The organism is Parafrigoribacterium soli (assembly GCF_040227235.1).
GTDB lineage: Bacteria > Actinomycetota > Actinomycetes > Actinomycetales > Microbacteriaceae > Parafrigoribacterium_A > Parafrigoribacterium_A soli.
The window spans coordinates 561901-647947 of record NZ_JBELNZ010000003.1 but is presented as its reverse complement, the minus strand read 5'-3'; the positions used below and the strand labels follow the sequence as shown (position 1 = coordinate 647947).

At 66.2% G+C, this 86047-nt stretch carries 72 protein-coding genes (1 of these 72 cut by a window edge); 30 read left to right on the top strand and 42 right to left on the bottom strand.

Annotation, left to right across the window (positions count from 1 at the left end):
* Positions 1-100: 100 nt before the first annotated feature.
* Positions 101-1627: a DHA2 family efflux MFS transporter permease subunit gene (locus ABUA37_RS11370; RefSeq protein ID WP_349899308.1), complete on the bottom strand. Its 1527-nt coding sequence runs from the start codon at positions 1625-1627 to the stop codon at positions 101-103.
* Positions 1614-2228: a PadR family transcriptional regulator gene (locus ABUA37_RS11365; protein WP_349899307.1), complete on the bottom strand. Its 615-nt coding sequence runs from the start codon at positions 2226-2228 to the stop codon at positions 1614-1616. Before ABUA37_RS11365 ends, ABUA37_RS11370 begins: the two co-directional genes overlap by 14 nt.
* A gap of 143 nt (positions 2229-2371) precedes the next feature.
* On the opposite strand from ABUA37_RS11365, the gene purS reads away from it, so the two are divergent.
* The 3 genes from purS (at position 2372) to ABUA37_RS11350 (ending at position 3912) form a co-directional block, all read left to right on the top strand.
* On the top strand, positions 2372-2647 hold the full coding sequence (gene purS / locus ABUA37_RS11360; RefSeq protein ID WP_349899306.1) for a phosphoribosylformylglycinamidine synthase subunit PurS: 276 nt from the start codon (positions 2372-2374) through the stop codon (positions 2645-2647).
* Positions 2647-3342 carry a phosphoribosylformylglycinamidine synthase subunit PurQ gene (gene purQ, locus ABUA37_RS11355; protein ID WP_349899305.1) on the top strand — a complete coding sequence of 232 codons (696 nt, stop codon included), beginning with the start codon at positions 2647-2649 and terminating at the stop codon, positions 3340-3342. Before purS ends, purQ begins: the two co-directional genes overlap by 1 nt.
* Before the next feature lie 75 nt (positions 3343-3417).
* On the top strand, positions 3418-3912 hold the full coding sequence (locus ABUA37_RS11350) for a DUF3817 domain-containing protein (protein WP_349899304.1): 495 nt from the start codon (positions 3418-3420) through the stop codon (positions 3910-3912).
* Here the strand turns inward: ABUA37_RS11350 and ABUA37_RS11345 are convergent.
* Positions 3893-4972 (bottom strand): mechanosensitive ion channel family protein, encoded by a 1080-nt coding sequence (locus ABUA37_RS11345; RefSeq protein WP_349899303.1) that lies wholly within the window; start codon positions 4970-4972, stop codon positions 3893-3895. The genes ABUA37_RS11350 and ABUA37_RS11345 overlap by 20 nt on opposite strands.
* 162 nt (positions 4973-5134) lie before the next feature.
* Between ABUA37_RS11345 and purL the strand changes: the two genes are divergently transcribed.
* Positions 5135-7486, top strand: a complete 2352-nt coding sequence (purL, locus tag ABUA37_RS11340; RefSeq protein ID WP_349899302.1) for a phosphoribosylformylglycinamidine synthase subunit PurL — start codon at positions 5135-5137, stop codon at positions 7484-7486.
* Positions 7487-7585: 99 nt separating this feature from the next.
* Here purL and ABUA37_RS11335 read toward each other — a convergent pair whose 3' ends face one another.
* Together ABUA37_RS11335 and ABUA37_RS11330 are read right to left on the bottom strand one after the other, a co-directional pair.
* Complete coding sequence (locus tag ABUA37_RS11335) at positions 7586-8251, bottom strand: hypothetical protein (protein ID WP_349899301.1); 666 nt, start codon at positions 8249-8251, stop codon at positions 7586-7588.
* Between the two features lie 133 nt (positions 8252-8384).
* Positions 8385-9143, bottom strand: coding sequence for a LysR substrate-binding domain-containing protein (locus tag ABUA37_RS11330; protein ID WP_349899300.1), 759 nt, complete (start codon positions 9141-9143; stop codon positions 8385-8387).
* Between the two features lie 82 nt (positions 9144-9225).
* Here ABUA37_RS11330 and ABUA37_RS11325 point away from each other — a divergent pair, with 82 nt between their 5' ends.
* Positions 9226-9627, top strand: a complete 402-nt coding sequence (locus tag ABUA37_RS11325; protein ID WP_349899299.1) for a DUF5997 family protein — start codon at positions 9226-9228, stop codon at positions 9625-9627.
* 81 nt (positions 9628-9708) lie between these two features.
* Here ABUA37_RS11325 and ABUA37_RS11320 read toward each other — a convergent pair whose 3' ends face one another.
* Positions 9709-10623 carry an SDR family NAD(P)-dependent oxidoreductase gene (locus ABUA37_RS11320; RefSeq protein ID WP_349899298.1) on the bottom strand — a complete coding sequence of 305 codons (915 nt, stop codon included), beginning with the start codon at positions 10621-10623 and terminating at the stop codon, positions 9709-9711.
* Positions 10620-10952 carry a chorismate mutase gene (locus ABUA37_RS11315; RefSeq protein ID WP_349899297.1) on the bottom strand — a complete coding sequence of 111 codons (333 nt, stop codon included), beginning with the start codon at positions 10950-10952 and terminating at the stop codon, positions 10620-10622. Before ABUA37_RS11315 ends, ABUA37_RS11320 begins: the two co-directional genes overlap by 4 nt.
* Positions 10953-11122: 170 nt before the next feature.
* On the opposite strand from ABUA37_RS11315, the gene ABUA37_RS11310 reads away from it, so the two are divergent.
* Entirely contained in the window at positions 11123-14404 is a 3282-nt protein-coding gene (locus tag ABUA37_RS11310; protein ID WP_349899296.1) for an ATP-binding protein, read from the top strand.
* Between the two features lie 158 nt (positions 14405-14562).
* Here ABUA37_RS11310 and ABUA37_RS11305 read toward each other — a convergent pair whose 3' ends face one another.
* Both ABUA37_RS11305 and ABUA37_RS11300 read right to left on the bottom strand, forming a co-directional pair.
* Complete coding sequence (locus tag ABUA37_RS11305) at positions 14563-15393, bottom strand: ABC transporter permease (protein ID WP_349899295.1); 831 nt, start codon at positions 15391-15393, stop codon at positions 14563-14565.
* Positions 15390-16388, bottom strand: coding sequence for an ATP-binding cassette domain-containing protein (locus tag ABUA37_RS11300; RefSeq protein WP_349899294.1), 999 nt, complete (start codon positions 16386-16388; stop codon positions 15390-15392). Before ABUA37_RS11300 ends, ABUA37_RS11305 begins: the two co-directional genes overlap by 4 nt.
* Before the next feature lie 142 nt (positions 16389-16530).
* Here ABUA37_RS11300 and ABUA37_RS11295 point away from each other — a divergent pair, with 142 nt between their 5' ends.
* The 7 genes from ABUA37_RS11295 to ABUA37_RS11265 all read left to right on the top strand — a co-directional run bounded on the left by ABUA37_RS11295 (position 16531) and on the right by ABUA37_RS11265 (position 23233).
* Complete coding sequence (locus ABUA37_RS11295; RefSeq protein ID WP_349899293.1) at positions 16531-17481, top strand: ABC transporter substrate-binding protein; 951 nt, start codon at positions 16531-16533, stop codon at positions 17479-17481.
* Between the two features lie 110 nt (positions 17482-17591).
* Positions 17592-18497, top strand: coding sequence for a LysR family transcriptional regulator (locus ABUA37_RS11290; protein ID WP_349899292.1), 906 nt, complete (start codon positions 17592-17594; stop codon positions 18495-18497).
* A gap of 7 nt (positions 18498-18504) precedes the next feature.
* Positions 18505-20544 (top strand): thioredoxin domain-containing protein, encoded by a 2040-nt coding sequence (locus ABUA37_RS11285; RefSeq protein ID WP_349899291.1) that lies wholly within the window; start codon positions 18505-18507, stop codon positions 20542-20544.
* Between the two features lie 155 nt (positions 20545-20699).
* The gene (locus ABUA37_RS11280; RefSeq protein WP_349899290.1) at positions 20700-21167 is read left to right on the top strand and encodes a VOC family protein; all 468 of its coding nucleotides are present in this window, start codon (positions 20700-20702) and stop codon (positions 21165-21167) included.
* A gap of 22 nt (positions 21168-21189) precedes the next feature.
* The gene (locus ABUA37_RS11275; protein WP_349899289.1) at positions 21190-22059 is read left to right on the top strand and encodes an alpha/beta fold hydrolase; all 870 of its coding nucleotides are present in this window, start codon (positions 21190-21192) and stop codon (positions 22057-22059) included.
* Between the two features lie 68 nt (positions 22060-22127).
* Positions 22128-22748 (top strand): sugar O-acetyltransferase, encoded by a 621-nt coding sequence (locus ABUA37_RS11270; RefSeq protein WP_349899288.1) that lies wholly within the window; start codon positions 22128-22130, stop codon positions 22746-22748.
* 59 nt (positions 22749-22807) lie between these two features.
* A complete protein-coding gene (locus tag ABUA37_RS11265) occupies positions 22808-23233 on the top strand; it encodes a BLUF domain-containing protein (RefSeq protein WP_349899287.1) in 426 nt (141 codons plus the stop codon).
* A 21-nt stretch (positions 23234-23254) separates the two neighbouring features.
* Here the strand turns inward: ABUA37_RS11265 and ABUA37_RS11260 are convergent, their stop codons facing one another.
* From ABUA37_RS11260 to ABUA37_RS11210, 11 genes are all read right to left on the bottom strand, one after another.
* The gene (locus ABUA37_RS11260) at positions 23255-24280 is read right to left on the bottom strand and encodes an SIS domain-containing protein (RefSeq protein ID WP_349899286.1); all 1026 of its coding nucleotides are present in this window, start codon (positions 24278-24280) and stop codon (positions 23255-23257) included.
* 3 nt (positions 24281-24283) lie between these two features.
* Positions 24284-25132 carry a carbohydrate ABC transporter permease gene (locus tag ABUA37_RS11255; RefSeq protein ID WP_349899285.1) on the bottom strand — a complete coding sequence of 283 codons (849 nt, stop codon included), beginning with the start codon at positions 25130-25132 and terminating at the stop codon, positions 24284-24286.
* Positions 25129-26025, bottom strand: coding sequence for a carbohydrate ABC transporter permease (locus ABUA37_RS11250; RefSeq protein WP_349899284.1), 897 nt, complete (start codon positions 26023-26025; stop codon positions 25129-25131). Before ABUA37_RS11250 ends, ABUA37_RS11255 begins: the two co-directional genes overlap by 4 nt.
* 58 nt (positions 26026-26083) lie before the next feature.
* Complete coding sequence (locus tag ABUA37_RS11245; protein WP_349899283.1) at positions 26084-27385, bottom strand: extracellular solute-binding protein; 1302 nt, start codon at positions 27383-27385, stop codon at positions 26084-26086.
* A gap of 15 nt (positions 27386-27400) precedes the next feature.
* Complete coding sequence (locus ABUA37_RS11240; RefSeq protein WP_349899282.1) at positions 27401-28300, bottom strand: BadF/BadG/BcrA/BcrD ATPase family protein; 900 nt, start codon at positions 28298-28300, stop codon at positions 27401-27403.
* 135 nt (positions 28301-28435) lie between these two features.
* Positions 28436-29662, bottom strand: a complete 1227-nt coding sequence (locus tag ABUA37_RS11235) for an ROK family transcriptional regulator (protein WP_349899281.1) — start codon at positions 29660-29662, stop codon at positions 28436-28438.
* A gap of 251 nt (positions 29663-29913) precedes the next feature.
* Entirely contained in the window at positions 29914-31236 is a 1323-nt protein-coding gene (locus ABUA37_RS11230; RefSeq protein WP_349899280.1) for an FtsX-like permease family protein, read from the bottom strand.
* Positions 31233-31922: an ABC transporter ATP-binding protein gene (locus ABUA37_RS11225; RefSeq protein ID WP_349899279.1), complete on the bottom strand. Its 690-nt coding sequence runs from the start codon at positions 31920-31922 to the stop codon at positions 31233-31235. Before ABUA37_RS11225 ends, ABUA37_RS11230 begins: the two co-directional genes overlap by 4 nt.
* Positions 31923-32039: 117 nt before the next feature.
* Positions 32040-33326: an adenylosuccinate synthase gene (locus tag ABUA37_RS11220; RefSeq protein WP_349899278.1), complete on the bottom strand. Its 1287-nt coding sequence runs from the start codon at positions 33324-33326 to the stop codon at positions 32040-32042.
* Positions 33327-33396: 70 nt separating this feature from the next.
* Complete coding sequence (locus ABUA37_RS11215; protein ID WP_349899277.1) at positions 33397-40563, bottom strand: DUF5979 domain-containing protein; 7167 nt, start codon at positions 40561-40563, stop codon at positions 33397-33399.
* Between the two features lie 241 nt (positions 40564-40804).
* A complete protein-coding gene (locus ABUA37_RS11210) occupies positions 40805-41785 on the bottom strand; it encodes a helix-turn-helix transcriptional regulator (RefSeq protein WP_349899276.1) in 981 nt (326 codons plus the stop codon).
* Positions 41786-42110: 325 nt separating this feature from the next.
* Here ABUA37_RS11210 and ABUA37_RS11205 point away from each other — a divergent pair, with 325 nt between their 5' ends.
* The gene (locus tag ABUA37_RS11205; protein WP_349899275.1) at positions 42111-42596 is read left to right on the top strand and encodes a MarR family winged helix-turn-helix transcriptional regulator; all 486 of its coding nucleotides are present in this window, start codon (positions 42111-42113) and stop codon (positions 42594-42596) included.
* A 1-nt stretch (position 42597) separates the two neighbouring features.
* Here the strand turns inward: ABUA37_RS11205 and ABUA37_RS11200 are convergent, their stop codons facing one another.
* The 11 genes from ABUA37_RS11200 to ABUA37_RS11150 all read right to left on the bottom strand — a co-directional run bounded on the left by ABUA37_RS11200 (position 42598) and on the right by ABUA37_RS11150 (position 58094).
* Entirely contained in the window at positions 42598-44700 is a 2103-nt protein-coding gene (locus ABUA37_RS11200; protein ID WP_349899274.1) for an alpha-galactosidase, read from the bottom strand.
* Complete coding sequence (locus ABUA37_RS11195; RefSeq protein WP_349899273.1) at positions 44697-45500, bottom strand: DeoR/GlpR family DNA-binding transcription regulator; 804 nt, start codon at positions 45498-45500, stop codon at positions 44697-44699. The genes ABUA37_RS11200 and ABUA37_RS11195 overlap by 4 nt, the downstream gene beginning before the upstream one ends.
* Positions 45501-45530: 30 nt before the next feature.
* Positions 45531-47555, bottom strand: a complete 2025-nt coding sequence (locus tag ABUA37_RS11190) for a beta-galactosidase (protein WP_349899272.1) — start codon at positions 47553-47555, stop codon at positions 45531-45533.
* 3 nt (positions 47556-47558) lie between these two features.
* Complete coding sequence (locus tag ABUA37_RS11185; protein WP_349899271.1) at positions 47559-48488, bottom strand: carbohydrate ABC transporter permease; 930 nt, start codon at positions 48486-48488, stop codon at positions 47559-47561.
* Positions 48485-49453, bottom strand: coding sequence for a carbohydrate ABC transporter permease (locus ABUA37_RS11180; RefSeq protein WP_349899270.1), 969 nt, complete (start codon positions 49451-49453; stop codon positions 48485-48487). Before ABUA37_RS11180 ends, ABUA37_RS11185 begins: the two co-directional genes overlap by 4 nt.
* Positions 49454-49462: 9 nt before the next feature.
* Entirely contained in the window at positions 49463-50785 is a 1323-nt protein-coding gene (locus ABUA37_RS11175) for an ABC transporter substrate-binding protein (protein ID WP_349899269.1), read from the bottom strand.
* 303 nt (positions 50786-51088) lie between these two features.
* Entirely contained in the window at positions 51089-54220 is a 3132-nt protein-coding gene (locus ABUA37_RS11170; RefSeq protein ID WP_349899268.1) for an Ig-like domain-containing protein, read from the bottom strand.
* 154 nt (positions 54221-54374) lie between these two features.
* Positions 54375-56357 (bottom strand): acetate--CoA ligase, encoded by a 1983-nt coding sequence (gene acs, locus ABUA37_RS11165; protein ID WP_349899267.1) that lies wholly within the window; start codon positions 56355-56357, stop codon positions 54375-54377.
* A 6-nt stretch (positions 56358-56363) separates the two neighbouring features.
* A complete protein-coding gene (locus ABUA37_RS11160) occupies positions 56364-57035 on the bottom strand; it encodes an acetate uptake transporter (RefSeq protein ID WP_349899266.1) in 672 nt (223 codons plus the stop codon).
* 108 nt (positions 57036-57143) lie between these two features.
* On the bottom strand, positions 57144-57785 hold the full coding sequence (locus ABUA37_RS11155) for a TrmH family RNA methyltransferase (protein WP_349899265.1): 642 nt from the start codon (positions 57783-57785) through the stop codon (positions 57144-57146).
* Positions 57786-57809: 24 nt separating this feature from the next.
* The gene (locus ABUA37_RS11150) at positions 57810-58094 is read right to left on the bottom strand and encodes a hypothetical protein (RefSeq protein WP_349899264.1); all 285 of its coding nucleotides are present in this window, start codon (positions 58092-58094) and stop codon (positions 57810-57812) included.
* Between the two features lie 125 nt (positions 58095-58219).
* Between ABUA37_RS11150 and ABUA37_RS11145 the strand changes: the two genes are divergently transcribed.
* The 4 genes from ABUA37_RS11145 to ABUA37_RS11130 all read left to right on the top strand — a co-directional run bounded on the left by ABUA37_RS11145 (position 58220) and on the right by ABUA37_RS11130 (position 62097).
* Complete coding sequence (locus ABUA37_RS11145; protein ID WP_349899263.1) at positions 58220-58993, top strand: HAD-IIA family hydrolase; 774 nt, start codon at positions 58220-58222, stop codon at positions 58991-58993.
* Between the two features lie 130 nt (positions 58994-59123).
* A complete protein-coding gene (locus ABUA37_RS11140; RefSeq protein WP_349899262.1) occupies positions 59124-60011 on the top strand; it encodes an ABC transporter ATP-binding protein in 888 nt (295 codons plus the stop codon).
* A gap of 63 nt (positions 60012-60074) precedes the next feature.
* Complete coding sequence (locus ABUA37_RS11135; protein ID WP_349899261.1) at positions 60075-61136, top strand: aliphatic sulfonate ABC transporter substrate-binding protein; 1062 nt, start codon at positions 60075-60077, stop codon at positions 61134-61136.
* A gap of 88 nt (positions 61137-61224) precedes the next feature.
* Positions 61225-62097 (top strand): ABC transporter permease, encoded by an 873-nt coding sequence (locus ABUA37_RS11130; protein WP_349899260.1) that lies wholly within the window; start codon positions 61225-61227, stop codon positions 62095-62097.
* Between the two features lie 7 nt (positions 62098-62104).
* Here ABUA37_RS11130 and ABUA37_RS11125 read toward each other — a convergent pair whose 3' ends face one another.
* Complete coding sequence (locus tag ABUA37_RS11125; RefSeq protein ID WP_349899259.1) at positions 62105-63907, bottom strand: hypothetical protein; 1803 nt, start codon at positions 63905-63907, stop codon at positions 62105-62107.
* The gene (gene pyrE, locus ABUA37_RS11120; RefSeq protein WP_349899258.1) at positions 63907-64458 is read right to left on the bottom strand and encodes an orotate phosphoribosyltransferase; all 552 of its coding nucleotides are present in this window, start codon (positions 64456-64458) and stop codon (positions 63907-63909) included. Before pyrE ends, ABUA37_RS11125 begins: the two co-directional genes overlap by 1 nt.
* Before the next feature lie 64 nt (positions 64459-64522).
* Here pyrE and ABUA37_RS11115 point away from each other — a divergent pair, with 64 nt between their 5' ends.
* On the top strand, positions 64523-65362 hold the full coding sequence (locus ABUA37_RS11115; RefSeq protein WP_349899257.1) for an exodeoxyribonuclease III: 840 nt from the start codon (positions 64523-64525) through the stop codon (positions 65360-65362).
* A gap of 6 nt (positions 65363-65368) precedes the next feature.
* Here ABUA37_RS11115 and ABUA37_RS11110 read toward each other — a convergent pair whose 3' ends face one another.
* Positions 65369-65737 (bottom strand): VOC family protein, encoded by a 369-nt coding sequence (locus ABUA37_RS11110; protein WP_349899256.1) that lies wholly within the window; start codon positions 65735-65737, stop codon positions 65369-65371.
* Between the two features lie 55 nt (positions 65738-65792).
* Between ABUA37_RS11110 and ABUA37_RS11105 the strand changes: the two genes are divergently transcribed.
* Positions 65793-66236, top strand: a complete 444-nt coding sequence (locus ABUA37_RS11105; protein WP_349899255.1) for a MarR family winged helix-turn-helix transcriptional regulator — start codon at positions 65793-65795, stop codon at positions 66234-66236.
* 182 nt (positions 66237-66418) lie between these two features.
* Positions 66419-67840: a DUF6421 family protein gene (locus tag ABUA37_RS11100; RefSeq protein WP_349899254.1), complete on the top strand. Its 1422-nt coding sequence runs from the start codon at positions 66419-66421 to the stop codon at positions 67838-67840.
* A gap of 85 nt (positions 67841-67925) precedes the next feature.
* On the opposite strand, the gene ABUA37_RS11095 is transcribed toward ABUA37_RS11100, so the two are convergent.
* Together ABUA37_RS11095 and ABUA37_RS11090 are read right to left on the bottom strand one after the other, a co-directional pair.
* Positions 67926-68906, bottom strand: coding sequence for an MIP/aquaporin family protein (locus ABUA37_RS11095; protein ID WP_349899253.1), 981 nt, complete (start codon positions 68904-68906; stop codon positions 67926-67928).
* A 165-nt stretch (positions 68907-69071) separates the two neighbouring features.
* Complete coding sequence (locus ABUA37_RS11090; protein WP_349899326.1) at positions 69072-70043, bottom strand: sugar-binding transcriptional regulator; 972 nt, start codon at positions 70041-70043, stop codon at positions 69072-69074.
* A 117-nt stretch (positions 70044-70160) separates the two neighbouring features.
* On the opposite strand from ABUA37_RS11090, the gene ABUA37_RS11085 reads away from it, so the two are divergent.
* Positions 70161-71885: a glycerol-3-phosphate dehydrogenase/oxidase gene (locus tag ABUA37_RS11085; protein WP_407075372.1), complete on the top strand. Its 1725-nt coding sequence runs from the start codon at positions 70161-70163 to the stop codon at positions 71883-71885.
* A 52-nt stretch (positions 71886-71937) separates the two neighbouring features.
* Positions 71938-73452 (top strand): glycerol kinase GlpK, encoded by a 1515-nt coding sequence (gene glpK, locus ABUA37_RS11080; RefSeq protein ID WP_349899252.1) that lies wholly within the window; start codon positions 71938-71940, stop codon positions 73450-73452.
* Positions 73453-73654: 202 nt separating this feature from the next.
* Here the strand turns inward: glpK and ABUA37_RS11075 are convergent, their stop codons facing one another.
* Both ABUA37_RS11075 and ABUA37_RS11070 read right to left on the bottom strand, forming a co-directional pair.
* Entirely contained in the window at positions 73655-74296 is a 642-nt protein-coding gene (locus tag ABUA37_RS11075; protein WP_349899251.1) for a hypothetical protein, read from the bottom strand.
* A 15-nt stretch (positions 74297-74311) separates the two neighbouring features.
* Complete coding sequence (locus tag ABUA37_RS11070; protein ID WP_349899250.1) at positions 74312-75361, bottom strand: zinc-dependent alcohol dehydrogenase family protein; 1050 nt, start codon at positions 75359-75361, stop codon at positions 74312-74314.
* 107 nt (positions 75362-75468) lie between these two features.
* On the opposite strand from ABUA37_RS11070, the gene ABUA37_RS11065 reads away from it, so the two are divergent.
* The 3 genes from ABUA37_RS11065 to ABUA37_RS11055 all read left to right on the top strand — a co-directional run bounded on the left by ABUA37_RS11065 (position 75469) and on the right by ABUA37_RS11055 (position 78206).
* Positions 75469-75906 (top strand): hypothetical protein, encoded by a 438-nt coding sequence (locus ABUA37_RS11065; RefSeq protein ID WP_349899249.1) that lies wholly within the window; start codon positions 75469-75471, stop codon positions 75904-75906.
* A gap of 184 nt (positions 75907-76090) precedes the next feature.
* Complete coding sequence (locus ABUA37_RS11060) at positions 76091-77179, top strand: threonine aldolase family protein (protein ID WP_407075378.1); 1089 nt, start codon at positions 76091-76093, stop codon at positions 77177-77179.
* Positions 77180-77213: 34 nt separating this feature from the next.
* On the top strand, positions 77214-78206 hold the full coding sequence (locus ABUA37_RS11055) for an LLM class F420-dependent oxidoreductase (protein WP_349899247.1): 993 nt from the start codon (positions 77214-77216) through the stop codon (positions 78204-78206).
* 66 nt (positions 78207-78272) lie between these two features.
* On the opposite strand, the gene ctlX is transcribed toward ABUA37_RS11055, so the two are convergent.
* On the bottom strand, positions 78273-79205 hold the full coding sequence (gene ctlX, locus ABUA37_RS11050; RefSeq protein WP_349899246.1) for a citrulline utilization hydrolase CtlX: 933 nt from the start codon (positions 79203-79205) through the stop codon (positions 78273-78275).
* 14 nt (positions 79206-79219) lie between these two features.
* Complete coding sequence (locus tag ABUA37_RS11045) at positions 79220-80254, bottom strand: ornithine cyclodeaminase (protein WP_349899245.1); 1035 nt, start codon at positions 80252-80254, stop codon at positions 79220-79222.
* 126 nt (positions 80255-80380) lie between these two features.
* Here ABUA37_RS11045 and ABUA37_RS11040 point away from each other — a divergent pair, with 126 nt between their 5' ends.
* Positions 80381-80812, top strand: coding sequence for an Lrp/AsnC family transcriptional regulator (locus ABUA37_RS11040; RefSeq protein ID WP_349899244.1), 432 nt, complete (start codon positions 80381-80383; stop codon positions 80810-80812).
* A gap of 3 nt (positions 80813-80815) precedes the next feature.
* Here the strand turns inward: ABUA37_RS11040 and ABUA37_RS11035 are convergent, their stop codons facing one another.
* Positions 80816-82969: an ATP-dependent Clp protease ATP-binding subunit gene (locus ABUA37_RS11035; protein ID WP_349899243.1), complete on the bottom strand. Its 2154-nt coding sequence runs from the start codon at positions 82967-82969 to the stop codon at positions 80816-80818.
* Between the two features lie 124 nt (positions 82970-83093).
* Positions 83094-83501: a MarR family winged helix-turn-helix transcriptional regulator gene (locus ABUA37_RS11030; RefSeq protein WP_349899242.1), complete on the bottom strand. Its 408-nt coding sequence runs from the start codon at positions 83499-83501 to the stop codon at positions 83094-83096.
* 61 nt (positions 83502-83562) lie between these two features.
* On the opposite strand from ABUA37_RS11030, the gene ABUA37_RS11025 reads away from it, so the two are divergent.
* The 3 genes in view from ABUA37_RS11025 to ABUA37_RS11015 are tightly spaced (at most 37 nt apart) and all read left to right on the top strand, a layout consistent with a single transcriptional unit that may run on beyond the window.
* On the top strand, positions 83563-84987 hold the full coding sequence (locus ABUA37_RS11025; protein ID WP_349899241.1) for an MFS transporter: 1425 nt from the start codon (positions 83563-83565) through the stop codon (positions 84985-84987).
* A 37-nt stretch (positions 84988-85024) separates the two neighbouring features.
* Entirely contained in the window at positions 85025-85822 is a 798-nt protein-coding gene (locus ABUA37_RS11020) for an alpha/beta fold hydrolase (RefSeq protein WP_349899240.1), read from the top strand.
* A gap of 21 nt (positions 85823-85843) precedes the next feature.
* On the top strand, positions 85844-86047 hold the 5' end (the start) of the coding sequence (locus ABUA37_RS11015) for a hypothetical protein (RefSeq protein ID WP_349899239.1). It continues 312 nt past the right edge of the window; 204 of the gene's 516 nt are visible here — the first part of the coding sequence; the start codon lies at positions 85844-85846; its stop codon lies off the right edge, out of view.

Below are 86047 nucleotides of genomic sequence, written 5' to 3'. Positions count from 1 at the left end.
AGGAGACCTCCTAGAACGTGGTGTGTGATTACTCACAACCTAGGAGGTCTTCGCTATCTCACGACCCGAAAAGTGCCACCAACCTGCTGACCGAGTACAACTAGCCGATGTCCGCGGGCTCGACCGCTGGCACCGTGCCCGTCACGGGCCGGTTCCAGCCGGTGACCTTGCCGGGCTTCGCGAAGAAGAACACCAGGATGGCGCCGAGGATGGCGACGCTCGCGGGCAGCAGTAGCGACTCCTGCATGGCCTGAGTGAAGCCGGCGTGCAGGAACTCCGGCAGCGCACCGATCGCACCGAACTCGCTTCCACCTTTCGAGCCGCCCGGGGCCTTCGGCAGATCTGCCGTGAGGCGTGCCTGCATCAGCACCGCGATGGACGCACTGCCGAGCACGGCGCCGATCTGCCTGGTGGTGTTGTAGACCCCGGAGCCGGCCCCGGCATCCTTCGGTCTGAGGTTGCGGGTGGCTGTGGTGGAGATCGGCGCCCACATGCCCGCGTTGGCAAGGCCCATGACCGCACTCGGCAGCAGCAGCCAGCCGATCGCGATGTCGGGCGAGAGCAGGCTCGAATACCAGAACAGCGACGCCGCGAGCAGCAGCATGCCGACCACTGCGATGTTGCGCGGGTTGATGCGGTCGATGAGTCGACCGACGAACGGTGCGAGCGCGCCGGAGAGCAGAGCCATCGGCACGAGCATGAGCGCGGACTCCGTCGGCGTCAGGCCGCGCACCGTCTGGAAGAAGAACACGAGCGGCAGCGACATGCAGGTGATCGTGAAACCGACAGTGGTGATTGCCGCGTTGGCGAGCGAGAAGTTGCGGTCGCGGAACAGGCCGAGCGGCAGGAGCGGCTCGCCCCTGTTGAACGCCTGCCACACCACGAAGATCGCCAGCACGACGAGGCCGCCGATGATGAGACTCCACACGCTGATCGGGCCGACGATGGTTCCCCAGTTGTAGCTCTCGCCCTCCTGCAGGCCGAAGACGAGGAGGAACATCCCGATCGCACTGAGCACGACGCCGATGATGTCAAACCGGTGCTGGTGGGTGGTGAGCTTCGGCACGAGCCGCCAGGCCAGCACGAACGCGATGATGCCGACTGGAACGTTGATGAAGAAAATCCACTCCCATCCGAATCCATCGACGAGCACGCCGCCGAGGATCGGGCCGACGAGGGTGGCAACGCCTGCGGTTGCACCCCACAGACCCATGGCCGCGCCGCGACGCTCGGGCGGGAAGATGCGAGTGATCACCGCCATCGTCTGCGGGGTCATGAGCGCAGCACCGAAGCCCTGCACCACGCGCGCCGCGATGAGGATGGAGATGTCTCCCGAGAAGCCGCACCACGCGGAGGCGCCCGTGAACAGGACGAGGCCCAGCAGGTAGAGGTTCTTGGGGCCGAAGCGGTCACCGAGCCGCCCGGTGATGAGCAGCGGAACGGCGTAGGCGAGCAGGTAGGCGCTCGTCACCCAGATCACCGAGTTGATGTCGGTCTTGAGCCCGTCCATGATCGACGGGTTGGCGACCGACACGATGGTCGTGTCGATCAGGATCATGAAGAATCCGAGCACGAGTGCCCACAGAGCCGGCCACGGTTTGGCGACGGCCTCGCTATGCGTCTGCATTGTGTTCCTTAGCTTTAGTGTGCTTCGGCTGACCATTTTCCGGCCACGGGATGACATTGGTTCGAAGGTCTGCCAGGAGCTGTTCCAGCCAGCTCACTTCCGCAGCCTGAATGGCGCGCGTGTACGAGACGTCGAGCCAGTAGCGGCGGTCGAGTTCCCGCGTTTCGAGGTGACTCACGGCGTCTTCGGATTCGGCAAGCTGACCCTTCACCAGGCCGAGCCGAGTGTCGAGCAGCTCGATGACGATGTCGAGCGGGAGGTTGTGAGCCTCGCCGATGGCGAGCGGGAACGCCGGGTACTCGTTCACTGGCGTTGCCAGCATGCGCGCCACCTGCTGCGTCAGCTTCTCCCGGCCGCCCGCCGTGATCTCGTAGACGGTGCGCTCGGGTCTATTGCCCTCCCGCTCGGTCGCGCCCGACCGCACCATGCCGTGATCCTCAAGCCAATAGACGCAGTGATAGAGCGAGCCGCGACGCAGCTTGACCACCCGATCCTGACGGCGCTGCACGAAGGTCTGGTACATCTCATACGGATGCATCGGACGCTCGGCGAGCAGGGCGAGCGTGGCGATGCCGAGCGCTGTTGCTTCGCGACTGCCCACATCCGTTCCTCTCGCCCTCGGTTGGTTGGTCCGACCGAAATAGTCCAAGAGGACTATACGCGATTCCGACTGCGCGCCGCCGCAATATGTGCTCCGGTAGACTGGGCGGCATCCACCCCCTGACGAACTCTTTGGAGTTGTTGATGCCCACAATCGTCGTCGAGGTCATGCCCAAGGCCGAACTGCTCGACCCGCAGGGCAAGGCCGTGGCCGGCGCCCTCGCCCGGCTCGGCAAGACCGGTTTCACGGGCGTGCGCATCGGCAAGCGGTTCGAGGTGACGGTTGACGGGCCCGTGACGGATGCGGTGCTCGCCGAGGTGCGCACGCTCGCCGACGAGATGTTCTCCAACTCCGTGATCGAGGATGTCGTCGCCATCTCGGTCGACGGGTCCCCGGTCGACGCCGCGGTCGTCGCCTGATGCGCATCGGCGTCATCACCTTCCCCGGCTCGCTCGACGACCGCGACGCGCAACGCGCCGTGAGCCTCGCCGGCGCCGAGCCAGTCGCGCTCTGGCACGGCGATCACGACCTCGGCGGCGTCGACGCCATCGTGCTTCCCGGCGGCTTCAGCTACGGCGACTACCTCCGCTGTGGGGCGATCGCCGCGCACTCGCCGATCATGAGTGAGGTCATTGCCGCCGCAAACGCCGGTGTGCCCGTGCTCGGCATCTGCAACGGCTTCCAGATGCTCACCGAGGCGCACCTCCTGCCAGGCGGCCTCGTGCGCAACGACCACGGCACCTTCATCTGCCGCGACCAGGTGCTGCGCGTCGAGAACGCGTCAACCGCCTGGACGAACGAGTTCGAGACCGGCGCCGAGATCATCATCCCGCTCAAGAACGGCGAGGGCGGCTTCATCGCCTCGACCGAGGAGCTCGCACGCCTCGAGGGCGAGGGCCAGGTCGTCTTCCGCTACGTCGGCGTGAATCCGAACGGCTCGATGAACGACATCGCGGGAGTCTCGAATGCGCGAGGCAACGTCGTCGGCCTGATGCCGCATCCGGAGCACGCGACCGAGCCCGGCTTCGGCCCAGACACCGCGGATGCCATGCGCAGCGGCATAGACGGCCTCGCGTTCTTCACGAGCGCCGTTCGCGCACTCGCCGCCGTCTGATCGCTCGCTGACTGCCTCGCGGCGTTCAAACTTTTGACGGATGCCGGGTGTTCCACGCGCTGACAGGCTGGGATCGTGACCACAACTTTGAGCGCGCCCAGTCGCGTGACCCCACGCTCCTTCTACCGTGCTGTGTCCATTGCCGAGGCGGTGACCTGGACCCTTCTGATCGCCGGGATGCTGCTGAAGTACCTCACGCCCGTCGGCGGCCTTCCCCTGGTGATCGGCGGCTCCATCCACGGATTCGTCTTCCTCAGCTACGCCGTCACCGCGGCGCTCGTCGGCCTCAACCAGCGCTGGAGGGTCGGACAGATCGTGCTCGCGGTTGCGACCGCAATCGTGCCGTACGCCACCATCCCGTTCGACCGCTGGCTCGAGCGCACGGGCATGCTCGAGGGCGAGTGGCGCCTTGAGGCAACGGATGACCCGCGCGACAGGACTTGGATCGACCGACTCATGCGCTGGTTCCTGAACCACCCGCTCATCCTCGGCGTGATCCTCGTCGTTGCCATCGCCGTGGTGTTCACGGTGCTGGTCAGCCTCGGACCACCTACCGAGTGGGGTCGCTGACCCTTTCGCCGTCACGGTCCGCTGCGGCCTCGGGCAGCAGCACGCGCGTCACCGGCAACGCATCCGGATGCTCCTCCCGCAGCCAGGTGACCAACTGCTCACGCACCAGACAGCGCAGGTTCCACAGCGCGCCCGAGTCCTCGGCAGAGACGGTGCAGCGCACGCTGAGGTGCCCGCCGATCGCGTCGACGACGACCATGCTCGCCGAGCGGCCGTCCCACGAGTCTGAGCCCTGCAGGATCTCCATGAACTTCGTGCGCGCCTCCTCGATCGGGAAGCGCCAGTCGACGTCGAAGAAGACCGTGCCCATGATGAGCGCGCTGTTCCTCGTCCAGCTCTCGAACGGCTGCGTCGTGAAGTAGGTGCACGGCAGCACGAGCCTGCGCTCGTCCCAGACGTTCACCACGACATACGACAGCGTGATCTCGCCGATCTTGCCCCAGTTGCCCTCGATCACGACGACGTCGTCCACGCGGATGGCGTTGCTGAAGACGAGCTGGATCCCCGCGATCAGATTGCCGAGGGTCGACTGTGCGGCGAGACCGGCGATGATCGACACGATGCCGGCGGAGGCGAGCACGCTGGTGCCGACGGCGCGCACCTCGGGGAAGGAGAAGAGCACGACTCCCACGGCGACGATGCTGATGAGCACCGTGGTGAGGCGACGGAGAACGAGCAGTTGGGTGCGCATCCGTCGAATCTCGGGGAGCGTGGCGGTGACGACCGCCTCGCGGCCGAGCACCCGTCCGAAGCCGAACGAGGCGAGCCCCGCCACGAGCCATGCGCCCACGAGAATGATCGCGATGAAGAAGACACGAGACAGCGCCAGCCACCACGGGAATTCGGCCGGAGCGGTGAGGTTCGCCGCGATCCAGAGTGCGATGAGGAGCACGAGCACGAGGGTTCGGGGACGCAGCTTCAGGATGAGAGCGTGCACGGTCGGCGCGCGCTGCGCTGTGCTCGCGGCAAGCGCCCACAGCACCACCGCCACGAGCGCGACCACGACCGCCGCGATCGCCAGCGCGACCAGTGTGCCCAGCCAGTCGGTCCACTCGATCATGCGATTCTCCCCTCGAAGGCAATCAGACCAGCCTAGGGAGTTGACCCGGATGCGCCCAATGTCGCGAGACCGCTCGCGGTCGGCCCGCGACGAAGTCGACCCGTACCGCACCGGTAGAATCGGCATATCCCGGCACGCCCTCGAACCAGGAGCCATCGCCACGTGAGTCTGTCACCCTCTTCTTCGACCACCACTTCTGCTGCCGACACGTCTGTTGCCGACACTGTCGCGAACGCCACCGCCACCCCCGAGCGCGAGCAGCCCTACGCCGCACTCGGTCTCACCGAGAGCGAATACCTGAGCATCCGCGAGATCCTCGGCCGCCGCCCCACGAGCGGTGAACTCGCCATGTACTCGGTCATGTGGAGCGAGCACTGCTCCTACAAGAGCTCCAAGAAGTACCTGCGCCAGTTCGGCACGAAGACCACCGAGAAGATGCGCAAGAACCTCATGGTGGGCATGGGCGAGAACGCCGGTGTCGTGGATGTCGGCGAGGGTTGGGCGGTCACCTTCAAGGTCGAGTCGCACAACCACCCCTCCTTCATCGAGCCGTTCCAGGGGGCGGCGACCGGCGTCGGCGGCATCGTCCGCGACATCATCTCGATGGGCGCCCGCCCGGTCGCGGTGATGGACCAGCTGCGCTTCGGGGCGATCGACGACCCGGACACCGCCCGCGTGGTGCACGGCGTCGTCTCGGGAATCTCCTTCTACGGCAACTGCCTCGGCCTGCCGAACATCGGCGGCGAGACCTGGTTCGACCCGGTGTATCAGGGCAACCCGCTCGTCAACGCGCTCTCGGTCGGGGTGCTGCGCCACGAAGACCTGCACCTCGCGAACGCCCGGGGCGTGGGCAACAAGGTCGTGCTGTTCGGGGCTCGCACCGGTGGCGACGGCATCGGCGGAGCATCCATTCTGGCCTCGGATACCTTCAGCGAGGGTGGCCCGACCAAGCGCCCGGCCGTGCAGGTGGGCGACCCCTTCGCCGAGAAGGTGCTCATCGAGTGCTGCCTGGAGCTGTTCGCGGGCGAACTGGTGGAGGGCATCCAGGACCTGGGGGCCGCGGGCATCAGTTGCGCCACCTCGGAGCTCGCCTCGAACGGCGACGGCGGCATGTTCATCGAGCTCGACCGGGTGCTGCTGCGCGACCCGTCGCTCACCGCCGAGGAGATCCTCATGTCGGAGAGCCAGGAGCGCATGATGGCGGTCGTGACTCCCGAGAAGCTCGAGGGCTTCCTCGCGGTCACCGCCAAATGGGATGTCGAGACGAGCGTTTTGGGCGAGGTCACCGACACCGGTCGGCTGGTCATCAACTGGCACGGCGAGGAGATCGTCAACGTCGAGCCGCGCACGGTCGCGGTTGACGGGCCCGTGTACGACCGACCCGTTGCCTACCCGAGCTGGATCGACGCGCTGCAGGCGGATTCGGCGTCCAGGCTGCCGAGGGCGACCACGCCGGAGGAACTGCGCGAGCAGGCTCTCGCGCTGCTCGGCAGCGCCAACCTCGCCTCCAAGGACTGGGTGACCAACCAGTACGACCGCTACGTCGGCGGCAACACGGCGCTGAGTTTTCCGGATGACGGCGGCATGATCCGCGTCGACGAGGAGAGCGGACTCGGCTTCGCGATCGCGTCGGATGCCAACGGACGCTACTGCCAGCTCGACCCACGCCAGGGAGCGAAGCTCGCCCTCGCCGAGGCCTACCGAAACGTCGCCGTCACGGGCGCGACCCCGGTCGCCGTTTCGGACTGCCTCAACTTCGGCTCGCCCGAGAACCCCGAGGTGATGTGGCAGTTCAGCGAGGCCGTCGAGGGCATGTCAGACGGATGCCTCGAGCTCGAGATCCCCGTCACCGGCGGCAACGTCAGCTTCTACAACCAGACCGGTGACCAGCCGATTCACCCGACTCCGGTGGCCGCCGTGCTCGGCGTGATCCAGGATGTCGCGGCGCGCATCCCGAGCGGCTGGCAAGACGAGGGCAACAACATCTACCTGCTCGGCATCACTCGCGAGGAACTGGACGGCTCCGCGTGGGCCGGGGTGGTCCACGATCACCTGGGCGGACATCCGCCGCTCGTCGACTTCAAGGCCGAGGCCGCGCTCGCGGCACTCATCAGCGCGGGTGGCAGCCAGAGCATCCTCGCCTCCGCGCACGACCTCAGCGACGGCGGCCTCATTCAGGCCCTCGCCGAGGCGGTTCTGCGCTTCGGCGTCGGCGCTCGCGTGTGGATCACCGAGATCATGCAGCGCGACGGCGTGGACGCGACGACCGCACTGTTCAGCGAGTCCACCGGGCGGGTGATCGTGAGCGTGCCGCGTGAGGACGACGTGAAGTTCGTCGGCCTGTGCGAGGGCCGCGGCTACCCGGTGCTGCGCATCGGCGTGACGGATGCCTCGGCCGAAGCCGGCACGGGAGCCCTCGAGTTGCAGGACTACTTCACTATCCCCGTCGAGGAGCTGCGCCGCGCGCACCAGGGCACCCTGCCGCAGCACTTCGGTCCCGTCGTCGGCGCCTGATCCGCAGGTTGAGCCCGTCGAAACCCCCACGAGCAACAGCCTCACGTTCGTGACAGCTGCACGCCCCGGTCTCGACAAGCTCGACCAGCGAAGTGCGCGTTACTTGATCAGCGACCGCCGGTAGTCGAGAATCAGCACCGCCACGAGGATGCCGAAGGTCACGGCGACGTGCGGGATGAAGCCGGGCTGCATTACGGCGCCCACGAAGCACAGCGACAGCGCGAGATAGACGCAGGTCTGCAGCACCAGTCGCAGCGGAATGACCGCCGCGAAGAGAATCGCGAGCTCCGCTGTGCCGAACAACACCATCGGCAGGAGCAGGTTCTGGTTCCAGTCAGCGGAGTTCGGCTCCACATAGCCCACCGCGTAGACGAAGATCGCGTTCGGCAGCAGCGCGACGACCGCCAGAAGCTGAGCCCGGATGCGCCTCAGCCGCGAGCGGCGCACGGGCGGCGCGAGCAGCACTGAGCCGATGATCACGACGATGGCATACGCGACAAAGACCCACGCGCCGTAGGGATAGTACGCGAGCTGCTGCGGACACACATACCCGATCGCAACTCCGGGCGCGAGGCTGCACTGGTAGTGCAGCTGGTCGCGCACAAAACTCAGAAAGAGCGAACCGGATGCGGCTGCGCCGAACAGTCCCGCGAGCACATAGGCGAGCGCGAGTCCACGGCCACGGTCCTTCGGGGGAAGGGAACTCAGCGGCTTCGGCAGCGGGTCCATCGCGTAGTGGCGCGTGGTGGGGCGAGGGGTACTCATGCGCTGCCTTCGGGGTCGGGTGGCCGCGGCTGATCGGGTTGCGCCAACTGTACCGAGTTGCGCGCAACCAGTGTGCAACCACGAGGATGGGCTGCGCCACGCTGCCGCGATCACCGCGCGATGGGATACGGAGTCAGCGGCCGCGGTGCTTCTTGCGCGCTGCGGCGTTTTTGCGCTGCTGGGCGAACGCGGCGCCGGTGCCCGACCTGCCCGCCTTGGACTTCGCAGCCTGTTTCGCCGGCGACGTGGCCTGCTTCGACTTCGCGGCGGGCGCGTCACCCGATTCCGCGGGCGTGCGGGAACTGCGCGCGGTGCGACCGCGAACGATGCCGATGAACTCCTCGATGCGGGAGGCGAGCGGCTCGGACTGCGGGCCTGCGCGCCAGGCCACGGCGATCTGGGTCTCCGCGGCATCCGTCACCGGTCGTGCGACGAGATCCTTGCGACTCTGCAGCCGAGCGATCGAGTGCGGCACGATCAGGATGCCGACGCCAGCGGCAACCAGGTCGAAGTCCGCGCGTGAAAAGTTCGAGCCGGTCTTCACCTGCCCTGCCGCGAGGTCGGCGAGCACAAGGGAGTCGGCCGCCGCGATGGCGTGATCCTTCGCGGCGACGGCCACCGCGACCTCCCGGTAGAGGGGAATGACGTTGAGTCCGTGCGAGTCGATGGGCAGTCGCACGAAGCTGAGGTGGGCCCTGCCGTCGTGGAGCGCGACCACCTGCTCGCTCTCGGCGACCTCGGTGACCGCGAGTGGCGCATCCGGTCGCCTCTCGCGCCAGGCTCGCGTCCACTTGGTGAGGGTGACGCCGGGGACGAAGGCGATCGCGAGCTGGTCTGCCACCCCGTCGGCGGGCACCTCATCGACCGGATCGGTGGGGCCATCGCCGCGCATGCTCATCATTTCCCGCCGTCGATCGCGCGCTCGAGATGCGAACGCGTTTTCCACAGGCTAACGCAGCGGATACGCTGGCCGGATGAGCGAGCAGCGATCAGACCAGACGATGAAGCCCGAAACGGCGGCCAAGAAGCTGGCGATCTACCTGCCGGCCGCGCCCGCCGAGTTTCGAGAGTCACCGGTGAGTCGCGCGCAGTTGAACGCCCTCATCGCCGAGCCGCCGACCTGGCTGGTCGAGTTGCGGCGCACCGGGCCGCATCCACGCCCCGAGGTCGCCCGCAAGCTGGGCGTCTCCATCGCCGGGCTGGCGCGCGGGGGCGTCACCGAGCCCCTGACCACCGCGGAGATCTCCGAGTTGTTGAAGAGTCCGCCGCAGTGGCTCGTGACCGAGCGCTCGGTGCACGCCGCGGTGCAGGACGAGAACGCCCGGGTCAAGGCCGATCGCGCCGCGAAGGCGGAGCGGCGCGCGCGGGAGCAGTAGCGCGGCGGCGGGATTGCGGCACGTCCCGGTCACTTCGACAGGCTCAGTACGGCGCTCGACAAGCTCGACCAACGAAATGGGTCAGACCTCGAAGGTCTGGCCGATGTACTCCTCGGAGCGCGCCCACAGCGCGCGGCCGAGCACCTCTTCCTGGCTCACCCGGGCGGGCTTCACGAGCGAAGGCATCGGTGTGAACACGCGCGGTCCCCAGTATTGGCCGCCCTCGGCATCCGGATCTATCGCCGCTCGCACGATCGGCCACGCCGCCGTGTCCTTGCCGCGGGCGATGACGTAGAGGACGCCGAGTGCCCGTTGCAGCCCCGTCGGCTCGACGATTCCCGCGCGGAACGGGCTCTTCGCGTCCTGCGCGGCACCCGGATGCGCGACGAGCGCGGTCACCGGACTCTCGGATGCGCGCAGCCGACGATCCAGCTCGAAGCCGAAGGACTGCGTCGCGTGCTTGGACTGCCCGTAGGCGCGCCAGCTCGAGTAGTTCTTGGTGCTCTGCAGGTTGTCGAGGTCGATTCGGGTGAGGTGGGTCGAGCCGCTTCCCATCGTGACGACCCGGCTTCCGGGCGTCGCGCGCAGGGTGGGATAGAGGAGCGCCGTGAGCAGGAAGTGGCCGAGGTGGTTCGTGCCGAACATGAGCTCGTTGCCGTCGACGGTCTCCTGCCGCTCCTTGCTCGGCATGATCACGCCGGCGTTCTCGATAAGCGCGTCGATGCCTCCGAGTGCGGCGAGTTCCGCGGAGGCCGAGCGCACCGACGCGTAGGAGCCGAGGTCGAGGTGCACGAAGCCGACGTCTGCGCCGGGCGCGTGCCGTTCGATCGACGCGATGGCGACATCCGCCTTGGCCTTATTGCGGCCCGCGATGATCACCCGCGCGCCAGTGCCCGCCAGTTGCTCGCAGATGAAGTAGCCGATTCCGGATGCTCCACCGGTCACCACGAAGGTCTTGCCCGCCTGCGAGGGCAGGGCGATCGGGTCCCAGCTCACGCGTCTTCGGGCTCGTCGTCGACGACAGTCACGGCGCCGGTGCTCGCGATCTGCTCGTGCTGGTGAATCACCTCGGCCACGATGAAGTTGAGAAACTTCTCGCCGAAGGCCGGATCGAGGTGCGACTCGATGGCGAGGGCGCGCAACCGCCCGATCTGCTGGCGCTCGCGCTCGAGGTCTGCCGGGGGCATCCCGTTCGCCGCCTTGAGGTGGCCGACCTGCTGCGTGCACTTGAAGCGCTCGGCGAGCAGGTGGATGAGCGCGGCATCGATGTTGTCGATGCTGTTGCGCAGGCTGTGCAGCTGCGTTGCCGCGTCTGGCTCGCTCATGATGACCTCCCTCGTCGGCGGCACGTTCGTGCGCTACAAATCTAGGGCCTTTCGCGTGCACGCCGTTCCGCGGCGCCCGCGTGCCCGTCGACGGTGCCGGCGAAAGCAGAGTGAGGAATACGCCGAGGGGAGGATGAAGGCGGATGCCAGCGGCCGCTAAAATCGGCGGAATGGCTGTGACCCGCGGTGCAGATGGTGCAGGCACTCGAGTCGCCGTGCTCGGCCCCGTGCTCGTCGAGGGGCGCGCGGGAACGCTCGTGGAGCCGTCGGGCACTCTCGGCAAGAGCCTCATGGTCGCGCTCATGCTCGCTCGGGGTGGGGCGCTGTCGGTCACGTCACTGATCGATGACCTGTGGGGCGACGAACCGCCGCGCCAGGCCAAGGCCGCGCTGCAGACTCTCGTGTCGCGCGTGCGCGCCGAGTGCGCCGATGGACTGCTCGTCTCCACGAACGGCGGGTACGCCCTGGCCGCGGCACCGGACGCGACCGACCTCGGGCAGGCGACTGCGCTTCGGGACGCGGCGCGGGCATCCGTCGCGGCTGGCAATCATGCGGCCGCGGAGGAGCAGTCGAGCGCGGCCCTGGCGCTCTGGCGCGCGGAACCCGGCGTGGACCTCAGCGAGGCGCCGGCCGCCGACCTCCGTTCGCGCGCGTCGACGCTGCGCTCGGAACTGCAGCGGATCCGGGTGGAGAGCCTCATGCGGATCGGCAGGTCTGCGGAGGCGGTCACCGCGCTCGAGGCGTTGGCGGCGGCCGCGTCGCTGGACGAGGAACTCCAACTGCTGCTCATGCAGGCCCTCGCCGCGGCGGGGCGCCGCAACGACGCCCTGGCCTCCTTCGCGAGATTCCGCGCGGCGCTGCGAGACGAACTCGGCACCTCGCCCGGCCAGCAACTCGTGCAGTTCAATGCCGAACTGCTGCGGGATGACCCTCCCGCGGCACCCGCAGAGCGTTCAGGTCGCGTGCGCATCGGCCTTCGCGAGGCGCCCAACGGTCTCCTCGGTCGTGAGCACGATCTCGTGGCGCTCGAGGAACTCATCCGGTCCTCGCGCCTCACCACTATCCTCGGACCGGGCGGACTCGGCAAGACGCGACTCGCGCAGGAGCTCGCGCACCGCGCATCCGTGCCCGCCGTCATCGTCGTCGAGCTGGCGAGCGTGCGCTCCGGTGACGACGTGACGCTGGCCCTCGGTTCGACCCTGGGCATCCGCGAGGCGAGCGGCAGTAGCCTCACGATCACCGACGCGAACGTGCGCCTCGACGTGAGGGAACGCATCCTGGCGACCCTCGGCGAGCGCGAGACACTGCTCGTGATGGACAACTGCGAGCACGTCGCGGATGCCGCAGCGGCGTGGATCGCAGACATCCTGGCCTCGACGACCACGGTGCGCATTCTCGCCACGAGTCGGTCACCGCTCGCGATCAGCGGCGAAAGCGTCTACCCGCTCGACTCGCTCGCGAGCGGCGACGAGGAGTCCGGCCTCGGCCCGGCCGGCAAGCTCTTCATCGAGCGGGCGCTTGCCGCGCGGCCCGGTGTGACCCTGCCGCTGACCACGATCACACGCCTGTGCACGCGGCTCGACGGGCTGCCGCTCGCGATCGAGCTCGCGGCGGCTCGCGTGCGTTCCATGTCGGTCGAGGAGATCGAGCGGCGCCTGAACAACCGCTTCGCCCTGCTCACCAGCGGTGAGCGCACGGCCCCGGAACGACACCGCACCCTCGTCGCCGTGATCGATTGGAGCTGGAACCTGCTGGGCGAGAGCGAACGCGCCCTGCTGCGCCGGCTCTCGCGCTTTCCCGACGGATTCAGCGCCGAAGCGGCGCAGGTCGTGGGCAGTACGGACGGGGCCGATGTCACCGACGCGCTCGACGGGCTCGTCACGCAATCGCTCGTGTCGGCATCCGAGGACGCGTCGACCGGTGAGATGCGCTACCGCATGCTCGAGACGGTGCGCGAGTTCGGGGAGATGGCCCTCGTCGACGCGGGAGAAGACCTCGCGGTGCGGGCGGCTATGGCCGAGTGGGCCGAGACGCTTGCCGGCGGGCTCATGTCCTCCCTCGGCAGCAGCGGCCAGATCCGCAGTTTTCATGTGCTCGCCCTTGAGCAGGACAACCTCGTCACGGTGCTGCGCAGCACGCTCGACGACGGCAACGCGGATGCCGTGGTCACGATCTTCGCGAGCCTCGCCTACTACTGGGCCATGCGCGGTGCGCAGTCGGACATCGCCGGTTTCGCGGGCGCGGTTCTGCGCGCGACGACCGGGTACACGCCGGACGCGGAGCATCTGACCGCCGCGACCGCGACCTACATGATCGCGGCAGCCTCTGCCTTCGTGGGCGACACGAGGCGTGCCATGCTCGCCCGCGGCCGGCTGCGTGCGGTGAAGCGCATCGGCCCCGCCGCCGACGCACGCATCGAGACCCTCTCGCGCCTCCTGCTCGCCTTCAACAAGCCGGCGGAGGCGATGGCGATTCTCGCGGAGGCCCGCACCTCCGCGGACAACGGAATGGCGGCGCTTGGTGCGTTGCTCGGCGCACAGCTCGAGGAGAACGGCGGCGAACTTGAGACCGCGATCGTCTCATCGCGGCGTGCCTACGATCTCTCCGAGTCGGCCGGGGACGTGTGGCTACAGTCGACCGCGGCGCAGGCACTCGCGAACCTGCACAGCCAGCGCGCCGAGACCGAGCAGGCTCTCGAGTGGGCCGCGAAGTCGCGCGACGGGATGAACGCGCTGCAGGCCAACGGCGACCTGCAGCAACTCAGTTGGGTCATCGCTATGAACGAACTGCGGGCGACGCCGGAGAATGCTCGCGGCACCTTCGAGAGCTTCGTCGCCCAGAGTGACGAGGACCTCGGGGCAGACTTCGCCGACCTGCGCTCGATCGGCTGGGCGGGACTCGCGGAAATCGCGCTCGCGGACGGCCGCGTCGCCGACGGCCTTGCCTTATACCGCAGGTCGATCGACGCCTTCAGCCGCGACAAGGGGCGCATGGCGCCCTGGTACATCATCGTCGCCTCCGCCTGCATCAGCGCCCACGTCTTCGCGGGTGCCGCGGGCACCGAGAGCACCTATCTCGAGGACCTGGTGCGCCGGGTGCGCATCAGGGTGCTTGTCTCGAGCAGAACGCGGCGGGAGTTCATGGACCTGCCCGTCGCGGGTGCCTCGCTCGTCGGCATCTCCGCATGGCTCCTATCGACCGCGGCGCCCGAGGCGGCACACTCGCACGAGCTCGGGCTGCGGATGCTGCTGCTCGCCGACGTGATGGGCGGTCGCCAGGACATGCCATCGCTCGGCCGCGCGCGGTGGGTGGATGCCGCGGTCGCCGCCCACGGGACGGCGGCGATCGACGCGGCCCGGGCATCCGTCGCGGGGCTCTCACCGCGGCAGGCATTCGTGCTCGCCTGCGAGCTGCTGCGCGACCCCACTCTGCGTGCTGGGCGGGTTGAGTAGCGAGGCACGAGCGTATCGAACGCCGTCCTGAGCCTGTCGAAGGGGCCCCCACGCTGGTTGAGTAGCGAGGAACGAGCGTATCGAAACTCGTCCTGAGCCTGTCGAAGGGGCCCCCACGAAGTAACTCGCAGGGGCCTCAATACGCTCGCTGGCGCTAGCTACGCCTTCCGCATATATGCCCGCACGGTGAGCGGCGCAAAGATCGCCACGACGACCGCGGACCCGAGCAGCGCGAGCCACAGGTCGCCGGTCACTGCTCCCGTGTTGGTGAGCTCGCGCACCGCCGTGATGAGGTGCGACACCGGGTTGCCGTTGACGAAGCCCTGCAGCCAGTCGGGCATGGTGTTGACCGGAACGAAGGCGTTCGACAGGAACGTCAGCGGGAACAGGATCAGGAACGAGATGCCCTGAACGCTCGAGGCGCTGCGCGCGATCACGCCAAAGAAGGCGAAGATCCAGCTGAGCGCCCAGGCGCAGACGATCACGAGCATGCCCGCGAGCACGACGCCGCCGAGGCCGCCGCCCGGGCGCCATCCCATGATGAAGCCCATCACGAAGGTGAGCGTGGTGGCGATGAGGTAACGGATGGTGTCGGCGAGCAGGGCGCCGGCGAGCGGTGCGATGCGGGCGATCGGCATCGACTTGAAGCGGTCGAACACACCCTTGTCCATGTCTTCGCGCAGCTGAACGCCGGTGACCACGGAGGTCGTGATGACGGTCTGCGCGAGGATGCCGGGGATGATGATCGGCAGGTAACTCCCGATGTCTCCCGAGATCGCACCACCGAAGATGTAGGTGAACATCAGGGTGAAGATGATGGGCTGCACGGTGACGTCGATCAGCTGCTCTGGGGTGCGTTTGATCTTCAGCAGGCCGCGGTAGGCCATCGTGAACGAGTTGCGCACCGTCTGTTCGAAGTCGACGTAGTTGTGCAGCTTCCTGCTCGCGCCGGGTGTGATCGGTGTTGTGGTCAAGGTTGTGGTGGTCATGCGCTGACCCTTTCTGATTCGGAAGCGGCATCCGCTTCTGTTGCTTCGTCAACACCGTGTCCGGTGAGGGTGAGGAAGACCTCGTCGAGCGTGGGCTTCTGCACCGACATCTCGGCCAGGCGGATGCCCGCCTCACGTAGGGTGATGAAGAGGTCGGTCACGGCGTCGGGGTTGGTCATCGGTGCGGTGATGCGTCCGGGCTCGGAGGCAGCGGTGGCCTCCACGCCGAGAACGCTCGTGATCGCGCGACGGGTGTCTTCGACATCCGCCGGATCGATGAGCTTGAGCTGCAGGGTCGACTCACCGACCGAGGCCTTGAGTTCGTTCGACGTGCCCTCCGCAACGACCTTGCCACTGTCGATGACGGCGATGCGGTCGGCCAGCTGGTCGGCCTCATCGAGGTACTGCGTGGTGAGCAGCACGGTCGAGCCGGTGGAGACGAGGCGGCGCACGGTGTCATACATCTGCGCGCGCGTTCTCGGGTCGAGGCCCGTGGTGGGCTCGTCGAGGAAGATCAGCGGAGGCTGCGCGAGGAGGCTGGCAGCGAGGTCGAGCCTGCGCCGCATCCCGCCGGAGAACTTGCTGATCGGCCGCCTGGCGGCATCCGTCAGCGCGAACTCCTCGAGCAACTCGGCGCTCTTGCGCTTCGCTTCTGCGCGACCGAGGCCGAGCAGGCGCCCGAAGATGATGAGATTCTCGGATGCGCTCAGCCGCTCGTCGACGGACGCGAACTGCGCCGTCACCCCGATGAGCTGGCGCACGACCTGTGCCTCTTTCTGCACGTCGTGGCCGAAGATCGTCGCGGTACCGGCGTCTGGACGCAGGAGAGTCGCGAGCATGCTGATCGTCGTGGTCTTGCCCGCGCCGTTCGGCCCGAGCACACCGTAGATGCTGCCGGTGCGAACGCTGAGGTCGACGCCGTCGACGGCACGGTTGGTGCCGAAGACCTTGACGAGTCCGTGGGCTTCGACGGCCCATTCTGAACTGGTGGACATAGCGTGTCCTTTCTGTGGAAACTGTGTCGAGTTCCACAGTGCGGGCACGCACTTACACGGCGCTCACGTGGCGCTTACAGCGTGCTTACGAGGGCCCGCCTGACCCATCCAAAACTGCGATAGCACCATCGATGAAGGACTGTTGTCGACATTTTTGTTGCCGCGTAGCGTGAAAGTACATTCTCAGCAAAGGAGCGAGCGGGTGGGAAAATTCGTAATTCAGCCTCACGGAAGGCTGCAAGAGTGGGTCGCCGAAGAACGCGGTTATTTCACCGAGGAAGGCCTCGACTACGAGTTCACCTCAGAGCGATTCTCAAGTGACACCAGGACAACCTCCGCGGTGCAGTCGGCCGACGAGGTTTCGCACGAGCTCAAGAGCGGCGCGCTCGAAGACATGGAAAGTGGCCGTGCCTGCGACGTTTCAGGTGCCTGCCACTGGGCCGTGAATGAAGCTGCGACCAAGACGAGCGGAAAGATGTGGGGATCCGCATACTCCGTCTCGCCAGCCGGCATCTTTGTGGCTCCGGATTCGAAGTACCAGCGCCCCGAAGACCTCGCCGGAGTGCCTGTTGCCGTGGGTTACCACTCGGGCAGCCATTACTCTGCGGTGCAGGCACTGGCTTCCGTTATGGACCAGTCCGCGATCACGACGGAGTTCGCAGGGCTGCCCTACGACAGGCTGCGGCTGATGATGCGTGGCAAGGTGCAGGCGGCCAACGTGTTCGGACCCCAGTTTTACCTGCTGGAGCAACTGGGCTACCGCAAGCTGTTGGACACCACCTTCATGATGGGGTTCTTCGTATCCGACAGCGCCGATCACGAAGACACCGCACGGTACTTCCGCGCTCTTGAGAAGGCACAGGCCGACATCGACCTGGAGCAGGAGCGCTACAAGAAGTACTGGCTGGACGAAATGCCCGAAGATCTCGCCGCTGTCGCCGACATCCGTCGCTTCGGGCCCGGTGAGCGGATAGTGTTCCAGTCATACACGCAAGAGATGTACGACAAGACTCAAGCGTGGATGAAGAAATGGGATCTGCTCGACTTGGAGCTGGGCGCAGATTCCGGCTATAAGTCGGCAGTGCTTGTCTAACGGAGTGCTTGACTAAAGAAGCGCTTGTCTAAAGAAGCGACAGGTGTCGTGTCGCGTCCGAGCCAGTGCAGGGCTCTGGACGAGCCACCGCTGGCGAGGGAGACTGTGGCGTGAACCTGGATTTGTTCCGCCTTCTGGTCTTCGTCGCTGTCGTCGACCGTAACGGCTATTCGGCCGCGGCCCGTCACCTTCACCTCAGCCAATCCACCGTCTCTCATCACGTCGGAGAACTGCAAAAGGGATTGCAGGCCGAGCTCCTTGTCTACGAGCAAGGCACGATCCACCTAACGGCGGCCGGCCGCGAGGTCTACCGCTCGGCGCTGCTCATGCTCACGGAGCAGGACTCTCTCGAACACGCGTTGGACGACCTCAAGCGCGGCCGCGGAGGGCGGGTGCGGCTCGGAGCCAGCCTCGCGTTCGAGCAGGAGTACTTCCTGGACCAGGCGATCGCCCCGTTCCTTCGGTCGCATCCGCAGACCATGCTGTCGCTTCGCTTTGGTCACAGCGGCAGCACCGCGCAAGCAGTTCTCGACCGCCAGCTCGACCTCGCGTATGTCATCGATTGGCACCTCCCAGCGGATGCGCAGTTCGAGTTGTTGCACACCGCAGAGTTGATGTTCTTCGTGGCGAAAGATCACCCATTGGCCGCGAAAGAAAGCGTCGCTCCCGAGGAAGTCGCCGAGGTGGGTTTGATCACCGCCCCCGCGACGAGCAGCGAATCGGTCTACTACCTCGAGAAGCTTCGCGAAAGTGGCATGCGTGGGGACAATTCAGTGCTTGAGGTCGACGGGTTACAGGCCAGGATGCTCGCGGCGAACGCGGGATTGGGCGTCGTCGCCACCTTCGTGCCCAAGTACGCGCATACGAGCACGCTAACCGGCGCGCTCGTACCGGTGCGGCTCGATCGACCGACCGCGCGTGCAGAGATCGGCCTGGTGCAACGCGTCGGAGATAACGGCTCCGAGACCGTGGCGGCGGTCGCGGCCTGGCTGCGGGACCTATCTTCGACGAAGTGAACCGACCATGACCAATCGGCTCTCGAACGAGACGTCTCCCTACCTGCTGCAGCACGCGAAGAACCCGGTCGACTGGTATCCGTGGGGCTTGGAAGCCTTCGCCGAAGCAACGCGGCGCGACATCCCCGTCTTCCTGTCCATCGGTTACAGCACCTGTCACTGGTGTCACGTCATGGCGCGCGAATCCTTCGAAGACGAAGGGACCGCGCAGTTGCTCAACTCACGGTTTGTGTGCGTCAAGGTGGATCGGGAGGAGCGCCCGGATGTCGACTCGGTGTACATGGCAGCGATGCAAGCTATCTCGCACCATGGCGGCTGGCCGATGTCGCTGTTTCTCAGCCCGCAGGGGGAGCTGTTCTACGCCGGCTCCTACTGGCCGAAGGTCGCGCGGGACGGCCGCCCCGCATTCGTCGAGGTGGCTGAAGCGGTCTGGCGCGCGTGGGAGGACCGTCGAGGCGCGGTCGCAGCGTCGGCGCAGGCTGTATCCGCCCGGCTCTCCGCCGCGCGGTCTACGACCACCGGAACCGAAGTGCGGCTGGACACCGCCGACCGGGCCGCCCTGGTAGCGACCAACACACTCTGGGATACCGAACACGGCGGATTCGGTCAGGCGCCAAAGTTCCCGCAAGCGATGACAATCGAGTGGCTGCTTTATCGGCATGCGCGCACCGCGGATAGCGCCGCGCTCGACGCGAGCGTTCAGGCGCTCGAAGTGATGGCTCGCGGCGGAATTCACGATCAGCTCGATGGCGGATTCGCCCGATACTGCACCGACGAGAACTGGCTCGTTCCCCACTTCGAGAAAATGCTGTACGACAACGCACTGCTGCTGCCCGCCTATGCCGCCGCAGCATCGCTCACCGGACGCGGTGATCTAGCCCGCACTGCCCGTTCCACGGCCGAGTACCTTCTCACCAAACTCAGAACTGATGACGGGGCATTCGCGTCGGCGACAGACGCAGAAAGCGGCGGTGTTGAAGGCGGCTATTTCGTCTGGGCGTACGACGACGTGGCGGCGGCGCTTACCGCGGCCGGAGTGGATCCGATACCGTGGTGCGCGTTTCTCGGCGCGAGCGCCTCAGGAAACTGGCAAGGCACCAACATTTTGCACGAAGCCATCCCGCGAGAACAGGCGGCGGCAACCCTTGGCATCTCGCAACAGCAATTCGAGGCGGAGTGGATCCGGCTGAGGCACGCCCTCTCGGTCGCACGCTCCACGCGCCCGCCATTGCGTCTGGATACCACAATCCTGACGGACTGGAATGCGCTCGCCATCCGGGGGCTGGTCCGAGCGGGATTGCTGCTCGACGAGCCCACGTGGATCGACGCGGCCGCCGAGGTCGCGACGTTCCTTCACGAGCGATTGTTCCTCGGTGGTCGCCTCCAGCATCTCTGGCGTGCTGGCAGGGCGAGCATTGCGGGGTTCTTTCTGGATCATGCAGCTCTCGCGCTCGCCGACCTCGAACTGTTCCAGGCGACCGGAGAGGATCTCTGGTTCACCCAGGGGCTGGAACTGGCGACCCACGCGCACGAACTTTTTCACGATGACGCTGACAACGGCTGGTTCGACACTTCTGAACCCATCGCCCCACTGAACACCCGCCCCAAAGCGACCCGGGACGACGCAACGCCCAGCGGAACATCCGTCATGGTCGAGGTTTGTCTGATCCTCGCCGGACTCACTGGTGATGTGACGTGGTCGACCCGAGCCCGAGAGGGCGTGGGTGCGCTCCAACCGGATGCTGCCCGCAACCCGACGCGGCACGGCTGGCTGCTGAGGCAGATCGAATCCATGTCAGCGTTGCCGCGCGAGATTGCCATCGTTGGCCGTCCCGGACACGCAACCGACGCACTGCTGCGCACGGCGTTCAGCCGCCCTCGTCCAGGCACCGTCATCGTGGCAGCTCGCCCGAACAACTCAAGCACGGTGCCGCTCTTGCTCGGACGCGGGGAAGTCGAGGGTGTGTCCGCCGCATACGTGTGTGAAAACCTGTCCTGCCAGCGACCCGTCATCAGCGCCGCAGCTCTGAGTGCCCTGCTGACGTGAAGAAGCCCGACCGATTCTCGACGCCGATTGGGGAGCGGTCGAACCCCCGATAGGTCGGGCCTGGCCTTTCGACGCCATCCGCACCCTTGACCAGACGCGGCGCCGCCCGTAACATACAACCAATTGGTTGTAGCTTGGGCGAAGCGAGGGATGAAATGACAGCAGTATCAGCAATTCAACCGTGCCTCTGGTTCGACAACCAGGCGCGCGAAGCGATGGAGTACTACGTCGGCGTCTTTCCGAACTCGCGCATCGTCTCCATCGACGAGTATCCCGACGAATCTCTCGATGAGCACTTCGGCGGGATGTCGGGCAAGGTCATCAATGGCCGCTTCACTCTGAACGGCGTCGACTTCACGTGCTTAGACGGCGGCCCGCTCTTCACTTTCACGGAGGCGATCTCGTTCGTCGTCTCCTGCGCCGACCAAGACGAGATAGACGCCTACTGGTCGAAGCTCTCGCACGTGCCGGAGGCCGAACAGTGCGGCTGGTGCAAGGACCGGTTCGGTGTCAGCTGGCAGATAATCCCCGCGAACATGAGCGAGATGCTCGGTCGACCCGAGCAGGTGCAAGCGATGATGCAGCAAAAGAAGATCGTGATCCAGGAACTCCTGGACGCCTGACCTGCCTGGAAGCGAGCGCGTCATGAAGAGCCACACCCTGAAAACTGACGGCGCAGACATCGTTTACGACGTTGCAGAGGCCGATCCGAACGCGGATGCCCGCCCGCCGCTTCTCATGATCGGCCAGCCCATGGGCGCGAGCGGCTTTCGGGCGCTGGCCTCCTACTTTCCCGAACGAACCGTGGTCACCTACGATCCGCGTGGGCTCGGACGAAGCACCCGCAGTGACGGCGAAGTAACCAACTCGCCGGTCATCCAGGCCGAGGATGTGCACGCCGTGATCACAGCGCTGGGCGGCGGCCCAGTGGACTTGTTCGCGAGCAGCGGTGGTGCCGTGACGGCGTTGGCGCTCGTCGCGTCGCATCCGCGCGATGTGGCAACGCTCGTGGCCCACGAGCCGCCATTGCCGAGCGTCTTGCCCGACGCTGCGGCCGCGGAGCGCGCACTCGCAGCCGTGCATGACGTCTACGATTCGCGCGGGTTTGGCGCCGGCATGGCGGCGTTCATCGCGATGACGTCATGGCAAGGGGAGTTCACTGACGAGTACTTCGCGATGCCCGCTCCCGATCCCGCGATGTTCGGGATGCCCGCCGAAGACGATGGCTCGCGGGACGATCCTCTCCTCTCGGAACGATCGAGCGCCGTGACCGGTTTTCAGATCGATGTCGCCGCTCTGGCGCACTCGACGACTCGGATCGTCATTGGCGTGGGCGTGGAGTCGGCTGGGTTGTTCACGGGGCGCACCTCCGTCGCGCTGGCAGGGCTGCTGGGGCAAGAGGCGCTCGAGTTCCCGAGTCACCACGGGGGTTTCGCCGCGGAAGACTCTGGATACCCCGGCCAGCCCGAGGCTTTCGCCCGAACGCTGCGTGAGGCTCTCGCCGCCGAAGCTTGATCGCTGGAGGCATCCGGGAGCTCCCTCTTGCTGTATGTTGTTTGATACAACAAACTACAGGAGGCGTAGTGACACAGCGCGGCGACGAACTCATCGACGAGCGCGTTCAGAAGTTAGCGGCCATGGATGAAGACCTCCAGCGCATGCTCGCCGGCGACTGGATGCGTTACCGCACCTCGCCAGCGCTGCAGGAGCTGACCCGGGAGGCGCACTCGGTCTGCGCGGAGATCAACCGCATCTACTACGACTCCCCCGCCGAGGCACAGCGGCTCTTCGAAGAACTCGTCCTCGGTGCCGGCGTCAACATCGACTTCCGCCCGCCGATCACCATCGACTACGGGATGCGCCTTTCGATCGGCGATCGCACCTTCATCAACGCCGACTTCCTCATCATCGGCGGTGGCTTCGTCACCATCGGCTCCGATTGCCTGATCGGGCCACGGTGCAGCATCTACACCCCCAACCACGCGCAAGACGTCACCCGAAGGCTCGAGGGCTGGGAGCGGCCGGCGCCCGTCACGATCGGCAACAACGTGTGGCTCGGCGGATCGGTCACCATTACGCCAGGCGTGACCATCGGCGACAACAGCATCATCGGTGCAGGCTCCGTGGTCACGCGAGACATTCCGGCGAATGTGATCGCCGTTGGCAACCCTTGCCGCCCGGTCAAGCCCATCCCTGAGAGCTAAGCTCCGCCGACTAGGCTGTGAGAAATTTCGTGGACCGAGGCTGAAACCGGAGGGATGTCGTGCTGTCGATCGCCTATGTGAGTGCCGCCACCGAGGCGGTATCCGACCAGGACATCGCCGAGTTGTTGACTCATTCGCGCGCCAATAATGAGCGCGACGGTCTCACCGGAGCACTTCTCTACCACCACGGGCGATTCATTCAGATCCTCGAAGGACCAGACGACGCTGTGCACGCCCGGCTCGAGATCATCGCCGCCGACCCGCGACACCGCAACATCCAGAAGATGCGCGAACAGGTCATCGCTGCTCGCCAGTTCCCGGAGTGGACGATGGGGTTCCGGCCGTTGTCCGACACATCAGTGCACCAACTCGACGGGTTCGAAGATTTCTTCGCGCGGAGTGGAAAGTCTCGGCTCGAGCATGCAGAGAACGAGGCGCAACAGTTTCTCGAGTGGCTCGGTGAATACTGGCTGGCGCGGAGCTGACGCTCCCAAACCGCCAGCTGGCTAGTCGGCGATCTTCGTGCCGAGGTCGTCGTAGCTGAACTCGCCGAGGCGAATACCGAGTCGTTCGGATGCGGACACCAAGGCGAGTTGCGCGAAGACGGTTTCCACGATCGCCCGAGGCAGACCAGCGAGATCCGGGTCGAGCTTGACGATCGTCAACGAAGCATCGCTGGAGTGCGCATCGACCGACGACGACGCCGTGATGAGCACCACTGGCACCCCGCGAGCCTTCAACGGCGCGACGAGTTCGAGCTCCCGCTCGTCGCCGAACATGACGACGACGGTGCGTGGCGATGCGGCCTCGATGGGACCGTGGGTGTACTCGAACGTCTCGTAGCAGCCGGTCGGCATGCGCACGCCCTCGCGCAGCATGAGCGCGAATTCCGCCGCCGCGGAGAGAGAAACGCCCCGCCCGATCACATCCACGCTGGTCGCAGCAGCGATCCAGTCGCCCGCAATGCTGGCGGAACCGGCAAAACTGGTCAGGGCACTCCCTACCCGCTCGGGCACCGCTGCCAGGATCTCGTCGTGCGGCAGCACGCCCATATTCTCGAGCGTCAGTGCGTAGGTAAGCAGCGTGCCGGTGTATCCCACGGTGTAGATCGCGGAGTCGTGGACGCCACCGAGGGTGATCATCGAATCGACGGCCTGGCTCAACGGAGAGTCACCGACGTTCGAGACGCCGACCCGCGCTCCGCGCGTGAGACGGTCGGCGGCTTCGATCGGCTCGGGGCTTCGCCCGGACTCGGAGACCAGGAGGTAGCGATCCGCGGCCTGGTAGCCGCCCCGCCAGCCCAGCACGTCCGTGGCAGTGAGGTTGACAGCGCGGCGCCCCGCTGCGGCGAGAACGGCGACGACCGCGTGCCCGGAGTTGTGGGACGCACCCATGCCGACAACGCCCAGCGTCTCTGACTCGCCGAGGGCGGCAAGCGGAGCCGAGGCAAGCTGCGCCATCACGGTCTCGCGAATGAGCGCGAGCTGCGCCGGCTGCGACCGCACGGCCGAATCGAAATCTATTTCCGGCATCCGTTACCCCTTGATCGATCCGGCGGACATGCCGCTCACGATGTAGCGCTGGAAGATCAGCGCGATGATCAGCGGCGGGATGGCCGCGACCAGGCCACCGGCGGCGACCAGTCCGAAGTCGGTCGTGTACCGGCCCGCGAATTCGCTGATCGCGACGGGAAGTGTCTTCGCGGCGTCGCTCGACGTGAAGACGAGCGCGTACATGAATTCGTCCCACGCGAGGAGGAAGGCGAACATCAGGGCGGCGAAGATGCCGGGTCTCGCCGCGGGCAGCACGATGTAGAACAGAGCACCGAGCCGCGACGTTCCGTCGATGCGGGCCGCATCCTCGAGGTCTTCGGGAATCGTCATGAAGTAGTTGCTGAGAATCCAGAGGACGAACGGCACCACGAGCGAGCAGTCCACGATGACCAGGCCGGTGAGCGTGTTGAGCAGTCCGAGGGAACTGAGGATCAGGTAGAGCGGGATGAGCAGCGCGATCTGGGGCAGCATGTACGTTCCGAGGAACAGCAGCAGCACGGTTCGGCGAAAGCGGAAGCGCAGTCGCGCGAACGCGTAGGCACCCAGGATTCCGACCACCATCGCCACGGCGACGGTGCTGACGGCGATCACCGTCGAGTTGACGAGGGCCGCGCGAAAGGCGCCGCCGACACCGTCCGATGCGCCCGAGAAGATCGTGGCGAAGCGGCTGAAGTCGAAGTGATCCGGAATCCACTTCAGCGGCGTGCTGATGAGCGTGCGCTGCGGAGTGATGCTGGCCAGCGCCATGTAGCCGATGGGCGCGAGGCAACAGATGGCGACGATCCATGCGGCGATGTGCGTGAGTACGGAGTTGCGTCTCGCGTGATTCATAGCAGGCTCATCTCTGACTTGCGCAGAAGTCGAAGGTAGATCGAGGTGAGAATCAGGATGACGATCACGATCAGTACGGAGAGCGCGGAGCCGATCCCGAAGTTCTGGTCGGAAAAGGCCCGGGTGTATGCGAAGAACGCGATGGTCGACGTGCCGTTGACGGGCCCGCCTCCTGTCATCGCATAGATGATGTCGAAGACCTTAAAGGCCTCCACGGTGCGCAGCACCAACACGATCGAGATCGATGGGACGAGGAGCGGAAGCATGATCGAGCGGAAGATGCGCCATGGCCCGGCGCGGTCGACTCGCGCCGCCTCATAGAGCTCCCCCGGGATGGCGGTCAGGCCGGCGAGGATGAAGAACGCGACGAGGGGGATCGTCTTCCAGGCATCCGCGATGATCACCGCGTTCAGCGCGGTGAATGGTTCACCGAGCCAGGCCTTGTAGTCGTTCAGGATGCCGAGCTGCGTCAGGAGCGCATTGAGCGCACCGTACTGCGCGTTGTAGATTCCCTTCCACATCGCCGCGTTGACGATGGTGGGAATTGCCCACGGAATCACGACGATGGTGCGGAACAGCCACCGCGCCTTGAGCTTGGCGTTGAGCAGCAGCGCCACCCCGAGCCCGACGACGAGCTCGAGCGCGGTGGAGACCACCGTGAAGTAGAGGGTGCGGCCGAGCGAGTCCCAGAACTGCGATTCCGAGAGGGCGTGAGCGTAGTTGCCCACGCCGACGAAGGGCGTGACGGTTGCCAGTGCGGAGTCCACCTGAAAGAGCGAGACCAGCACGGTGCGAAAGATCGGGTAGATGATCACGCCGAATACGGCGACCGCGGCGGGCAGCAGCAGCCAGAACGCGAGGCGCCCCTGCCTGTCGTGCTTGCGTCGCTTCATGCCGTCCGTCGCCCCTGGTGTCCCAGGCGCGCGCTTCGCACTGACAACCGTCACAGTCTCAGCCCTTTGCCGACTTCGCCTGCGAGACAGCCGCATCCAGGGCTGCCTGCGGCGATTCGTTGCCCAGCAGCGCCTTCTGCAGTTGCACCTGCAGGATCTGCGACACCGAGTTGTAGTTGGTGACCTCGGGGCGATCGATCAGCGAGTCGTACTCCTTCGCGCCCACCGCGAAGATTTCCGGGTTGACCTTGGTGATCGCGTCATTCGTGTAACTGGCCTTCCAGTTCGGCAGCCATCCGGTCGTGTACTTCTCCTGCACGGGCTGGCTGGTGACGTACTTGATGAACGTCCACGCGGCATCCTGGTGCTTGGAGCCGGTCGGAATCGACAGCGCCATGGAGCCGTTGACGCCGGGGTGCAGTCCGGTCGGGCCGGATGGCGTCACCGCGACGGCGGCATCGCCAACGATCGACGAGATCTTCGAGTCGTTCATGTCGGCCAGCGTGGACTCCCAGTTGATCTCCATCGCCGTCTTGCCCGCGGCCATCGACTTGTCGGTGTCGTTCTCGAGGAAGGTCAGCGAGGCCGGGTCGGTCAGACCATCCGTGATGGTCTTCCTCATCCAGGTGAGCGCCTCGACACCGTGAGCGTCGTTGACGCTGAGGTTGCCGCTGGAGTCCGTGAAGGATCCGCCGAACGCACCGAGGATCTGCGCGTAGTCGCAGATGAGCGCCTCGGCCTGCGACCAGCTCCACGACAGCGGGTACTTGACGACGCCCGCATCCTTGAGCTTCTTCGCCACCTCGAGAACTCCCGCCCAGGTCTTGATGTCGTCGGCGGTGGCGCCGACCTTGGCAAGCATGGCCTTGTTGTAGAAGAACATCTTGGATGACGGCCCCCACGGCACGCCGTAGTACTTCTTCTGGTATTCGGCCGTCGACAGCGCACCGCCCAGCATGTCGGTCTTCCAGCTCGCCGGGATCTTCTTCGTCACATCGGTGATAAGACCCTTGGATGCCAGCTCGGCCGGCCAGATCACGTCGGTGAGCACGACGTCATAGGTGCCCGCGGGAGCCGAGGTGACGATCTTGTCGTGCAGGGCCTCGTAGGCGACGTAGGTGGGCTTGACCGTGATCTTCGGATACTTCTTCTCGAACGACGCGATCATTTCGTTGATCTGAGTCTCGGAGTAGCCGGCCTGCTTCATGAACAGCGCGTTGATCGTGCCGCTCTGACCGCCGCCCGCGCCGGATACGGTGCTGGCTCCCGTCACGCTGCAGCCGGATGCGAGCAGCGTCACGGCCATGGCGAGCCCGACACCTCCCGCGAGCTTGCGGATGCCTCTGCTTCTGATTTTCATGTGATCCTCCATTGGTCACCTTGCCGTGGTTGTGTTGCACAACTCCCTCGCCAGAGCGAGGGCGCCCATCACCGGTGGAACGGTGAGGAGACTTACCGAGAGGCCGGCGCCGAGTGCGTCGATCTCTCTCACGAGCGCGTCATAGAGCGGGCGCTGATTGCTGATGACTCCGCCGGCGCAGAGCACGCTGCTGCCGACAGCGCCGCGACGATGCACCAGTTCGACGTCGTGGGCGAGCGCGGCGGCGGCAGCGGTGATGACGGATGCGGCAAGCGCACTTCCGCGCTCGGCCGCGTCGAACACGAGCGGGCACAGCCTCGCCCAGGTGGTGAGGCCGACCTCGGCCGCAAAGGCATGCGCGACCTCCGCGACGCCGGTGACGCCGTATCGCTCCATGAGCAGGTGCGCGAGAACGTCGGGTTCCAAGCCCTCATCGTCTGCTTCGAGCACCGCGCGAACGGCCTCTCGGGCGATCCAGGGTGCGCTTCCCTCGTCGTCGACGAGGAAGCCGTGGCCGCCGGCCGACATGAGCGCGCCGTCGGGACCGTGGCCGACGACCTTGGATCCGGTGCCAGCGATCACGGCGATGGCATCCTTGAGGCCGGCCGCGGGCGCGAGCAGTTCAACGTCGTTGACGACGAGGGTGGGACCATCGTGTGCTCGCCGAACTCGATCACCGAAGAGGCGCATCTGCTGCACGCTGTCGAGGTCGCGCGCGCCGATCACGATGGCGGCGTCACGCAAGTCGATCGACTCGGCGATCGATGCGAACAGCCGGTTCGGATTCGTCTCGTCATCGAGCAGGGACTGCTTCTGCCAGCTGCGCGTGAGCACCGTCTGATCGAGAACCACGACGCCGTTGTCCTCGGCCATCACATGGGTCTTCGTGCCACCGAGGTCGATTCCAACGATCACTGCGTCCTAGCCACTCTGCTGAACTTTTGTATCACTCTAATACGAAAGTATCAGCAGTTTATGGCCGCGCCACGACGTCGTCAAGGGGAACGGTCAAGGAGCGCGGTCGAGCAGCACGTGCGGCGGCGTCGTGCCTCAGGACAGGTAGGTGAACTCGTTCACTTCCGCGGCGGCCAACTCCGCGACGCCCATGATCACGGCATCCTCGCGGAAGGTGGCCGGCACCAGGCGCGGAACCTCGATGATCCTGCCGCTGAGCCGCTTGTAGATCGCGGGCAAGAAGCGCTCGCCGTTGCCGAAGCTGCTGGCGACCACGACGAGCTCTGGATCGAGCACCGTCACGAGCGCGGCGATGGTCAGCGAGATCAGGTCGAGGATCTCCTCGGCAAGTTCCCGCGCGTTGTCGTTGCCATCCGCGGCGAGTTGGAAGATGTCTTCGGCAGTGACCCTGCCGTTGGCGGGCAAGGGAATTCCCCGCTCCCGCGCCTGCTTCGTGAGCGCGACGGATCCGATGCGGTCTTCGAGGTCGCCGTGTTCGTCGTACGAACGGGCAAACGCCGAGCGGTCCATCAGCAGGTAGCCGACCTCGCCGGCCTTGGCACCCGCTCCGCGATGCAGCTCGCCGTTCGTGATGATGCCCGCGCCGAGGCCTCGGCCCAGGAGGAGTGACACGAGGCTCGACGTGCCACGGCCCGCTCCTCGATTGAGTTCGCCGAAGGCAAGCGCGTTCGCGTCGTTCTCTACGACGATGGGAAGCTCGAATCGCTCGCGCAGAATGCGGCCGAGGGGGACCTCGTTCCATCCGATCTCGGGCATCCTGGCCACCAGGTCGTCGGGCGGAGCGACGGTGCCGGGCACCGCCACGCCGATCGAGACACACGGAGCACCGAGACCGCGGGCGCCGTCCACGAGAAGGTTGATCAGTTCGATCATCAGCTCGAGTTGCGTCGACTGTTTGCCGGCGATCGCCTCAGCGCTCGCGTCCGGTGCGAGCGGCCCCGGCAGCGCGACCTCGCGTCGCAGCACGATCTGGCCGTCGAGGTCGACGAGCACACCGGCAACTCGTTCCGCATGAAGCTGGATGGCGGCGACGAGCCGCGCGTCACCCGCATAGCGGAGCAGGATCGAGGGACGACCACCATTCGACGGCTCGTGTCCTGCCACCACAAGGATGCCGGACCTGATGAGCTCGGCCGTCAGCCGATTGACCGTGGCGGGGCTCAGTCCCGTACGGGCACCGATCTCGCGCCGTGACAGCGCCCCCACCTGACGCAGGAGTTCTGTGATCGAGGTGCTGTTGACCTTCGCAAGCGCGCGAGTCGTCGCTCCCCCGCGCCGGGCATCCGCATCCACCTTCGTCACGCCAGGCTACCCCTCGAAGCCGGGGCCTTAATAGTCATAATGCAAACTTAGTGTCGCGGGGTGCGATCCGTCGTCATGGACGCTGGTCCAGAACTGCACCCGTTCGCCGTTTCGGCTCGGCTGAGTTCGCACCAGCGCGACGTGCGTTCAACAGGAGACGCGGGCGCCACGCCGCCATCCCGTCCTGTCGACGCGGGGCTGTCGCCACATTCTCCTGTTGAACGCGCCTGGCGAACGGCAGCGGCGGCGAGCTAGCCGACCGCGCGCTCGGGCTCCGCGAGTACCCGGCGAAGCACCGGCCTGGTCGCGCGCAGCCCCAGCCAGACCACGACGATGCCGACCACGAGGCAGGCCGCGATGATCAGGAGCGACGCCGGATCCTGTAGCAGCGCCATACCGGTGAGCGGCAGCATCACGACCGCGGCGGTGAGCGCGGAGCCGATGCTCACCAGTCGCAGGGGCGACATGACCGCCCGGGTTCGGGCGACATCCATGGTCTTGGCGGGCATTCCAAGGCGGTCAAGGCTCAAGTACAGGTCTCGCCGGTCGAGAATCGCCGAGGCCTGATTGACGCCCACGGAGCAGGCGACCATGAGGAACGAGGCGACCAGGGTGATGATGACGCCCGTGCGGATGTCGAGGACGAAGCCGAGACTGTCGCTGCCCATCGAGTTCGAGACCGCGATGCCCACGCCCGCGAACACCGCGATAAAGCTCGTCATCGCGACGCCGCTGACCTGGCGCCAGGCGGCCTTGGGCGACTCGAGGATGCCGCGGGCGGCCAGCAGACGCTGCGGCGTCTTCGCGCGACGCACGCCCCACGTCGCGACGACGCGCAGCACGAACGGACCGGCGAGATTCAGCACCGAGATGGTGAGCCCGAAGCCGAGTCCGAACACGAGGAGCACGGTGACGAAGCCCATGTCGGCGCGCAGCAGCTTCATGGCGGTGTAGACCACGATCACGGCCACGACGCCGAGCACGAGTCGGATCCAGTGCGGGCGCGGCACCGTCTGCCTCGTGCGCACGCCGAGCGGCGAGACGATCACGCCACGCAGCCCGATGGCTGCACTCAGTGCGGCGAGCGCGGCGACACCGACAACGACGATGCCCACCACCCACGGCGCGAGCCAGATGGAGGCGCCGAGCGCTTCGCCTCGAAACGGGATGAGCCCGACCGCGGGCACGAGCGCGACATATGCGACGATGCCGACGACCGCGCCGATCAGGGCGAGCACCGCGGACTCGAGGATGGTGAGACGGGCGACGAGCGCGGGGGTGGCACCGAGCAGCCGCAGAGTGGAAAGCCGATCATCGCGCCTGCGAGCGGAGAGCCGCGCGGCCGAGCCGCCGAGTGTGAGCAGCGGGGCGACGAGCAGCGCGAGCGCGATGCTCGCCAGGTACTTGTAGTCGTCGGTTCCGCTGCCGCTCCAGCCGAAGAACGAGAACGCTCCGCCGAGCACGATGAGGAGCAGTGCGGTCACCACGGCGAACGCGACGATCGGGAGCACGAACGTTGCGGTGCCGCTCGAACGCGAGCTCGACAGCATCCGGAACAGCCTCAGTGTCGTCATGCCTGCACCGCCTGCGAGACCACGAGGCCATCGCGCAGGTGCACGACGCGAGAGCAGCGATCGGCGACGTCTTCGTTGTGCGTGACGACGACAAGCGACTTGCCACGGCCGGTAGTCGAGTCGATGAGCGCGCTCATCACCTCATCCGAGGTCACGGAATCGAGGGCACCGGTGGGCTCGTCGGCGAAGACGACGGATGCGCCGGTCACCTGGGAACGAGCGATCGCAACGCGCTGCGCCTGGCCGCCCGAGAGCTGGCCCAGGCGCCGATCGTCGAAGCCGCGCAGGCCCAGCCGCGAGAGCCACGGGCCGGCGTTCTCCACGGCCTCGCGCCGGGTCTGACCGAGCAGCATGAGCGGCAGCGCCACGTTCTCTGCCACGGTGAGTTCTGGCACGAGAAGGCCCTGCTGAAAGACGAAGCCGAACGACTCACGGCGCAGCTGGGAGCGCGCGCCCTCGCCGAGCAGGTTCACGATGACGGACTGGCCATCGGCGCGATCGAACATCACCTCGCCGCTGTCGGGCGTGAGGATGCCGGCAAGGCTGTGCAGCAGCGTGGTCTTACCCGAGCCCGATGCGCCCATGATCGCCACGGATTCGCCGGCGTGGATCGCGAAGTCGACTCCGCCGAGCGCGACCGTGTCTCCGTAGTGCTTGATCAGATTGTGTGCAGAGAGAACTGTCATGCTTCAATGCTCGGCGGATGCGCCCGCTCGCACATCGTCCGCGCGTCGCGCGCGGGTCATCCTTGGGAATGACTTCGACCCGCGCCCACGCCGGCCCGCTCCGCACTCGGGGTGTGGCTAGCCGAGCAGGTCGTGGCGCACGACGATCGCGTCGCGGCCGGGGCCCACGCCGATCGCCGACATGCGCGATCCGCTGATCTTCTCGAGCGCGAGCACGTAGTCCTGCGCGGCCTGTGGCAGGTCTTCGAAGCTGCGCGCACCCGTGATGTCCTCGCTCCAGCCGGGGAAGTTCTCGTAGATGGGAACCGCGTGGTGGAAGTCCGTCTGCGAGACCGGCACCTCATCCACTCGAACGCCGTCGACGTCATAGGCGACACAGACCGGAATCTGCTCCAGACCGGTGAGCACGTCGAGCTTGGTCAGCACGAAGTCGGTGATGCCATTGACGCGTGCGGCGTAGCGGGCGATCGGGGCGTCGTACCAGCCACAGCGGCGCGGACGCCCCGTGGTGGTGCCGAACTCGAAGCCCTTCTCCCGCAGGAACTCGCCCGACTCGTCGAACAGTTCGGTGGGGAACGGTCCAGCGCCCACGCGCGTCGTGTACGCCTTGACCACGCCGATCACGCGGTCGAAGCGGTTCGGCGCGACGCCGGATCCGGTGGCCGCGCCGCCGGACGTCGCCGAGGACGAGGTGACGAAGGGGTAGGTGCCGTGGTCGACATCCAGCATGGTCGCCTGGCCTGCCTCGAAGAGCAGGGTCTTGCCCGCGTCGAGGGCCTCGTTCAGGCGCAGGCCGGTGTCGGCGACCATGGGGCGCAGGCGGTCCGCGTACTTGAGCAGCTCATCCGCGATCTCGTCGACGGTGATCGCGCGGCGGTTGTAGATCTTGACCAGCAGGTGGTTCTTCTGCTCGAGCGCGCCCTCGATCTTCTGGCGCAGGATGTGCTCGTCAAAGAGGTCCTGAATCCGGATGCCGACCCGGTTGATCTTGTCGGCATACGCCGGACCGATCCCCCGGCCGGTGGTGCCGATCTGCCGCTTGCCGAGGAAGCGCTCGGTCACCTTGTCGAGCGTGCGGTGGTACTGGGTGATGACGTGGGCGTTCGCGCTCACCAGCAGCTTCGAGACGTCGACGCCGCGAGCGCTCAGCGCATCGAGCTCCTCGAAGAGCACCTCGATGTCGATGACGACGCCGTTCGCGATGACCGGGGTGACACCCTCGGTGAGGATGCCGGAGGGCAGCAGGTGCAGCGCGTACTTCTCGTCGCCGACGACAACGGTGTGGCCGGCGTTGTTGCCGCCGTTGAACTTGACGACGTAGTCGACCCGGCTGCCGAGGAGGTCGGTGGCCTTGCCCTTGCCTTCGTCGCCCCACTGGGCGCCGATCAGAACGATTGCAGGCATAACTGATCCCTTCAAGATCGGTGGGGATTACACCCCAGCCTACCCGGCGATCGCCGTTTCGACCCCTTCGCTATGAACGACGAACCCTCCTGCGGCGGATACGAGCGTAGAACAAGAGTGCTGCGCCGAGCGCCAAGGCCAGGAAGCCGGTCAGGATGGTCGACATCGGCGACGCCCCCGTGAAGGCGAGGGTCGCGATGAAGACGGTCGCACAGGACGCCCCGGTCATGTCGACGCACTCGTCGTCGACCTCCGTGGGGTCCCACGCCCCCGTCGGCAACTGCACCGAGGCGTGGTTGATGTACTCGCCTGCCGCGTCATACTTCAGCACGACGCCGAGGTCCGTCGTATCCCCCACCGCGATCGACGGGACAGTCCAGACCACCTTGCCTGGCTGGATGGCGCCACCTGAGTCCGCAGAGACGACACGCGCGCCAGCCGGGATCAGGTCGGTGACGACGACGTTCTGTGCCTCCACGTGGCCGATGTTCGACACGGTGATCGTGTAGTGGACCGCCGAGTCCTTGAGCGCGAAGAGCCCCGCGGACTTCCTGAGCTTGAGTTGGCCTACGTCGAACTGATTGGTGATGGTCACGGTGGCCGGCGTCGGGTGGACGACCGGGTCGAGGATGGTCACAATTCCGCTCGCGGGACTCAGCGAGCTCGCGGACGCGAGGCCGGCATCCGTCTCGGTCACCGCGCAGCTCGCCCCGACGATGATGCCGCTGAGGGTGGCCGTGTAGCCATTGCCACTCGAGAGCGTCACTTCGCCGCTGTCTGGCAGGGGGATCGCGAGGGTCGCGCCGTCTTTGACCCAGGTACATTCGACCTGAGCCTTGAACGGCCCGTCGCCGAAGGCCGCCACTCCAGCACCGAGGCGCACCTTGTCGATGACCAGGTCTCCGACCAGGAAGTGGTTGGTCACGTCCGCGGTGATGGCACCGACGGCCGCACCTCCCGTGGGCGCCGGAATCGTGACCGATGCCGGATCGTCATGACTGTTCGCTCCACCGGTCGTCGCCTCGTTGACCGAGCACGTCGTGCCAACGGGGAACACCTCGGGCACGAGAGAGGGGACCGCGGGGACGATGGCCAGGGCGGCATTCGAATACACCACCTGCTCTGGGGTGCCGTAGACACAGCGCACCGAGGCGGTGAACGGTCCAGTCCCGTAGCCGGCGGCTCCCGCGCCATCCACGGTCTTCAGCACCGAAAGAGTTCCAGCGAGGAAGGTGTTGGTCACCGTGACGCTGCTCGCGGCGCCGACGACGACGGTGCCGACGCCGCCGCCGAGATCGGTGACACCCGTGCCGCTGAGGGCCGTCGCGTTCGCTCCGGCCGCGTCGGTCTCGGTGAGCGTGCAGACGGCGTTGACCGGCAGCGTGTTCGCGGCGACGGTGTGCGTCGCCTCGGCCGCGAGCGAGAAGCTCCGGTCCGCCGCGGGCAGCGAGATCGGATCACCGGTGCCGCTCACGCAGGAGAGCGTGAAGTCGAAGGGACCGAAGGTGCCGACCGTCGCCTCGGTGTCAACATGCTTCGTGACGCTGAGCCCACCGAACGTGTAGGTGTTGGTGATCGTCGCCTGCTGCGACAGAGGAACAGGGTCAGCCGAAGCGGCGGCACCGTCGATCGCCAGGGTGACCGGAGAGTTGGTGCGACTGCTCTCGCCATAGGTGCCCAGCGAGCCGTGCTCCGTGGCGACACAGCTCGATCCCAGCGGAATGCCATCGACCCTCGCCGTGAATGATCCGGCCGTGGTGAGGTGCAGGCTCGAACTCGTTCCGAGGTCGAGCGCCTCGCCATCGATGGAGCAGGCGATGTCGACCACGAAATCGCCCGGTGCGAACGCGCTGCCCGCACCCGCTACCGCCTTGCTCAGCTGCAGCGGCCCGGTCACGATCGTGACACCCGCCTTCACCGGCGCACCCTTGATCGGCTGCCCCGCGACAAGAGTCGCGTTGGCACCGAACTGGTTCCAGGCGTACGCGGGGCTCGCGCTCACGGTCGTGGGCGCGCCCTGCGGCAGGGCAGCGCTCGCGACCGTGTTGACCGTGTGGTACTTCACCGTCACGGTGCCACCGGCCGGCAGCGGGGTGGGGAAGCCGAACGTGACGCGCAACGCGGTCACGTCTGCCCAGTCGCCCGCAAAGCTTGCGCCACTCGTCCAGCCCGCGGCAGACGGATGCGTGGAGCAGGTGGGATCGGACGGCCAGCTCGTCGCCCCCGCGCTCAGGCACGCGTTGGCGGTCGTGGTGACCTCCCAGACCATGGTCGCGTCACCCGGCGCTCCCGTGACCTGCAGTCCGTTGGCGCCATCGAAGACGGGACGATAGGTCGATCCACGCGCGCTGCCGGTTGCAAGCATCCGGTCTCCTGCGAGCGGAAGGGGGTCGACGAAGGTGAGGCCGGTGTAGTCAACGGTGCCGCTGTTGACGGCCTGCAGCTTCCACTCGTCGGTGCCGCCGATCACCGTGTTCGCGGCGCACGGCGTGCGGAAGTAGCCCTCGTCATCCGGGATGCAGGCGACGGCGGGGTTGTTCACGTTGACCGCGCCGGAGACGAGGCTGCCCGCGATGTCACCCTTGACGCCCTTGCGGGTCACGATCGATGGGCCGGCGATCGGCTGCACGTAATTCGACGTGCCGCACTCGGTGGCACCGAGCCCGGTGAGCACGCCCTGCACGTTGCCGGAGGTGTTCGTGCAGGCGGTGAGCGTCTCGGCCGTCGTCACGGTCATCTCATTGGTGGCGCGGTCGCCGCTCGTGAGGCCGGGCTCGAGAATGAGGCCGAGCGTCACGGTGAAGGTCTCGCCGGGAGACATCCGCTTGCCGCCGGTCGGCCAGGAGAACGTGAGCGTCTTCGCCGCGCCGTCGTAGCTGTAGGTCGGAGCGGTGGAGAGAGTTCCGCCCGCGCTGCCCGTGTAGCTCGGCTCCTCGCCGTCGAAGCTGAGGTAGGTGGGAAGCTGATCGACGAGGTCGGCGATGGTGAGATATCCGCTGCCGGTATTGGCAAACTTCAGGGTCCAGGGAACGCTCGCTCCGGGCGATACCGTGTGCACGTTGCCGAGCGGCGACTTGGCCACGTCGAGTTGGAAGGTGCCGGGATCGAGAGCGAGGGAGTCGCTGCTCTGGGCGCTCGCGCCCACGTAGATCGCCGGATCCTCGAAGCGCTCGCTCGAGGTGGAGAGCACGTTCGTCACCGTGCTCGGGAACGGTATCGCCGTGCTCGTACCGCGCTTGGTGTCGAGGAGTTGCACGGTGAGGAGGGCCTGCGCAGCCCAGTTCGCCGGTGGTGATGAGTGCGAGAAGACGTCGGCATCATCGTTGTTGAAGGTGAACCGGATGCCCGAAACGTCGGCGAGATCGACGGCAGGCAAGACCGCGGTCGGCCCCGCCACGCCCTGAATCCACGTCGCAGTGCCATTGGTCTGCACGTCGACACGCACCTGGTTCGAGCCGGCAGGCGCAGTGACGGTGCCGAGAGCGGTGAGCCGGAACCTGCTCCAGAACGCCTGGTCGCTGTCCTCCATGACCACCTCGTTCGTGGCCACCGTCGAGTTGCCCTGGTTCGCCTTCAGGGTGACGGTCACGGGGTCGGTGCGGTTCTTCTCGAGCATGGTGCCGGGCGCCAGAGTCTTGGTCGCCGTCACGTCGAGAACGCCGTCGACGAGTGCGACATCCGCGTTGGCGCTGTCGACGGGAGTGCTGCTGGCACCCGACGGCGTCACCACGGGGTCGTAGCTCTGCGCGAAGACGTCGTTCGAGATCGTGACGGGGGCGACGAGCACGGTCGGGGCGCTGCGTTCGTGCACCCGCAACTGGGTCGACAGGGTCATGACGGGGTTGCTGCCCGTCGTGATCATTCCGCCGTCGGACAGTGGATCGGTGCCCTGGTACAGCACACTGACGCCGACCACATCTTCGAGCTGCGCGGCAGTCAACGCGGTCGCCGCGGTCATCGAGAGGTCCTGGGTCGTCATCACGCCCGCGGCATCGCGCTTCCAGAGGGTGACAGTCGAGGCCGCTGCGTCGATCTGCTGCGCGTTGACCGCGAATGCGATCTTGGTGAGATTCTCACGCTCGAACGGATTCGACGTCGAGTACGGGGCAGTGAAGGGCGCGCTTGCCCAGTCCGTGGGCAGGGTCCGGCAGTCGGTGAGCGCGCTGGATGAACACGGCATCGGATCGGTGACCCGAAGGTAGGAGGCGCGCGCTGAAGAGGTGTTCTTGGCCGTGATCGTGTAGGTGATGGCGGGGTAGATACCGGCCGCCACATCTCCGCTGTTGGGGATCACGACGGTGCTGACGCTGCGGGTCTTCGAGACGTCGACTCCCGGCGGCTGATCAAGCAGGGTGAGCTTGTCCGTCGCGGTCACGGCGGTGACGGGGGTGCCGCCCAACACTCCGCTGACGCCGACGGTGTTCGCCACTGTGGCCGGGTCGGCGTCGTTGTAGCCGTGCACCGCCGTTGCCCACTTGTTTGCGGGAGCCACGACGCTGCGCACCGTGTTGCGAAGCTGCCAGGTGAGTCCGAGCGGTCGCGACGCGGCGCTGCTACTGCTCCCGACGCCCGAACCGACGGGCGGAGTGAGCGGATCCGTGCTGCCCGTGCGGGCGGTGTCGTTTGGCTTGATGACCAGACGCACCCCGGTGGTGGCCGCCGACTCTGGTGCGGTCAGGACGTAACCCTTGAAGCCGGTTCCGTTCATCCAGCTGCCCGCCGGCTTGGCGACGGGGTGCCAGGCGCCCGCGTAATAGAGCTCGACGGAGTCGACCGTGTCGTACCGCAGCTGCGGGTCCTGACCGAAGCTGATCGGCGCGACGGACTTGAGGTCGAAAGCCTGGAAGCTCGTGTCGACGGGGTTCGCCTCGTTCGTGGCGGGATCCGCCACGGTCACCGAGTCGTATCCCGTGGAGAGCACGCCCCAGGTCAGGCGACTCGCGGCCTGCTCACCCGACTGCGAATTCACCGTCGTGAGGTCGCCGGTGAAGCCCGGCTGCTGCCAGCGCTTGCCGGCGACGATGCCACCGTCACCGCCCGAGAAGGAGATGATCGAGGCGTCCGCCGTAGCAACCACGTCGGGACTGGTGACGGACACGCCGCCCGCTACCTCGCCGGAGCCACTCGCCACGCCCTCGTTCTCGTAGTCGGATGCCGGACCATTGGCCACGGAGGTGCTCGTCGCCGAGTCGCTGCGCAACTTCGCTCGCGCCTGGAACACGACATTCGGCTGCACGGCGACGCCCTGCGCGAAGCCCGCAGCATTCGTGAACGTGAAGCGAACGCCGATGATCGTCGAGACGTCTCCGGGAAGGTTGGCTTGATACAGCTGTGCCGAGCCGGAGTCGTTCGGTAGAGCCGTCCAGACGCCACCCACGTTGTACTCCACCAGCAGGCTCGCACCCGTCGGCACCTGAGTCGGCGCGATCGAGAGCGGGTTGAAACCGTCCCAGAAGTCCCCGGCCGTGCCGTTCCGGTAGTCGTCCTGCACGACGATCGTTGTCGGGTTGACGTAGGCAGAGTCGGTATCGGTCGTCGTCGCGAGCTTCGCGAGCACGGTTCCTCCGGGCGTCACTGCCCCGACGGGGGAGATCGACTTGGTCAGGTGCAGTCTGATCTCCGGCTTGAAGATGCTGAGTGGCGCGCCCTTCGAGGCCGTGGCCGTTCCCGCGGGGTTCACACCGGTCACGTTCACCGTGTTCGGCACAGACTGGGTCGCGGCATCCGCGATGTCTGCCGTGGGGCTGATCGAGAAGTTCAGGGTGGCGGTGACGCCCGCGGCGACCGCGCCCGTGTACGTCACCTCGAACCCGGTCAGGTGCTCGCCCGGCGGGGCGCTCGGCGCGACCGGAGTGCTGCCGTTCGTGACCGGCGCCGAACTGGTCGAGGGACCGCTGAAGTGCCAGGTGACGGATGCGGCGGTCGCCCCGGCCGGATAGGCGACCGGGGAGAGGAAGCCTCCGAACTGCAGGTCCTGGGTGAAGTAGTCGGTGTCGCCGAGGGTCAGGCTGCTCAGCGGCCCGTTGGAATTGTTCTTGCCGGTGATGGACGCGGACGCGGAAGTTCCCGCGGGGATCCTCGCGGGCGTAATGGTCTTGCCTGCCTGCACGGCGACCGTGAGCCCACCGATGGCATACGGGGCCGTCGCGGTCTTCGAGACCGGCGGGTTACCGGGAACGGTGACGGTGCCGGCCACCTGGTTGGTGACTGACGCGCCCAGCACGAGCGAGTCACCGGTGTTACGGTTCGTCGACCGCTGGGCGACCGTGAAAGCGACTGCTCCCGCCGTGCCTCCCGCGTCGATCGTCGCCCCGCTCGCCGCGTCGCTGAACGTGAATCGCAGCCCGCCGACGGCCGAGTCGGCAACGCCCGGAAGCGCGATGTCGGCGACCAGCGAGGGCGTCCCGGTCTGCCAGGTCCACACTCCGCCGCTGAACACATAGGCGTCCACCCGCACGCGATTCGCGCCATCCGGCAGCGTCACCGTCCCGAACCCGGTGAAGTCGGTGAGGGCAAAGGGATTGGATGCCGCCAGCTGGGTCGCGCCGTCCGCCGCGTCGTTCGGATCCTGCAACACAAGCGAACTCGCCGGCATGTTCGAGGTGTTCCGCGTGGTGAGGGCGACCGTGGATTCGACGCCCGGGGCATACTGCTGGGTCGCCGGGGTCCAGCTCTTGGTGACCGCGGTGTTGACCGTCGTGGGGATGGCGACGGTCACGTTCGCGGCGTCGCTCTGGGTGTCAGCGGTCGTTGCGGTCGCAGTGGCCGTGTTGGCAACGGCCACACCGTTCGACGCCCAGGAGGGTGTGAGATTCGCGGGCGCCTTGAGCGTGATGCTGGCCGTGTAGGTCGCGCCGGCCTGTATTCCGACCTCGCCGCCTGTGAGTGACTGCTCGAACACGGCCGTGAACACACAACTCGAGGTGACGACCGTGGTGCAGCCCGCGAAGGAAGAGGAACTCGGCAGGCTCGCGGGCCCGACGCTCGACGCGAGGATGGCGAATCCTGCGAATTCGGCGGGCAGCTGATCGACCAATGTCGCGTCGACGCAGCCGGAGTCGCTGCACCCCACACCGACGGTGTAGGTGAATTCTTCATCGGGGGCGACCGTGACAGCATCCACCCCGTTGACACGCTTGTCGACGCTGAGGAGCGCACTGGGAGCAGCGCTGGCGGGTGCCGCGATGGCTACTCCGCCCGCGAGCAGCGCGCCGACGACGGCGATGGCGAGCGGCACGCGCAACCAGGAGCGTCCGATGAGTGTCGCCGCCGCGCGGTGACGACTACGACGCGACCTTGCGAACGCAGAGCGCACCCACATGAAGACTCCCCCCACCGGGAGAACCACCCCGAGGTAACAAAGACGACTACGACGACGGCGGAGTCGCGGAAGGAATTTCCCACGAGACACGCACAGTAGGAACGCTAAGGAAACCGCGAAGCCAGCGGACCGAAACCGCGATATTTCACCCTGCAGTTCACCCTCGGCGCGCGGAGCCGCTCCCGCTCGCCCGAGACATCCGCGCCGCGAACCCGCGCGCGAACTCGAGGAACTCCTCGCTGCCCCGCAGTTCGTACTCGATATCTGCGGGGATCCACACGAGCGACGAGAGGGCGAGCTCCATCGACTCGCCGGAGATCGGCCACACCGTCCTGTCGTCGCCGAGCGCGGTGGCGGCCTGCGCCCACGGGCCGAAGCGCTGCTGCATGTCGGCCAGCGGCATCCGGAGCACCGCCTCGGCTCGCACCCGGTCACGCAACGAGGAGACGGCGGAGGCGACGAATTCCGCCGCATCGGCCGAGGGAAGCTCGCGCACGCTGAAGAGCACGCGCGTGTCGAAGAAGCGGCTCATCCTGCCGACCCTGAAGGTGCGCCAGTCCTCGCGCTGCAGGTCCCAGCCGACCAGAAACCAGTGCCGCTCGGCGGCAACGAGCGAGTGCGGTTCGATGGTGCGATCGGTCTCTGCACCATCGCCCGCGAGGTAGTGAAATCGGATGCGGTGGCGATCGCGACAGGCGAGCGCGAGTTGCCCGATCAGTTCAGACGACACGGATGCGCCCCGCGGCGCCCGAGACCGCACCTGCCCGGCGATCGCATTGACCCGCTCTCGCAGCCCGGACGGCAGCAGCTGCTCGAACTTCGCCAGCGCGCTGAGCGTCGTCTGCTCGCCTCCATCGAGCGCCTGGGTCGCCGCCACCCGCAGCCCGATCGCGGTCGTCACCGCTTCCTCGTCGCTGAGCAGCAGCGGAGGCAATTGGGCGCCCGCCTCCAGCCGATATCCGCCGGCGACGCCCCGTTCTGCCTCCACGTTGTAGCCGAGCGAGCGCAGTTTCTCGATGTCGCGCCGCAGCGTGCGCTCCGTCACGCCCAGCCGCTCGGCCAGGTCGGGCCCCGCCCACTGCCGATGCGTCTGCAGCAGACCGAGCAGTTCAAGGATGCGGGAGGTCGTCTCTGCCATGTTTCGATTCTCGCGCGTATTCAGGATCGAAAGTGACCTAATTACTTCCTAGCGTTGAAGTACACCGTCAGAAGGAGCAGGAAAAATGAACTGGAAGATCGCACTCATCTTCGTCCCCCTCGGCTATCGCGTACCCGATGCCCTGGCTCGATCCGCTAATGAACGCCCTCTTGCCAGCAAGCTGCATCTCCATCGTTCGTACTGCCCTCCGTGTCATCACACATTTGCCCGCATGACTTTCTCAGTCAAGCGAAATGATCTTCGCTGACTTTCCCAGTAAAGTCAATTTCGCGCCGAGACGACGGCTTTCGCGTACTCTGCAACCATGTCGAATCCGCGCAACCAGGCAGGCCTCGATGCCGAGAAGCTCGCCACGTGGGCGTCAGTGGCGACGCTGTTGGAGTGGCTGCCGGCGACTCTTGACGCTCAGCTGCAGCGTGATTCCGGCCTGACACACTTCGAATACGGCATCCTGTTCGCGCTCTCGAACGCCGCCGAACACACCCTGCGGATGAGCACTCTCGCCGACTTCTCCAACAGTTCTTTGTCCCGGCTTTCGCGAGCAGCGACCCGGCTGGAGGCGAAGGAGTGGATGCGTCGATTCCCCGATCCCGACGATGGTCGCTACACGCTGGCCAGTCTGACCGCACTCGGTCGCGAGAAGGTCGAGCAGGCGACCCCCGGTCATGTCGAGCTCCTGAATCGCCTCATTTTCGGTTCCTTGACACAGGCACAATCCCGGCAGTTGCGCGACATCAGCACACGAATCACCTCAGCCATTCGTCCTGGCCGCGGATGGGAGCCTTCATGATTCAGGTGGCCGCGACCTCCAGCACGATCGCGTGCTCCGGGTTCAGGATGGGCATCGGCAGCCCCACCTTGGTGAGCGCGAGGCCCGTCGCCTCGAAGCCGTCCGCGATCCAGGATGGCGCAGTCCGCTGGACATAGGCGTCGCGCCCGGTAGGGAACGCCACGGTCACGCGATAGCGACGCTCGGGGTCGAGGCCCGGAAACTGCACCCTGCCCGGATGCTCCGCCGCCGAGCTCGCGACGCTCACGAACGCGAACAGCGCCTCCGAGTCATCCTGAGCGACGACGCCGTGCAGCAGGAAGGCCGGGTCGACGAGATCCGCGTGCACTGCAACGCCGGAGTGCAGCAGCGCGCGGTGCTTCTTGTAGAGCGCGACCGCATCCTTCAGCTCGGCGAGCACCTCGCCCTGCGCCTCGCGGATGTCCCACTCCATGCCGAAGTGACCGAACATCGCGGTGATCGCGCGGAACGACAGGTCGTGGGTGCGACCCGTCGTGTGCGACGTAGGCGGGCCGACGTGGCTGCCGACGAGCTCGGGCGGTAGCACCGCCTGGGTCCAGCGCTGGATCGTCTGGCGCTCCAGGGCGTCGTTGCAGTCGGATGCCCACACCCGGTCGGTGCGGTCGAGGATTCCGAGGTCCACGCGGGCGCCACCGGACGAGCAGCTCTCGATCTCCACGCCCGGATGCGCCTCGCGCAGCGCGTCGAACAGTCGATACGCGGCGAGCGTCTGCTCGTGCGTCGAGGGAAGGCCGTCGTGACCCATCTCGGTGAGATCGCGGTTCTGATCCCACTTGAGGTAGGAGATGTCGTTCTCGCTCAGCAGGGCGTCGAGCCGGTCGTAGACGTACTGCCAGGCCTCCGGGTTTACCAGGTCGAGCACCTGCTGATTTCGCCATCGCGGCGGGATGCGCTTGCCCGGTCCGCTGATCCAGTCCGGGTGCGCGCGGATCACGTCGGAGTCCTCGTTCACCATCTCCGGTTCGACCCACAGTCCGAACTGCATGCCCCGCGAAGTAACCGCCTCGATGAGCGGGGCGAGACCGCGCGGCCAGACGCCGTCATCCACGAACCAGTCCCCCAGGCCGGCGGTGTCGTTGCGACGGTGCCGGAACCAGCCGTCATCGAGCACGAATCGCTCGGCGCCCACCTCCTGGGCCCTTTCGGCGAGCTCCGTGAGCTCGGCCAGGTCGTGGTTGAAGTACACGGCCTCCCAGGTGTTCAGCACCACGGGTCGCAGCGACGACGGATGTCCGGGCCTCGCCCGCATCCAGCGATGGAAACTCGCGGTGATGCCGTCGATGCCGCGCTCGGAATATGCCGCGTAGCTCCAGGGGGTCGCGTAGCTCTCGCCCGGCGCGAGCGTGACCTCGCCGGGTGCGAGCAGTTCGCCCATCCCCATCATGGCCACGTTGCCCGCGGTTTTCTCGAGGTAGATCTCGTGATTGCCGCTGAAGCCGAGGTGCGCGGCCCACACGGTGCCCGAGCGATTGGCGAAGCCAGCCGACCCGGCGGCGAACAGCACCGAGCTGTCGTGCCCGGTGCGACCGTGCCTGAACGACCTAAGCCAGGTGCCCTGCGTGATGGCCCTGCGCTGCGGATGCTGCTCCCGGCACCAGCGCCCGCTCAGATCGAGGATTTCCTCGGCCTCCGGTCCCAGTGGGAGCACGGTGGAGAGCTGCTGCAGCGAGTAGTCGTCGGCGCCGTCATTGCGCACTGTGCTGCGCGCGCGCAGCATGCCCTCCGCACCGAGGTGCAGCTCGATGGTCACCGAGAGAGCGGCGTCGAAATCAGCGAGCGCGATCTCGTGCCCGTCGCTGCCGAGTGCGCGGTGCGAGATGGTACTGAGGAGCGGCGAGAAGTCGCGGCCGTGGCGGTGACCGAGTAGGGCGGGGCGACCACGCCATCCGGTTGACGCCTGCGGGAACAGCTGGATGGCCTCGGGCTCGTCGTAGGAGGAGTGCGGCACCGCCGCGTGCAGGCCGGTCGGTACGGCGGACTCCGACCCAAGGTCGGCGCCCCAGTGGATCACCTCGGGCGCGAGGCCGGACAGGTCGATCGCGAGCGAAACGCCACCCCCGCGCAGGAAGACGAGGTCGGTCATTCCGAGCCGCCCCTTCTCACCGGGGCGAATCTCACGTCGCGGATCCTGCCGCTGAGGGCCTCGCGCGCATCCTGCGGCATGCTGTCGTCGGTGACGAGGGCGTCGACCTCACTCAGTTTCGCGATCGTGCTCATGCCCACGATGCCCCACTTCGTGTGGTCGGCGAGCACGATGACGTTGCGCGCGGTGGCGACGAACGCGCGGTTGGTCTCGGCCTCGAGCAGGTTCGGCGTGGTGAAACCCGCCTTCGACTCGACGCCGTGCACACCGAGGAAGAGCACGTCGAGGTGCAACTGGCTGAGCGCGCTGATCGCGATCGGGCCGACGAGGGCGTCGGAGGGGGTGCGCTCCCCGCCGGTGAGAATGACGGTCGTGCGGTTGCCATCTTTGCGGGTCGGCGCGCGGTGGAAGACGTCCGCAATCTGGATGGAGTTGGTGACGATCGTGAGGCCTTCGATCGAGCGGAGAGATTTGGCAAGCGTCCAGGTCGTGGTGCCGGCGCTCAGGCCGATCGCGGATCCCGGGGTCACGAAGGAGAGTGCCTCCCGGGCGATCGCACCCTTCTCGGGCTCCTCGCGCATCGACTTCGTCTCGAACCCCGGCTCGTCGGTTCGCAGCGAACCGGGAACCTTCGCGCCACCGTGCACCTTCTGCAGCAGACCGGTCGCCGCGAGGGCGTCGATGTCGCGCCGCACCGTCATGTCAGAGACGCCGAGCATGCTGGAAAGGTCGGAGATGCGCACGATGCCGTGGCGATGCACGGTCGCCATGATCTCCGACTGTCTAGCGGCAGCAAGCATGGTGGCTCCCTCTCCTCGGCTGGGCCGAGATTACGGCCCGACGGTCTGGCGCACGACGGCAACCTCACCCGCGGGCACGATCAGGGTACCGTCAACTTCTTTGGCCGAGATCAGTTCAACACCCGCGGTCTCGAGGCGAGCCTCCTGTTCGGAGTGGTTGATGACGAATAGCCAGCTGGATGCTCCGTCCGCGCGACGCACGACCTCCACATCGGCCGGCAGCACGAACGGCACCTCGATGCGAGCGTCTGCGGCGATCGAGGAGAGCAACTCGTCTGCGCTATCGGGACCCAAACGAGTGGCCACATAGTACGCGGCACCCTCGCCCACGACGTTGCGGGTGATCGCCGGCGATCCGACCACCGGCCCCTCGTCGAACTGCGCGAGCACCTCGGCACCATCGGCGCGACCTAGTTCGCTGAACACGGCGCCCTCGCCGAAGGCACTCAGCGCGATCGTCTCGCCCTCGTGCAACGGGAAGAACTCCTGGATGCGCACGCCCAGGAGCTCGCGGAACGCACCGGGGTAGCCACCGAGGCGGATGTGGTCGTTCTCGTCCACGATGCCGGAGAAGTAGGTGACCAGCACCCGGCCGCCCGCGCTGGCGAAGGCAGTGATGTTTGCGGCCCCGGCATCCGTGATCAGGTACTGCAGGGGCACGATCACGAGCTTGTAGCCGCTCAGGTCGTCGGTCGACTGGCGGAAGTCCGCGGTGATGCCCGCGCGATAGGCAGCCTCGTACCAGAGCCGCGTCTCGGCGATGCAGTTCAGGTCGATCGAGGGGTGCGAGTCGAGCTCGCTCGCCCAGCGCGCGTCGGTGTCGTGGATGATGGCGACGTCAACGCCGGAGACGCGTGAGTCGGCGACCTCGGCGATGGACTTCAGGATGCCGCCGAGTTCCACCGTCTCGCGCCAGATCTTCGTGTCGGTACCGGCGTGCGGCAGCAGCGCAGAGTGGAACTTCTCGGCGCCCGCCTTGGCGGCCCGCCACTGGAAGAACAGTGCGGCATCCGCGCCTCGGGCAACGTGCTGCAGTGAGTTGCGCACGAGTTCGCCCGGAGCCTTCGCGATGTTGCGCGGCTGCCAGTTGACCGCGGACGTGGAGTGCTCCATGAGCAGCCACGGTGCACCACCCGCCCAGCCTCGCGTGAGGTCGGCGACCATCGCGAGTTCGCGGTGGTGGTCGCGGTCTTCTGCGATCAGGTAGTGGTCGTTCGAGACCACATCCATGCGCTCCGCCCACTTCCAGTAGTCGATCGGCTGGGAGAGACCCATGTTGAAGCCCATGAAGTTGGTCGTCACGGGATGCTCGGAGTGCGCCCGCAGGATCGCCGCCTCGGCCTCGAAGCACTCGAGCAGCGCGTCGGAGGAGAACCGCGCGAAGTCGAGTTGCTGGGTCGGGTTAACGAAGGCTCCCGAGCGACGCGGCGGCGTGATCTCCTCGAAGTGGTAGTAGTGCTGCGACCAGAACGCGGTGCCCCAGGCGTCGTTGAGGGCATCGACATCGCCATACTTCTTCTCGAGCCAGCGCTGGAAGTCGAGACCGGATGCGTCGCAGTAGCAGGGTTGGTTGTGGCAGCCGTACTCGTTGTGCACGTGCCACATCACGACGGCAGGGTGGTTCGCGTAGCGCTCGGCGATCTTCGTCGTGAGCGCGGCGGCTGCCCTGCGGTAGTCGACGCTCGACGCGCAGAACGCCTGGCGGGATCCGTAGCCCAGTCGCACGCCGTCGACCGTCACGGGAAGCGACTGCGGATACCGGTGCGAGAACCACGGAGGGGGAGAGGCACTCGCGTTGGCCAGGTCGACCCGGATGCCGCCGGCGTGCAGCAGGTCGAGCACCTCATCGAGCCAGCCGAACTCGTACACACCCTCGGCGGGTTCGAGCAACGCCCAACTGAAAATACCGAGACTCACGAGGTTGACCCCGGCCTCCTGCATCAACCGGATGTCTTCGCTCCAGACGTCCCGGTCCCACTGCTCCGGGTTGTAGTCGCCACCGAATCCGAGCGCAGTGGTGCCGTCGGCTCCGAGCCGAGAAGTGATGCGGTGCATTGCCTAGCCCTTGTTCGCGCCGAGGGTGAGGCCCGCGACGAATTGACGCTGGAGTGCGAGGTAGATGATCAGGGTGGGGATGACCGTGATGATCGCCCCCGCTGCCAGCAGGTTGTAGTTGGAGAGGAATTGTCCCTGCAGATTATTGATCGCCGTGGTGACAGGCAGCCGATCACCGCTCTGGATGAACAGCAGCGGCCAGAAGAAGTCGTTGTAGATCCAGATGACTTCCAAGGTGCCGAGGGCGGCAAGAGCCGGACGGGTGAGCGGCATGATGATGCCGTAGTACTGCCGCCACACGCTCGCACCATCGACCACGGCCGCCTCGGAGAGTTCCGTCGGCAGCGCCTTCATGTAGTTGGAGAGCACGAAGGTGCAGAAGCCGATCTGGAATGCCGTGTCGACCGCTATGACCCCGATATAAGTGTTCAGCAGCGTGCCCGAGTCGCTGAACCAGTAGGGCAGCTCGAGGTGCTTGAACATCTCGAACAGCGGTGCCGCGAGCACCTGCGGTGGGAGCAGGTTGCCGGCCGTGAAGAAGATCAGCAGGGTGATGTTGAACTTCCAGGTGAACCGGCTCACGGCGAACGCCATCATCGACGCCAGCACGAGGGTCAGGATGACGGCGGGAATCGTGATGATCGCCGAGTTGGTGAAGTACGTGGCGAAACCACCCTGGTTCCAGGCCGTGACGAAGTTGTCGAAGTTGAACGAGCCTCCGAAGCTGAAGTAGCCGAACCTATCGGTGTCGGCCTTCGAGCGCAGAGCGGTGAACAGTGACCAGCCCAGCGGAATCAACCAGATCACCGACATCACGATGAGGAAGATGTGCGTTCCGTAGTGGCGCTTACGCTTGCCGGTTGCCGGCGCTGCGCTGCCCGGTGCCGACAGCGTCGTCTTCGGAGGCAGCCCGACGGGCGTTATTGCGGTCATCGGTCTTCCTTCTTAAAGGTGCGCGCCAGATAGATCACGATCGGCACGAGCGAGATGATCAAGAGGATGGCCGCGAGCGCGGATCCGACGCCGATGACCTGCCCCTCGCCCACGAGGTTCTGGATCACGAGTGCGCTCAGCAGTTCGAGTCCGTTGGTGCCTCGGTTGATCACGTAGACGATGTCGAATGCCCGCAGCGACTCGATGATCGTGATCACGACGATCACGATGTTGATCGGCCGCATCACGGGGAACACGACGCGGAAGAAGATCTGCGCGGCGTTCGCGCCGTCGATGGCCGCCGCCTCCTTGAGACTCGGATCCACGCCCTTGAGACCCGCCAGATACAGGATCATGACGTAGCCGGCGTGGCGCCAGGTGGCAGCGATCAGCGCCGCCCAGATGTTGACGTGCGGATCACCGAACCAGTCGACCGCGTGCGAGGTACCGCTCGTTCCCAATAGGAAGTTGAGCAGACCGTTGTCGCGGGAGTAGAAGAGCTGCCAGATGACGCCGATGAGGGCGAGTGAGAGCATCACCGGCATGAAGAAGATGCTCTGGTAGATGCGGCTTCCGCGAATCTGCTGGTCAAGCAGCACCGCGAGGAGCAACCCGAGCGGCGTCGCGATGACGCCGAGGAAGAGCAGCCAGAGGATGTTGTGCTGCACGGCCGGCCAGAACGGCGGGTAGTCCTTGAAGATGAAGGCGTAGTTGCTGAGCGCGGCCCCCTTGATGTCGGAGAACGCGAGACCGTTCCAGCGCACGAAGGAGAGCAGCACCGACAGCACGGTCGGGATCCAGATCAGGACGAGCTGGATGAGGGTGGGGATGGCCACCATGATCGTGAGTACGACCCGGTCACGGCGGGAAAGGTGGATCCTGCGCCTGCGCCGCCGGGCGGGCCGGGCAGGCGGGGTGTCCGCCTGCTCGACCCGATCCGTGGTGTCGCGAGTAGAAATCGACATGGCTGAACGCTACTGCGCTGCGTACAGCGTCTTCGCCTGAGCTTCCAGGTTCTTCGTGTCGACCGTGCCGTCCTTGAGGAAGGTCTGCAGCGCCGGGATCATGACGTTGTTGGCCATGGCGGGCAGGGCATCCCGGTCGAAGAACTGGCTGATCGACTTGGCGGCCCCGATGACCTCGGCGCACTTCTTGTTCAAGGGGCTGTAGCTCGAGGTGTCCGCACCCTTCGCCGTCATGAGGTTCGACTTGTCCACGGAGAAGTAGGCCTGCTGGCCGGCCGCGCTGCCCATGAACGCGAGCATGTCCTTCGCCGCCTGGTTCTGGCCGCCCTTCTTGGAGAGCAGCAGGCCGTCGATCGGCGCCTCGACGGCATCCCGGCCCTCCATCGCGATCTCCGGGAACGGGAAGAAGTCGATGTCGTCGAGAACCGCGGCATCCGTGAACTGCTGGGTAACGAAGGAGCCGAGCAGGTACATGCCGGACTTCGAGTCACCGAGGGTCTTTGCCGCCTCCTGCCAGGTCATGCCGAGCGAGTTCGGGTCCTGGAACGGCAGGAGCTGCTTCCAGTTGTCGAACACGTCCTGCACCTTCTTCTGGTCCCACGACTCCTTGTGCGCACACAGGTCCATGTGGAACTGGTAGCCGTTGGTGCGCATGTTGATGTAATCGAAGGTGCCCATGGCAGGCCAGCCGTCCTTGTCACCGAAGGCGATCGGCGTGAGACCGTCGGCCTTCATCTTGGTGCACAGGGCGATGAGTTCGTCGAACGTCTTCGGCTCGGTGTATCCCTTGGCCGCCCACACGCTCTTGCGGTAGAAGAAGCCCCAGGGGTAGTTGTAGTTCGGCACAAAGTACTTCTTGCCATCGGGGCCGGTGGATGCCTTGGCAAGTCCCTCGGAGAAATTGTCGCCGATCTTGTCCCAGACGTCGTCGATCGGGGCGAGGAGTCCCTTGCCCGCGTAGTACTGCGTGCGGTAGCCGGCGAACCAGGTGAACGCGTCATCCGGGCTGCCCTGCAGGTAGGTGTTGATGTTGTTCTGGAAGTCGTTGTGCGAGACCGTATTGGTCTTGACCTTGTCACCGGTCTTCTTGGTGAAGGCCGAGGTGAAAGCCGCGTAGGCGCGCTTCGGCACATCGTCCGACGAACCCGAACCGAAGGTCACGGTCTTGGAGCCGGCCGCTCCACCGCCGCCGGAGCTGGAACCGGTGCAGGCCGCCAGGACCGGGATGGCTGCAGCGGCGAGCGCGCCGCCGCCAATGGTCCTGAGCAGGAAGCGTCGGTCGACGGGCTTCTCGGTGATTCGCGCAAGCGGATTTGCATTGTCTAACGCCATCATTACTCCTTTGTACGGGCCGTGAACGGGAACACATCTTCACTGCGGGATAGTTACCATAATCTCTCAAAATCGAACGAACTCTGTCAAGTGCTAATGACAGCAATTCGTTAATTCGCGCCCAATTCGTGACCAATCGGCCCAGCCACGCTGGGCAACAGGGCGGATGCAGCGCGTCACTGAGCTGTGTTCATTTCGTCCCACGCGCGTCCAGTGGGTCACGCAGAACCCAACACATATGGACACAAGCCCGGCCGCGCGCGCCTCATGCCCAGCCCGCGGAGGGTGCTGGTCTCGCTGAGGTTAGGCGCGGTGACGAGCGGGCGTAATCGTCCTGGCGCGCCTGCCCGCAACTCTGAGGAGTTGTGCTGCGAGCCCGGCACCGAGCAGCAGGAGGCCGAGCGCCGCGAAGCCCAGCGGCTGTGCGCCGGTAAAGGCGAGCAACTGCTCAACGGTGGAGGCGAGTGGCTGCTCCTCGCCCGAGGGACCGGACTGCTCCACGCCCGAGGGCCCGGGCTGCTCCCCGGTGGAGGCGGCGGGCTGCTCCACGGTGGAGGGAGGGGGAGGGGTCGACAGCTGCACGGTGACGACGAGCGTTCCCGTCACCGTCTGCCCCGCCGCATCGGTCAGCGTGTACGTGAACTGGTCCGTGCCCGAGTAGCCGGCGGCCGGCGTATAGCTGAGCGTGCCGTCGGGATTGACGACCGTGACGCCGTGGCTCGCCGGACCCACCGCGAACAGCGCGATGCCGCTTCCCGTCGCATCGGCCGCGGGGTCGAAAATGGCCGGCTCCCCCGCGGTGGCCTTCGCTGTGCCGGAGGAGCCGGAAGCGCCGATCACCGGCACAACCTTCACGGTCACCGTGGCCGTCGTGGTCGCCCCGCCCGCACCGGTCGCCGTGTAGTCGAAGGTATCGATGCCGGAAAACCCGGCACGCGGCAGGTAGCGGATGCGGCCCGCCACGATCGTTGCGGTGCCACCCCTGGTTGGAGCGCTCGTGGCGATCAGAGTGAGACCGCCTGTATCGTTCGCGAGCACGTCGATGATCACGGGTAGGCCGGCGTCGGTGACGGCGACATCGTCGGGCGCGAGCGGGGTGACGGTTACCGTGATCGTCCCCGTGTCCGAGCCGCCGTCACCCATGATGGTGAAGGCAAAGGTATCCGTGCCGGAATAGCTGGTGTCAGAGGTGTAGAGGAGGCCACCATCCGCTGCGACTGTTGCCGTTCCGTGGACCGGACCGGTCGTGCTCGCCAAGCTGAGTGACGTTCCATGCGCGACCACCAGCACATCGATGGTCGTGGGAACCCCGGCGGAGGCCGTGGCGGTAACGTCGACGGCAACCGGCGCGACGGTTACCGTGACGATCGCGCTTGAGGTCCGCCCGCTCGAGTCGGTGACGTCGTAGGCAAACGAGGCTGTGCCGGAAAAGCCGGTGGCGGGCACGAAGACAGGGTTACCCGACACGAGTGACACTGTTCCGTTGGTCGGGCTACTCACGCCGCTCAGTGCGAGCGAGGAACCGGTGCCTGCCGCCACCAGTCCCACGGCCGGAACCGTCACGGCTGTGCCGGCAGCGGTGGTCGCGGTGGAATCCGCGGCGAGCGGAGTGACGACAACGGTGACCGTGGCGCTCGCGGTCTGCCCGCTGCCATCCGTCACCCGATACTGGTACGAGCCCGTGCCGGAGAATCCATTGCTCGGCACGAAGACCGGACTTCCGGAGACGAGCGAGACCGTGCCGTTCACGGCGCCCGACGCGTCGGTGAGGCTGCGGTCGCTGCCGGTGCCCGTAGCAAGCAGGGTTGCCGCGGTGGTCGTGACTGCAGTCTCCGCTGTGGTCGTCACGGCGTATGCGCCGGCGACCGGCTTCACCGTTACGTACATCGTCGCGGGGTCGCCCGAACTGTTCGTGTAGCCGAAGGAGTCCTGCCCGGAGAAGCCGGGCGGCGGCGTGTAGACCAGATTGCCATTGTCGAGAACGACTGTGCCGCCCTCGGCCGATGTCGAGTCGGTCGCCGCAGCGCCGTTCGGTGGCGGCACCGTGAGCGGCTCCCCCGCCGAAGTCGCCACTCCAACGGTCGTCGGCGCCGCGGAGAAGATGCCGTCGGGAGCATCGTCCTCATTGCCCACTACCTTCACCCTATTGACGATCGAGCCGAGCACCATGGGCGCCGTGGCAGTCACGGTGACCTTGGCGGTTTCACCCACGAGCAGTCGACCACCGTTGCAGGTAATTGTCAGAGTCCCGTTAACGGTGCAACCCGCATCCGTGCTGACCGCCGCAATGTTCGAGAGCCCCGTGGGCAGGAGATCGGTGAGCACGAAACCCGAGCTCGTGCCCGGACCGTTGTTGGTCACGGTGACATGCCAGACGATGCTGTCGCCAGGCAGCACCGTGTTGGGGCCGGTCTTGGTGGCGCTCAGTCCGGCCTTCAGCGCCGTGCCGCAGTTGGTCGCGTCGCTGTATGCGTTGGTGGGAGCCGCCACCTGGTTGACGAGCTCGAATCCGGCGCCGGTCGTGTCCGCGGCAGCCGGGTCGGTAACCGCAACCTGGTACATCTTGGCATTGCTCGCGATGAACGCGAGGTTGCCGTTCGTCATCGAGAACACCGAGCCGTAGCTCGCCGTAGGCAGAATGCTGCTGGCTACCGGGAAGGCCGTGATCGTGCCCGCCGCGCTCGAGATGCCGTTGATGTCGATGCGGTAGATCGTGCTGCTCACGCCGTAGCTCGCTGTCCACAGATATCCGGCCTTGAAGGTCAGGTCGGCATAGCGCGGCACCGTTCCGACCAGGGGAATGGCGGTGAGCGTCGGGGCGATGGCCGGAGCGCCGCTCAGACCCGCGATCTTGTAGATCGTGCTGCCGCTGCCGGCGTTACCGGATGCTACGTAGTAATTGCCAGCGGAATCGAACTCGCCTGAGTCCCACAGCGTGCTGTACGACTTCGCGCTGAGCGCATCCGGTGCGGCGGTCGTGCCGATATTCGTGACGCCACCGTCTTGATCAATACGCACGAACTTGCCGCGCACTCCCGTAGTGCCGAAGGTTGTGCCGTAAAGGTAGCTGTCCTTCGGGTTGAAGGCGACGGCGTTGTACAGGTTGTTGCTCGTGGAGGTGACCGTGCCGTTGCTCAGAGCCGTCCAGACCGACTTTCCCTCCGCGTCGTAACGGCCCTCATACAGAGTTGTCGAGTTCGCATCTCCGGCCTGTGCGAAGAATCGGGGATCGCTGCAGTCGAACGGTGAGCCGGCGACCGCATGCACCCCGGCGTCCGTGTTCACAATGGACGCTGCGGTGAAAGCAGCGGTGAGACCGGTGAGCGCCAGCGTCAGCGCCAGGGCGCTTCCCACAAACTTCTTGGCAGCGACATGAAGGCCGCGACGCCGTCTGCGCCTGCCTGCGATCGACTGTGATGGAACGTGGGAACCCATGAGCGCTGTGGTGATGCCTTTTCTTGGAGGCCCACCCCCCTGGCAAGCTCTTCCTCGACGCTACCGCGCACGTGCCATGCCCGAAACTACCCGTTCGGGGCACGCTCCCGTGCTCCCGAACCGGGCAGTTTCCGGCACTAGGCCCTACGACGCCTCAGTCTTCGCCCGCAGCCCCTCGCGCCACAAGGCCGTCTTTGATCGCGTCCATCACGGTGGAATCCGCGAGCGTCGTAACGTCACCGATGGGGCGCTTCTCCGCGACGTCGCGCAGCAGTCGCCGCATGATCTTGCCGGATCTGGTCTTCGGCAGTTCCGCGACGACAAGGATGTTGCGCGGTCGAGCGATCCGGCCGATGACCGTGACGACGTGCTCGCGCAACTCGGCCACGACATCCGCACCGCCGTCGCCGGCCTCGCTTCGCAGGATCACGAAGGCCGCGATGGCCTGGTGGGTTGTCTCGTCCGCTGCGCCCACGACCGCCGCCTCGGCGACCTTAGGATGCGACACGAGCGCGGACTCGATCTCGGTCGTCGAGAGGCGGTGACCGGAGATGTTCATCACGTCGTCGACACGGCCAAGGAGCCAGATGTCGCCGTCCTTGTCCCGCTTGGCACCGTCGCCCGCGAAGTATCTGCCGGGAAACTTCGACCAGTAGGTCTCGACGTACCGATTGTCGTCGCCCCAGATCGTGCGCAGCATGCTCGGCCACGGCTCGGTCAGCACCAGGTACCCGCCGGATCCATCGGGCACGGATGCGCCCGCCTCGTCGACGATGTCGACCGAGATCCCGGGCAGCGCCTTCATGGCCGCGCCTGGCTTGCCCGCGGTGACACCGGGCAGCGGGCTGACCATGATCGCGCCGGTCTCGGTCTGCCACCAGGTGTCCACGACCGGCGTGCGGTCGTGACCGATGTGATGGCGGTACCAGACGTAGGCCTCGGGGTTGATCGGCTCTCCGACCGAACCCAGGATGCGCAGCGACGACAGGTCGTAGCGTGCGGGGATGTCGGCACCCCACTTCATCAGGGTGCGGATCGCCGTGGGCGCGCAGTAGAGAATCGACACCTTGTACTTGTCGATGATCTCCCACCAGCGGCCCTGATGCGGACTGTCCGGCGTGCCCTCGTAGAACACCGAGGTCGTTCCGTTCGCCAGGGGGCCGTAGACGATGTAGCTGTGTCCCGTGACCCAACCGATGTCCGCTGCCGTCCAATAGACATCCGTCTCTGGTTTCAGGTCGAAGACCGCCCACTGGCTGTACGCACACTCGGCGAGATACCCACCGGAGGTGTGCAGGATGCCCTTGGGCTTGCCCGTCGTGCCCGAGGTGTACATGACATACAGCGGATGCTCCGCGTCGAAGAACTCCGGCTCGTGCACCGAACTCGCCTTCTCCACGGTGTCGTGCCACCAGAGGTCGCGCCGGTCCGTCCACTCGATGTCCTGGCCGGTGCGGCGCACGACGAGAACGTTGCGCACATCCGGGCAGGACTGCAGCGCCTCGTCGACGATCGGCTTCAGCCCGGACGGCTTGCCCTTGCGGAAGCCGCCGTCCGCCGTGATCACCACGCGCGCATCACAGTCGATGATCCGGCTGCTCAATGAGTCGGCGGAGAACCCGCCGAAGACCACGGTGTGCGGTGCGCCGATGCGCGCACAGGCGAGCATGGCCACGACCGTCTCCGGGATCATCGGCATGTAGATCGCGACGCGATCGCCCACCTTCACCCTGAGGTCTATGAGCGTGTTGGCCGCCTGGCAGACCAGGTCGGTCAACTGGGAGTAGGTGATCTCGCGCGCATCTCCCGGCTCGCCCTCGAAGTAGTACGCGACTCGGTCGCCGTGACCGGCCTTCACGTGCCGATCGAGGCAGTTGTAGGCCACGTTGATCTTGCCGCCGACGAACCACTTGGCGAACGGAGGGTTGCTCCAGTCGAGCACCTCGTCCCAGTGCCTGTCCCAGTCCAGTCGCTCGGCCTGTTTCGCCCAGAAGGCGAGTCGGTCGCGATCGGCCTCGTCGTAGGCCTCGGCGGTCACGTTGGCGTGCTCGACGAGTTCAGCGGGAGGGGTGAACCTGCGGTCTTCTGCCAGCAGGTTGGAGATGGTCTCGTTGCTCTGATCGAATTCTTCAGCCATGGCGTGTCACGCGCTCGGACCGACGGGGAGAACGACCCGCCTGAACGTGGAATTGATGACCACGGCGAAGGACGTGTACCAGGCGAGCAGTGCCGTGATGATGCCGAGCCATCCGCCGAGCCTGGTCAGCCACTCCGATGAGGAGTAGTCGCCGAGGGAGAGCGCGAAGAAGGTCAGGGTCAGCGCCACGAACACGAGGAACGTCGCCATGTTCGTGCGCCAGGCGGCGAACGTCATGTACAGGGTGAAGATGGCCCAGGCCAGCAGCCAGGTTCCGGTGGCGACCGAGAGACCGGAGCCCGCCTTGCCGAGATCGGTTGCCGTCTCCAGATACCAGAACGACATCCAGAACGCACCGTAGGAGCAGAACGCGGTGGCACCGAAGGTGTTCTTCTGCGCAAACTCCCAGAGCCCCGCGAGGATCTGTGTGACGCCACCGTAGAACAGCGCGAGTCCGAAGACGACCGGCACAGCCCCGCCCGCGATGATTCCGGCGTTGCCGAAGCTGAGGACGAACGTCGTCAGCGCGAACGCTGCGAGACCGAGGGCGGCCGGGTTCACGGCGAGCGCGGGTGCGTTCGTGAGGGGCGGCGAGGGTGTCTCTCGCACTCCGGTCGCGACATGTTGGGGCGGCGTGACCCCGGCGGATCCGGACGATGTGGCAGGTGAATTGCTCATTGCAGATACCTCCAACGTGCGCCGGCGCCATCGTCGGCGGTTGTTAAAAAAAGTACACCCGGAGCGCGATTTAGGAAGGGTGAGTTTTGCTGCGGTGTGCTGCGAGGGTCAGCGCGGCAACTGCGCGTGCTGGGTGATCCAGACATGCATGGCCACCGCGGCGGCAGCGGAAGCGTTGATGCTGCGAGTGGAGCCGAACTGGCTGATCTCGACCACGGCATCCGCGGCTTCGATCGCCTCGGCGGAGACGCCTGGACCCTCCTGACCGAACAGCAGGACGCACCTCTCCGGGAACTCGTAGCCCTCGATGATGACGCTTCCCGGCACGTTGTCGATGGCAATGATGGGCAGGTTCTCGCCGCGCGCCCACTCCACGAGGTCGGCAACCGTGTCGTGATGCAGCACGTGCTGGTAGCGGTCGGTGACCATGGCGCCGCGCTTGTTCCAGCGCTTGCGCCCGACGATGTGCACGGTGTCGGCGGCGAAGGCGTTGGCGCTGCGCACGATCGATCCGATGTTCATGTCGTGCTGCCAGTTCTCGATGGCGACGTGAAACGGATGCCGCCGCTGGTCGAGGTCGGCCACGATCGCGTCCATGCGCCAATAGCGGTAGCGATCGATGACGTTGCGGGAGTCCCCGCGGGCCAGGAGTTCCGCGTCCCACCAGTCGCCCTCCGGCAGCTCACCACGCCACGGGCCGACCCCGCGCGTGGTGAGTTCGACTGACGGGTTCTGCTCGTGCGGGTTCACTCCCCGAGGCTACCGCCGAACCTCTCAGGCGTAGACGATGGTCATGATGACCGAGGCGGCGACGGCCGCCGATGACAGCAGGGTGCCGCCGAGCGCCGGGCGATTGAAGCCGGTGTCGCGGATGAGGCAGCTGAGTCCGAGAACCAGACCGAGCAGCGCGAGCACGCCCGAGGCGACGGATGCCAGCGGGATGAAGGAGCCTGCGAGCGCAACGACGGCCATCACGACGACAGCCCAGCCAGCGCGCGTGAAAGCCGCCGATGACTGGACCTCGACGACGGCAACCTCGATGGGGTGCGTCTCGCTCATCCTTCAAGCTTCGCAGTATTCGGATGCGTGCGGCATCCCGTGTTCGTGGGTCATTCTGCTCTGGCGCGAACCTCGCATCAACGGAAGCCCACCTCCGCGTAAGCGGCCGCCACTACGATGGCGACATGAGCGAACGCCGCGACATCGAGTGCTGGCTAACCGATATGGATGGCGTGCTGGTGCACGAGAACAGCCCGCTCCCAGGAGCGGCGGCGCTGCTGCAGCAGTGGCAGGACCAGGGCAAGCGCTACCTCGTGCTCACGAACAACTCCATTTACACGCCGCGGGATCTCAGCGCCCGGCTCGCGGCATCCGGCCTCGACGTTCCCGAGGAGGCCATCTGGACCTCCGCCCTCGCCACGGCCGACTTCCTCGCCTCGCAGATTCCCGGTGGCAGCGCCTTCGTCATCGGCGAGGCCGGCACCACCACGGCCCTGCACGAAGCGGGCTTCATCATGACTGACACGAACCCCGACTACGTGGTCGTCGGCGAGACCCGCAACTACTCCTTCGAGGCGATCACCAAGGCCATCCGGTTGATCGGTGCGGGCGCCCGCTTCATCATCACGAATCCGGATGCGACGGGGCCGAGCGCAGAGGGCCCGATGCCCGCGACCGGCGCGGTCGCCGCTCTCATCACCAAGGCCACCGGCAAGGAACCGTATGTCGTGGGCAAGCCGAACCCGATGATGTTCCGTTCCGCGATGAACAAGATCGGCGCCCACTCCGAGAACACCGGCATGATCGGCGACCGGATGGACACCGACATCGTGGCCGGCATCGAGGCAGGGCTGCACACCATCCTCGTGCTCACCGGCATCAGCGACCAGGCCGAGATCGAGCGCTACCCGTTCCGCCCCAACGAGGTGCTCACGGGGGTCTCCGAACTCGTCGAGTGACGCGCGCGAGGTGAACGACCGCGCCGCATTACGCCGCGTGTCATCGGGAAGTGCGGTGGTTGCGAGCATTTTGTAACGTCACAGAGTCGCCGATTACCGGCGCCTCTCTCGCTACTCGCTCGGAGTCCGCATGTCGACAGCCGTCTCGCCGCCACCGGCCGTGACGCCGCGCGTCAACACCGCGTTCGACGTAGTGCTCTCCGCCGTCGGCCGCGCGTTTCCCGCGCCCCTCGGCAAGCGTGGTGCCGCACAGGGCGAGGCCCACCAGGTGTTGCGCGATGTGAACGCCACGGTGGCGGCCGGCGAGGTCGTGTCCATCCTCGGACCGAGCGGATGCGGCAAGTCCACCCTGCTGCGCATCGCTTCGGGACTGGATGTGGCATCCGCGGGCACGATCACGATCGACGGGATATCGCGCAGCGGCATCGATCCGCGCTGCGCGGTCGCGTTCCAGGAACCCCGCCTGCTGCCCTGGCGCACGATCGAGGCCAACGTCGAGCTCGGTCTGCCGGAGGGCACGCCGCGCGAGGATGGCAAGCGGCGCGTCGCCGAACTGCTGCAACTCGTCGGACTCTCTGAGTTCGCCACCCACCGGCCGCGCGAGATCTCCGGCGGCATGGCGCAGCGGGCGTCGCTCGCCCGCGCGCTCGCCCGCAACCCCGGCGTGCTGCTGCTCGACGAGCCCTTCGGCGCCCTCGACGCACTCACGCGACTCAAGATGCAGGACCTGCTGCTCGAGGTTCTCGCCGCAGCGCCGACCACCGTGCTGCTTGTCACCCACGACGTCGATGAGGCGCTGCAGCTGTCCGACCGGGTGATCCTCCTCGGAACCGACGAGAACGGACCGGGATCCACGATCAAGCAGATCCTCACGGTGCCCGGCTCGCGGCCCCGCGACCGTGGGTCGGCAGAGCTCGCCGAACTGCGGGCGGAACTGCTCGCGGGTCTCGGTGTGAACCGGCACGGGCATCCGCGGGGCGTTTCGTCCGGAGCCGCCATGCCGGTCTTCCCGTACTGACCCGGCGTCACCGCACCAGATTCACCAGCAATCGCGCACCCCATCACCACAGAGAGAAGCATCATGAGACGTCACAGCATCACGTCGACCCTCCGTACGGCAACCATCGCGGTTGCGGTCGCGATCACCGCGAGCCTCGCGCTCGCCGGCTGCGTGCCCGGTGAGGGCTCCGCCGCCAAGGCCAACACCTCCGGCGACAAGACCTCCGCCACCGTCACCGAGGGCGGAACGCTCAACATCGACTTCGCGACGTACAACCCGCTGAGCCTCGTGATCAAGGACCAGGGCTGGCTCGAGTCCGCCCTGAAGAAGCAGCACATCACCGTGAACTGGCTGCAGTCCGCCGGATCGAACAAGGCCAACCAGGCGCTGCTTGCCAACGCCATCGATATCGGATCGACCGCGGGATCCGCCGCTCTGCTCGCACGGTCGAATGGCTCCCCCATCCGCACGATCGACATCTACTCGCAGCCCGAGTGGTCGGCCATCGTCGTCGGTCCCGGCTCGAAGTTCACCTCGGTGAAGCAGCTCAAGGGCAAGAAGATCGCGGCGACCAAGGGCACCGACCCCTACTTCTTCCTGCTGCAGGCGCTCGAGGCCAACGGACTCACCACCGACGACGTGGACATCATCAATCTCCAGCACGCCGACGGCTGGGCCGCACTGCAGAACGGATCGGTGGATGCCTGGGCCGGCCTCGACCCGATCATGGCCACCGCAGAGACCCAGGGTGCCAAGCTCATCTTCCGCAAGGTCGACTTCAACACCTACGGCTTCCTGAACGCCACCGAGGCCTTCACCAAGGGCAAGCCGGATGTCGCCCAGACGGTCGTGAACGTGTACGAGTACGCCCGCGCCTGGGCCCAGAAGCACCCGGACGAGACCGCGAAGATCCTCAGCAACGTCGCCGGTATCACCGAGCCGGTCGCCACGAAGGTGATCGCCGAGCGCACGAACCTCGACGTCTCGCCGCTGCCCGGCGCGGCCCAGCTGAAGGTGCTGAAGAAGGTCGGACCGATCTACGTCGCATCCGGTGACGTCGCGAAGCAGTCGCAGGTGGACGACGCACTCAAGGTGCTGCTCGACCCCGACTTCGTGAAGAACGCGAAGCCCAGCATCAAGTAATTCACGCGAGATGCCACTTGCGGGGGTCATGGCGACCCCGTAGCACCCACAAGTGGCATCTCACGCAACGGGAATGGACGAGAGACCGATGACCGATTCGGTGAATAAAGGCGTGCTGCGCACGGGCACGACATCCCGGGTCGGTCCGATCGCCGCAACGGGCTCCCTCGCGCCCGCCGGATCCCGCGTCCCACGCGTGGCGTGGACGTCTCGTCGATGGGTGCGCACGGTCGGGCTCTTCGCTCTGCCGCTCGCGATCCTCGTGCTGTGGCAGGTGCTGTCGACATCCGGTGCCTTCACGGTCGCCCAACTGCCGACGCCGCTCATGGTGGTGCAGGCCGGCTTCGACCTGGCCCACCGCGGGCTGCTCGGGCTCTACGTCGCGATCTCGGTTCAGCGCACCCTCATTGGTTTCGCCATCGGGGCGGCACTCGGACTCGCGTTCGGCGCCTTCGTCGGCCTTTCCCGGTTGTGGGACATCGTGTTCGGGTCGACGCTCGGCGCCCTGCGGGCCGTGCCTTCGCTCGCCTGGGTGCCGCTCCTCATCCTCTGGATGAAGATCGGCGAGGAATCGAAGATCACACTCATCGCGATCGGTGCGTTCTTTCCCGTCTACACGACCGTCGCGACGGCCCTTCGGCACGTCGACCGCCAGCTCGTGGAGGCGGGACGCGCGTTCGGCCTGCGAGGCGTGAAACTGTTCGTCACCGTGCAGCTTCCCGCGACCCTGCCCGCGGTGATCTCCGGTCTGCGGCTCGCGCTCGCTCAGGCCTGGCTGTTTCTTGTCGCGGCCGAGCTGATCGCGTCATCCATGGGGCTCGGATTCCTGCTCATCGACTCGCAGAACAATGGCCGCACCGACCGGCTGTTCCTCGCGATCGTGCTCCTCGCCGTCATCGGCAAGTTCACGGATGCCCTGATCGGCCTGTTCGAGAAGTGGGCCAATAAGAAGTGGGCTTAGCTGCGCGTCAGGCCGCGGGAGGTGCCGGTGCCACGGCCACGCTCGTGGTCAGCGGCTCACCCGAGGATCGCGTAACGAAGCAGTAGTAGTCGTGGTCACCCTTCGCCCACTGCTTGTCGTTCGCCGGGTAGCTGGCCGTGAACTGGATGTCGTTGTAGGCGCCCGCGGCCGCGAAATCGATCACAGTGGGTGCGCTGCACAGCAGGTTGATCTGTGCCTGCAGCGCGGCCACGCCGGGGTACGCCGAGGGCGCCGCCGGCTGACCGCCGACCGACGGGGTGGCCGGCGCCGCAGGGTCGCTCGCGGCAGCGGTCGGCTCGACGAAGGTGCCGCGCGCGACCAACTGGGCCGGATGCGGGCTCGCGCAGTCCACCACCGTGAACTTTTCCGCCCAGGGCGACTCGAACGGCGAGATGCATTCGCCGCCGCGAAGGAGGTTCCACTTGTAGCTGCCGGCAGCGACCGGTCCGACCGGCGCCGGCGTTGGGGTGGCCGACGGCGTGGGCGAGGCCTTCGCGGTCGGTGTGACCACCGGGGTCGCGGCGCCCGCGCGCGGAATCTTGGTGCCGAGGAAGAAGAGCGCGATCAGCACGAGAAGCGCCGCCAAGATTCCGGCGATCCACAGCAGGGTCTTCTGCGACCGAGGCAACGGCGCGCGCGGCGCGCGAGCGGCGGCGACCGGGGCTTCTGCGGCTGCCGCAGGCTGCGCCTCGTAGTCACGGAACCGGTGCTCGCCGAACAGCGCGTCGACGGATGCTGCTGCCGCGGCATCCGCAGCTTCGGTCTCGAAGCCGCTGAGCAGTTCCGTTGCGGGCTCCGCGATCGGACCGGCCGAAGCCGCGGGTGTGAAGAGCTCGGTGCCCGCGCTCTCCCACGGCAGCGCCATGGTGCGCGGCTCGGAGTCGGAGGCGGGTGGGCCGGCAAGCGAACTGTCGACCGGCTGCGGTTCGTGACCGGGCGGCTGGACCAGCTCGGGTGGTGACTGCGGCGTAACCATGGGCGGAGGCACAACCAGGCCGGGCGGGGTCGCTTCCGGCAGAGCGGTGGTCGGAGCCGCCGACAGCGGTGCGCCGGTCGGCGGGTCTACGGGGGGCGAAGCAGTGGCGGGAGGCACGACCGCGGCGGGCGGGGGCACCACCAGACCGGGCGAGGTTACCGGAGGCGGGGCGGTCGTCGGCGACGTTGGCATCCGGGTGGGGGCGACGGGTTGCGCCGCCGCCGCATCCGAGGGGGTGGTGCCGCTCGGCCTCAGCCCCCAACTGAAGCCGCTCGACGAAGCGGCAGCACCACTGACCGGCGCGCCGGGAGTCGGTGCTTCCGGGGCTGGCGGCGTGGGAGAGGCGGGAGCCTCGGACGCGGACTTCGCGGGAGTGACGGGGGTTGGCGCTGCGGATGGGGGCGTAGAACCTGCGAGGGGCGGCACGCCGGACGTGGGAGCGGCGGGAGCCTCGGACGGTGGAGTCGACAGCGGGAATGGCTTCGCGGGCGCTGGCGCCTCTGACGCCACGAATGGGTTTGGGGTCGCGCCCGTGCTCGCAGGAGGCGCCGGGCTCGCGGGAACTCCCGCACTCCAGGGCGCGACGGGGGTCGGCGCCGCGTTCGACTCCGCGAAACGCCCGTGGGCATCCGCCGTGCTGTCCTGGGCATCCGCAGTACCGCCAGCTACATCCGCAGTGCTGTCTGCACCGTCGCCCACCGCTGGGTCGGCCGCGTCGCGCTCGACGGCGGCATCCGCGGTCTCGTCCTCGTCGTCGCCGCCGAACTGCGCCGCAAGCCACTGTGCGGCATCGCGGCGCTTCTCGTCGTCCATCAGGTATCGAGGCCCAGATCGGCCAGGTCGATCGCGGCGTAGTAGGGGTAGCCGGCGGCCTCGATGATCTCGCGGGCTCCGGTGTTGCGGTCCACGACCACGGCAACGGCGGCGATCTCTGCGCCGACCTTGAGCAGCGCCTCGATCGCCGCGAGCGGCGAGCCGCCCGTGGTGGAGGTGTCTTCGAGCACGATGACGCGCTTGCCCTCGAGGTCCGGGCCCTCGACCTGGCGGCCGCGGCCGTGGTCCTTGGGCTCCTTGCGCACGACGAAGGCGTCGTAGTCCAGTCCGCGAGCGGCGCCCTGGTGCAGCACGGCCGCGGCGATGGGGTCGGCGCCCATCGTCATCCCGCCGACGGCGCTGACGTCCGGCACCTCGGCGATGAGGTCGAGCATGACCTGCCCGATGAGCGGCGCGACGCGGTGGTCGAGGCTGACCTTGCGCAGGTCGACGTAGTACGAGGCCTTCTTGCCGCTCGTGAGCGTGAAGTCCCCGTGGAACACGGCCTCAGCCGAGATGTGGGCAATGAGTTGCTGTCGCGCATCCGTCACAGCGGCGATTCTACCGGTCGCGGTTCCCCTGACTCCCGACCGAGCGCTCGGGTAGCGTTGAGGCATGCGCGTCGCCACCTGGAATGTGAACTCGATCCGTGCTCGAGCTGGCCGCGTCGTCGACTGGCTCGGGCGCGAAGACATCGACGTTCTCGCCATGCAGGAGATCAAGTGCAAGCCGGAGCAGTTCCCCATCGACGCGTTCGAGGCCGCAGGATACGAGGTCGAGATCCACGGCTTCAACCAGTGGAACGGCGTCGCCTTCGCGAGCAGGCTCCCCATGACGGATGTCGCCACGAGCTTCGACGGCATGCCCGGCTTCCTGAAGGGTCAGGAGGGGCCAGACCTGCCGCGGGAAGCCCGTGCACTCGGCGTCACGGTCAATGAGGTGCGCCTCTGGAGCCTGTACGTTCCAAACGGCCGCTCGCTCGATGACCCGCACTATCTGTACAAGCTCGACTGGCTGGCCGCCCTGCGCGCAGACACGCAGTCGTGGCTGGCGGCGCATCCGAAGACCCCGCTAGCCCTCATGGGCGACTGGAACATCGCACCGCTCGACTCGGATGTCGGCGACCCCGCCTTGGTGCCGGGCCTCTCCACGCACATCTCGCCACCCGAGCGCGAGGCGTTCGCGGCCTTCGAGGCGGCCGGGCTCGCGGATGTCGTGCGTCCGCTCGTGCCCGAGGGCTACACCTACTGGGACTACAAGCAGCTTCGCTTTCCCCGCAACGAGGGCCTGCGCATCGACTTCATCATGGGATCGTCGTCGTTCGCCGACCTGGTCACAGGGGCGAGCATCCATCGCAACGAACGCAAGGGCGATGCCCCGAGCGACCACGTGCCGGTCGTCGTCGACCTCGACCTCGCGACCGAGGACGACGACGATCGCCCGATGATCTTCTAGGCCGCACTAGGCACGATCGTGCAGGGTGACCTGGTATCCATCCGGGTCGGCGAAGGTGAAGGTGCGTCCGAACGGTCCATCGATCGGCGCCGCGACGATGGTGGCGCCGCCCTCGACCAGGCCATCGTGGATGTCCTGCGCATCCGGAGCGTGCAGCCAGAGCGCCACGCCCTGCCCCGGCTGGGCGATCGCGTCGAGGTCCACATCCGGCACGATGCCGCGCACGGCAAAGGCGATGGGCTTGGTGTCGAAGACGACGGCGTGCGGTGGGCCGCCCGCCGCGCGAGTGAGCCCCAGGAAGCGCTCGTAGAACGCGGCAGAGCGCTCGAGATCACGCACCTGCAGCGAAATGAAGTCTGGTCCGGTGACCGCCATGGTGAACTCCTTGTTTGTCAGTTTCTTGACATTAATCGTATGTCAGAATATTGACATGAGTCAAGACGAAATCGACCTCGACACCTCTGTGGGCTACCTGCTCAAGCAGGCCTCGAGCGCGCTCCGCTTGGCCATGGAGACCGTTCTGCGGCCGCTCGGCATAACGATCACGCACTATTCCTGCCTTGAGTTGCTCGCCCAGCGACCGGGCCTGTCCAACTCCGAACTCGCCCGCGGCGCCTTCGTCACGCGGCAGTCGATGAACGTGCTGCTGCAGGCTCTCGAGCAGGATGGGCTCGTCTCGCGCCCTGCGCAAGCACCCGTCGGCCGCGCGCTACCCGTGAAACTGACGCCAGCCGGTCGTGCGCAACTGCACACGGCGAGCGCCGCGGTGAAGTCCGTCGAGAACCGGATGCTGGGGGAACTCAGCACAGACGAACGCGCGCAGGTGGTCCGCCTGCTTCGCACGATCACCACCTCCCTGACCGCGTGGGACTGACGCTCGGCGCACGCCCCCACCGTCTCGCGCACGGAACCCGCCGACAAGGGGCGCACATCGGCGGTATCGAGCGTTTCGGCTCGCGAGCGCGCAATTATCCGCTGGCGACCACAACCAAACGCCGCGACGCCGCGACTAGCCTCGAATGAAAAGCATTTATCCACAGGATCGGAGGTTGAACCATGTCACAGATCACGTCGAATGACTCCTTTGCGGGAGTGCAGGCCATCGTTGGAGAACCCGAGGTCGTCGAGGACGTGGCCACCCACCCGTCCTGGCTGGCCCTGAAAGAGGCCGCGAGCGCGCTTCGCCCGTGGGAAATTCAGGACGGCAGCATCCCTGACTCATCCCAGCACGCGGCAGCGCGGGATCACGTCGAGACCATTACGACCGAACTCCTGAATTTCCGAAAGCTGTTCCCGCACGATGCCGAGTACCTCGAGGCATCCGTCGCGGACTTCGAGCGCTGGGCCGACGAGGGATTCGGCGTGCCGGACTTCTTCGACTCGCTCATGGCGTTTCATCCGGAGCGCAACAGGGTTGACGGCCTGCAGCACGTCGTCATCTTTCCGATGTACACCCAGAACGGCTCGACCGACCGGCTCACCGAGGCCGTGCTGATCGAGGTCATCTGGCCGGAATTCGTCGGCGAGCTGGAGGCGGGCGACTACTCCAACAAGCTGTTCGTGCCCATCCGCTTCCTCGACTTCACCGACGGCTACAACACGAACTCGGCGGTGCTGTTCCCCGAGACGGTTGCGATGCGCGAGATCCCCACTTTCAGTTGGGGTGCCATTTTTGCCGACCGCGAAGCCGCGCGGTTCAGGCGGGTTGTGCGTGCGGCCTCCGAGATCACGAAACTTGATCTCCCCGACGAGGCCGCGCGGCTTCTTGAAGACCAGCACCTCACCGAAGAAACTTTCGTGATGTGGGATCTCATCCACGACCGCACTCACATGCGCGGCGACCTGCCGTTCGACCCGTTCATGATCAAGCAGCGGATGCCGTTCTTCCTCTACTCGCTCGAGGAATTGCGCTGCGACCTCACCGCCTTCCGCGAGTCCGTGCGCATCGAGCGCTCGCTTGCGCTGCTGTCGGATGCGGAGCGCACGCCGATCCAGTCGGTCACGCTCGAGCACGCCAGGCTCGTGCAGTACGCGGTGATCTTCGACCGCATCTTCCGTTTCGCGATCACCGGCAGCCGCGTGCGCAACTACGACGGACTCGGCGGCCAGTTGCTGTTCGCGTGGTTGCACCAGCACGACGTGCTGCACTGGACGGACACGAAGCTCGCGATCGACTGGGCCGAGGTGCCGGATGTCGTGATCCAGCTTTCCGACGCCATCAACGACCTCTACTGGGCCAGCATCGATCGCCCGAAGACGGCGCACTGGCTTGCCGCCTACCAACTGGTGTCGTCCACGCTCACGCCGAACCCGGCATCCGCCTGGGCCCGGGGACTACCGGACGAGACGCTCGCCGGCGCGCCCAAGGGGTACACGAACGCCGTGCTGGACGACGAGTTCCCGCTGTCGATGTTCTACGAGGCGCTGTCGAAGAAGATGAAGGACGTCATCGAGTCGACCGCGGGCATCACCGCCTAACGGTTCGTCTCGTCGAGACATACGAAGAGCGGCGCCGTTTCTCTCCGGAAAGGGTGCCGCTCTTCGTTATGCGCCGCGTCGGTGCTTATTCCTCGTCCGACGGGCTCGTCGCGGTCGTTGTCTCGGTGGTGCGGCCTGGCTCGGGCTGTTCATTCAGGCGTGCACGAGCGTGCAGGATGTCGCCGATGAAGAGGTCGTAGATGAGCACACCGATGATGCCTCCGATGAGCGGCCCGATGATCGGCACCCAGAAGTACCAGCTGAACGAGCCGTCGATCGTGCCGGGGAGTGCAGTTTGACCCCACCCTGCCATCCAGGCGAACAGTCGAGGGCCGAAGTCACGTGCAGGGTTGATCGCGTACCCCGCGTTGGCGCCGAACGACAAGCCGATCGCGGCCACAACAAAGCCGATGATGAGCGGCCCGAGGTTCGCCTTCACTGCGGTGTTGCGCGAATCGATGAGCGCGACAATCGCCATCACGAGAAGTGCGGTACCCACGATCTGGTCGAGCAGCGGACCCCAGCTGTCGCCGTTGTAATACGGAGCGGGGAACGTCGCAAAGATGGAGTACGTCGCCAGCCCGCCCGCGGCATCCCGGGCGGTCTTCGATGCCTTGTTGAACGCATCGATCGCCTGCCAGTACACGGCGTAGACAAGCGCGGCACCCGCAAATGCACCGACGACCTGCGCGACGATGTACGGGAGGACCTTCCTCCACGCGAACTTGCGCCTCACGGCGAATGCGAGGGTCACGGCCGGGTTGAGGTGCGCTCCGCTCACGCCGCCCGCGATGTATACGCCGAAAGCAACGGCGAACGCCCAGCCCCAGGCAATGGGCATCCAGTCACCAGCACCAAGGAAGAACGTGGTTGCCCCAGACGTGCGGCCGGATCCCGGCAGCGCGGCCACCGTCATCGCCACGACACCGTCTCCGAGCGCGATGAGAACGAATGTCCCCAAGAACTCGGCCAGTACCTCTCCCCACGTGCCGCCGAGCCGCTTCAGCCCACTTCCGTTATAAATTCCTGATCGAAGCGCACTTCGAATTGGAGTGATCGTACTCACAAGTGAATCTCCTTTGAGTCAGTCGCTTTCGCACCGTGCGAGTGTCCACTAAGAGGACGTGCAGAACGCTAGCGCTGCGTGAATACGTTTGAACACGAAGTTGCACGAACGTGCACAGTTCGACGTCGAGTGTTCGGTTGCTGATGAGTCGCGCGCAACTCGCCGTCAACTTTCAGCGAGCGCCCTCGCCGTAGCCTCATCCACAATCAGGTCCGTGATCAGTCCCGCGGCCAGCGCACCCTTCAGGCTCGCGAGCTTCGAGACTCCGGAGACGATGCAGACGCGCCGCGCCACGCGCTTCAGAACCGCGAAGTCAGGGCCGGTCGCGCGCAAGTTGAGCGGGACGTCTTCGTAGCTGCCATCCGCCCGAAAAAATACCGTCGCTACGTCGCCGACGACGCCGGAATCGGCGAGCGATTGAATGTCCTCGGGATCGAGATAGCCCCCGATGTACACGTGGCTCGGCACTTTCGAAAACGGGGAACCGACACTGAAGATCGCCATATCCATCTGCTCCTGAATGTTGAGCAGATGCCTCGTACTCCGCTCGTTCCAGAAGGCTTCCTTGGTCGTGGGGTTGTCAAAGAAGGCGGGGGCCGGGAACTGCTCGATATTCGCGGAATACGTGGCTCCGAATCGGCGGAGAATTTCGCTGGCGTATACGACGCCGCTCGTGCGGATGTTCCCCGCGCCGTTGAGCTGAATGAACTCCGTGTTGTGAATGTTCTTGGGCACCAGGTGCCGCGTGACGGCGGTCACCGTAGAGCCCCAGGCAACGCCGATGATCATGTTCGAGTCGATGAAGACGCTGAGAAGACGCGCCGCCGACATCGACACTCGCTCGAGGCGGTCGACGGCACTCACGTTGCCCGGCACCGAAACGATGTGCGCGACAACGCTGAACCGCGCCTGAATAGCGGCCTTGAGGGACGAGCTGTGGTCGTGCGGAGACCGTATTTGGATGTCAACGAGCCCCGTTTTACGCGCAAAACTGAGGAGTCTCGACACCGTGGAGCGCGAAGTTTGAAGCTCCTGCGCAATGGTGTCCATCGTGAGGTTGTGAACGTAATACAGCTGAGCTGCCTTCAATGCAGGCGCCGTTTTGTCACGTAGATCATCAAAACTTTGCTCGAACATGGCCCTCCTTGCACGGATTTTCATTTGGCTTGCAGCAATTCGCTGATCTCTTGAGTATGGATACGTCCACGCAGGAAACACCAATGCAATGCCGCAGTGAAGAGGTGCATCAGAGCTTTGCCAAGTTCACGCTCACACCATCAGGCCCACGAGGAGCAAAGTCGCGCCAGCGTCACCGCGCTCATCCAGCGCCCGCACGCGCAGGTGCTCGTTGTCGGCGGCGGCATCAACGGAATCTCCATATTTCGTGATCTCGCGCTACAGGGAGTCGACGTCATCCTGGTCGAACGCAATGATTACTGCTCCGGAGCGTCCGCCGCATCGTCGCACATGATCCACGGCGGCGTGCGCTATTTGGAGAACGGGGAATTCCGGCTCGTCAGGGAGTCCGTCCAGGAACGCAATCGCCTGCTCCGGCTCGCGCCTCACTATGTGAAGCCCCTGGAAACCACCATCCCGATCTTCTCGACTTTTTCCGGCATCCTCGCCGCGCCGCTGCGGTTGTTGACCCACCGGCAGAGAACGCCGAAGGAACGCGGCGCACTGCTCATCAAAATAGGCCTCGTGCTCTACGACTCCTTCTCCCGAGACGGTGGCAGTGTGCCGCGGCACAGGGTGCGCGGCCGGGCGGCATCGCTGGCAGAGTTACCCCGACTCAATCCGGATGTGCGCTACACGGCTACCTACTTTGACGCTTCGGTGCACGACCCGGAGCGACTCGCGCTCGACCTCTTGATGGACGGTGAAGACATCGGCCCCAACGCTCGCGCCTCGAACTATGTGGAGGCCATCGGCGCTGTCGAGGGCGGCGTAGTTCTGCGAGACGGTGTCGGCGGTGACACGTTCACGGTCACGGCCGACGTGGTCATCAACGCGTCCGGGCCCTGGACCGACCTCACCGATCTCGTTCTGGGCAAACCGACCGACTACATGGGCGGCACCCGCGGCTCACACATCGTTCTGGATAACCCAGAGCTGCTGGCTGCCTGTGCGTCTCGAGAGTTGTTCTTCGAGAACAACGACGGGCGAATAGTGTTGATCTACCCGTTGAATGGCCGCATTTTGGTGGGGACGACAGACCTTGAGGCCGATGTGACTCAGCGAGCAGTGTGTACCGAGGAAGAGATCCAGTACTTCTTCGACCTCATCTCGCACGTCTTTCCGACGGTGCCCGTGGACCGATCCGACATCGTCTTCACCTTTTCCGGTATCCGCCCCCTGCCGAAGCACGAGGACACCCAACCCGGCTTCGTCTCGCGCGACTATCGGGTTGAATCCGGCGTGCTCCCCTCGTCGCAGGCTACGACGCTTCTGAGCGTCGTCGGCGGCAAATGGACCACCTTCCGCGCCCTGGGCGAACGCGTCTCAGACATGGCATTGGCCGCGCTCGGGATGACGCGCACGCGCAACACTCGCGAGCTGGCGATTGGCGGTGGGCGTGAATACCCCGCCACAGCCAACGACCGCAGGTCGTGGATCAGCGCCAATGCGACAACCGCGGTGCCCGCTGCCCGCGTCGAACAGCTCTTCGCCCGGTACGGAACAAGAGCCGGCGAGGTCATCCGCTTTCTCGAAGAGAACGATGATCAGCCGCTTCCCGCGTGCCCGCAGTTGAGCACGGCGGAGATCCAATTCCTGATTGAGCGAGAGTCGGTCGTGCGGCTGTCAGACGTCGTGCTCCGGCGCACCGGTCTCGCGTTCGCCGGGAACGTCACCCTGCCAATTCTGGACGCGATCAGTCGCGAACTCGCATCCGTTCTTGGATGGACAGAAGAACAACGTCAGGAGGAGGTGGCCTCGACGGTGGGAGAACTCACCAATGATCACGGCGCTCAGATCTGAACGCCGGCAGCGTCACACGACGTCCATTAAGTAAACAAAGGAGTTACCAATTATGGCTAAGTACATCGTCGCTATAGATCAGGGCACAACGAGCTCGCGGGCCATTGTGTTCGATCATTCCGGATCAATCGTGTCGACCGGTCAACTCGAACATGAACAGATCTTCCCGAAGGCGGGTTGGGTTGAGCATGACGCCATGGAGATCTGGAACAACGTGCGAGAGGTTATCGGTCAGGCTCTCTCGAAGGCTGACATCACTCGCCACGATGTCGCCGCCATCGGTATAACCAATCAGCGCGAGACCGCGGTGGTTTGGGACAAGACCACGGGAAAGCCCATTTACAACGCCATCGTGTGGCAGGACACCCGCACGCAGAGCATCGTCGATCGACTCGCCAAGGACGGTGGCGTCGAGCGATTCAAGGCGAAGGTCGGTTTGCCCCTCGCAACCTATTTCTCGGGAACAAAGATCGTGTGGATTCTCGAGAACGTTGAGGGTGCGCGCGAGAAGGCAGAAGCGGGTGACCTGATATTCGGCAACACCGATACGTGGGTTCTCTGGAATCTCACCGGTGGCGTCGACGGCGGCGTGCACGTGACGGATGTAACCAACGCGAGCCGCACGATGTTCATGGATCTCGAAACGCTCAGTTGGGACCAGGAGATTCTCGACGCATTCAACGTCCCCGCATCCATGTTGCCGACGATCAAGAGCTCTTCCGAGGTCTACGGAACCGCGGAGTCCTCCAGTCTGCTGCGCGAGGTGCCCATTGCCGGCATCCTCGGTGATCAGCAGGCGGCGACCTTCGGGCAGGCTGCATTTGACGAGGGTGAGGCGAAGAACACCTACGGCACGGGAAACTTCCTGATCTTCAACACCGGTGAAGAGATCATCCACTCCAAGAACGGCCTGCTCACGACGGTCGGCTACAAGCTCGGCGACGCGGCGCCCCACTACGCGCTCGAAGGGTCGATCGCCGTGACCGGCTCGCTGGTGCAGTGGCTGCGCGACAACCTCGGCATGATCTCATCGGCCTCGGACATCGAAGCACTCGCGAAGACCGTGGACGACAACGGTGGCGCGTACTTCGTGCCGGCCTTCTCGGGACTGTTCGCACCATACTGGCGGTCGGATGCGCGTGGCGCGCTGGTGGGACTGACGCGGTACATCAACAAGGGCCACATTGCCCGTGCCGTGCTCGAGGCCACCGCTTTCCAGACACGGGAAGTTCTCGACGCGGTCAACGCAGACTCCGGTGTTCCGCTTGCTGAGCTGAAGGTTGATGGCGGAATGATCGCCAACGATTTGCTGATGCAGTTCCAGGCCGACGTGCTCGGAGTGCCGGTGGTGCGGCCCGTCGTCGCCGAGACGACCGCTCTCGGCGCCGCCTATGCAGCGGGCCTTGCCGTCGGGTTCTGGAACAACCTCGACGACCTCCGCGCGAACTGGCAGGAAGACAGCCGCTGGGAGCCGAACATGGAGGAGGCAGAACGCGAGCGCCTGCTTCGCAACTGGAAGAAGGCCGTGACCAAGACCTTCGACTGGGTGGACGACGACGTCGAGTAGCCCTCGATAGCCCCTGGTCTGGCGCGCAGAACAGGACGACGTGCGACACGCCGCGTGATCCGACCGGATGGCGCGGCGTGTCGCACCTCGTCCTGCTGAAGCGCCAGCCAGAGCTGCTCACCGAGGAAGGACGTCGGAAACTCGACGTCTCGGCCTCTGCTCCGACGTCGTGCGAGTTGAGCCGGGCTGATTCGGGCCTGGCCTACTGGAACTGCGCGAGCGCCTCACTGTAGCGCTGCGGATCGTTGCGGGTCTCGGCCGTCACGAGCAGGGAATGCTCACCGATGATGCGCGTGTGGCTACCCCGACACGGAATCACCACGATCTTGCTGAGTCCTGCCTCCCAGGCGGGAATCAGCGCGGCAAGCGACACCCGCTCCGGTGCCTCCTCATAGTCTTTAGGCCGAAGCCGGGCGTGCGCTTCGAAGTTCGCCAGAGTCCACGCGCGGTAGCGATCCGTGAGCGCAGCATCACCGAAGGTGTCGCGCCAACTCCGGCCGTACATCCGCTTCAGCCCCTGGGCGCGCTCGACGGACCCGTCAGCGGTCTCCCGAAGCCTTTCGAACGCTGAAGGGTCAGGGATGAGGCTGGCGTGCTTCACGCACGCCTCCCACAGATCGGACCAGACATACTGCCACCGCGCGAACTCTTCAACGATGCCGACTTCTGGCTGCGCGCTCACGTACTGATCTGCGAGCAGTGGAGGCAGATCGTCACCGACCGGATGCAGACCCCAGGCTTCCCGAACCCACAGTAGCTCGAGGAGCGGCTGAGAGCTCTCTTCGATCGTGATGGTCATGTCGTGCGGCCACGGATTCCCGGGGATCGGAACTGATGAACGCATGAAACCTCCCTGACGCTAAGGCCGCAGCAGCACCTTGGTTGCCCGGCGCTCATCCATCGCGGCGTACGCCTCGGCGACTTCGGCCAGCGGCAGTTCGAGGTCGAAGACGCGGCCCGGGTTGATGTTGCCGGCCCACACCTCGGGCAGCAGCTCCTCGATGTAGTTGCGCACCGGGGCCACGCCACCGTTCACGCCGACGTTGCGGCCGAACAACGGGCGCACCGGCAGCTCCGATCCGCCGCTCGGCGAACCGACATACCCGACCATTCCGCCGGGGCGTGCCGACTTGATCGCCTGCTCCATCGACTCCTTGGTGCCGACACACTCGAGCACGCACTCCGCGCCGATGCCGTCGAAGAGCTCGTGGATCCGCGCGACGCCCTCGTCGCCGCGCTCCTCCACGACGTCGGTCGCGCCGAACTCGAGGGCGATCGCCTGGCGGTCCGCGTGCCTTGACATGATGACGATCCTGGATGCCCCCAGCCGCTTTGAGGCGAGCACGGCACACAGGCCCACGGCTCCATCGCCGACGACGACCACGGTGCTGCCCGACGTCACCCCGGCGGACACGGCCGCGTGGTGACCGGTGCCCATGACATCCGCGAGCGTCAGCAGGCTCGGCACGAGCGAGTGGTCCGGATGCGACGGGGTCGCAACCAGGGAACCATCGGCATGAGGAACTCGCACCAACTCACCCTGCGCCCCGTCGGCGAAGTGGCCGCTGCGATCATCCGCACCCCACCATCCGCCGTTCAAGCAGGACGTGCTCACGCCGTTCAGGCAATTCACGCACGTCATGTCGCAGTCATAGAAGGGAGCGATCACGAAGTCGCCGACGGTGATGCGCTCGACGTCGTCGCCGACGGCTTCGACGACTCCGACGAACTCGTGGCCGATGCGGTGGGGCTCGGTGGTGGGCAGAACGCCGCGATAGGGCCAGAGGTCGGAGCCGCAGACGCACGCCGCGACGACACGAACGATGGCGTCGACGCCGGTGCTGAGTACGGGGTCTGGAACCTCGTCGAGCCGAATATCCCTGGGAGCATGAATCACCGTTGCGCGCATTTGTTCAGCCTAGCTTCGTGTACCGAGCAGGATTCGAGAAGCGGGAGTGGGCCATCGCGCCTAGCCTTTCCCTGAGGGCGTCGTTCGCCCAGCGAGGGAGGGTCATCATGTCCATGGGTAACAGCGGCGGTTTCACCGCGCAGGAGCGGGCGGCCATGAAGGCGCGCGCCGCTGAACTGCGCGCGGAGGGCAAGAAGGGCGCCAAGCAGGCCGACGGTCTGCAGGCGCTCCTTGAGGCCATCGAGAAGATGACGCCCGATGACCGAGTCATCGCCGAACACGTGCACCTCGTGGTCACGGCGAGCGCCCCTGAGCTGCTGCCGAAGACCTGGTACGGGATGCCCGCGTACATGAACGCCGACGGCAAGGTGGTCGTCGCCTTCAAGAACGCGGGCAAGTTCAGCCTTCGCTACTCGACCCTCGAGTTCCAGGATGCCTCGCACCTCGACGACGGCGACATCTGGGCCGTGTCGTTCGGAATCAAGCAGTGGAGCGCGGCCGTGGAGAAGAAGGTCGCCGAGCTCATGAAGGTCGCCGTCTCCTGAGCCGCGGATCCGGTCCGATGCGATTCGCGCTCGGTCTGCGCGGCGTCGGTCGGTCATAACTCAGGCAAAGTGCCACGCTTTCGATGGCGGTGCCCGGGTTTTCGGCAGAGGGAGGCGCTGCAGGCGCAAAATGCCTGAGTTACGAAGGTGAGGCACGGGGAAACGCCGCCGCGCGTGCGAGAGAATTGACGTTGTGACCGAATTTCAGCGCCTCCACGACCTCGACTACCGCGGCTTCGCCAGCGACAACTACGCCGGTGCGCACCCCGAGGTGCTCGAAGCGATCGCGGTGGCGAACGGCGGGCACCAGATCTCCTACGGCGAGGACGTCTACACCGCGAAGCTGCAGGAGGTCGTGAAGCGGCACTTTGGCGAGCAGGCGGAGGCCTTCCCCGTGTTCAACGGCACGGGAGCGAACGTGCTGAGCCTCGAGTCGATCCTGCCTCGCTGGGGTGCGGTGATCTGCTCGACGACCGCCCACATCCACACGGATGAGAACGCCGCCCCCGAGCGCGTCGCCGGCCTCAAGCTGCTCACCGTCGCCACGCCCGACGGCAAGCTCACCCCGGAGCTCATCGACACCGAGGCCTGGGGCTGGGGCGACGAACACCGCGCCCAACCTCTCGCCGTGAGCATCACCCAGACCACCGAGCTCGGCACCGCATACTCCGTTGCCGAAGTGAAGGCCATCGCCGATCACGTGCACGCCAAGGGCATGAAGCTGCACATGGACGGCTCGCGGCTCGCCAACGCAGCCGCAAGCCTTCACGCCGACCTTCGCGACTTCACGACGGATGCCGGGGTCGACATCCTGAGCTTCGGCGGCACGAAGAACGGGCTGCTCTATGGCGAGGCGGTCGTGGTGCTGAACCCGGAGACATCCGAGGGACTGCACTACCTGCGCAAGCTCAACATGCAGCTCGCGAGCAAGATGCGTTTCGTGAGCGCGCAGCTCATCGCGCTGCTCGACGGCACCCTCTGGCTCGACTCCGCCACACACGCCAACGACATGGCGGCCCATTTGCGGCGCACACTCGAGCATGGCATCGAGACCGGAGCCATCACCGGCCTCGCGTTCACGCAGGAGACTCAGGCGAACGCGGTGTTCGCGACCCTGCCCACGGATGCCGCAAACCGCATCCGCGAGCAGTTCAGGTTCTACGACTGGAACGCGGCCGCCGGCGAGGTGCGCTGGATGTGCGCGTTCGACACGACCGAGGCGGACGTCGATGCCTTCGTCGCCGCGATCACCCGGGAGCTCGCCGCGAAGTAGGCTCCCGCACAGGGGCGTCTAATAGGCTTAGCCCATGCGATTCGGAATGTTCATACCCCAGGGCTGGCGTCACGATCTGGTCGATATCGACCCCTCGAAGCACTGGGAGGCGATGAACGGCCTCGCGGCGCACGCCGACGCCGGGCCTTGGGATTCCGTCTGGGTCTACGACCACTTCCACACCGTTCCGGTGCCGTCGGATCAGGCGACCCACGAGGCATGGAGCCTCATGTCTGCCTTCGCCGCGACGACGAACCGCGTGCTCCTCGGCCAGATGTGCAGCTGCATGAGCTACCGCAATCCGGCCTACCTCGCGAAGGTCGCCACCACTGTCGACATCATCTCGGGGGGGCGCGCCCAGATGGGCATCGGCGGCGGCTGGTACGAGCACGAATGGCGTGCCTACGGCTACGGCTTCCCCGGCGCAGGCGAGCGCCTCGCCCGCCTGGACGAGGGTGTTCAGATCATGAAGCAGGCGTGGGAGACCGGCACCGCCACCCTGAACGGCAAGCACTACCAGGTGGATGGCGCACTCTTCTACCCGAAGCCCCTGCAGCCTGCCGGCATCCCGCTCTGGATCGCGGGCGGCGGCGAAAAGGTCACCCTGCGCATCGCCGCGAAGTACGCGCAGTACACGAACTTCGCCGGCAGCCCTGACGAGTTCAGCCACAAGAGCGAGGTGCTCCGTGGCCACACGGATGCGATCGGCCGCGACTTCAACGACATCACCCGCAGCGCGAACTACAACGTCATCATCGCCGACACGGATGCCGAAGTGCAGAAGCGACTGGACGCCGTCGAGGCACGGGTGCTGCCCTACCTCGGCAAGGAGAAGGCGGCCGCGTTCATCGCCGAGTACCACGGCGAGAACGCTCTGGCCGTCGGCACTGCGGACCAGATCATCGCGCGCCTCAAGGACATGAAGGAACGTGGAGTCGGCTACTTCATCCATTACTTCCCCGAGGCCGCGTACGACCGCTCCGGCATCGAGCAGTTCGAGCGCGAGGTCATCCCCGCCCTGCAGTAATGCCAGCGGAGACTTACATGGCTGCAACGCGTGGGGGTCTCGATACGGCTGCTCCTTCGTCGCGGCCTACTCGACCAGCGAAACCGGGCGGGGGTCCAGGTGGATGCCCGCGATCATGCAGCGCACGGAGCCGCCAGCCAGTTCAATGGTCGGCACCGACAGCGGCACGATCTCGCAACTGCGCTCGATCGTCGCGACCTGAGCCGGATCGAGGCTCGCCAGCCCGCGAGCCGAAATAGCGAGGATGCGCCCCCCACTGGCCCGCAACTCGAGCACGTTGCCGGCGAAGCTCCGCACCTGTTCGGGCGTGAGTTCGATGATCGCCCGGCCGTCGGTGGAGAGACGCTCGACGACCTCGGCGCGGCGTCGTTCATCCGGAATCATCGACAGCCCGATCATGACGAACTCGGTGGCGATCCCCATCATCACGTTGGTGTGGTAAATCGGCGCGCCCAGTTCATCCATCGCGTCGAAGACCATGGGCTCGTAGCCGAAATTGGTGCAGAAGCGTTCGAGCGCAACGGGGTTCGCTCGGTTCGACCGCGCGGTGTACGCGACGCGGCTGGCGTGATCGAGCACCATCGCGCCCGTGCCCTCGAGGAACACGTCGTCGTACTCGAGCCCGGAGTAGTCGACCACGTCCTGCACGCGATAGCGGCGCTTGAGCAGCTCGATCACGTCGCCGCGCCGCTCGCCGCGGCGACTCGGTGAGTGCATCGGATAGATCGCGATGTGACCGCCCGCGTGGGTGGAGAACCAGTTGTTGGGAAACACGCAGTCCGGATGATCGAGCGCGTCGTCATCGAACAGGTGCACCGTGACGCCGTGCTCCTCCAGGCGTTCCGCCGCAGCCGTCACCTCGTCGCGGGCGAGACCGGCGAGCGTGGCGGCGTCATCGGTCGCCGGGGACTGGAACGCGTTGTCGGCCGCGGTGGCCGGGTTCGGAAAGAAGTGGTGCGGCCTGATGAGCACCGCTGCTCGCGGAGCCTGCGTGGACATGGGTCGATGTGCGCTCAGGCCGGTACGGGCGCGTTGCTGTCGGCGAGCAGGCCGAACAGGTCCTTGGGGTCGTCCGGGTCGGCGATGAGGTCGATGTCATCGAAGAAGCCGGTGCCCCGGATGCTGTCGCGCAGGAAGCGCAGCACCGAGAAGTCCTCGATCGCGAAGCCGACGGAGTCGAACACGGTGATCTGCTCGTCGCTCGCGCGGCCGGTCTTCGCGCCGGTGATGACCTCCCACAGCTCCGTGACCGGGAAGTCGGGGGCGAGCTGCTGGATCTCGCCCTCGATTCGGGTCTGCTCCGGGAACTCGACGAAGACATCCGCTCGCTCGAGAATTGCGGCGTCGAGTTCGGTCTTGCCTGGGCAGTCTCCACCGATCGCATTGAGGTGCACGCCCGGCACGATCATCTCGTCGGTGAGGATCGTGGCGTTGACCTTGTCCGCGGTGCAGGTCGTGATGACGTCAGCGCCGCGCACGGCGTCGGCCACGTCGCTCGCGACATAGAGATCGAAGCCGAGCGGCGTGAGGTTGCGCACGAGCTTGGCCACGGCGTCCGGATCGGTGTCGAAAATGCGCAGGCTGTGGATACCGAGCGCCCCGCGCATGCCGAGGGCCTGGAACTCGGCCTGGGTTCCCGCGCCGATCATCGCCATCGTCGTCGCGTCCGCGCGGGCGAGGCGCGACGCGGCCATGGCCGACGTCGCGGCAGTGCGCAGGGCGGTGAGCACCGTCATTTCGGCGACGAGCAGCGGATAACCGGTGGCGACATCGGCGAGCACGCCGAACGCCGTGACGGTCTGCAGACCCCTCGCCGGGTTCGATGGATGACCGTTCACGTACTTGAAGCCGTAGAGTTCGCCGTTGCTCGTGGGCATGAGTTCGATCACGCCGACGGTGGAATGACTCGCCACGCGAGGCGCAGCTTCGAAGCCCGGCCAGTTGCGATAGTCCTGCTCGAGGTAGGCGCCGAGCTCGGCGAGAATCGTCTCGATGCCGCGGTTCCTGACCCACCGGATGACGTTGTTGACCCCGACGAACTGCACCATGGAACTGCCTCTACCTTCACTCGCCACCACGATAGGACTGAGCGAAGTGCAGTCACAATGCGCGATCCTGACGCCTTTTCGCGGTGTGAAGCTCGAATTGTGCATAGGGTCTGTACACTATGGTCAATGGCTGACCTGGATGACCTCGACCGACGCCTGATCGCCGAACTGAGGGTCGACGGACGTGAACCGATCGCGGGCCTCGCGCATCGGCTCGGTGTCACGCGCGCGACAATCAACAGCCGCCTGCGACGACTCGTGAGCTCCGGCGTCGTGCTCGGCTTCACGGTGCGTGTGCGCGAGGAGCTCGCCGCTCACACCGTGCGCGCCGTCGCCTTCATCGAGGTCGAGGGTCGCTCCACGAACGAGGTCATCCGCAAGCTGCGCGGCTTCCCCGAGGTGCACTCGCTGCACACCACGAACGGCGGATGGGACCTGGTCGCCGAGCTGCACACGGAGTCGCTGCCCAGTTTCGACCGACTGCTCGGCCGCATCCGGTCGATCGAGGGCGTCGTCAACAGCGAGACGAGCCTGCTGCTGAGTTCCGTGCTGCGCTGAGGCTCAGAGCTCCGACCTGCTGACAGCGAGGCCGCTGCCGTCAACCTGCAAGCCGACCAGCACGGTGTCGCCGTCGACCACCTCACCCGCGAGCAGGGCCCGCGCGAGCTTGTCGTCGATCTCCGTCTGCATGAGCCGCCGCAGCGGCCTGGCGCCGTAGATCGGGTCGTAGCCGCGCTCGGCGAGCCAGGTGCGGGCATCCGGCGTGACAGCGAGGTCGAGCCTGCGGCCCTCGAGCCGCCGCGACAGCCGGTCGATGTAGAGCTCGACGATCTGGCTAAGGTCCTCGATCGACAGCGGCGAGAAGATGACGATGTCATCGAGCCGGTTCACGAACTCCGGCTTGAAGGTCTGCCGCACGAGCGCGTTGACCGCCGCCTCCTTCTCGCTCTGGTCGAGGGATGCATCGACGAGGAACTGGCTGCCGAGGTTCGAGGTGAGCACGAGGATGACGTTGCGGAAGTCCACGGTGCGACCCTGGCCATCCGTGAGCCTGCCGTCGTCGAGCACCTGCAGCAGCACGTCGAAGACCTCGGGGTGCGCCTTCTCCACCTCGTCCATGAGCACGACCGAGTATGGACGCCGCCGCACCGCCTCGGTGAGCTGGCCACCCTGCTCGTAGCCGATGTAACCGGGAGGGGCACCGAGCAGCCGAGCGACGGAGTGCTTCTCGCCGTACTCGCTCATGTCGATGCGGATCATGGCCTTCTCGTCGTCGAAGAGGAACTCGGCGAGCGCCTTGGCCAGCTCCGTCTTGCCGACACCGGTCGGACCGAGGAAGAGGAACGAACCGGTCGGGCGATCGGGGTCGGAGACTCCCGCGCGTGAGCGGCGCACCGCATCCGCCACCGAGGCGACGGCACGCTTCTGGCCCACCAACCGCTTGCCGAGCTCCGCCTCGAGGTTCAGCAGCTTCTCGGTCTCGCCCTGGGTGAGACGGTCGACCGGGATGCCGGTCCACATGGCCACCACGGCCGCGATGTCGTCTTCGGTCACCTGATCGTTGACCATGCGCGGCCCCGACTGCTCGGCGCTCTCCGCCTGGGCGATCGCCTTCTCGATGGCGGGGATGGTCTCGTAATTGATCTTGGATGCCGACTGGTAGTCGCCCTCGCGCATGGCGCGGTCGAGGTCGATGCGAGCGTCGTTCAACCGCATCTTGAGCTCGCCGACACCTGTGAGCGACGACTTCTCGGCCTGCCAACGCTTCTCGAGCTCGGCGAGCGCCTCCTGCCTCTCGGCGAGGTCTTCGCGCAGCTTGGCAAGCCGCACCTTCGACGCGTCGTCCTTCTCCTTCTTGAGCGCGAGCTCCTCGATCTTCAGCCGGTCGACGGCGCGCTTGAGTTCGTCGATCTCCACCGGAGACGAGTCGATCTCCATCTTCAGTCGGCTCGCCGCCTCGTCCACCAGGTCGATCGCCTTGTCGGGCAGTTGACGGCCTGTGATGTAGCGATTGCTGAGGGATGCCGCGGCCACGAGAGCGGAGTCGGCGATGGTCACCTTGTGGTGGGCCTCGTAGCGCTCCTTGAGGCCGCGCAGGATGGCGACGGTGTCTTCGACGCTCGGCTCGCCCACAAACACCTGCTGGAAGCGGCGCTCGAGCGCGGCATCCTTCTCGATGTATTGGCGGTATTCGTCGAGCGTGGTGGCGCCGATGAGGCGTAGTTCACCGCGGGCGAGCATGGGCTTCAGCATGTTGGATGCCGCTACCGAGCCCTCGCCGGCACCGGCGCCCATGAGGGTGTGCAGCTCGTCGACGAAGGTGATGATCTCGCCACCAGCGTCGTTGATCTCCTTGAGCACCGCCTTCAGGCGCTCCTCGAATTCGCCGCGGTACTTGGCGCCCGCGACGAGCGCGGCGAGGTCGAGGCTCACGAGGCGCTTGTCTTTGAGGGAATCGGCGACGTCGCCCGCGACGATGCGCTGGGCGAGGCCCTCGACCACGGCGGTCTTGCCAACGCCGGGTTCACCGATGAGCACGGGGTTGTTCTTGGTGCGTCGGGTCAGCACCTGGCTGACGCGGCGGATCTCGGCATCACGCCCGATGACGGGGTCGAGCTTGCCGGTGCGCGCGATCTCGGTGAGATCGACGCCGTACTTCTGCAACGCGGTCTTCTGCTCCTCGTCGCTGGCGGGGGCACCCTGCATGTTGGCCATCTACTACGCTCCTGAAGACTCGTCAGGCTAAACCTGAGCCTGGATGACTCAAGTTTATACGAGTGGGGCCGGTAACGCAGCACGAAACCGACCTATCCCGGTTCGCCCACGGCGATATTTCGGATCAGCCGACGAGCTTGGCGAGAAGGTCACCGAACGTCTGCCGCTCCTCCGCACTCAGCGGTCCGAAGGACTCCTCCAACACCTCCTGGAGCACCTCGCCGGCACGCACTCGCACCTCGTCTCCCCGCGCCGTCAGGCGGTGGCGAACGGCGCGCCCCGGTCCCGGCACGCGCTCGATGAGCCCGCGTTCGATCATGCGGGCCGCGAGCGTGCCGAAGGACTGGTCGGTCTGGAAGGTGAGCTGCGCCAGGTCGTGGAGCGAGGCATCCGGGTTCTCGTGCAGGTGGCGCAGAGCGTCCCACTGCACGAGCGAGACCCCGAGCGGCGCGAGACGTTCGTCTGCCGCGCGGTGATGCCGCACCTGGAGCCGCTTGATCGAGAGTCCCATGCGGCGGAGGTCGTGAGGCATGGCTCCAGTCTATCCTCATCTCAGCTTGTTTATATCAGCATGTTGATATAGCGTGTGCTGCATGACGAATTTCTCTCGTGGTGACCTGGCGACCGCGGCACCGACGGCCCGGCGCACGGCGCTGGCAACCGTCGCGTTCGCGTGCCTGGCGATGATGGCCAGTTACCTGCCGTTCAGCGCGGCGAACGGAGCGCTCGGGCGGGTCGCCGCGGCCACCGGCGCAGGCACGGCCGACCTCCAGTGGGTGACAGACGCCTTTGCGGTGGCCCTGAGCGTGACGGTTCTATCGGCGGGTGCGCTCGCAGAACGGTACGGACGGCGGCGCATCACGGTGCTCGGACTACTCCTCACCGTTGTCGGCTCGCTCGCTGACGTCGCCGCCGGCACCCTCGACGGCCTCACTACCATCCACCTGCTGTGGGCGGGTCAGGCTCTAGCCGGGGTCGGGGCCGGGCTCGTCATGTCTGCGACGCTCGCGTTGATCGCCGCAACCGCGTCAAGCACGGCGGCGCGCACTCGGGCGATCTCGCTCTGGGCAGCGGCAGTCGTCGTCGGGCTGGGCGCCGGTCCCTTCCTCGTGGCGGCGGTGATGACCGCCCTCGACTGGTACTGGTCGTTCGCACCCATCGCCGCGATCGCGCTCGGCACCCTGGTGTTCGGCATCTCTCGGTCGAGTGAATCGCTCGGTTCCTCGGAGCGCGCGCTTGACCTGCCGGGCCAGGTCACCGGTGCGCTCGGCATCGCGGCGCTCGCGTTTGGGGCGATCACGGGTGGAACCACCGGATGGGCTTCGCTCACGGCACTGCTCGCGTTCGCCCTCGCTGCCGTGAGCTCCACGCTGTTCGTCGTCATCGAGCACAGGAGCGTCTCACCCGTGCTCAGTCCGCTCCTGTTCCGATCCCCCCGTTTCGTCGCGGCGGGCGTCGCGGCCGCGGTTGTGCTCTTCGCCATCGCTGGCGATATCTTCGTGCTCAGTCTGTTCTTCAGCAGCCAGCACCTCGACGGGCTCGGCATCGCCGTGCGCCTCGGGGGCATCTTTCTCGGCAATCTTGTCGCGAGTCTGGCGGCCGGCGGCATCCAGCTTCGTCTTGGTGGGCCGCGCGTGCTGGTCGGCGGGCTGCTCATCGGGGCCGCCGGCATGGCCTCGCTCCTCGGAGTGCAGGGCGACAGCGCGTTTCTCGACCTGTTCTGGCGGCTCGTCGTCTTCGGGTTCGGCTGCGGCCTCGTCATGGCGACCAGCTCTGCCGTCGCGATCCACTCGGTTACCGGCTCACTCGCTGGCATGGCGGGCGCTGCCAACAACGCCCTCCGCCAACTCGGTGCGGCGCTCGGTCCGGCGGTTCTCGGCGTCTTCGTCGGTGTGCAACTCGGCTTGGGAGGCAGCTACCTCGATGCCGTTCATGCCGTCGCAGCGGTACTCGCAGCGCTCTTCGCCGCCGTTGCAATCCTCACCGTCACGCTCAGCCAGGCGAACCAGAACCATTGACCCACCCATCCACCACCCCATTCAGAAAGAGATTCACATGACCGACACCACGATCGAACTGTCCTCGGCAGATTCCGGAACCATCGAACTGAGCTACTCAGACCAGGGCACCGGCCACACCTTCCTCCTGCTGCACGGCGGCGGTGGTCCGCTCACCATCGCGGGCTTTGCCGGCGTACTCGCGACCGAGCGGGATGCGCGGGTCATCACGCCCGTGCACCCCGGGTTCGGCGGCACGGCGCGCCCGGATGCGCTGAGCAGCATCCGTCAACTCGCTGCCGTCTACGTGACACTGCTCGAGGCGCTCGACCTCAGCGACGTCACGGTCGTCGGCAATTCCATCGGCGGATGGATCGCGGCCGAGATCGCACTCCTCGCGAGCCCGCGCGTCGGCAGGGTCGTGCTCGTTGACGCCGTGGGCATCAAGGTCGAAGACCACCCCGTCGCCGACTTCTTCTCGCTCAGCTTTCCCGAGCTGGCCGAGCTGAGCTACTACGCTCCGGATGCGTTCCGCATCGACCCGAGCACCATGTCACCCGAGCAGCTGGCCGTGATGGCGGGCAATCGTGCTGCCCTGGCCGCGTACAGCGGCGAGTTCGCCATGGCTGACCCGGGTCTGCGCGAGCGGCTCGCATCCGTCGCGCACCCCACGCTCGTCGTGTGGGGCGACAGCGACGGGATCGTCGATCCCGAGTATGGCCGGGCATACGCGGCGGCCATTCCCAGCGCGCAATTCGAGGAGCTCAGGCAGGTGGGCCACCTGCCGCAGCTCGAGGCACCGCAGCGACTGCTCGAATCCGTCTGGCGTTTCGCGGCCGGACGCGTGACCACCTAGTGCCCGTCGTAGGCTCCTCCTATGAGTGCGCCGGCAGACATCCGCGGTCTGTTGGTCGATGCGGTCGCTGAACTCGAGGCCGCCAGGGCGAAGACCGAACTGCTCGCCGAGCTCACGGAGCGGCGGCGCCTGTTCGGTCTCGTGCGGCCGCTCGTGCTCAAGCCGATCGGCCGGGTCTGGCGGCTCGGGGTCCTGCTGCTCGCTCGCGACGGCAGCGTCTTCGCG

Excerpts from the sequence above, each read along its gene's own strand:
- ABUA37_RS11370 (WP_349899308.1), bottom strand. The coding sequence starts at position 1,627 with ATGCAGACGCATAGCGAGGCCGTCGCCAAACCGTGGCCGGCTCTGTGG.
- purS (WP_349899306.1), top strand. The coding sequence starts at position 2,372 with ATGCCCACAATCGTCGTCGAGGTCATGCCCAAGGCCGAACTGCTCGAC.
- purQ (WP_349899305.1), top strand. The coding sequence starts at position 2,647 with ATGCGCATCGGCGTCATCACCTTCCCCGGCTCGCTCGACGACCGCGAC.
- ABUA37_RS11345 (WP_349899303.1), bottom strand. The coding sequence starts at position 4,972 with ATGATCGAGTGGACCGACTGGCTGGGCACACTGGTCGCGCTGGCGATC.
- ABUA37_RS11335 (WP_349899301.1), bottom strand. The coding sequence starts at position 8,251 with ATGAGTACCCCTCGCCCCACCACGCGCCACTACGCGATGGACCCGCTG.
- ABUA37_RS11330 (WP_349899300.1), bottom strand. The coding sequence starts at position 9,143 with ATGCGCGGCGATGGCCCCACCGATCCGGTCGATGAGGTGCCCGCCGAC.
- ABUA37_RS11325 (WP_349899299.1), top strand. The coding sequence starts at position 9,226 with ATGAGCGAGCAGCGATCAGACCAGACGATGAAGCCCGAAACGGCGGCC.
- ABUA37_RS11315 (WP_349899297.1), bottom strand. The coding sequence starts at position 10,952 with ATGAGCGAGCCAGACGCGGCAACGCAGCTGCACAGCCTGCGCAACAGC.
- ABUA37_RS11310 (WP_349899296.1), top strand. The coding sequence starts at position 11,123 with ATGGCTGTGACCCGCGGTGCAGATGGTGCAGGCACTCGAGTCGCCGTG.
- ABUA37_RS11305 (WP_349899295.1), bottom strand. The coding sequence starts at position 15,393 with ATGACCACCACAACCTTGACCACAACACCGATCACACCCGGCGCGAGC.
- ABUA37_RS11300 (WP_349899294.1), bottom strand. The coding sequence starts at position 16,388 with ATGTCCACCAGTTCAGAATGGGCCGTCGAAGCCCACGGACTCGTCAAG.
- ABUA37_RS11285 (WP_349899291.1), top strand. The coding sequence starts at position 18,505 with ATGACCAATCGGCTCTCGAACGAGACGTCTCCCTACCTGCTGCAGCAC.
- ABUA37_RS11280 (WP_349899290.1), top strand. The coding sequence starts at position 20,700 with ATGACAGCAGTATCAGCAATTCAACCGTGCCTCTGGTTCGACAACCAG.
- ABUA37_RS11275 (WP_349899289.1), top strand. The coding sequence starts at position 21,190 with ATGAAGAGCCACACCCTGAAAACTGACGGCGCAGACATCGTTTACGAC.
- ABUA37_RS11260 (WP_349899286.1), bottom strand. The coding sequence starts at position 24,280 with ATGCCGGAAATAGATTTCGATTCGGCCGTGCGGTCGCAGCCGGCGCAG.
- ABUA37_RS11255 (WP_349899285.1), bottom strand. The coding sequence starts at position 25,132 with ATGAATCACGCGAGACGCAACTCCGTACTCACGCACATCGCCGCATGG.
- ABUA37_RS11250 (WP_349899284.1), bottom strand. The coding sequence starts at position 26,025 with ATGAAGCGACGCAAGCACGACAGGCAGGGGCGCCTCGCGTTCTGGCTG.
- ABUA37_RS11245 (WP_349899283.1), bottom strand. The coding sequence starts at position 27,385 with ATGAAAATCAGAAGCAGAGGCATCCGCAAGCTCGCGGGAGGTGTCGGG.
- ABUA37_RS11230 (WP_349899280.1), bottom strand. The coding sequence starts at position 31,236 with ATGACGACACTGAGGCTGTTCCGGATGCTGTCGAGCTCGCGTTCGAGC.
- ABUA37_RS11225 (WP_349899279.1), bottom strand. The coding sequence starts at position 31,922 with ATGACAGTTCTCTCTGCACACAATCTGATCAAGCACTACGGAGACACG.
- ABUA37_RS11220 (WP_349899278.1), bottom strand. The coding sequence starts at position 33,326 with ATGCCTGCAATCGTTCTGATCGGCGCCCAGTGGGGCGACGAAGGCAAG.
- ABUA37_RS11210 (WP_349899276.1), bottom strand. The coding sequence starts at position 41,785 with ATGGCAGAGACGACCTCCCGCATCCTTGAACTGCTCGGTCTGCTGCAG.
- ABUA37_RS11205 (WP_349899275.1), top strand. The coding sequence starts at position 42,111 with ATGTCGAATCCGCGCAACCAGGCAGGCCTCGATGCCGAGAAGCTCGCC.
- ABUA37_RS11200 (WP_349899274.1), bottom strand. The coding sequence starts at position 44,700 with ATGACCGACCTCGTCTTCCTGCGCGGGGGTGGCGTTTCGCTCGCGATC.
- ABUA37_RS11195 (WP_349899273.1), bottom strand. The coding sequence starts at position 45,500 with ATGCTTGCTGCCGCTAGACAGTCGGAGATCATGGCGACCGTGCATCGC.
- ABUA37_RS11190 (WP_349899272.1), bottom strand. The coding sequence starts at position 47,555 with ATGCACCGCATCACTTCTCGGCTCGGAGCCGACGGCACCACTGCGCTC.
- ABUA37_RS11185 (WP_349899271.1), bottom strand. The coding sequence starts at position 48,488 with ATGACCGCAATAACGCCCGTCGGGCTGCCTCCGAAGACGACGCTGTCG.
- ABUA37_RS11180 (WP_349899270.1), bottom strand. The coding sequence starts at position 49,453 with ATGTCGATTTCTACTCGCGACACCACGGATCGGGTCGAGCAGGCGGAC.
- ABUA37_RS11175 (WP_349899269.1), bottom strand. The coding sequence starts at position 50,785 with ATGGCGTTAGACAATGCAAATCCGCTTGCGCGAATCACCGAGAAGCCC.
- ABUA37_RS11170 (WP_349899268.1), bottom strand. The coding sequence starts at position 54,220 with ATGGGTTCCCACGTTCCATCACAGTCGATCGCAGGCAGGCGCAGACGG.
- acs (WP_349899267.1), bottom strand. The coding sequence starts at position 56,357 with ATGGCTGAAGAATTCGATCAGAGCAACGAGACCATCTCCAACCTGCTG.
- ABUA37_RS11160 (WP_349899266.1), bottom strand. The coding sequence starts at position 57,035 with ATGAGCAATTCACCTGCCACATCGTCCGGATCCGCCGGGGTCACGCCG.
- ABUA37_RS11150 (WP_349899264.1), bottom strand. The coding sequence starts at position 58,094 with ATGAGCGAGACGCACCCCATCGAGGTTGCCGTCGTCGAGGTCCAGTCA.
- ABUA37_RS11145 (WP_349899263.1), top strand. The coding sequence starts at position 58,220 with ATGAGCGAACGCCGCGACATCGAGTGCTGGCTAACCGATATGGATGGC.
- ABUA37_RS11140 (WP_349899262.1), top strand. The coding sequence starts at position 59,124 with ATGTCGACAGCCGTCTCGCCGCCACCGGCCGTGACGCCGCGCGTCAAC.
- ABUA37_RS11135 (WP_349899261.1), top strand. The coding sequence starts at position 60,075 with ATGAGACGTCACAGCATCACGTCGACCCTCCGTACGGCAACCATCGCG.
- ABUA37_RS11130 (WP_349899260.1), top strand. The coding sequence starts at position 61,225 with ATGACCGATTCGGTGAATAAAGGCGTGCTGCGCACGGGCACGACATCC.
- ABUA37_RS11125 (WP_349899259.1), bottom strand. The coding sequence starts at position 63,907 with ATGGACGACGAGAAGCGCCGCGATGCCGCACAGTGGCTTGCGGCGCAG.
- ABUA37_RS11115 (WP_349899257.1), top strand. The coding sequence starts at position 64,523 with ATGCGCGTCGCCACCTGGAATGTGAACTCGATCCGTGCTCGAGCTGGC.
- ABUA37_RS11110 (WP_349899256.1), bottom strand. The coding sequence starts at position 65,737 with ATGGCGGTCACCGGACCAGACTTCATTTCGCTGCAGGTGCGTGATCTC.
- ABUA37_RS11105 (WP_349899255.1), top strand. The coding sequence starts at position 65,793 with ATGAGTCAAGACGAAATCGACCTCGACACCTCTGTGGGCTACCTGCTC.
- ABUA37_RS11100 (WP_349899254.1), top strand. The coding sequence starts at position 66,419 with ATGTCACAGATCACGTCGAATGACTCCTTTGCGGGAGTGCAGGCCATC.
- ABUA37_RS11090 (WP_349899326.1), bottom strand. The coding sequence starts at position 70,043 with ATGTTCGAGCAAAGTTTTGATGATCTACGTGACAAAACGGCGCCTGCA.
- glpK (WP_349899252.1), top strand. The coding sequence starts at position 71,938 with ATGGCTAAGTACATCGTCGCTATAGATCAGGGCACAACGAGCTCGCGG.
- ABUA37_RS11075 (WP_349899251.1), bottom strand. The coding sequence starts at position 74,296 with ATGCGTTCATCAGTTCCGATCCCCGGGAATCCGTGGCCGCACGACATG.
- ABUA37_RS11070 (WP_349899250.1), bottom strand. The coding sequence starts at position 75,361 with ATGCGCGCAACGGTGATTCATGCTCCCAGGGATATTCGGCTCGACGAG.
- ABUA37_RS11065 (WP_349899249.1), top strand. The coding sequence starts at position 75,469 with ATGTCCATGGGTAACAGCGGCGGTTTCACCGCGCAGGAGCGGGCGGCC.
- ABUA37_RS11055 (WP_349899247.1), top strand. The coding sequence starts at position 77,214 with ATGCGATTCGGAATGTTCATACCCCAGGGCTGGCGTCACGATCTGGTC.
- ctlX (WP_349899246.1), bottom strand. The coding sequence starts at position 79,205 with ATGTCCACGCAGGCTCCGCGAGCAGCGGTGCTCATCAGGCCGCACCAC.
- ABUA37_RS11045 (WP_349899245.1), bottom strand. The coding sequence starts at position 80,254 with ATGGTGCAGTTCGTCGGGGTCAACAACGTCATCCGGTGGGTCAGGAAC.
- ABUA37_RS11040 (WP_349899244.1), top strand. The coding sequence starts at position 80,381 with ATGGCTGACCTGGATGACCTCGACCGACGCCTGATCGCCGAACTGAGG.
- ABUA37_RS11035 (WP_349899243.1), bottom strand. The coding sequence starts at position 82,969 with ATGGCCAACATGCAGGGTGCCCCCGCCAGCGACGAGGAGCAGAAGACC.
- ABUA37_RS11030 (WP_349899242.1), bottom strand. The coding sequence starts at position 83,501 with ATGCCTCACGACCTCCGCCGCATGGGACTCTCGATCAAGCGGCTCCAG.
- ABUA37_RS11025 (WP_349899241.1), top strand. The coding sequence starts at position 83,563 with ATGACGAATTTCTCTCGTGGTGACCTGGCGACCGCGGCACCGACGGCC.
- ABUA37_RS11020 (WP_349899240.1), top strand. The coding sequence starts at position 85,025 with ATGACCGACACCACGATCGAACTGTCCTCGGCAGATTCCGGAACCATC.